This is a genomic window from Sulfurimonas sp., from assembly GCF_028713515.1.
GTDB lineage: Bacteria > Campylobacterota > Campylobacteria > Campylobacterales > Sulfurimonadaceae > Sulfurimonas.
Genome location: NZ_JAQTOD010000001.1, coordinates 749,731 through 836,137, shown reverse-complemented (window position 1 = coordinate 836,137; position 86,407 = coordinate 749,731). Strand labels below are relative to the sequence as shown.

The 86,407-nt window shown below is 36.2% G+C and carries 70 protein-coding genes, 7 tRNA genes and 1 pseudogene (1 of these 78 cut by a window edge); 39 read left to right on the top strand and 39 right to left on the bottom strand.

Annotated features, from left to right (window positions below; all coding sequences use genetic code 11):
* Positions 1-256 precede the first annotated feature (256 nt).
* From ftsZ to PHV22_RS04100, 3 genes are read right to left on the bottom strand one after another with little or no spacing between them, the layout of a single operon-like run.
* Positions 257-1,369 carry a cell division protein FtsZ gene (gene ftsZ / locus PHV22_RS04110; protein ID WP_295022960.1) on the bottom strand — a complete coding sequence of 371 codons (1,113 nt, stop codon included), beginning with the start codon at positions 1,367-1,369 and terminating at the stop codon, positions 257-259.
* A gap of 11 nt (positions 1,370-1,380) precedes the next feature.
* Entirely contained in the window at positions 1,381-2,763 is a 1,383-nt protein-coding gene (gene ftsA, locus PHV22_RS04105) for a cell division protein FtsA (RefSeq protein WP_295022961.1), read from the bottom strand.
* 1 nt (position 2,764) lies between these two features.
* On the bottom strand, positions 2,765-4,216 hold the full coding sequence (locus PHV22_RS04100; RefSeq protein WP_295022962.1) for a peptidylprolyl isomerase: 1,452 nt from the start codon (positions 4,214-4,216) through the stop codon (positions 2,765-2,767).
* Positions 4,217-4,394: 178 nt separating this feature from the next.
* Here PHV22_RS04100 and PHV22_RS04095 point away from each other — a divergent pair, with 178 nt between their 5' ends.
* A complete protein-coding gene (locus PHV22_RS04095) occupies positions 4,395-4,742 on the top strand; it encodes a hypothetical protein (protein ID WP_295022963.1) in 348 nt (115 codons plus the stop codon).
* Positions 4,742-6,040, top strand: coding sequence for an adenosylmethionine--8-amino-7-oxononanoate transaminase (locus tag PHV22_RS04090; protein WP_295022964.1), 1,299 nt, complete (start codon positions 4,742-4,744; stop codon positions 6,038-6,040). Before PHV22_RS04095 ends, PHV22_RS04090 begins: the two co-directional genes overlap by 1 nt.
* Before the next feature lie 18 nt (positions 6,041-6,058).
* On the opposite strand, the gene dnaJ is transcribed toward PHV22_RS04090, so the two are convergent.
* Positions 6,059-7,180 carry a molecular chaperone DnaJ gene (dnaJ, locus tag PHV22_RS04085; protein ID WP_295022965.1) on the bottom strand — a complete coding sequence of 374 codons (1,122 nt, stop codon included), beginning with the start codon at positions 7,178-7,180 and terminating at the stop codon, positions 6,059-6,061.
* Positions 7,181-7,254: 74 nt separating this feature from the next.
* On the opposite strand from dnaJ, the gene PHV22_RS04080 reads away from it, so the two are divergent.
* From PHV22_RS04080 to pyk, 4 genes are all read left to right on the top strand, one after another.
* A complete protein-coding gene (locus PHV22_RS04080; protein ID WP_295022966.1) occupies positions 7,255-8,379 on the top strand; it encodes an MltA domain-containing protein in 1,125 nt (374 codons plus the stop codon).
* Positions 8,376-8,945: a recombination mediator RecR gene (recR, locus tag PHV22_RS04075; protein WP_295022967.1), complete on the top strand. Its 570-nt coding sequence runs from the start codon at positions 8,376-8,378 to the stop codon at positions 8,943-8,945. Before PHV22_RS04080 ends, recR begins: the two co-directional genes overlap by 4 nt.
* Positions 8,946-8,947: 2 nt before the next feature.
* On the top strand, positions 8,948-9,826 hold the full coding sequence (locus tag PHV22_RS04070) for a phospholipase A (protein ID WP_295022968.1): 879 nt from the start codon (positions 8,948-8,950) through the stop codon (positions 9,824-9,826).
* Positions 9,827-9,902: 76 nt separating this feature from the next.
* A complete protein-coding gene (pyk, locus tag PHV22_RS04065) occupies positions 9,903-11,351 on the top strand; it encodes a pyruvate kinase (RefSeq protein WP_295022969.1) in 1,449 nt (482 codons plus the stop codon).
* A gap of 30 nt (positions 11,352-11,381) precedes the next feature.
* On the opposite strand, the gene PHV22_RS04060 is transcribed toward pyk, so the two are convergent.
* The 3 genes from PHV22_RS04060 to PHV22_RS04050 form a co-directional block, all read right to left on the bottom strand.
* On the bottom strand, positions 11,382-12,656 hold the full coding sequence (locus PHV22_RS04060; RefSeq protein ID WP_295022970.1) for an O-acetylhomoserine aminocarboxypropyltransferase/cysteine synthase family protein: 1,275 nt from the start codon (positions 12,654-12,656) through the stop codon (positions 11,382-11,384).
* A gap of 187 nt (positions 12,657-12,843) precedes the next feature.
* A complete protein-coding gene (gene guaB / locus PHV22_RS04055; protein ID WP_295022971.1) occupies positions 12,844-14,289 on the bottom strand; it encodes an IMP dehydrogenase in 1,446 nt (481 codons plus the stop codon).
* 103 nt (positions 14,290-14,392) lie between these two features.
* The gene (locus tag PHV22_RS04050; RefSeq protein ID WP_295022972.1) at positions 14,393-14,647 is read right to left on the bottom strand and encodes a hypothetical protein; all 255 of its coding nucleotides are present in this window, start codon (positions 14,645-14,647) and stop codon (positions 14,393-14,395) included.
* Positions 14,648-14,872: 225 nt separating this feature from the next.
* Between PHV22_RS04050 and PHV22_RS04045 the strand changes: the two genes are divergently transcribed.
* The 3 genes from PHV22_RS04045 to PHV22_RS04035 are packed head-to-tail and all read left to right on the top strand — an operon-like array spanning position 14,873 to position 20,855.
* A complete protein-coding gene (locus PHV22_RS04045; protein ID WP_295022973.1) occupies positions 14,873-18,580 on the top strand; it encodes an autotransporter domain-containing protein in 3,708 nt (1,235 codons plus the stop codon).
* A gap of 8 nt (positions 18,581-18,588) precedes the next feature.
* On the top strand, positions 18,589-19,410 hold the full coding sequence (locus PHV22_RS04040; RefSeq protein ID WP_295022974.1) for an alpha/beta hydrolase: 822 nt from the start codon (positions 18,589-18,591) through the stop codon (positions 19,408-19,410).
* Complete coding sequence (locus PHV22_RS04035) at positions 19,410-20,855, top strand: TIGR03032 family protein (RefSeq protein ID WP_295022975.1); 1,446 nt, start codon at positions 19,410-19,412, stop codon at positions 20,853-20,855. The genes PHV22_RS04040 and PHV22_RS04035 overlap by 1 nt, the downstream gene beginning before the upstream one ends.
* A 181-nt stretch (positions 20,856-21,036) precedes the next feature.
* Here PHV22_RS04035 and gatA read toward each other — a convergent pair whose 3' ends face one another.
* A complete protein-coding gene (gatA, locus tag PHV22_RS04030; protein WP_295022976.1) occupies positions 21,037-22,380 on the bottom strand; it encodes an Asp-tRNA(Asn)/Glu-tRNA(Gln) amidotransferase subunit GatA in 1,344 nt (447 codons plus the stop codon).
* Positions 22,381-22,654: 274 nt separating this feature from the next.
* Here gatA and PHV22_RS04025 point away from each other — a divergent pair.
* Positions 22,655-22,789, top strand: a pseudogene (locus PHV22_RS04025) (lmo0937 family membrane protein); the annotation flags it as partial.
* A gap of 246 nt (positions 22,790-23,035) precedes the next feature.
* On the opposite strand, the gene ileS reads toward PHV22_RS04025, so the two are convergent.
* Positions 23,036-25,795, bottom strand: a complete 2,760-nt coding sequence (gene ileS / locus PHV22_RS04020) for an isoleucine--tRNA ligase (protein ID WP_295023242.1) — start codon at positions 25,793-25,795, stop codon at positions 23,036-23,038.
* A 111-nt stretch (positions 25,796-25,906) separates the two neighbouring features.
* On the opposite strand from ileS, the gene PHV22_RS04015 reads away from it, so the two are divergent.
* The 7 genes from PHV22_RS04015 to PHV22_RS03985 all read left to right on the top strand — a co-directional run bounded on the left by PHV22_RS04015 (position 25,907) and on the right by PHV22_RS03985 (position 27,775).
* A complete protein-coding gene (locus PHV22_RS04015; protein WP_295022977.1) occupies positions 25,907-26,995 on the top strand; it encodes a CinA family protein in 1,089 nt (362 codons plus the stop codon).
* A gap of 74 nt (positions 26,996-27,069) precedes the next feature.
* Positions 27,070-27,145, top strand: a tRNA-Lys gene (locus PHV22_RS04010).
* A 20-nt stretch (positions 27,146-27,165) separates the two neighbouring features.
* Positions 27,166-27,242, top strand: a tRNA-Asp gene (locus PHV22_RS04005).
* A gap of 5 nt (positions 27,243-27,247) precedes the next feature.
* Positions 27,248-27,323 (top strand) — tRNA-Val (locus PHV22_RS04000).
* 117 nt (positions 27,324-27,440) lie between these two features.
* Positions 27,441-27,516 (top strand) — tRNA-Glu (locus PHV22_RS03995).
* 30 nt (positions 27,517-27,546) lie between these two features.
* A tRNA-Val gene (locus tag PHV22_RS03990) sits at positions 27,547-27,622 on the top strand.
* Positions 27,623-27,698: 76 nt separating this feature from the next.
* Positions 27,699-27,775 (top strand) — tRNA-Asp (locus tag PHV22_RS03985).
* A gap of 134 nt (positions 27,776-27,909) precedes the next feature.
* On the opposite strand, the gene PHV22_RS03980 is transcribed toward PHV22_RS03985, so the two are convergent.
* The 6 genes from PHV22_RS03980 to mqnE form a co-directional block, all read right to left on the bottom strand.
* Positions 27,910-29,022 (bottom strand): FtsW/RodA/SpoVE family cell cycle protein, encoded by a 1,113-nt coding sequence (locus PHV22_RS03980; RefSeq protein ID WP_295022978.1) that lies wholly within the window; start codon positions 29,020-29,022, stop codon positions 27,910-27,912.
* Between the two features lie 173 nt (positions 29,023-29,195).
* On the bottom strand, positions 29,196-30,947 hold the full coding sequence (locus PHV22_RS03975) for a nucleoside-diphosphate sugar epimerase/dehydratase (RefSeq protein WP_295022979.1): 1,752 nt from the start codon (positions 30,945-30,947) through the stop codon (positions 29,196-29,198).
* Positions 30,947-32,155 (bottom strand): glucose-6-phosphate isomerase, encoded by a 1,209-nt coding sequence (locus PHV22_RS03970; protein ID WP_295022980.1) that lies wholly within the window; start codon positions 32,153-32,155, stop codon positions 30,947-30,949. The genes PHV22_RS03975 and PHV22_RS03970 overlap by 1 nt, the downstream gene beginning before the upstream one ends.
* A 7-nt stretch (positions 32,156-32,162) precedes the next feature.
* Positions 32,163-32,996: a UTP--glucose-1-phosphate uridylyltransferase GalU gene (gene galU, locus PHV22_RS03965; protein WP_295022981.1), complete on the bottom strand. Its 834-nt coding sequence runs from the start codon at positions 32,994-32,996 to the stop codon at positions 32,163-32,165.
* Between the two features lie 49 nt (positions 32,997-33,045).
* Positions 33,046-35,154 carry an STT3 domain-containing protein gene (locus PHV22_RS03960; protein WP_295022982.1) on the bottom strand — a complete coding sequence of 703 codons (2,109 nt, stop codon included), beginning with the start codon at positions 35,152-35,154 and terminating at the stop codon, positions 33,046-33,048.
* Between the two features lie 15 nt (positions 35,155-35,169).
* Positions 35,170-36,231, bottom strand: a complete 1,062-nt coding sequence (gene mqnE, locus PHV22_RS03955) for an aminofutalosine synthase MqnE (RefSeq protein WP_295022983.1) — start codon at positions 36,229-36,231, stop codon at positions 35,170-35,172.
* A 326-nt stretch (positions 36,232-36,557) separates the two neighbouring features.
* Between mqnE and PHV22_RS03950 the strand changes: the two genes are divergently transcribed.
* Entirely contained in the window at positions 36,558-38,402 is a 1,845-nt protein-coding gene (locus PHV22_RS03950; protein ID WP_299945864.1) for a GGDEF domain-containing protein, read from the top strand.
* Positions 38,403-38,459: 57 nt separating this feature from the next.
* Here PHV22_RS03950 and PHV22_RS03945 read toward each other — a convergent pair whose 3' ends face one another.
* Positions 38,460-38,903 (bottom strand): GatB/YqeY domain-containing protein, encoded by a 444-nt coding sequence (locus tag PHV22_RS03945; protein WP_295023245.1) that lies wholly within the window; start codon positions 38,901-38,903, stop codon positions 38,460-38,462.
* Between the two features lie 62 nt (positions 38,904-38,965).
* Between PHV22_RS03945 and flgH the strand changes: the two genes are divergently transcribed.
* The 4 genes from flgH (at position 38,966) to PHV22_RS03925 (ending at position 44,546) form a co-directional block, all read left to right on the top strand.
* A complete protein-coding gene (gene flgH / locus PHV22_RS03940; protein ID WP_299945861.1) occupies positions 38,966-39,688 on the top strand; it encodes a flagellar basal body L-ring protein FlgH in 723 nt (240 codons plus the stop codon).
* Complete coding sequence (locus PHV22_RS03935) at positions 39,633-41,186, top strand: hypothetical protein (protein ID WP_299945858.1); 1,554 nt, start codon at positions 39,633-39,635, stop codon at positions 41,184-41,186. Before flgH ends, PHV22_RS03935 begins: the two co-directional genes overlap by 56 nt.
* A 7-nt stretch (positions 41,187-41,193) precedes the next feature.
* Positions 41,194-42,405, top strand: coding sequence for an EAL domain-containing protein (locus tag PHV22_RS03930; protein ID WP_299945855.1), 1,212 nt, complete (start codon positions 41,194-41,196; stop codon positions 42,403-42,405).
* A gap of 182 nt (positions 42,406-42,587) precedes the next feature.
* Positions 42,588-44,546, top strand: a complete 1,959-nt coding sequence (locus PHV22_RS03925) for a methyl-accepting chemotaxis protein (protein ID WP_299945852.1) — start codon at positions 42,588-42,590, stop codon at positions 44,544-44,546.
* A 34-nt stretch (positions 44,547-44,580) separates the two neighbouring features.
* Here the strand turns inward: PHV22_RS03925 and PHV22_RS03920 are convergent, their stop codons facing one another.
* Positions 44,581-47,208, bottom strand: a complete 2,628-nt coding sequence (locus tag PHV22_RS03920) for a valine--tRNA ligase (RefSeq protein ID WP_299945850.1) — start codon at positions 47,206-47,208, stop codon at positions 44,581-44,583.
* Positions 47,209-47,472: 264 nt separating this feature from the next.
* On the opposite strand from PHV22_RS03920, the gene PHV22_RS03915 reads away from it, so the two are divergent.
* From PHV22_RS03915 to PHV22_RS03905, 3 genes are all read left to right on the top strand, one after another.
* Entirely contained in the window at positions 47,473-49,080 is a 1,608-nt protein-coding gene (locus PHV22_RS03915; RefSeq protein ID WP_295022990.1) for a diguanylate cyclase, read from the top strand.
* An 81-nt stretch (positions 49,081-49,161) separates the two neighbouring features.
* Positions 49,162-49,659, top strand: a complete 498-nt coding sequence (locus PHV22_RS03910; RefSeq protein ID WP_295022991.1) for a ferritin family protein — start codon at positions 49,162-49,164, stop codon at positions 49,657-49,659.
* A 92-nt stretch (positions 49,660-49,751) separates the two neighbouring features.
* Positions 49,752-51,836: an ATP-dependent helicase gene (locus PHV22_RS03905; RefSeq protein ID WP_299945845.1), complete on the top strand. Its 2,085-nt coding sequence runs from the start codon at positions 49,752-49,754 to the stop codon at positions 51,834-51,836.
* Here the strand turns inward: PHV22_RS03905 and PHV22_RS03900 are convergent.
* From PHV22_RS03900 to PHV22_RS03890, 3 genes are read right to left on the bottom strand one after another with little or no spacing between them, the layout of a single operon-like run.
* Entirely contained in the window at positions 51,833-52,630 is a 798-nt protein-coding gene (locus tag PHV22_RS03900; RefSeq protein WP_295022993.1) for an EI24 domain-containing protein, read from the bottom strand. The two genes, PHV22_RS03905 and PHV22_RS03900, sit on opposite strands and share 4 nt — an antisense overlap.
* On the bottom strand, positions 52,627-53,568 hold the full coding sequence (locus PHV22_RS03895) for a DUF3137 domain-containing protein (protein WP_295022994.1): 942 nt from the start codon (positions 53,566-53,568) through the stop codon (positions 52,627-52,629). The genes PHV22_RS03900 and PHV22_RS03895 overlap by 4 nt, the downstream gene beginning before the upstream one ends.
* A 34-nt stretch (positions 53,569-53,602) precedes the next feature.
* Positions 53,603-54,157 carry a LemA family protein gene (locus PHV22_RS03890; RefSeq protein WP_295022995.1) on the bottom strand — a complete coding sequence of 185 codons (555 nt, stop codon included), beginning with the start codon at positions 54,155-54,157 and terminating at the stop codon, positions 53,603-53,605.
* Positions 54,158-54,275: 118 nt separating this feature from the next.
* Here PHV22_RS03890 and PHV22_RS03885 point away from each other — a divergent pair, with 118 nt between their 5' ends.
* Both PHV22_RS03885 and PHV22_RS03880 read left to right on the top strand, forming a co-directional pair.
* Positions 54,276-55,613: a deoxyguanosinetriphosphate triphosphohydrolase gene (locus tag PHV22_RS03885; protein WP_299945833.1), complete on the top strand. Its 1,338-nt coding sequence runs from the start codon at positions 54,276-54,278 to the stop codon at positions 55,611-55,613.
* Between the two features lie 14 nt (positions 55,614-55,627).
* A complete protein-coding gene (locus tag PHV22_RS03880) occupies positions 55,628-56,353 on the top strand; it encodes a penicillin-binding transpeptidase domain-containing protein (protein WP_295022997.1) in 726 nt (241 codons plus the stop codon).
* Here PHV22_RS03880 and PHV22_RS03875 read toward each other — a convergent pair whose 3' ends face one another.
* Positions 56,354-57,544, bottom strand: coding sequence for an NAD(P)/FAD-dependent oxidoreductase (locus PHV22_RS03875; RefSeq protein ID WP_299945830.1), 1,191 nt, complete (start codon positions 57,542-57,544; stop codon positions 56,354-56,356). It abuts the gene before it with no gap.
* Between the two features lie 207 nt (positions 57,545-57,751).
* Between PHV22_RS03875 and pgaB the strand changes: the two genes are divergently transcribed.
* The 3 genes from pgaB to pgaD are packed head-to-tail and all read left to right on the top strand — an operon-like array spanning position 57,752 to position 61,545.
* Positions 57,752-59,773, top strand: a complete 2,022-nt coding sequence (gene pgaB / locus PHV22_RS03870; RefSeq protein WP_299945827.1) for a poly-beta-1,6-N-acetyl-D-glucosamine N-deacetylase PgaB — start codon at positions 57,752-57,754, stop codon at positions 59,771-59,773.
* Positions 59,774-59,782: 9 nt separating this feature from the next.
* The gene (gene pgaC, locus PHV22_RS03865; RefSeq protein ID WP_295023000.1) at positions 59,783-61,105 is read left to right on the top strand and encodes a poly-beta-1,6-N-acetyl-D-glucosamine synthase; all 1,323 of its coding nucleotides are present in this window, start codon (positions 59,783-59,785) and stop codon (positions 61,103-61,105) included.
* Positions 61,102-61,545, top strand: a complete 444-nt coding sequence (pgaD, locus tag PHV22_RS03860) for a poly-beta-1,6-N-acetyl-D-glucosamine biosynthesis protein PgaD (RefSeq protein WP_299945822.1) — start codon at positions 61,102-61,104, stop codon at positions 61,543-61,545. Before pgaC ends, pgaD begins: the two co-directional genes overlap by 4 nt.
* 3 nt (positions 61,546-61,548) lie before the next feature.
* Here the strand turns inward: pgaD and PHV22_RS03855 are convergent, their stop codons facing one another.
* The 5 genes from PHV22_RS03855 to PHV22_RS03835 are packed head-to-tail and all read right to left on the bottom strand — an operon-like array spanning position 61,549 to position 68,092.
* On the bottom strand, positions 61,549-63,768 hold the full coding sequence (locus tag PHV22_RS03855) for an endonuclease MutS2 (RefSeq protein WP_295023002.1): 2,220 nt from the start codon (positions 63,766-63,768) through the stop codon (positions 61,549-61,551).
* A 35-nt stretch (positions 63,769-63,803) separates the two neighbouring features.
* Positions 63,804-64,511 (bottom strand): ABC transporter ATP-binding protein, encoded by a 708-nt coding sequence (locus PHV22_RS03850; RefSeq protein WP_295023003.1) that lies wholly within the window; start codon positions 64,509-64,511, stop codon positions 63,804-63,806.
* Between the two features lies 1 nt (position 64,512).
* The gene (locus PHV22_RS03845) at positions 64,513-65,649 is read right to left on the bottom strand and encodes an ABC transporter permease (RefSeq protein ID WP_299945817.1); all 1,137 of its coding nucleotides are present in this window, start codon (positions 65,647-65,649) and stop codon (positions 64,513-64,515) included.
* Positions 65,646-66,791, bottom strand: a complete 1,146-nt coding sequence (locus tag PHV22_RS03840; protein WP_299945814.1) for an efflux RND transporter periplasmic adaptor subunit — start codon at positions 66,789-66,791, stop codon at positions 65,646-65,648. Before PHV22_RS03840 ends, PHV22_RS03845 begins: the two co-directional genes overlap by 4 nt.
* A gap of 11 nt (positions 66,792-66,802) precedes the next feature.
* Positions 66,803-68,092: a TolC family protein gene (locus PHV22_RS03835; protein WP_299945811.1), complete on the bottom strand. Its 1,290-nt coding sequence runs from the start codon at positions 68,090-68,092 to the stop codon at positions 66,803-66,805.
* Positions 68,093-68,288: 196 nt separating this feature from the next.
* Here PHV22_RS03835 and PHV22_RS03830 point away from each other — a divergent pair.
* The 7 genes from PHV22_RS03830 to PHV22_RS03800 all read left to right on the top strand — a co-directional run bounded on the left by PHV22_RS03830 (position 68,289) and on the right by PHV22_RS03800 (position 73,279).
* Positions 68,289-68,364, top strand: a tRNA-Ala gene (locus PHV22_RS03830).
* Between the two features lie 116 nt (positions 68,365-68,480).
* Positions 68,481-69,467 carry an ABC transporter substrate-binding protein gene (locus PHV22_RS03825; RefSeq protein ID WP_299945809.1) on the top strand — a complete coding sequence of 329 codons (987 nt, stop codon included), beginning with the start codon at positions 68,481-68,483 and terminating at the stop codon, positions 69,465-69,467.
* Positions 69,468-69,469: 2 nt separating this feature from the next.
* On the top strand, positions 69,470-70,252 hold the full coding sequence (locus PHV22_RS03820; RefSeq protein WP_295023008.1) for an ABC transporter permease: 783 nt from the start codon (positions 69,470-69,472) through the stop codon (positions 70,250-70,252).
* Positions 70,240-70,977 carry an ABC transporter ATP-binding protein gene (locus PHV22_RS03815; protein WP_295023009.1) on the top strand — a complete coding sequence of 246 codons (738 nt, stop codon included), beginning with the start codon at positions 70,240-70,242 and terminating at the stop codon, positions 70,975-70,977. The genes PHV22_RS03820 and PHV22_RS03815 overlap by 13 nt, the downstream gene beginning before the upstream one ends.
* The gene (locus tag PHV22_RS03810) at positions 70,977-72,218 is read left to right on the top strand and encodes an NnrS family protein (RefSeq protein ID WP_299945804.1); all 1,242 of its coding nucleotides are present in this window, start codon (positions 70,977-70,979) and stop codon (positions 72,216-72,218) included. The genes PHV22_RS03815 and PHV22_RS03810 overlap by 1 nt, the downstream gene beginning before the upstream one ends.
* A 48-nt stretch (positions 72,219-72,266) precedes the next feature.
* Positions 72,267-72,662, top strand: coding sequence for a DUF6858 family protein (locus PHV22_RS03805; RefSeq protein ID WP_299945801.1), 396 nt, complete (start codon positions 72,267-72,269; stop codon positions 72,660-72,662).
* A 62-nt stretch (positions 72,663-72,724) separates the two neighbouring features.
* Positions 72,725-73,279: a DJ-1 family glyoxalase III gene (locus PHV22_RS03800; protein WP_295023012.1), complete on the top strand. Its 555-nt coding sequence runs from the start codon at positions 72,725-72,727 to the stop codon at positions 73,277-73,279.
* Between the two features lie 20 nt (positions 73,280-73,299).
* Here PHV22_RS03800 and PHV22_RS03795 read toward each other — a convergent pair whose 3' ends face one another.
* The 8 genes from PHV22_RS03795 to PHV22_RS03760 all read right to left on the bottom strand — a co-directional run bounded on the left by PHV22_RS03795 (position 73,300) and on the right by PHV22_RS03760 (position 79,765).
* A complete protein-coding gene (locus PHV22_RS03795) occupies positions 73,300-74,277 on the bottom strand; it encodes a cytochrome c3 family protein (RefSeq protein WP_295023013.1) in 978 nt (325 codons plus the stop codon).
* A complete protein-coding gene (locus PHV22_RS03790) occupies positions 74,277-75,257 on the bottom strand; it encodes a cytochrome c3 family protein (RefSeq protein ID WP_299945796.1) in 981 nt (326 codons plus the stop codon). Before PHV22_RS03790 ends, PHV22_RS03795 begins: the two co-directional genes overlap by 1 nt.
* Positions 75,257-76,780 carry a cytochrome c3 family protein gene (locus tag PHV22_RS03785; protein ID WP_295023015.1) on the bottom strand — a complete coding sequence of 508 codons (1,524 nt, stop codon included), beginning with the start codon at positions 76,778-76,780 and terminating at the stop codon, positions 75,257-75,259. The genes PHV22_RS03790 and PHV22_RS03785 overlap by 1 nt, the downstream gene beginning before the upstream one ends.
* Before the next feature lie 27 nt (positions 76,781-76,807).
* A complete protein-coding gene (locus tag PHV22_RS03780) occupies positions 76,808-77,362 on the bottom strand; it encodes a cytochrome c3 family protein (RefSeq protein WP_295023016.1) in 555 nt (184 codons plus the stop codon).
* A gap of 14 nt (positions 77,363-77,376) precedes the next feature.
* Positions 77,377-78,012, bottom strand: a complete 636-nt coding sequence (locus tag PHV22_RS03775; protein WP_295023017.1) for a NapC/NirT family cytochrome c — start codon at positions 78,010-78,012, stop codon at positions 77,377-77,379.
* A gap of 316 nt (positions 78,013-78,328) precedes the next feature.
* Positions 78,329-78,766, bottom strand: coding sequence for a hypothetical protein (locus PHV22_RS03770; RefSeq protein ID WP_299945791.1), 438 nt, complete (start codon positions 78,764-78,766; stop codon positions 78,329-78,331).
* A complete protein-coding gene (locus tag PHV22_RS03765; protein WP_295023019.1) occupies positions 78,767-79,246 on the bottom strand; it encodes a hypothetical protein in 480 nt (159 codons plus the stop codon).
* A 3-nt stretch (positions 79,247-79,249) separates the two neighbouring features.
* A complete protein-coding gene (locus PHV22_RS03760) occupies positions 79,250-79,765 on the bottom strand; it encodes an FMN-binding protein (RefSeq protein WP_299945788.1) in 516 nt (171 codons plus the stop codon).
* A 108-nt stretch (positions 79,766-79,873) separates the two neighbouring features.
* Here PHV22_RS03760 and PHV22_RS03755 point away from each other — a divergent pair, with 108 nt between their 5' ends.
* Positions 79,874-80,794: an FAD:protein FMN transferase gene (locus tag PHV22_RS03755; protein WP_295023021.1), complete on the top strand. Its 921-nt coding sequence runs from the start codon at positions 79,874-79,876 to the stop codon at positions 80,792-80,794.
* 30 nt (positions 80,795-80,824) lie between these two features.
* Here PHV22_RS03755 and PHV22_RS03750 read toward each other — a convergent pair whose 3' ends face one another.
* Genes PHV22_RS03750 through murJ form a run of 5 tightly spaced genes read right to left on the bottom strand, consistent with a single transcriptional unit; the run spans position 80,825 to position 86,099 of the window.
* A complete protein-coding gene (locus tag PHV22_RS03750) occupies positions 80,825-81,592 on the bottom strand; it encodes a polysaccharide deacetylase family protein (RefSeq protein WP_295023022.1) in 768 nt (255 codons plus the stop codon).
* Complete coding sequence (locus PHV22_RS03745; RefSeq protein ID WP_295023023.1) at positions 81,585-82,511, bottom strand: class I SAM-dependent methyltransferase; 927 nt, start codon at positions 82,509-82,511, stop codon at positions 81,585-81,587. The genes PHV22_RS03750 and PHV22_RS03745 overlap by 8 nt, the downstream gene beginning before the upstream one ends.
* A 6-nt stretch (positions 82,512-82,517) precedes the next feature.
* Positions 82,518-83,267, bottom strand: a complete 750-nt coding sequence (locus PHV22_RS03740; protein WP_295023024.1) for an energy transducer TonB — start codon at positions 83,265-83,267, stop codon at positions 82,518-82,520.
* Positions 83,268-83,305: 38 nt separating this feature from the next.
* Positions 83,306-84,706, bottom strand: coding sequence for a cysteine--tRNA ligase (gene cysS / locus PHV22_RS03735; protein WP_295023025.1), 1,401 nt, complete (start codon positions 84,704-84,706; stop codon positions 83,306-83,308).
* Positions 84,693-86,099, bottom strand: coding sequence for a murein biosynthesis integral membrane protein MurJ (gene murJ, locus PHV22_RS03730; protein ID WP_295023026.1), 1,407 nt, complete (start codon positions 86,097-86,099; stop codon positions 84,693-84,695). The genes cysS and murJ overlap by 14 nt, the downstream gene beginning before the upstream one ends.
* 90 nt (positions 86,100-86,189) lie before the next feature.
* On the opposite strand from murJ, the gene PHV22_RS03725 reads away from it, so the two are divergent.
* On the top strand, positions 86,190-86,407 hold the start of the coding sequence (locus PHV22_RS03725) for a flagellar assembly protein A (RefSeq protein WP_295023027.1). The gene runs 1,687 nt beyond the window's last position; 218 of the gene's 1,905 nt are visible here — the first part of the coding sequence; its start codon is at positions 86,190-86,192; its stop codon lies beyond the right edge, outside the window.

Below are 86,407 nucleotides of genomic sequence, written 5' to 3'. Positions count from 1 at the left end.
TTACTTAATACAATTTTTACCTATCTTACAAGAAATTTGGCTATATAAAAACCGCTACCTGCCATGAAAACAGAGCCAATTGCACTGAGAGTAATATTGGCTATAGCTAGGGCAAAGTTGCCACTGTGAATGCCGCCCGTTGATAATAGATAGAAAATAGAGTATTTACATATTTTTATAAATTTTAAATTAAATAGGATAATAAGTCACCTTCAAGAGAAGTATAGGTGACTTATTGGAGATTTTGTTGTAAGAATTAATCTAGTTGTTGTCTCATATAAGATGGTATATCAAGGTTATTGCTATCAAAAGTTCCATTCATAACAAGTCTTGGACGAAGAATTTTTGTTACTGGGGCTGGATTTTCGCTAACAAAACCTTCGTTGTTTGCAAAATTCTTCTCAAAGCCTGTCGCTACAATAGTTACTTTCATATAGTTTTCAGGAAGTGAATCATCAGTAGAAGTACCAAATATTACCTCCGCATCTTCATGAGCACTTTCTTGAACTACTATCATAGCTTCTGATGTCTCCATCATCGAGAAGTTTGGATGCATGTTAAAATGAACTAGCACACCCATTGCTCCATTGATTGACATATTATCGAGAAGAGGTGACTCAATAGCTGCTTTAATAGCCTCGTATGCAGCGTTTTCACCCTCAAATTCACCAACACCCATAAGTGCCATACCTCTGTGACTCATTACAGTCTTTAAGTCAGCAAAGTCAAGATTTATATCATTTTCACCATTAGATAAAATAACTCCAGATGTTCCGCTAACGGCCTGTGCTAAAACGCTATCAACAATTTTAAAGCTATCTTTGATTCCTAGTTTTTTATCTATAATTGAGAGAAGTTTATCATTTGGAATAACGACTATGGAGTCACTCTCTTTTTTAAGTTCTTCAAGTCCAGCCAATGCGAGTTTAGCTCTTTTTGGTCCCTCGAACATAAATGGTTTTGTAACGATAGAGATAGTTAGCGCACCAACTTCTTTAGCGATTTTTGCAACAACTGGAGCAGCACCAGTTCCAGTTCCGCCACCAAGACCAGCAGAGATAAAGACTATATCAGCACCTTCAAGTGCATTTCTTATTTCATCGTAACTTTCTATAGCAGACTCTTTGCCTATATCTGGCTTCATGCCAGCACCAAGCCCTTTTGTTAATTTGCTACCGATTTGGATTTTAGAAACTGCTCCGATATCTTTTAAGGCTTGTGCATCTGTATTTACCATTATAAGTTCAATACCAGCAATACCCTCTTTGACCATATGACTAATCATATTTCCACCACCGCCACCAACACCAACAGCTACTATTCTTGCTCCGCTAAGATTGCTTGCTTCTTCAACTAAAAATGGTTCCATAACTTCTCTCCTTAAAATAACTGGGTTGCCCAGTTCCAAAATTTACTAAAACTACCAGCCTCGTCACCTTTTTTCTCTCTTTTGAATGGGATGGTTGGCATTTTCTCTCTATTGTCTTCAGTGAAATTTGTATTATTTGTTGTGCTACTGTTTGAGGTCATATGAATATCAATGTGTTCGCTAAAGTCAATATTGCTTTCGCTTGAATTGATTTCATTAATATGTCTAACCCTTTTATTTGCATCTATCTCGTACTGAGTATAAGAAGATGCTGCATACATAATCAAACCTACTGCACTTGAGTATTCTGGTGAACGAAGATTATCAAAGAGACCATTCATCTCTTTTGGTTTTGCTAAACGAACAGGAATTGATCCGAAGGTGGCTATTGCTAAATCTCTCATCCCTTCCATTTGTGAAAATCCACCAGTTAAGACAATGCCAGCTCCAATTTTATCTTTTAACCCGCTGTTTTCAATAAATTGAGCAAGTATCATAAGAGTTTCTTCAACCCTTGCATAAACAACATTATGAACAACCTCTAGGGATACTTCATGTGTTGTGCTTTCATCACCAATTATTGGAAGTTCTATTAAATCACTACTTGGTGTAAGTAGTGAACCATAATTTATTTTTACGCTTTCCGCAATATTTAGTGGGGTGTGAAGTGCCATTGATAAATCACTTGTGACATGGTTTGAACCAACGCCTAAGAAGTCATTGTATCTTATTGAATTCCCAGAGTGAATTGTTATATTACTAGTGTTTCCACCCATATCAACAACAGCAACACCTAGCTCTTTCTCATCATCATTTAGCACCGCGATAGAGGAAGCATAACCCGTCAAAACTACATTTTCAACTTCTATGCCAGCAGCGCGAACAGCTTTTTTAAGGTTCCCAAGATTTGTTTTTTGAGTTGTTATAATGTGAGTATCAACCTCAAGCCTCGAAGCATTCATCCCAAGAGGGTCTTCTATAAAATCTTGATCATCAACTTTAAATTTATAAGGAAGAGCATGTAAAACATCATATTCATTTGATATATTTGCATTGTATAGAGCAGTTTGCATAACTCTCTCTATCTCTTTAAAACTAACTTCTTTGTTTTGAATATTTACTATGCCATTTGAATTTATACTTTTTGTGTATGCTCCAGATATAGATACAATAGCACTTTTTACATTGCTACCAGAGACTCTTTTTGCATCATCAACTGCCTTTTTGATTGATTTTGCAGCTAGCTCTATGTTGGTAATACTTCCTCTTTTTAAACCTTGTGATTTAGAGATTCCGGCACCAGTAATAGCAATAGAATCATCATTCGCTATCTCGGCAATAATCGCGCATATCTTAGTTGAACCAATGTCTATAGCTAAAACTGTTTTGCTCAACTTATAATCCTTGAATAAAAATCTCAGTTTTGTACTTGTTCTGGAGGTTCTTAATGATACCTTCATTAAATAAAGTACTCTTTAATCTAACAATCGGATTGTTTTGATTAGTGTTAGTTTTATTAAGCAGTTTTTGTTCCAAAATACTATAAATTACAATATTTCCATTGCTTAGAGGAGTATATCCTCTTTTTGTCTCTGAATTAAACACTGTTGCTAAAAATTCAGTTGATAATTTGTTAGTTAAATCTGTTAGCTTGTTTGTATCACTGCTAGTTATAAAATCAGTAGTAGTGCCTTTAAATGTATTGACAGATTTCTCTGCTGTTTCTTTAAGTAGTCTACTTTTTTGCTCATCTACAAAAAGAGGTATTACATCTTTTTTGGCTTCTTCAAAACTTTTTGTTTTGGCGCCGTTTATCTTTGTTAATTGGAATATAAGATACTCTCCATTAACAAGTGTTGGCTTCAAAAATGCAGATGCAGGTGTTAGTTTGGAGATGCTTTGTAACGCTTCAGTTCCAAACGGATTATTTGAAGATGAAATTGTAATGCTATTTATTTGCAAACCATCATTTTTGCCTTTTTTAAACTCTATATATGTTTTGAGTGCTTCGGTTTTTGTCTCTTTTTCTGCAAGTTCTTCTAAGACTTTTGCTTTAGACTCTTCATACGATAATATTTTTGCATCTTCACCTTTAAAATGAGTTTTGTTTTCGTTGTAATATTCAGTTAATTTAGCCTCATTAAACTCTTTTGTAGATTTTGGTTGTTTTATATATTTTAGTTCATAGCTAACTTCACTTTTGAAATTATTTTGTATTTTTTCCCAATACGCTTTTAAAAGGGTATCAGATGTATCGATGATAATTGAATTTTTATCTAAAATTTTGTACTCAATTTTATCAGCTATATTTGCTGTTGTGTCCAAAATGTTAAGTTCGCTCTCTTTTGCATTGACTGGAATCAGTTTGATTGTTTTCCTGATTAATAGGTCTTTTTTAACATCAGTTTCATACTCTTTTGTACTTAGATTATTTCTGAGTAAGGTTTGTCTGTATATCTCTTTGTTAAAAATCCCATCTTTAAAAAAATAATCTTGAGATTTTATTTCTTTTAAGAGCTCATCATCACTCACAGTTAAATCATATGATTTTGCTAAATTAAGTATGAGTGCTTGCTGTGTTAAGTTGTTTAGTGCTTGTGCTTGCAAACCAAGACTTTTTGCTTTTGCTTCATCAAAATTCCCTTGAAGTATTTGATTGTACTGATTGTATAGATTTGAGTAGCTTTTTTGAAGCTCTCCTTTTGTTATCTCTATGCTACCAACTTTTGCAACGGCCCCAGCTTTATCTCCATAATCATATCGTCCCCAACCGACAAAACCAGCTCCAACAAAAGCGATAGTAGAAATCCAAATAGTAATAATTAGATATTTTTTGTGTTTTTGCATCCAAGTGATCATAAATTTATAGCCTTGTGTACGATATTTTTGTAATTTTATGTAAATTCGCATTAAAACTTGATAAACTTTACCTTGTCATGCGTATAAATGAGGGTATTTAATATTAAGTGACCTCTAAAATTAAAGCTTGTAAAATATAAATATGTTGATTAAAAAAGGATTTGTAATGAGTGAAATAAAAAAATATGAAAATATAGAAGAAGAGCTACCAGAATTACCAGAAATTTTGTTAAATACTATTCAGTCGGATGTGTTGGAAATTAGGCGAATTGATAAAAAATGTGAAAAATATATAGCTTCTTGTGAGAAATTTCCTGAGCTTGTAGATGCATCTTTTGTGGTTTATTCAAAGTATATAGATAAAAATAATCATAAATATGAAAAATTTATATTTTTAAGTGAGAAAGGTGCTGAAATTTGTGATGTTAGTGGTTCAACAATCGAACTATATGGACTGCTTTTATGCAATAATCTCTCATTTACGCAAGAGTATGAAAATTTAAATAAAAAATAATGAACAACTTAGAGCTAAAAAAGAGGGATTTGGATGTTCTCTGGCATCCGTGTACCCAAATGAAGGATCATGAAGCACTGCCATTAATTCCAATAAAAAAGGCTCATGGAGTTTATCTGGAGGATTTTGAGGGAAATAGATATATCGATGCTATTGGTAGTTGGTGGGTAAATTTGTTTGGGCATACAAATGGTTATATAAACAAAAAGATAAAAGAGCAGTTAGATAGTTTGGAGCATGTAATACTTGCTGGTTTTACACACGAACAAGTTGTGCGATTGTCAGAGAGGTTAGTGAAGTTAGCACCTAATGGTCTCAAGAAGTGCTTTTATGCAGATAATGGCTCAAGTGCCGTAGAGGTAGCACTTAAGATGAGTTTCCATGCACATAAGAATGACGCTAAAAACAGAACTATTTTTGTTTCACTAACAAACTCATATCATGGTGAAACAATCGGTGCTCTTAGTGTTGGAGATGTTAAACTCTATAAAGAGACATATGAACCACTTCTCATTACAACTGTTCAAACTCATGTACCAAAAGATATGAGTATAGAATCCGCAAGAGAGGCAGCTATGGAGTTTGAGGAGTTGTGTAAAATACGCTCAGATGAAATTTGCGCGATTATTTTAGAGCCTCTTGTTCAGGGTGCTGGATCTATGCATATGTATCATTATGAATTTCTATCTCTTGTGCGTGATATTTGCAGCAGATATGATATTCACATGATTGCCGATGAAGTAATGGTTGGCTTTGGGAGAACAGGAGAGTTGTTTGCATGTAGCAGCGCTAACATAACACCAGACTTTCTTGTTTTGTCAAAAGGGCTTACCGGCGGTTATTTACCACTCTCTGTAGTACTAACAACAGATGAAATTTATGCAAAATTTTATTGTGATTATAATGAGCATAAAGCATTTTTGCACTCTCATAGTTATACCGGAAATGCCCTTGCTTGTGCAGCTGCAAACGCAACTCTCGATCTGTTTGAGATGGGTAATATAATAGAAAAAAACAGAGAAACAGCACTTTATATGGGAGAAAAACTAGAAAAATTTAAAATTTTGAAAAATGTTTTATCCATTAGACAAACTGGCATGATTTGCGCGGTTGAGCTTGATGGCTATAAACAAGAGGAGAGAGTAGGGCTAAAAATATATAATTATGCCCTTAAAAATGGAGTACTGCTTCGCCCACTTGGGAATGTGGTTTACTTTATGCCTCCGTACATTATAACCCACCAAGAGATTGATAAAATGATGGAGACTGCTTACGAAGCCATTGCAGTTTTATGTTAAATGAATGCAGGCGAAGAGTTACTTGAACCAGCTTTTCATCTTCTCGATTGCAGAATCTAAAACGCCCTCATGTGGTTTTGATTCTATTCCAAATGACTCTTGAAGTTTTTTGAGAAGCTCTTTTTGTTCATCACTTAATTTCTTAGGATAAGTGATATTTATTTGCGCTATTAAATCCCCTTTTCCGTGCCCATGAACATCTTCTATGCCTTCGCCTCTAAACTTAAACTGTTGTTTATCTTTTGTACCAACATCCAGTTTTAGTTCTAGTTCACCGTTAAGTGATGGAATAGTCAGGCTCTCTCCAGTAACTGCCTGAGTGAAAAATACTGGGATTGCAATATAAATATCATTTCCTTCTCTTTGAAAATGCTTATCTGGTTTTACGCTAAAAGTGACATAAAGATCGCCTCTTGAGCCTCGTTTACCAATGTTTCCTTTGCCGGAGACTCTTAGGCGGTTTCCGTTATCAATTCCTTTTGGAATTTTGATTGTAACATTTCCTTTTTCTTCCTCAAAACCTCTGCCAGAACAATCTTTACAAGATTCAGTTGCTGCACTGCCTGTTCCTTGGCATGCTGGACATGTTTGAGAGAAAGTCATAAAGCCTTGTTTCATAAAAACTTGGCCTTGACCTTTACAGTGTTTACATGTAGAGAGTTTGCCATCTTTGGCACCAGTTCCTTTACAGCCAGAACAAGAGTTTTTGTACTTAAATTCTATATCTTTTTCGCATCCAAAGACAGCCTCATTGAAGCTAAGATTCATATCTACATTCATATCAAGAGGGTATTTTTCCATGTCTGCCGGATTTTGACGGCTTCTGCTTCTGCCACCTCCAAAACCGCTAAACATATCTTCAAACATTGAGCCTAAATCATCAAATCCACCAGAAGAGCGACGACCGCCACCACCTTGAAGTCCCTCTTTGCCATATCTGTCATAAATAGCCCTTTGCTGATCATCACTTAGGCACTGATAGGCTTCATTGCATAATTTGAATTTATGTTCAGCGTCTTTGTCTCCTTGATTTTTATCTGGATGATATATTTTTGCCATTTTTCTGTAGCTATTTTTAATGGTTGTTTTGTCTGCATCTCTTGTTATTTCTAGTATTTCATAATAATCTAATTCTTGCATAATAAGTCATTGTCCCCATAAATAATATTTTTGCGATTATAGCTATTTTAGTTTAATATGAGTATAATCGCGGTATGAAATATGCCTATATATTACCATTTATTGCACTTTTTTTGTTTGTTGGGTGCTCTAGAAGCCCACAGATTTTACCACTAAGTGTTCCTGAACCAAATCTCATAAAAAGTAATTTCAGTGATTTGCCAAATTGGGAAAAAGAGGATTATTTTGCCGTTGTTTCTTTGTTTATAGAAAATTGTAAAAGCGGTAAAACGAAGAAAATCTATGGTGAATTGTGTACAAAAGCTCCACTGGCATCTGATGCAAAACTTTTTTTAATGGATGAGTTTACTCCATACAGAATCAGCACTCAAAGTAGTGAAAAAAATGGTTTACTAACTGGCTATTATGAACCACAATTAAGAGGTTCACTCACAAAAGAAGAGCCATATTTATATCCAATTTATGAAGCTCCAGCTGATATGTTGACAATAGATCTCGCAGAGCAATACCCAGAGCTAAAGGGATATAGACTCAGAGGAAGAGTTGTGGGAAGTAAAGTTGTTTCTTATTATCAAAGAGAAGATGTGCAAAAGGCAGATGCGCAAAATATACCACTGCTAGATTCAAAAATTATATGTTATGTTGACTCTAAGGTAGATCTTTTTTTTCTGGAAATTCAAGGTTCCGGTAGAGTTTTGCTTGATAGTGGTGAGACAATCTTTGTTGGATATTCTGATCAAAATGGATATAAATATAGTGCCATCGGAAAATATTTGGTAGATGCCGGTGAGATATCGTCAGAGAAGATTTCACTTCAGAGCATTAAAGAGTGGCTTAGACTGAATCCAAATAGAGTTGATGAGGTTTTAAATTTCAACAAATCAATGGTCTTTTTTAAACAGAAAAAAAATCCAGCAACTGGCGCTCTTGGGCTTATTTTAACTCCAAGTCGCTCGGTTGCGGTAGATCCAAAATATATCCCACTTGGTAGTATGCTCTATTTGCAAGCTAAGACAAATAAGACAATATTAAATAGAGTAGTTATGGCTCAAGATACAGGCGGTGCGATAAAAGGTCGTGCTAGAGCGGATCTGTTTTTGGGTTATGGAGCAGAGGCAGAGGCAGAAGCTGGAGATTTAAAAGCACCACTTGGGCTTTGGATATTTTTACCAAAAAGTAGTAAAGAAGAGAGTAAATGAGAGGCTCATTAGATAAGTTTAACAAGTTAGTAGATGCTCTTGGAGAACTTCCTACAATTGGGAAAAAGTCAGCAATTAGACTGGCTTATCACATGGTAATGAGAGATAGTTTTATTGGTATGAAAATCTCTCACGCTATTGAAGAAGCTCTAGGGACGATAAAGAGATGCAGTTCTTGTGGCGGAATGAGTGAAGATGATTTGTGTCATATTTGTTGTGATGAGAGCAGGGATGAGTATGCTTTGTGTATAGTTGAAAATGCAAAAGATATACTGCTTTTAGAAGAGAATGGACTTTTTGACGGTAAATACTTTGTTTTGGAGTCATTAGATGAACTTAGCATGTCGATGCTAGAGAGAATTGTGAAAAATGGCACGAGCGAGATAATCTTTGCGCTTACGCCGTCTGTGTCAAACGATGCCGTGATGCTTTACATTGAAGATAAATTGAGTGATTTTAGTTTGAATTATTCAAAAATAGCCCAAGGTGTTCCAACTGGAGTTAGTTTGGAAAATATTGATTTGCTCTCACTAACAAGAGCACTAAAAAACAGAGTAAAGGTTTAGGGATGAAAAAAATTGTATTTGTAGTATTAATTATGAGCTTTTCGCTCTTTGGTTTAGAAACGAACAGTAAATTTGATATAGGTCCTGTTGAGAACAACGAATCAAGAGAGTATATGATTAATTGGTCAGATGGAGCTTTTGAGCTAAAACCACATAAGGTAAATTATGTTATGCCTCTCTCTTATGTTGATGCTCGTTTTAAAAAAGAGGATCCAAATGCGTATCAATACAAAAGCATAGAGACTGAGATGCAGGTTAGTTTAAAACTAAATATTGGGAGTAATCTGTTGGGCTTAAACGAGAGATATTTTCTTGCATATACGCATAGATCTCTATTTCAGCTTTATGCCCACTCATCACCATTTAGAGAAACAAACTACAATCCAGAAGGGTTTGCTGTGTTTCCAGTAACTGGCAATAAAGAAAATTTAAAATCTATTACTTTGGCGCTTGCACATATGTCAAATGGAAGACCTGAAAATAGTAATTATAAATATATATCTGATGATCCAGATAATCTCTCTAGAAGTGTAAATTATACATACTTGAACTTTGCATTTCAGCATGATTCGCTCATAACAGACCTTAAGTTTTGGACAGCTTTGCCAGAGAATAAAAAGGAAAATAATAACCCAGATATAATGAGCTATTATGGAGATGCATCTTTGAAATTTACATATTTTTTAAACAAACATATGTTCACACTTATGGGTAGAACGAGCTTGACGCATGGTCATGGAGCAGTAGAATCAACATACTCTTACCCGCTGCGCAATGGTGTGTTTGCTTATGCCAAAATATTTAGTGGTTATGGTGATAGTATGATAGATTACAATAACTATGTAAATAGATTTTCGCTCGGATTTGCTTTTTCTAGATAGTTGTAAAGCTTATATATATATTTTGTTTTTATAATTAAATATGATAACATAATACAAATTAATATAAGAGATGCAGATGAAAAAACGCACTAAAATCTTAGCTACAATTGGTCCTGCTTCTGATTCATTGGAAAAGTTAGAGGCTCTTGTTAGGGCTGGTGTGAATGTTTTTAGGCTTAATTTTTCTCATGGTACTCATGAGCATCATTATGAAATTTTACAGAGAATTCGCGAAGTAGAAAAAAAAACAGGCTTGCTTGTTGGTGTTTTGCAGGATATTAGTGGTCCTAAGATTCGTGTAGGTATGCTTGAGTCACCTTTTAACCTTGTAAGTGGTGATATAGTTGAGTTTGTAAAAGATGAAATTATTGGCACACAAATCGCACCAAATAACTATATTTTATCAATAAATCAGGACTCAATTTTAAAACAACTCGGTTTTGGTGAGTACATTTATCTTTGTGATGGAATGATTCGAACAAGAGTAACAGAGATTTTGCAAGACGGCGTTAGAGTGGTAGTTGAAACAGATGGAATACTATCTTCGAAAAAAGGCGTTAACTTCCCAAACACTCGTCTTGGAATTGATGTGTTAACAAAAAAAGATCGCCAAGATATGCTTTGGGGAATAAGGAACAATGTAGATTTTATTGCAATCTCTTTTGTTCAAAATGCTGATGATATGATTAGAGCAAGAGAAATTATCACAGAAAATGGTGGTAATGTTGAGCTGTTTGCAAAAATTGAGAAATTTGATGCTGTTGAGAATATAGATGAAATTCTAAAAGTTAGTGATGGCATCATGGTTGCAAGAGGGGATCTGGGCATAGAGGTTCCTTTTTATGAGGTTCCAGCGATGCAAAAGATGCTGATAAGAAAAGCGAATGAGGCTTCAAAGCCAGTTATAACGGCTACTCAAATGCTTTTGTCAATGATACAAAATGACAGAGCGACCCGCGCTGAGATAAGTGATGTTGCAAACGCTGTTTTAGATGGAACAGATGCAGTTATGCTCTCAGAAGAGAGTGCAGTTGGGCATAACCCTGTTTTGGCTGTAGAGACTATGGTTCAAGCAATCCAAGGTGCCGAGAAAATATATCCATACAATAAATGTAGCACATTTAAAGTTTTGGATGTGACAGACAGCATAAATCAAGCTGCTGTAAAACTTTGTGAAGAGGTCGATGCGTGGGGTATCATCGGGCTAACTGCTTCAGGCTCGTCTGTTAGAAAAATTGCCAGATATAGACCTAGTCATGACATATATGCTGTTGTTCACAATATAAAAGTTGCAAGATTTTTAACAATTTGCTGGGGTGTTGTTCCGGCATTTTTTGTAAAAGAGGACTCTTTGGGACAGATGATGAGTGAAGTAATGAATAAAGGGTTTGACAGAAATATACTTAAGCTTGATAAGAGTTACATACTAACCGCAGGAGACCCAGTTGGGATAGAGGGAAGTACAAATATGATACGACTACTTCGCGCCCATGAGATGGAGTTTTTTAGAACACTGAAATATTAAATAGCTCAAAAAATGAGCTATAGTTAGTTTTTATGCTTCTAGTGCTTGTTTCATGTCGGCTATAAGGTCTGCTATGTTCTCTAGCCCACATGATATGCGGATAAGTCCTGCTGGAACACCGCAAGCTTCGAGTTCTTTTTCTTTCAACTGTTGGTGCGTTGTAGATGCAGGATGAGTTATGATTGATTTTGAGTCGCCGATATTTGCAACTATAGAAAAAATAGTAACTTTATCCAAAATATTTTTTGCAATTTCAAGGTTTTCTATCTCAAAACTAAGAAGCCCACTACAAGCACCATCTTGAAAATACTTTTGAGCATTTTTATAGTTTGCATTACTCTTTAATCCTGGGTAGTTTACTTTTTTGACTTTTGGATGAGACTCTAAAAACTCTGCAAATAATAGAGCGTTTTTAGAGTGTTCTCTCATGCGAAGAGAGAGCGTCTCTAAACCTTGTATCAGTAGCCAAGAGTTGAATGGACTGATTACGGCACCAGTATCTCTTAGGAGTATCATCCTTGCTCTGAAGGTAAAGAGCATTCCACTTACTACGGAATCCGCAAAGACTAAACCGTTATAGCTAAGTTCTGGCTCATTAAAATATGGATAACGACGGTTACCTTTTATTTTATGAGATAAATCTTTTCTCTCTACTATAAATCCACCAAGAGCAGTTCCTTGACCTGTAGTGTATTTGCTAGCACTATGAATAACAATATCTGCACCTAAAAGAAGTGGCTGAAACAGTATAGGCGTAGCAACCGTGTTGTCTACAACCGTTAGAATATTATATTTGTTAGATATTTTTATGATTTCATCAAAATCTGGCACATCGATGCTAGGATTTGATATTGCTTCAAAAAAGATACATCTTGTTTTATCATCAATCAAAGATTCTATTTTCTCAGGCGAGTGGATATCAAAAAATCTTGCTTCTATACCTAGTTTTTTAAGTGTTTGATTAAACAGAGTAATTGTTCCTCCATAGAGTTGGTTGGAAACAACTATATTGTCACCGGATTCTGCTACATTTAAAACAGAGTAAAATATTGCCGCCATTCCGCTAGCAACTGCGAGACATGCACTACCACCCTCAACTTCAGCAAATCTTCTCTCTAAAATAGCGTTAGTAGGGTTTCCAACTCTTGTATAAACATGATCTGTACCTTGCTCGAGGTTAAAACTACTCGCAGCAAATTCCGCCGTTCCAAAATCATATGCAGTTGTTTGATAAATAGGAACCGCCATGGTTCTACTAGAATCTTTTTCATAACCTGCATGAAGTGCTATAGTTTGTAAATCCATTTAATTATCTCGTGTTTAAATTTTTAAAAATATTGGTATCTGATGTTACTCACTTTTGTAAAAAAAGGTGTAAAAACAGTTTGTATTTCTCGAAAAACTTGTTTTTCGTAGCTTTAGGGGATTGGAAGGGACTTTAGTCCCTCCCACTAAAACGGACGCGTTCGTTTTAGTGCATAATACTTAATAGTTAGATATGGTAGTTTGGAGCCTCTTGAGTGATGATGACATCGTGAACATGAGACTCTTTTAATCCAGCACTTGTTATCTCTACGAACTCAGCCTTTTCCCAGAAAGTTGGTATATCTTTGCTTCCACAATATCCCATAGAAGAGCGAAGTCCGCCCATCATTTGGTGGATAATCCCTGCAATGCTACCACGAAAAGGAACGCGTCCCTCGATACCTTCTGGAACTAGCTTATCTGCCGCTGTTCCCTCTTGGAAATATCTATCGTTTGAGCCTTTTTGCATAGCACCAATGCTTCCCATGCCACGGTAAGATTTATATTGACGACCTTGAAACATGATAGTGTCACCTGGAGACTCTTCTGTTCCAGCTAAAAGTGATCCAGCCATAATACATGAAGCACCGACTGCAAGGGCTTTTGCAATGTCGCCCGAGTATTTGATACCACCATCAGCAATTACAGGCACACCATATTTTCTAGCAGTATTGGCACATTCTGAAATTGCCGAGATTTGAGGAACACCAACGCCAGCTACAATTCTAGTTGTACAGATTGACCCAGGTCCGATTCCAACTTTCACACCATCGGCACCAGCTTCTATTAGAGCAATGACAGCTTCTGCGGTTGCAATATTTCCAGCTATAACATCAACCGCTAGAGTTTTTTTAATCTCTCTTACTGTATCTAAGATTCCTTTTGAGTGACCATGTGCAGAGTCAAGAACTAAAACATCAGCACCGGCGTCAACAAGTGCTTTTGCCCTATCTATTTGACCAACGCCGATTGCCGCTCCAACTCTAAGTCGCCCAAAATCATCTTTGTTTGAGTTTGGATAGTCGATTCTTTTTTTAATATCTTTTATAGTTACAAGCCCTTTTAAAAATCCATCCTCATCAATTATAGGAAGTTTTTCTATCTTGTTTTTATTCATAACATCAGCAGCTTCGTAGAGTGAGATGCCCTTAATTGCAGTAATAAGTGGCATTTTGCTCATAACTGCATCGGCTGTTTTTGTCATATCTTTCTCAAATCTCATATCACGATTTGTAAGTATTCCTAGCAGTTTATTGTGTTTATCAACTACTGGCAAACCAGAGATTTTATACTCGCTCATAATCTCATCAGCTTCTGAAAGAGTACTATCAGGATATATAACGATTGGATCTATGATGATTCCGCTCTCGCTTTTTTTAACTTTTCTAACCTGCTTGCACTGAGTCTCAATATCCATATTTTTATGAATAATCCCAATTCCACCAAGTCTCGCCATAGCGATAGCGGCTTGATATTCAGTTACGGTATCCATGGCAGCAGAGACCATCGGTATGTTTAGTTTGATATTGCGAGTAAGTTTAGTCTCTAGGGATACATCTCTTGGCAGTACCTCGGAGTATTGTGGTACCAATAAAACATCTTCAAAGGTTAAGGCGCGTTTACGAATTTTCATGATAATCCTTGTGAGGGTAAAAGTTTATTTATGTTTCAATAAAATTCTTTGGATTATATCTTTGTTGTGATTAAAAATAGGTAAAGTAGTTTTTAAATTATTGTTAAATTTCTTCATTAATCCAAGCTTGTATTGCATCAGAGAGAGTCTCAAATCCACTGACTCGCCCAATAATAAAAACTTCATCAAAAACATAACAGCAGATATTGCTATTTAGCTCCAACATAAAGATAGCATACTCTTCCCCTCGCACATCTTTTGAGATTACTCGCATACCGTCAACTACATCATTTATCTCTATAATCGCGTCATACTCAACATTTAGAAGTTCTTTGCCATTGCTAATATATGTAGCCATGTTTGCCTCTTTGTAATAATGATTTTTTTTATATGCGTGAAGCAATATACATTCTCATTGGTAAATTATTCTACAAAAATCTTGCTTATGATCTGGTTATACTTATTCATACATAGAAATTTAAAAAAATTATGATTTGACTGCACATCAATTATAAAAGCAGTATAATAACACCAGATGTCAGATGTTTTTTTATTGCGTTTTTAAAATAAAGAGGGGTACAGAATGTTTCGCAGTGTCCATGAATATAAATCGAGATTTCGCATATTAAAAGGTGGGAAAATTTCTCTGGTCGTCTCTACATTGCTGGTAGGCTCATCGATGGTTGGAACGAGTCTTTATGCTGCTGAGGTAATTACTGCCACTCAGACAACGACCCAACAATATGATTATTCAGGAGGAGGAGATACCGATGTTGATCTTCTGGTGAGCACAGGAAGTATTGAGTTATCAAATACAGGGCTTCAAACGGCGGTAGATGTTATAAGACCGTCAGCTTCATCATACGCTACTACAATTACCAACAATGGTACAATCTCAGCTGATTCAACAGATAACAGCAATAGCACGGGAATTTCAATCAAGGGGGATTCATCAGCTCCTACAGTCGGTGATGTGACCATTACTAACGCTGGGGCAATAGCTGCTACTACCACAGGTGAGGGCAAAGGGATTTATATTGTATATCATGATTCGCTCATGCATATTCTCAACGATGCTACAGGCACCATAACCTCTTCTACTTTCGGTCTTAATTTTAAAGATATTAATTTTCAGTCTGGTTCAACTATAGCCAATAGCGGACTGATTCATACTGAGACAACAAACGGTAATTATGCTAGTGCAATCTATGTTTATAATGATTCCGCAACCACATTGAGTGGCATGATTACTAACCATGCTGGAGATGGTACTACAACCGGTGTAATTTCGGCACAGGCGGATAATGGTCAAGCTAAAGGCATTGATCTATACGCGTACAATGTTGATGGGCTGCACTTAACCAACAGCGGCACCATCAGTTCTACAGCAGGAAATGAGGCGTATGGAATTCAATTTCGTAGTAATGGTTATTTAAATATAAATAATACGACGATTTCCAATGAATTAGGTGCTGAAATTTCAGCAACATCTACAAGTTCAAGTGCGATTGGGATTGATTTTTATTCAGGTAATGATTATATTTATCTTAATAATACAAGCATCATAAATGCAGGATCTATCAGTGCGGAAGTAGCGGATGGCAGGGCTTATGGCATTAGAATGTATAGTAACAGCGGCACATATATATATAATTCATCAATTACGAACAGTGGAACGATTAGTGCATTGGCGGGTGATAATGGTACTGCGTATGGAATCTATGCCGGAAAAGTGGATGGATCATATATAAGCAATAGCGGAACAATAAGTGCAACGGTAGGTAGTTATGGTTCTTCGAGAGCTATTTATATAGTAGATATGATAACCTCATCATACATCAGTAACAGTGGAACAATAAGCGCAACAGCTGGTCATCATGGTTATGCCTACGGCTTAAATATCGGGAATATGGCTGATTTGTCTTATGTTAACAATATTGGAACAATCAGTGTGTTGGCAGATCATGACAGTTATGCGTATGGCTTAAACATCGGGAATATGTCTGATTCGTCTTATATCAGCAACAGCGGAACGATTAGCGCAACAGTAGGCTATGGTGGTGCAGCAAAAGGTATCAACATAGGAAGCCTATCATCATATATCAGCAATAGTGGAACAATTAGTGCATTGGCGGCAGATCATGACAGTAATGCATATGGCATCTATATTGGAAATATGAGCAGTGCATCACATATCATCAACAGCGGAACAATAAGTGCAATAGCTGGCTACAATGGTTCCGCGAAAGCTATTTATATCGGAAATATGAGTGACTCATCATATATCAGCAATATAAGTGGTAAAACAATCAGTGCTGAAGTAGGTAATAATGGTAGTGCAGTGGGAATTAATATGGGAAATTTATATAATACAGCACACATCACAAATGGCGGAACAATTAGTGTGACAGCGGGTTCTAATAGTACGGCAAGAGGTATAGATAGTGGATATTTGCGTGATAACTCATATATTAAAAACAGCACGAGCGGAACTTTTAGTATAAGCGGTACAGATGCTTATGGTATTATGGCTAGTATGGATACCTCTGCGACGATAAGCAATGAGGGAAGTATTAATATAGATGGTACAAACAGCGCCTATGGAATTATGATTAATAATAGCACTATGGGATCGGCAATAACCAATAGTGGTACGATTACGGCAACTATTAACAATCAAGCTGATGCGTCAGGGTACTCTCTCCAAACACAAGGTGATGTTAGCATACATAATACTTCGACGGGGAATCTCAATGGTAACTTAGCTGTATTTGGAACATTGACCAATGATGGAAATATTAGGCTTCCATACAACGCAAACAGTTCGACATCGCGTGCAACTGTTGGCGATTTCATTCAATCGTCTGCTGGTATTTTGGAAATAGGTCTAAATACAAGTGCGGACGGAGTTGTAACCAATAAGTATTCGCAACTATCTACTAACAATGCTACTTTTGCAAACGGTTCGACAATCAATGTTAATGTCCTAACGAGTGGGGCTAATCAAAATATTTTAGTCGGTAAAACACTAACTGATGTTGTCAGTGCCACTACAAATCTGACACTTGATGGAACATTGAATGTAACTGATAACTCGGCATTGCTGAATTTTGAGTATGTTTTGGACGGAGACACTATCGACTTAAATGTTGTTCAGGGAACTACGCTTCTTGATTCGGTAGTTGCTGGCGGGGGAAACACAAATACACAAGCGGCTGGGCATGCACTGCAGACTATTCAAGATAATGGAAGTTTTACGGCTATGAATAGCTATATCGCAGCATTGAATACTCTAGGAACCGATACGGAAGTTGCTCATGCAATCTTGTCCACGACTCCGATGGCTACTGCTGCAACTTCAACTGCGAGTACTCAGATCGCAAACAGTATTCAAGGTATGGTCGGAGTGCGTCAAAGTAGCACGATGGGTTCAGGTGGGATGAACTCAGGGGATATCGCACTACGCGATCAGAACCTCTGGATTAAACCATTCGGAAGTAAAGGCAAACAAGATAAAAAAGATGGTATTAACGGCTTCAATGTCAAATCATACGGATTTGGAATGGGTTACGACGCCGAAGTGGCACCGAAGCAGCGTTTTGGTGCGGCACTCTTCTATACTGCCGCAAGCGTTGATATCAACGGTATGCCTCAAACCAGCGACCTAAAAATTTACACGGCACTTATTTATGGAAACACCTCGCTTAATAGCAATACTGATTTCCTTTATCAGGCAGGATATTCATGGCAAAAAACCAATAGCGAACGCACGATTCTTCCAACTTATGATCATGCGAAAGCTGAGTACACTTCTAAAACTGCGTCGCTTGATTTGAAATTGATGCAAAACTATAAAATTGATAGCGCTCTTAGCATCCGTCCGCTTGTTGAGACAACCTACCGTCACAATACTAGTCCCTCATACAGTGAGAGCGGAGCAGGGGCCATGAACCTGAATGTTAATGCATTTACCTCTACTCAGTTGATCATAGGGGGCGGAGCGATTATCGACTATAAGTTGGATAAAAAGTCTGCATTAGTAAGTGAACTGGAGGTAGGATACGATCTTCGCCATAATGCCCAAACGGTCACTTCCTCGTACCAAGGTGCAACTGGAGTGGATTTTACAACAGCTGGTATCGATAATGGTGGCTGGCGGTACAATGTGGGTCTTGGGTACGATATGGCAAACATCCTTGGTGGTGAGCTGAACTTTATGTATAACTATCAAGCACAGGGTAGCAGTTTTGATAACCATATGCTCTCAGCCAAATACATATACAAATTTTAAGGAATGCTTTGAGCCATATCGCTTCATTCTCTTTTGCGATCATTCTCCTTCTATTATGGGGGTGTGGCACGGTTCCGACTCCGCAAGAGCGTCAGGAGACACTCAATACTCTGGCGGCAGATGAAAATCTTTCTGCTTCCATAATCCATACAACCCATTTTTCCCTCTCCTCCATTGTTTCAAGTCAGTGTGAGAATAAAGTAATGCGGGTTTATATCGAAGGAGACGGACTCTCATGGATTACCAGCTCCCGTCTCTCTGACAATCCGACACCTATCAACCCATTGGCGGCTAAACTAATGAAGATTGATCCTAGCGGATGCAAAGCCTACTTAGCCCGTCCGTGTCAATATACCAACGACACACAATGCAACCAAGAGTACTGGAGCAATAGACGCTTCAGTCCTGAAGTGATTGAAAGTTATACTCAGGCACTTGATACTTTGAAAAAACATTATGACATTAACACATTCACTTTGATTGGATATTCAGGTGGGGGAGCCGTTGCGGCACTCAGTACCGCAATGCGCAATGATGTAACACTACTTATTACCGTAGCTGGAAATCTGGATACAGATAAATGGGTGCAGATACACGATATTGCGACATTGAGTGGTTCTTTGAATCCAGCTGACTTTACATCTAGACTTGAACATATTTCACAAATACACCTGATTGGAAAACAGGATACTGTTATTCCTAAAGAAGTATTTATATCTTATAGAAACAGATTTAAAAATAAAGAATTGATTCAATATTATGAGGTCAATGCAACCCACCATGACAGGCTGGAAAAAGAATATCAGATATTTTTAACAAAGGTCAAATAATGAAACCATCTAAACTTGATAATCAGAAAATTGATTTTACTTACTCCGTAAATATCGTAGAATTCTTAAAACAGATGAGAAGCACTATTCTTATGAGTACCTACCAAGGTGGTAAAATTATGATAATGGGTCAGCATAATAATGCATTTGACATCCGTTATAAAGATTTTCCTCGCCCTATGGGAATGTTTACAAGTAGTGGGAAGCTTTGGGCGGGTTTGGGACATGGAATTTACCAGTTTGCAAACTACAGCAGTGTGACCAGTAAACTCGAAGATGGAAAGACCTATGATGCGTGCTATCTACCACAGAATATTCACTTCACGGCCGACATCGATATTCATGAGATGGAATATTGCAACAATGAACTGTACTTTATTAATACCAAATTTTCATGTCTATGTATTAAAGAATCCAACAGCAGTTTTAAACCAATCTGGAAACCTCCGTTTATAACACTCCTGCAGCCAATTGACAAATGTCATCTAAATGGTTTTTGTACTCGTGATGGCGAACCCAGATATGTGACAGCTCTTGGCGAGACAGATGAGCCGCTAGGATGGAGATCCAACAAAGCAAATGGCGGAATCTTAATGGATATAAAGACCAATGAGATTTTAGTCAAAGGGCTGAGTATGCCACATTCTCCACGATGGCACCAAGAGAAACTATGGGTTCTTGAGTCAGGAAAAGGAGCTTTATCCTATTATGATTTTAAAAAGAAAAAGCTGATAGAAGTGGTATCTCTTCCTGGATTTACGCGAGGACTTCAAATTGTTGGGGATTTTGCCTTTGTAGGGCTATCAAAAGTTAGAGAGAGCGCGACATTTAGTGGTCTTCCGATCACAAAACTATTAAAACGAGTAAGCGGCGTCTGGATAGTGAATATTAAAACAGGAAAAATTGTCTCTTTTGTAGAATTTACAAGCGGTGTGGATGAGGTATTTGCTATAAGTGTACTTCCATTTTCAAAGATAGAGATATTTGACTTTGATAGTGATTATTCAAAAGCAAATTATATTGTAGCGGCAGAAGATATTGATCAGGTTAAAATGCCCGAGACAGCAATAGAGCAGGCTGCACCGTTGTTTGAAAAGGGTGCAGATTTTTTTAACGAAAATAAAAAAGAAGAAGCGATTAAAGAGTATAAAAAAGCGTTGGCTATTCAGAGTGATTACCTTCCTGCGACTTTAAATATGGCGATTGCACTCGGTGATCTTGAGCGGTTTGATGAAGCTTTGGAAGTTTTAAAAGAAGTAATTGATAAAGATGCTTCCATGCTGGAAGCATATGACTCTTTAGGTTATGTTTATTATAAAAAAGGTGACTTCAAGTCCGCAAAAGAGAACTATATGAATATCCTTGAACTTGACCCTACTAATGCTAAAGCTAAAAATGCACTTTCTATATTAGCTAATGAAACTAAAGCAAAAAAGAAAAAATAAGCCCATTAGCTTATCTCAAATAGCTCGAAGTTGAATTAATTCATATTTTGTAAGAAGTGGTTATTAAGTTCAATAATCCGGTGATACTATACAGCTGTAGTATAATTTATACTGTAGCCATTTTTAGTAACTTATTTTACTGCTTTATATTAGATATCTTATGGATAAGAAGCTTATTTTTTTAAGCTTTATATCCTAGCTTTTTTTCTAAGCTAAGCGCACCATCAAAAAGTGTCTGCTCATCATAGGCTTTAGCAATTAGTTGAAGTCCAACAGGCATACCGTTTTGGGCATTACATATTGGAAGCGATAGAGCAGGGAGCCCTGCAAGGTTTACGCTGATGGAGTACAAATCACTCAAGTACATGTCCATTGGGTTTTTAAGCTCTCCAAATTTAGGTGCGGTACCAGGTGCAATCGGAGAGAGTATCAAATCAACATCCTCAAAGATTTTTACATACTCATCTTTGATGATGTGGCGTACTTTTTGCGCTTTTACATAGTATGCTTCATAATATCCGCTTGAGAGTACAAAGTTTCCTAATAGGATGCGGCGTTTTACTTCATCACCAAAGCCGTTGCTACGAGTTTGAATAAAAGTGTCTTCGAGATTTTTGCCATCAACGCGGTTTCCATAGCGGATACCGTCATATCTAGCCAAATTTGTCGTAGCTTCAGCGGTTGCTGTGATATAGTAAGCAGAGATGTCAAATTTAGCGTCCATTAACTCTTTTTCAACTATCTCATGTCCAGAGGCTTTTAGTGCTTCTATGGCTTGTGCATAAGCTTTTTTTACTTCGTCGCTTGCATTTTCAATATGTTTAGGAAGTACAGCAACGCGAAGTTTTCTAGAAGCGTCTAGTTTATCAGATACTTTGTCGTTCATGTTTGCTGAAGTTGAATCTTTTTCATCATGTCCGCTGATGATGTCATACAAAATTGCGGCATCTTCAACATTTTGAGTCATAGGACCAATTTGATCAAGAGAAGAAGCGTAAGCACCTAAGCCATAACGACTAACTCGTCCATAAGTCGGCTTCATCCCAACGATTCCACAAAACGCAGCAGGTTGGCGGATAGACCCACCAGTGTCACTTCCAAGAGCAGCAATAGCAAGACCAGCAGCAACAGCAGCCGCACTTCCTCCACTACTTCCACCTGGAACGCAGTCACGATTTCTAGGGTTTAGCGTTTTGCCATAAAAGCTTGATTCCGTAGTTGAACCCATAGCAAATTCGTCCATATTTGTTCTGCCAAACGCACTAAGTCCAGCACTTAACATCTTCTCGATAACAGTAGCGTTGTACGGCGAGATGTAGCCTTGAAGTATATTTGAGCCAGAAGTAACAGACCAATCTTTTACTTGAATATTGTCTTTGATGGCAATCGGAACACCATCGCCCACATTGTTGACATCAATGTAAGCATTAAGCTCAGAATCCGCTTCGATTTTTGCTTTTAAATCTTCTTTAAATTTATTTAAATCTTCTTTATTTAGTTTTAGAGCTTCTTTTAATGTAATCATTAAAATATCCTGTTTTTTAAATTATTGTTGGGATTATAGCTAAATGTGTATATGGTTTTAAAGAGCATGTTATATTGTTTGCTATGCTCTGTAGGATGAACAGCAAATAAAACACCAATAGTAGAGATAATCATGAAAGGTATTTTGTAAGTGTAAATTGCAAACTGTGCTTACAAAAGTGGAAAATGTCAGAATTCAGATGGTAGTAGTCTATTCACTTTATAAGAAGTAAATAAAATGGTTATCGTCTGGCTTTATATAGCTTGAAACGGTTGCAATTATCTTAGTTATGCTTTGGCTGCTTGGACTTGCCAGCTCATACACTATGGGTGGATTTATTCATATCCTTCTTGTTATTGCAATCGTGGTGATTTTAATTCGTGTTATCCAAGGTCGTAGTGTACTTTAAATAGAAAATTCTTCTTTTTATTATGATAACAAAAGCGACAGAACTATTTGCTTATAGATGGTGTAATATTTAATGTTGACTCTTTTTAACATATTTTTACAAAAGCGCATAACATCAAATACTAATATGAGTTTTTAGATGCGTGTTTACTTGAATTTTTTTACCAAAAATATTCCAATATTAATTAGAACAAATATCGCAACAATAGTAGTTACGATAAATGAGCTCTCAACAGGCTGTGAAAAATCAGGCATTTACTACCTTTGAGCATCTTTCACAAATACTCTCTTCGTCATGAGATTGATATTTCCAACATCTAGGGCATTTCGCTTTGGTTGCTTTTTGGATAACAAATATATCTCCATCAACCTCAAATTTCCCAAGTTCTTCTGTTGGTTCTTCATCTGAGATACCGGAGACAACAAACCAATCTTCTGCGGCAGTTTTATCCATTTTAGAGACTATTTTAGATTGAGTTATAATTACTAACTCTAAAGTATTTTTAATGATTTTCTCTTTTTTCAGAGTATCAACTATCTCATAAAAGCCTTCTCTTGCGCTGCTCATGTAGTCAATATTGAAATCATAATCTTCTATTTTTATATCTTCATAGACAAAATCAAATATATCTTTTGCATCGCCTTTTATGATTGAAGGAGCATGCTCTATAATCTCATCAGCCGTATAAGTTAAAATCGGAGCGATTAAAACCAAAAGAGATTTCGTCATAATTGCCATGGCACTTTGACTGGAGTTTCTTTTTGGATCACTAACGCCGTCGCAGTAGAGACTATCTTTTGTGATGTCGATGTAGATTCCACTTAACTCATTTACGATAAAGTTGTTTAACATGCTCATACCATGAACAAAGTTGTATTCGCTAAACGATTTATGAACTCTTCCAAATACACCTTTTGCTTCTGTAAGTATCCATTTATCCAGCTCTCCCATTTCACTGTGTGGAGTTATCGTCTTTAAGTCGCTGATATTTGCTAGCATAATTCTAAAAGTATTTCTAAGTTTACGATAGTTTTCGGCAGTTTGTTTGAGAATATTTTGAGAGATTTTCAGATCTCCTTGATAATCACTTGAGGCTACCCAAAGTCTAAGAATCTCACTTCCATACTCTTTTAAAACCTGTTCTGGTGCGACAACATTGCCTTTTGACTTAGACATCTTCTCGCCTTTTTCATCCACTGTAAAACCGTGAGTAAGAACTGCTTTATAGGGTGCTTTATGCTCAACTGCAGCACTTAAGAACATTGATGATTGGAACCATCCGCGATGCTGATCGCTTCCCTCAACATACAAGTCAGCTTGATACTCTCCGGCATCATAGTTGCGAGATTTTAGTACGGCGTTCCATGTTGAGCCACTATCAAACCAGACATCTAAAATATCTGTTACTTTTTCAAGTTCATCAGCTTTATAACCAGAACCTGGGTAAAGAAGCTCTTCTATTGGCATTGAGTACCAAACATCGCTTCCCTTCATTTCAAAAATCATAGCAATAAAATTTAAAATCTTCTCTTCAAATATAGCCTCACCAGTAGCTTTTACTCTGAAAAATGCTATCGGAACACCCCAATCTCTTTGACGAGAAATACACCAGTCTGGGCGATTTTCAACCATAGATCTTAGTCTATTTTTTCCACTCTCAGGAAAGAAAAGAGTCTTTTCAACCTCACTAAGAGCGATTTCTCTTAGTGTCTCATTTTGCTCGTTCGGCTTAGCATCTACACTTATAAACCACTGCTTTGTTGCTCTAAAGATTAGAGGAGTGTGACTTCTCCAGCAGTGCGGATATGAGTGGGTAAATTTACTTACTTTTAGAACACTCTCGCCCATTAGTGTGATTAAATCATCATTTGATTTGAAAATGTGACGACCAACAAAATCCTCGCCATTTGGAATCAGACCAAGAGTAACAACGCTCGTATCAAAACATCCAGTTTCATCAACTGGCATAACAACCTCTAAGTCATAAACAAGACCAACGCGGTAGTCATCTTCGCCATGTCCAGGAGCCGTATGAACACAACCGGTTCCGTTGTCTACTAAAACATGCTCTCCTAAAACGATGCGAGAAGTTCTGCCATTTAGTGGGTTGATTGCTAAAAGATTTTCAAACTCACTAGATTTGAAAGTTTTTGCAATATCACCATTTACAATATTTTGTTCTCTTAGAGACTCCAAAAGTGTTTTTGCAACTATATAGCCGTCCGTTGTAAGTGCATAATCTTCATTTGGATTTAGCGAGATACCTGTATTTGCTGGGATTGTCCAAGGAGTTGTTGTCCAAATTACTAAAGCAGCTTTAGTTGTAATACTAAGTTTAGTTTTTGCATCATTGCTTAATTCAAACGCAATAAAAATAGAGTGAGACTCTTTGTCTTCATACTCAACTTCAGCCTCAGCAAGTGCAGTTCTCTCGGCCCATGACCAAAAAACAGGTTTGCTTCTCTCGATTAAAAGACCTTTTTTTGCTACGCTACAAAGTGTTCTATATATATTTGCTTCAAATTTGTAATCCATCGTCACATAAGGATTTTCCCAATCAGCTAAAATACCCAATTGCTTAAATTCATCTCGCTGTATATTTACAAACTCTGACGCATGAGCACGGCAAAGCTCTCTGATTTTAGCAGTCTCTAGCAGCTCCTTTTTCTGTTTTCCGCCTAGCTTTTTTTCAACTTGTTGCTCAATTGGCAGTCCATGACAATCCCAACCAGGAGTAAAACGAACAGATTTTCCATTAAAATAGTTATGTTTAACAATGATGTCTTTTAAAATTTTATTTAGTGCATGTCCAATATGAGTATGCCCGTTTGCGTATGGGGGACCATCATGAAGAGTGAAACTTGTTGCACCCTTGCGGTTATTTTTCATTTTTTCATATATTTTATTGTTGTTCCAAGCGCTGTATCTTATAGGCTCATTCTTGATTAAATCGCCTCGCATGGCAAAAGTTGTAGTAGGTAAGAGTAGTGTATCTTTGTAATCCATAAGTGCCTCTGGGGGTTTGTAAAATTTCTGCATTGTATCTATAAAGTGTTTAAACGCCTATAAGAGTGATATAATAAGCCAAATAATTTGCTAAAAAAGGCTATAAAATATATGAAATTACATCTTTTATTTATTGGAAATAAGTTTATATATAACCATTCGCTCAGAGAGTATGTAATCAGACAAATAGAGAAAAAAACAGATTTTATTGACTCTGTTTCATACTTTAAAGAGAGTGATAACTCCCTATTCTTATATCTTGAACAGGAGCTAAATTCATCAAATAAACTAATAGTAGTTACAACAAAAAGACTCTTTTCAACCATAGGAAAACTTATATGTACAGCAACGAGTGATAATCAAATATTAAAAGATGGCATTTTGATTCCATCTAAATGTTTGGTCTTTGAGGGGGGGAGTTATGTTGTCAAGCATAATGGTTCTATTGCGAATATTTTACAAGTAGATGAGATGCAAAAATTTCCAGAGATTTTGCTTAGCTTTGAGGACTCTAGAGCAACTCTGCATCTTTTTGAAGAGGATAAAGAGAGTGCAATAGCACTTCTCTCTCCAATATCACAGACTTATGATGTAAAGCTAGATATGATTAAGTTGATAGATGGGTGGTTAAGGGTTGAGATAAGAAGCAAAAAGCATGGAAATATCTCTAAGTTTATTGCAGCGTCAAAGCAACTTTTACCAAAAAAGGTCATTGGTGCAACATCTATTGCTAGTTATATTATAGAAAAATTATTCCAAAAAGATAAAAAAATCACTTTTGCTGAGAGTTGTACCGGCGGACTTTTGAGTTATTATTTTACTAAAAATAATGGTTCTTCAAAAATATTTGACGGCTCTTTGATTACATACTCAAATGCACTAAAAGAGAATTGGCTAGGTGTTGATGGCACTACGCTAGAAGAGTATGGCGCGGTAAGCGATGAGGTTGTGTCTGAGATGAGCGCTGGGGCTCTCAATGTTAGTGCGGCGGATTACGCTATATCTATAAGCGGAATTGCTGGTGATGGCGGTGGAACTGAGTTCAAGCCAGTTGGTACTGTTCATATCGGAGTAAGAAGTAAAACTAAACATAGTGAAATAGAGATTAACCTAGATGGTGATAGAAATTATATTCAAGAACAGAGTGTTCTTTTTGCAATAAAGATGTTGATACTGCTAGATAAAGAGACTTTTTTTTAAATTTAGTCCTTTTTATCTTGACAATCAAAACCTATTTGCCTATAATTTCGTCCTCTAAAGAAAACAGAGAAATCGTCTTGTTAGCTCAGCTGGTAGAGCATCTCACTTTTAATGAGGATGCCGATGGTTCGAATCCATCACAGGACACCATTTAAAAAAAATATTTATGCGCGGTGGTAGATCAGTTGGTTAGATTACCTGCCTGTCACGCAGGGGGTCGCGGGTTCGAGCCCCGTCCACCGCGCCACTTTAGGGCGTTTAGCTCAGTTGGTAGAGCGCTACCCTTACAAGGTAGATGTCACAAGTTCGAGTCTTGTAATGCCCACCATTTTGTTTTATATGCACGAAGCTTTTGACTCATGTACTTTTGTACACTTCGCCAAAACCTTAGCACATCTAAAATCAAAAAACAAGTTTTATTTAAAGCCTTTTTGTTTATGAAAGTGACCCTTTCGTCTAGTGGCCAAGGACACTATCACTTCATGGTAGGGACAGAGGTTCAAATCCTTTAGGGGTCGCCACTCTTTTGGTGTTATGTATTAGTGAAAAATGGGCGTTTAGCTCAGTTGGTAGAGCGCTACCCTTACAAGGTAGATGTCACAAGTTCGAGTCTTGTAATGCCCACCATTTTTTAATTATACTTCGTTAAATTTTAACTCTCATATTTAAGTATGTTCCATTAAAATTTGCTTCTAATAAATGCGCGGTGGTAGATCAGTTGGTTAGATTACCTGCCTGTCACGCAGGGGGTCGCGGGTTCGAGCCCCGTCCACCGCGCCACACTTTTTAAATATTACAAATACTAAAAACTAATCCAGACTCAAGCAAATATTACTAATTCTATAAAAGCACATTTTTGTTTGAAATTGACAAACTTCATATGCCATCAAATCTATTTTTTCATCTATACTGCTTTAAACAAAACTCTTTTTTCCGCCTCTATCGTAGAGATCTTTGTATCTAAATGTTATAAAGTTCTGCATTATCGCAAAAAGAATCATAAAGTTCATAAAACTACTTCCACCATAGCTAAACATTGGTAGGGGGACACCTACTACGGGTGCAAACCCTATGGTCATGGCAATATTTACACCCATATATATAAATATCATAAAGGATATGGACGCAGTGATTACTTTAATATAGTAATCACTGCTAAATATGCTTAAGCTTATGAGATGCAGTATAAGTATGATATAGATAGATATTATCCCAAAAGCACCCAAAAAACCTGTTCTCTCGACAAGATAAGCAAATATAAAATCGCTTGTAGCAATTGGTAAAAACTTCATCTGTGTCTGCGTTGAGTCTTCTTTGCTTTTGCCAGTTAACCCACCTGAACCTATTGCGATTATTGATTGTTGCACATGATAAGATGGTTTTTTGCCTATAAAATCCGTAATCCTCTCTTTTTGATAATCGTGCAGTAAAAACTTATATGCAATTGGTGAAAATAGAAGCATTGCACTAAAGATAAAAGCCCATATCTTCCAGTAAACCCCTATAAAAAAAAGGACGCTATAACAAAGAAGAAAGATAACGACTGCTGTTCCTAGGTCTGGCTCTTTGGCAATTAAGATAAATGGAAGAATTATGTAAAAACTTATTTTTAAAAAATCTTTTATTCTGTATCCGTTGATTGGTGGTGGTTTTTTATTTATAAGGTAAGCCAACATCAAAATAAGGGCAGGTTTTACAAACTCAGAGGGTTGGATTGTTGCATTAATGAATGGTATATCTATCCATCTTTGAGCACCAAGTCTTGAGTGACCAAAAACCTCAACTCCCAAAAGGAGGGCGATTGCAGTCCAATATACAAGCGGAATTAACCAGTTCATTTTACGAATTGGTAGGAAAAAGATACCAATAAATGATAAAGTTGCAACACCAATATAGGCTAGTTGTTTTTGAGCAAGCATTTGAACTGCTTCGTTAATTAGCCAGTTTGAAGTAAGCACAAGAGGGATGATTAGGACAATAGAAAAAAAATCAAATTGTGCCAATATCCGCTTATCAATTCTCCACAAAATTACAACCCCATAAAATTTATAGAACTTCTGTGATAAATGTCAAGAAATCTAACACGAAAGAAGAAACTCTTTGTTTTTTTGAGATTTTATCTGATTTTTATATTTTTATCAACAAAAAGTATAAATAACATCGACAAACAAGCCATTTTGGTTTTTATAATTGAATAATTTTAATTTACAAAATGATTAAATTCAGGAACAATTTCTTTTAATTTTTTCAGCTTATTGTCAATACAAAGTAGCTCTTCTATATCTGCATTTAGCTTGCATATATTGTATTTTGTAGGCTTTGCAACTGTAATAGAGTTATACTCAGTTGTATAGTCAGCTTCATCTACAAGTAACTCTTCAAAGAGTTTTTCTCCTGAGCGCAAGCCGATAAACTCTATCTTTATGTTCTCTTTATTGCTAAGTTCAATCATTTTTTTAGCTAAATCTACAATTTTTACAGAGTCTCCCATATCAAGGATAAATATCTCTCCTCCCTTACCAATAGAAGCAGCTTGAAGTACAAGTTCACAGGCCTCTGAGATAAGCATGAAGAATCTTGTGACATCAGGATGGGTTACTGTTATATTGTTACCATTTTCTATTTGGGACTTGAACTTTGGAATCACACTGCCACTGCTTCCCAATACATTACCAAATCTAACTGACACAATCTCTGTCTTATTTTTTTCTTCGTAAACAGGAGAGTTTTCTGAAGAAACTGCGTTTTGGGCATAAAGCTCGCAGATTCGCTTAGTTGCCCCCATTATGCTTGTAGGTCTTACCGCTTTGTCTGTTGATATTAACACAAACTTCTCTGTGTTATATTTTATAGATAGATCAATAATATTTTTAGTGCCTATAACATTGTTTATAATACTCTCTTGTATATTATCTTCAACTAGTGATACATGTTTATACGCTGCTGCATGAATTACAATTTGAGGCCTATGTGTCTTAAAGCTATTCTCTAAAATATCTCTGTTTACTACATTTTGCATAATTCCAACGCACTCTACACCTTTTATCTCCTCAAGCAGGGCATAGAGGTTATACTCACTATTATCAATTGCAACTATTTTTCTTGCACCATATCTTTGGAGTTGTTTACATATTTCACGACCAATACTTCCGCCAGCACCTGTAACTAAAACAACTTTTTCTTTAATGAATAGAGCAATTTTTTCTTTATCTAAATCCTTTGGATAGCGAGCTAAAAGGTCTTCTATGGAGATATTTTTTAGCTCGGATTGTAGCCTGCCATCTTCTAGTATATTATCGGCAGATGATAGAATTTTAATTTCTAAAAATAGATTACGCAGATCATCATATATCTCTTTTGTTTTATCTTTATGTGTAGTCGCGATAGCAAGTAAATCAACTTTTTTATTAACAGTTTTTTCTTTAAACTTTTCTCTCGAAAGTATAGGAATAGAGTCTATTGAACGGTTTTGTAAAGCTTTGTCATCATCTATGAAAAATTTAATTTTGTATTCACTATTTGCAAGTTCATAACTCAGTTTGATTCCATCATTGCCAGCACCATAAATTACCACTGACTTTGTTTTTATGACATTACTTTTGTTTATTAGATAATGGTAAAAATACATAGCAAAGTTAATACTAAAAAGATATAAGAAGAGTTCAGAAGCCAAAAAAGCAATTGTAATCTTTGTATAAAAGAGTGGGACAGAGATCAAAAAGGCAACTATATAAACAAAGCTCTTTGTGAGAAATGTCTTTTGTGAGGCTTTGGACCAAGAGAGTGAGTAGTCATTAAAAATCAAAAATGAAGCCATAAGGCGAATAGATATGACACTAAAAATAACAATCAGATCAACTTGAATATGAAATATAAAAAATGTCCATAAAAATGTAATTGACGATAGTGCTATTATTGCTAAAATATTTAGTATTTTTTTATCTATGTTCATTAGTATTTGTGTTCTAGCTTCTCTTTTAGTATAATTTTTCCAGCTTCTACTCCTGGCTGATCATACGCGTCAATGTGCATAAATTTTGCACAAACTGATGTTAGAAGCTCATACTCATACATAAGCCCGGCGCAACTTCTCTCGCTTACCCCGCCTATGGTGATTACATCGCAGGGGATATCTTGCAGGTTATTTATGGACTCTATTGTAGCATCCGCTTGTTTGTTTATGAGGGATGAAAATTTTATGTTATCCAGATAATTAAGCTCAGAGAGTCCTTCTAGCTTTATTGGTGGAATTATCAAATCACTGTCAAAATCATCTATTTTTATAACCGTTACTGTTTTGTCTCTTTTGCCCTCAACTATTAGCTGTAAAAACGAGTGTTGGTCTATGGGTCCTATGATTCCTATTGGAGTTAAGCCTTGTCTTGAGTTGTTGATATCTATCTTGCCAAGACTCTCGCCCCAAAGTTGGATATACCATTTGTTGAAACCTTCAAGTCTTGATGAGTAAGAAAAAACTACATTTATATTGAAACTATTTTTATACTCTACAAAAAATCTAGCTTTTTTAAGTACTCTTTTATAGCTCTCCTCTTTCAAGAAAAACGAGTTGTAAACATCTTTAGCGCCATGAAGTAGCTCGTCAATATCTATGCCAACGATAGCAAGCGGGACTAAGCCAACCGCACTAAAAACAGAAAATCGCCCACCTACATTTTTTGGTATCTCAAAACATTTCATATTATTTGCTTTTGCATATTCGTTTAGCTTAGAGTCACTCTCTGTTATGATTAGTGTATTGTTTTTGTCGCATTTAATAAGAGAGTTTATATACTTTAAAATGGAAACTGTCTCAACTGTTGTTCCTGATTTTGATATAACAACAAAGAGCGTGTCGTGTAGGTCTATAGCTTCAACTTTTGATTTTATATCTATTGGATCAGTTGTTTCTAAAAAATATAGTTTTTTGTCGAGCTTTTTTGAGTGTTTTAAAAATTTATATATTGCATAAGTGCCAAGTGTACTCCCACCAATTCCTATGACAACTATATTGGACTGTTTGATGGTTTTTGCATACTTCTTAAAAAGAGTTGTGTCTTGAGTTGCAAGATTATAGTAGCCTATATGCTCTTTTTCTTTTACTATTTGATCAAATATGTTTTTATCTGATAGGGTTGGATTAAAGTTGCTAAAATATTTCATCTAGTTGTTACCATTTTTCATAAAAATAATTTGTAGCTTCCACAAAACCATCTATGCTTCCGCAATCAAATCTCTTGCCTTTAAATTTATAGGCGATTACTCCGCCTTTTTTCGCTTGGACAAGCAATGCATCGGTTATCTGAATCTCTCCACCTTTGCCAGGTTTTGTCTCTTGCAAGATGTCAAAAATATCTGGAGTCAAGATATATCTGCCGATAATAGCTAGATTTGATGGTGCATCTTTTGGGTCTGGCTTTTCAACCATATCTGTAATTCTAATAGCACCGTCTTCTTCTGTTTTTCCAGTTACAATGCCATACTTATTACTATCTTCTAGTGGAATTTCTTCGACTGCAACAATGGAGCATCTGTACTTATCGTATAGTTTTACCATTTGAGATAGTACTGAGTCTCCATCATTATCACACAAATCGTCGGCTAGGATTACAGCAAAAGGTTCATTGCCGATAAGAGTTTCACCACAAAGAATTGCATGACCCAAACCCTTCATTTCAATCTGCCTAGTATATGAAAATGTACATTTTTCTATAACATCTCTAATCTCTGTTAAATAGTGCTCTTTTGATGTCCCTTTTATCTGATGCTCTAGCTCATAAGATACATCGAAGTGATCCTCTATGGCTCTTTTTCCGCGACCAGTGACTATTGCCATTGTCTCTATTCCTGCACTTATTGCCTCTTCTACTCCATACTGCAAAAGTGGTTTTGTAAGTACTGGTAACATCTCTTTTGGGATTGCTTTTGTGGCAGGAAGAAATCTTGTTCCATATCCAGCGGCCGGAAAGAGACATTTTTTTATTTTTGTTTTATCTTTTGGCATATTTAGAACCTTTTGCTCGCTTTTGCTAAAAATTTTATCCAACGGGGGCTTAAATTTTTAGCTTATAAACTTTTGCATGTGGATTTTGTACAACTAGTTCAAATAGCGATTTATTATACTCTTCAAGCACCATCAACTGGATATATAGCGAGTTGTATGTCTTCTCATCAAGGACTAAAAAAGTATTATAGCTTGACATATATATTATGCTTAAGTTTGCGCTCTCATTAAAAACATCCACTCTTTTACTAAAGTTAAGTTCTTTGTCATATCCTGTTTGAACAAACCTCTTTAGTGGGATTTTCTCTTTTGAGACAGTTATCGTTTTTTCTTTTGTGTTAAATAAAAAGCCATTTCCTAGGTCAACAATATCACCTTTTTGTTCAAAATTGTTGCTGCTATAGAGATTTGGCTCTTTGCCCATCTCCCCATTCATAAGGTTTATATTTGAAAAAGAGGCAACAGTTGAGTAGATACTTAACATTCTAAATGGTAGATAAAAATAGATATCTCTTGTTTTTTGTGGAAGTTTTATATCTGTTTGGAGTGAGTATAGAAAATCATTAGTGTCGTCGTAACCATAATCCTTACTTATTTGTTCTATGTTTGAGGTAGCTGTTTCGTTTGTCTCTGCATTTTTTTTGAAACCTTTTTCGGTATATTCGACATCAAGTCTTGCTATTTTTGCTGATAATTCGGCAGGATTTGTCAGCATAAAACTAACTGGAAAATTTACACTTCCATCATGTTTTCCGCCATCAATCAGTGTTTTCATGTCAGCATAATAGCGGATAGGATAACCAAAATCCCACCATGCAACAACATAATCTTCTCTGGATGCTTTTGCTTTTAGCATCTCTAAAACCTTAACTTCATCAGAGTTAAATACGGTCGGAACTCTATACTCCACTATATGCTGGATATTTGGAGATAAAATCACAACCGTGAGTGTAAATATAGTCAAGATTTTTATTTTAATATTTGGTATAAATCTAGCAACTTCTGTTATCAAAAATGCAACACCAAAAGCCAAGATAGGTACGGCGTAGATAGTAAATCTAAGTCCACCAACGCTCGCCAAAAAACCAAGCCCAATAAGAGGAATAGCAATAAGCATCACTTTGTGCCTAAAAACAAGATAGATATAGCCAACAATAGAGAGAGCAAAAACGATAACGCTTCCACTTATCCTCTGCGCAAAAACTTCAAAAGGAATATGACCGGCTTCCCTGACTGTTTGCATAACCGAGAAGAAATGGAGCCTCATTCCATGCTCACCTACGATTAGAGCATCTTTGAAAACATATCCTTTTAATTGATCCCAAACAGGATTAAAACCGCCGGAAACAAAAAATAAAATGATTGAGACTCCCAATATATAATAAACAAATTTATCAAATTTATTCTGTTTATATACGAAATATATAGCAGTAATCAGCGGAAATCTTATATATATGTCAATGTTTAGCATAGCAATCATCATAATTGCTAAGAGTTTATAGTTAAATAAATTTTTTCTATCAAAAACTAGCACATAAAAGAGTATAAGAGTAAAAAATGATAATTCCAGTGAATAGCTCTGTGGATACCACAATCTATAGACTAAAATATCAAGTGCTGTTATGAGCAGATATTTCTCTTCGTCTGTTTTTATTGCCCAAATTATTGACCACAATAAAAACATAGGAAGAACTATATTTAGCATATCTGTGTCAAAGTAGCCTATCATTGTTCTATTATAATAGCTATTTGCAATGCTTGCCAGTAGTGCAGCAATAAAACCAAGCTCTAGATTTTTTAAACTTTTACCTATAAGAATTATTGGTATTACAACAAGAGAGCCGAGCACCATTGGCATAAAAAGGATAATGGTTTCAAATGAGAATGGCAATATATAAGCAAAAAATGCTGCAAATTTTGATACCACTTCGGTGACTGGGGATAGATCATTTAGCTCATGATGTCCAGCTAAGATGTCTCTTGCTCCCTCTGCCCAATAGTAGCCATCATTTGTGTTTATCATAAACTGACCATCATGTATAAATGGCTCATAGCCATAAAATTGGTAGTACCAAATCATTCTAGCCGCAATAGAGAAAAGAAGAGCTATAAATATATAAAGAAGTGTTAGTTTTGTCTCTCGTGTTAATGTACTCAATTTTGTATCCTCAAATTACCAGACTTTTATCTCATTGTATAGACTATCGCGCTCAACTGGCGTAAAACCACTATTTTTTATAACCCCGACAAGCTCATCCAGATCAACTCCATTTGCACTTTTTGCGCCAGCAGCAGAATTTATGGACTCTTTTTCTATAGTTCCATCAAGGTCATTTGCACCAAACTCCTGCGCCACTAAAGCTAGATTTATAGTTGAAGTAACCCAATACGCTTTTAGATTTGGTACATTATCTAAGACTATTCTAGAGATTGCCATGGTTCTTAAAATCTCATTTGCAGTCAGTGGTTCTTTTATGGTTAGGTAGTTGTTTTCAGTCTGATAAACAAGCGGGATGAAGCAGTTGAAACCGCCAGTGACATCTTGAAGCTCTCTGATTCTCATCATATGGTCTATGCGATTTGCTCTACTCTCTACATGTCCAAAAAGCATAGTAACATTACTTTTCTTGCCGCGTTCATGCCACTTTTGATGAATATCAAGCCACTGATCGGATGTAACTTTGCCTTTACAGATGAAGTCACGAACTTTCTCATCAAATATCTCCGCTCCGCCACCTGGCATAGAATCAACACCATTTTCAACCATCAAATCAAGAATCTCTTCATAGCTTTTGCCATATTCGCGAGACAAAAAATCAACTTCAGCTGCAGTGAGTGCTTTTATATGAAGATGCGGATAAGCAGTTTTAATTTTTTTAAATATTTCTAAGTACCACTCCAGCCCAGTATTTGGGTTATGTGCAGAGACAATATGCACCTCTTTTATCCCGCGAGAATCTATATCTTTTACAATATCCATAATCTGCTCATGAGTCATAGTGTATTGGTTTGGATTTTTTCTAGTGGCGCTGTATGCGCAAAATTTACACACATCTGCGCAAACATTGGTTGGATTTATATGACGATTTATGTTGAAATATGTTTTTTTACCGTGCATCTTTTTTCTGATGTTATCCGCCAAATCGCCCAAATCAAACAAATCTATATCATATAGGGTTAATGCCTCATCAAATGAGACTCTCTTGCCTGTTAAAATTTTATCTTTTAAATTCATGTTTGTTTTTTTACCTTAATTTTTCTTATATTTTTGGACTGCTCTAAACGCAAGCTTGTCGATGAGCCGAAATATTATCATCTACTTACTTTATTTGAACTATTAAATCTATTTTATAACTCTTATTTGGGTTGAAAAAATAATATTTTTAAGAGAGTTATATTTCTATCTCTCTCTTTATAAGAATTTATAATGTTGATAATAGAATTAAAATAAATAGCATTAAAAAGTAGTTTTATAATTAAAAACATGTCAATAGTGTTAAAGTCTTTTTTTATTTTTTTCAGATAATATAAGCAATAAATTTTTTAGTAAAGTGATTAAAAATGACCACAAAAGCAAGACTTTTACTCGTTGTAACTTTTATGCTGCTAGGCTTAACGGCGGCTACGATAATTAATATTTCTCTCAACTTTAGAGATTATAGTATAAATAGCGCTATTGAAAAATCACAGATGGCCGCCAATATTGTAAAAGACGGGCTAACGGCTCATATGGTTAATGGCATAATGGACAAACGAGAATACTTTTTAAATAAAATTGAAACAAGTAATAATGTAAAGTCATTATGGATAGCAAGAGGAGAAGGTGTTGTTAAGCAGTATGGAAAAGGTCTTTATACTGAAAATGTAAGAGATGCAATAGATAAAGAAGTTCTGCTAAGTGGTAATAGTATAAAGAAGATAACAGAAAACGCAGATAGTACGATACTCAGGGTAACAATTCCATACAAAGCAACAGCTCCAATTGGTGATACAAACTGCTTGACTTGTCATAATGTGCAAAAAGGTGACACGCTTGGAATTGTAAGCATGGAGTTTGATATAAGTGATATGAGAAATAGTGGCATGATGACTATTTTGAAAATTTTCGGTATCAATTTACTATTTATTGTCGTCGTTCTTTTCCTGATTAACCGATATGTTTCTCCATATATGAAACTCTTCTCAAATCTTCAAGATGGTATTAAAAAAGCATACAGTGGAGATTTTACTCATAATTTTGAGACAAAAGTCGGCGGAGATGCTAAAGATGTTGTTGAGCAGATGAACTCACTCTTTAGTAAAATGCAAGAGACTTTCGGTGATATTAAGTACAATCTTGCAACCTTTATCCCTCAAGGATGTGTCTCATCGGCAGACCCACTTCATGAGGCAAAAACAATCATCAACGAACTCTCTGATATATATAAGTTCAAAAAAACCATAGAGCTTGATGCCTCAAAAGATGAAGTTTATAGAAGAATTATAGATATTTTAAAACTAAAATATCATGTTGGTCATTTTGCTTTTTATGAGACAAACAATATTACTTCTGAGAGAAAGTTAATCTTTAGTACCGAAGATAAAAATATATGTTTTGAGAAAACAAATAAAGATGCAACAAATTGTAGAGCATACAGAACAAATAGTGTAACGATTTCAACAGAGTTTCCAAACTTGTGTCAAGCTTGCATTAATGAAAATATTAATTATGTTTGTATACCTTTTAACATAAATCATGATATTTCTCTAACTGTGTCAATGACATCTGAAAATATAGATGAAGTGCATATGATGAAAAAAAATATCGCAAGTATTAAACACTATTTAGAAGCAGCAAAACCTGTTATAGAGAGTCAGATTCTTATGGAGAAATTAAGAGATACTTCACTTAGAGATGGTATGACTGGATTATATAACAGAAGATTTTTAGAAGAGACTATTGACAAGATTATGAGTCAAGCAAACAGAAATAAAATAGGCTATACAATTATGATGATTGATGTTGACTTCTTTAAGATGGTCAATGATACATATGGACATGATGTCGGAGATAAAGTTATTGTGGCTCTCTCTAAAGTATTAAAAGAAAATATTCGTTCAGCTGATTTGGCAATCCGTTATGGTGGGGAAGAGTTTGTTGTCATACTCAACAATCCTACTGATGAGGGCGCTATGATGGTAGCTAAAAAGATTCATTCTGAGTTTGCGGCTCTCTCTTTTGATGTTGGACATAGTGAAAAACTCAAAAAAACAATGAGTATCGGAATGGCTAAATTCCCAACTGATGGCGATACTATTTGGAAATGTATCAAGTATGCTGACACTGCCCTTTATGTGGCAAAAAGTACAGGAAGAAATAAAATAGTTGAGTTCAAAGCAGAGATGTTCCAGGGAGAAGATTTTTAAAATACCGTTTTACTATAGGCTTAATGCTTATAGTAAAAGTAGTTTTGCAGATGGTGTTTAGCTCAAAAGAGTTTTTACACACTCACTTACTCTTTTTCCATCTGCTACTCCAGAGAGTTCTTTCGAGGCAGTACCCATAACTTTTCCCATATCTTTTGCGCTTGTTGCTCCAACTCTGCTTATTATCTTTTTTAGAGCACTGCTTAACTCATCGTCACTCAGTTGTTTTGGTAAGTATGGCATATAGATAGCTATTTCATCAAGTTCTATCTGTACTAAATCATTTCGTCCCGCACTTTTAAACTGAGAAGCTGCGTCGTCTCTTCTTTTAACTTGAGTTTGTATGATTTTGATAATATCTTCATCGTTTAACTCTTTTCTCTCATCAACTTCTATCTGCTTAAAAGCACTCATTAAAAGTCTTAACGCATCTCTTTTTTTTGTATCTTTGGCTTTCATTGCCTCTTTTACATCTTCACTAATTTTCTCTCTTAAGCTCATATTTATGCCTTTTTGTGGAACTGTTATTGCTATCATTATAACAAAAAACTAAAGCGATAACTATGAAAAAAACTTTTTTATTCTATACCATAACTTTTTGTGTTATACTTTTTACATCTGGATGCACTGCAAATTTGACAGACCCTGAGATGGATTTTAAACCGCCGGTTTATGTTGAGCAGATGCCTTCACTTGAAGACAAAAAAGATTTTGGTGCAGTTGGTAGTATCTTTGGGCAGGGCGATAATCCACTCTTTTCAGATCATAAAGCTATGCATGTCAACGATATAGTAACTGTTGTGATTTCAGAGAGTGCGAAAAGTTCAAACACTGGTTCAAAACAGCTAAGCGAGAGTGATACATCGGCTTTGGGTGGTGGCGCTTTTACTTCAACTGGCGCAAATGCGGCAGTTAGTTCTGCTGTTGGGAAGGTAAACGGATTAGCAAATATTGGGTTTAATAGTACTTCAAACAATGCTTATAAAGGGCAAGGAAGTGCCACAAAAGACGCAGCTTTTAACACAACTGTTTCGGCTAGAATAATAAAAGTTTTACAAAATGGGAATTATTTTATCTCTGGAAAGAGAGAAATTTTAGTTGATGATCAAAAGCAGATGATACAAATAGGTGGTGTTATCCGCCCATATGATATTGACCAATACAATAAGATTAGCTCTTCAAAGATTAGTGAAGCAAAAATTTTATATAAAACAGAGGGAGATGTAGAGCGTGCAACAAAACAGGGCTGGGGAACCAAGATTATTCAAGCTATTTGGCCATTTTAGTTTAATATTAATAGTATCGTTTAGTGCGCTTAGTGCAAAAGATAGTTTTGAGGATTTTAAAAAGTCACAAGCCGACTCTTTTAAGTCATATAAAGATGAGAGAGACAACGCCTTTAACAAGTATTTAGAAGAGCAATGGAAGGGTTATGAAGCTTATAAGGGAACACCCCTCTATAAAGAACCAAAACCAAAAGAGATACCGCCAGCCAAGCCAATGGAAGCAAAACCAGTTGGTCCAAAAATCACAATTCAAATTAAAAAAATCATAGAACCAGAAGCCGTAAAAGAACCAATAACTCAGCCAGTAAAAGAGGCTGTTAAAACGCCATCTAAAGAGATATCAAAAGTACTCCCAATAGTAATTGCAGAGCCAAAGATTGATAAAAAAATAGCTGAAGCTATAAAGCAAAAAGATATAACTATCGAATTTTATGGCTCCACTCTTGGCTTTAATGTTTCAAAAGAGCTTAAAAAAGCTTCATTTTATCCTCAAAATCAACAAGGAATATCAAACTTTTTTAGTGCGGCAGCATCTAGTGAACATCAAGATTTAGTCTCTGATGTCATTAGAACTTCAAAAGAGATGAATCTTAATGATTGGGGTATTTATCTGCTTGTTGTGAAGCTTTCAAATGCAATCCACAAAGATCAAGATGATGCAAAGCTTCTTAGTTGGTTTCTTTTTAATAAGCTCGGTTTCGCTGTAAAAGTAGGTTTTGCAGAGAAGCATGTTGTGGTTATGCACTACTCAAAAAAGATTATATACTCAACTCCAAGTTATAACTTTGGAGGTAAAAAGTACTATGTGGTTGATAATTATGCAAAAGGGAGTGTAGGAAAGCTTTACTCTTATGAGCAAGATTACCCAGGATCTACGAAACCTCTGAATTTATCTCTAGATTCACTTCCAAAATTTGAACAAAAATTAGAGAGTAAAACTTTGAGTTTTTCTCAAGCTGGGAAAGAGTATAAAGTTCCATATAACTACAATAAAAATTTAATTGATTTTATGGCAACTTATCCTCAAGCTGACTATGATACATTTTTTAATGCACCAGTTGATACTGCAACATATAAAGCTCTAGTTCCTGCACTTAAAAAATATATAGACGGTAAACAGGCGAGCGATGCTATGAATTTTGTTCTTAGTTTTGTTCAAAAATCTTTTGTGTATGAGCAAGATGATCAACAATTTGGTAGAGAAAAGGTTATGTTTGCGCAAGAGACACTCTTTTTTAGCAAATCAGATTGTGAAGACCGTGCTATTTTATACTCATACCTTATGAAGGAACTTTTTAATGTGTCGATTGTTGGTGTGAAATATGATGATCATATGGCAACAGCTATCTATGTGCCGTTAGACGGTGATAAAGTAAATGTTGAAGCTAAGCAATTTGTGGTAGCTGATCCAACATACATTAATGCAAATATTGGTATGAGTATGCCAAAGTACAAAGCAGTTAAACCGCAAAGCTTTATTTTTGTAAAAAAAGATTGAAGTAAAAATGAACTGTGGCAAAATTGTAGATATAGATGAGAGATCTGCTCTTATAAAATATCTGGATGAGATTCCGTACGCAAACCTGCTTCTAGTTGATGTAGATAATTTTAGTAATTTCAATAATATGTATGGTTTTGACTTTGGAGATAGGGTTTTGATAGAAATATCAAGACTTATAGATATCTCAAAACCAGCACTTTCAAGAGTATTTAGGATTAATTTTGATGAGTTCGCGATTGTTAATTTAGAGATGCTAGACACAAAGCAATTATCTAATATGGCAGAATCAATGATCTCTTTTTTCAATCAAATAGATATAGATGTTGATGATATTTCCGTTAAAGCTTCTATTAGTGTTGGTATCTCGATTGGCAAAGGAAATAATATCCTAAACCATGCAAGAACGGCTATAAAAGAACTTAGAGAACACAGCAGAGGATCATCTAAGATATATGATTCTAATTCTGAATTTATAAAAAAACAAAAAGAGAATGTTTATTGGATAAATAAATTAAGAGATGCTTTTGAAAATGAAAGCTTGCAGCCATTTTTTCAACCAATAATTAACAATAAAACAAAAAAAATAGAAAAATATGAGTGTTTGGTAAGAATTCGCGATGAGGAAACTATTATCTCTCCATATAGGTTTATGGAGGCTTCAAAGCTTACGGGCACATTGTCTCTTGTTACAAGGACGATGATTGAGCAGAGTTTTAAAATGTTTTCAAATAATGATTATGAGTTTTCTATTAATATCACGAATGCAGATTTATACTTAAATTATTTAGAGAATTTCTTATTGAAACAATCTAGAAAATATAATATAAATCCATCCAGAGTGGTGCTGGAGATACTTGAAGATATAGATTCGTTAGATTCACCAGAAATTTTATTACAACTAAATTCGCTTAGATATCATGGCTTTAAAATTGCAATTGATGATTTTGGAAGTAGAAGTTCAAATTTTTCTAGGCTTTTGGAATTTTCACCAGACTATCTAAAAATAGATGGCTCATTTATAAAAAATATTTTAGAAGATAAAAATAGTCTGATTATTGTTGAGTCAATAGTTTTTCTATGTAAAAAAAGTAATATAAAAATAATAGCCGAATTTGTCCACAGTGCAGAAGTCCAAGCAAAAATTGAAGAGCTTGAAATTGACTACTCACAAGGTTACTATTTTGGTGAGCCTAAAGCCGAGGTTAACTATACTTAGTATGTGGGCTAGAATAAGAAGTTATCTTTTGATATTACTATACATATGAATTAGATAACTACTTTTTCATAATAAAGCATAGGTGAAATTTCTATTGTAAAATGGATAAATCTTTGATTGGTGAATTGATTTATTGGTGTGTTTTAGATTATAAAAAATAAAATTCAAACAAACGAGGCATGATGAAGAGTATAAGTTTAAAAATTAGATTATTTGCATTGACAGTAGTTCCAATTTTGGTTGTTTTGGTGTTGTCTGCAGGTAAAATAGCTTACGATATTGGTGTAAAAGAGAATCTTGAGATAACAAAAAATCGTATTCTAGAAGCAGAGTCTTTGGCAAAAGCTATCCATTTTATGCAGATAGAAAGAGGTCTTAGTGTTGGATTTGTTGCTAGTGGCGGAGTAAAAAATGCAGATAAACTATCTGATATTAGAGGAAAAGTTGATAATGCAATTTCTGAAGTTAATAAGATATATGAAAAAACAAAAGGAGACACTTCTGTTTTAAGCAGTTTAAATGAATTTAGTAAAAAAAGAACTTCTATTGATTCACTTAATATAAGTGCTCCTGATACCGGAGCCTACTTTACAAAAATTATTGTTTCTATTGTAGATATCACAACGGTAATCCCATCAAATATGGAAGATAGACAAAGCAGAAACACGATTCAAGCATATACTCATTTAGCTTCAGCAAAAGAGAATTTAGGTCAAATAAGAGCAAATTTAAATGGTGCTTTCACTAAGAATGAGTTTACTGGAGATACATATTTTAAATTTTCTGGAAGTTTTGGTGCATATGGTGTAAACATAAGAAAGTTTATTGCTTTGGCGCCTGATGAAATTAAGAAGTTTTATGAAAATAGCTACAAAGGTGAGGCTGTAGATAAAACAGTTGCTATGATTGATATAGCAAAATCAAAAGGAGTGAGTGGTAATTTTGGAGTTGAACCATCTGTTTGGTTCTCATATGCTACAACTTCCATTGATATGCTTAGAGAAGTTGAAATTGAGTTATATAAAAATATTTATAATCAAATAGATAGAAAAATAGAAGAAGCCTCTTTAAACATAACAATGTTAGCGATTGGGCTTTTTGTGGGTATTTTTATCTTTGCATTCTTTATATTTTTTCTTGTGAAATATTCTATCTCAAAACCAATTGATGATTTTAAAAATACACTTCTTGTAATTGGTTCAAATCATGATTTAACTATAAAGGCTGACGAGAATGCGCCACTTGAGCTTTCTCAAATGGCGCAGAGTTTTAATAGTCTTATTTTAAAACTAAAAGATCTTATAGAAACCTCAAAAATAAGTTCAAGCGAAAATGCTTCTATTGCCCATGAGTTATCCACTACTGCAGTTGGAGTTGGAGAAAATGTTGGTAAGTCTGTAATCGTAATAGACAAGGCAACTAAAAAGGCAAATGATGTAAAAGATGAGATACAAAGAGCAATTTATGATGCGCAAGAGAGTAAAAAGGATATTATTAGAGCAAATGACAATCTAGATTCTGCAAGAAGTGAAATTGTATTGCTTACAATAAAAGTGCAACAGAGTGCAGAACTTGAGACGGAGTTGGCAGGAAAAATGCAAACTCTGTCTCATGAAGCAAATGAAGTAAAAAATATCTTAGGTATTATCTCTGATATTGCAGACCAAACAAATCTTCTTGCGCTTAATGCGGCAATAGAGGCAGCAAGGGCTGGCGAACATGGTAGAGGTTTTGCGGTTGTAGCTGATGAAGTTAGAAAACTAGCAGAAAGAACACAGCGTTCACTTACTGAGATAAATGCAACTATAAATATAATAGTGCAGTCCATCATGGATGTGAGTGGCCAAATGAGTGATAATTCGCAAGAGATTCAGGGATTAGTAGATAGTGCCTCAGATGTTGAGAGAAATATAAATATGAGCGTTTCGATTGTAAAAGAGGCAGTGATGGCAAGCGATAAAACCGTTATGGATTTTCAAAAGGCTGGACTAGATGTAGAGTCTATTGTTACACAAGTATCGGAGATAAATAAAATCTCTTCACAAAATGCTAGAAATGTTGAAGAGATTGCTGCTGCTGCCGAACATTTAAACTCTATGACAGGCGCTCTTCATGCTAAAATAGAGGTGTTTAGAACTTAATGAATACTCTGACCCATAAGGGGCAGAGCCAATATTATTTGATAAGAGAGTTTAACTGCTCTGCGACTTTTGCTTGCTTACTCTCTGCGTCAGCTAGAAGTTCTCTGTTTTTAGCCAGAACATCCTCTGGCGCGTTTGCTACAAATCGTTCATTGTTTAGCATGCCAACCAGCTTATCTATCTCTTTTTGAAGTTTCTCATTCTGCTTTGTTAGGCGGCTGATAATTGGTGCTAAATCTATACTTTTGGTTGGGATAAATGTCTCACAGCTATCCGCAATATCACTAACTGCATCTGCAATTTTTGCATCACAAAACTCAATAATTTCAACTTTCGCCAATTTTGCGATAAACGGAAGCATCATAGCTTTGTCATCTTCGCTGATGCTATCTATCTTAACAAAAGCCTTCTCAATCTTTTGGTTTGCCAAATCAACTAAAATCTTGGCTCTTCTTATGGAGATAATGGCGTCCATAATCAGTTCAAATCTAGCCTCATCTTTTTGACGTTTTTTTGTTTTGAAAGGATACTTTTTAATCATGATAGACTCAGAGCTTTCAAGTGTAGTACCACTTAGTTCATGGTAGAGATACTCTGTAATGAACGGCATAAACGGATGAAGAAGCTTCATTCCCTCTTTAAAAATCGCTCCAAGCTCAACAATAGCGCCTTTATCTGCCTTACTAAGCTCAATTCCCCAGTCACAAAATTCATTCCATAAGAAGCGATAAAGCACAGTTGCTGCATCGTTAAATCTGTACTCATCCATACATGAACGAACCTCTGCAGTTGCCATGTTCAGGCGAGATAACATGTAGCGACCAAGTGAACTCTCAACACAAAAACCTTTTAGATCTGGAAATATTTCAACATTCATTTGTAAGAATTTTGCCGCGTTGTAAAGTTTGTTTGTAAAGTTACGAGTAAGTTCAAGTTTTTCATTACTCATTCTGATATCGCGACCTTGTGCCGCCGAGATTGCTAGAGTGAAGCGAAGAATATCAGCGCTGTACTTCTCAACCATATCAAGTGGGTCGATAACATTACCCTTGGATTTACTCATTTTTTGACCATGTTCATCACGAACAAGCGCGTGAAGGTAGATATGGTTAAATGGTAACTCGCCTATAAAACTCTCACCCATCATCATCATTCTAGCAACCCAGAAAAAGAGGATATCAAAGCCAGTGATTAAGAGTGAGTTTGGATAGAACTCTTGCATATCTTTTGAACTAAAGAGTTTGTCCATGTCTGTATCGCCATTCCCCCATCCAAGAGTAGAAAAAGGCCAAAGAGCTGAGCTAAACCAAGTATCAAGTACATCTTGGTCTTGAGAGATATTTTTAGAGGCACATTTTGGACATGCTTCTTCACTATCTTTTAGACTTGCCCACTCATGCTCACAATCCCCGCAGTAAAATACAGGAATCTGATGTCCCCACCAAAGTTGACGAGAGATACACCAATCACGCAAATCTCCCATCCAAGAGTTATATGAGTTTATCCAGTGAGGAGGGAAAAACTTAGCTTCGCCGTTGTTTGTTTTCTTGATAGATTTTTTTGCTACTTCGCTTCTTACAAACCACTGTTTTGAGATATATGGCTCAACAATGTTTTTACATCTGTAACAGTGTCCTACTTGATGTTTATGGTCTTCTATTTTAACTATAAAGCCTTCTTCATCAAGTCTCTTTACTATGATGTCACGAGCCTCTAAACGCTCTAAACCTTCAAACTCTCCAGCGTACTCATTCAAGATACCTTTTTCATCAAAAACAGTGATAAACTCTAAGTCATGTCGTTTTCCAACTTCATAGTCGTTTTGGTCATGTGCGGGAGTAACTTTAACCACGCCAGTTCCAAAATCTATGGCTACATGAGTGTCTGCGATGATTGTCACTTCTCTATCTGTTAGTGGAAGTTTTACTTTTTTACCGATTAAGTGTTTATAACGCTCATCATCAGGATGAACCATAACTGCACTGTCTCCAAAGTAGGTCTCAGGTCTAGTAGTTGCAACCTCTACAAATCCGCTGTCGTCGGCAAATGGGTAGCGAATATGGTAAAACTTTCCATCATGATCTTCATGCTCAACTTCTATATCACTAAGTGCGCCATCATGTGTACACCAATTTACCATATAATTTCCACGAACGATTAGCCCTTGATTGTAAAGATGAACAAAAGCCTCTTTAACGGATTTTTGAAGCCCATCATCCATAGTAAATCGCTCTCTTTTCCACGCAGGACTTACACCCATTTTGCGGAGTTGGCTTGTCATGATGCCAGCAGATTCTGCTTTCCACTCCCATGCGCGTTTTAAAAATGCTTCTCTACCTATCTCTTCTTTTGTAGTGCCCTCGGCTAGGAGCTGTTTTTCAACCACATTTTGTGTTGCGATTCCCGCATGGTCTGTTCCTGGTTGCCAAAGAGTTTTATATCCATCCATTCTTTTATATCGAGTAATAATATCTTGAAGTGTAAATGTAAGTGCATGACCGATATGAAGACGACCAGTTACATTTGGAGGAGGCATCATGATAGAAAAAGTTTTCCCTTCTTCTACGACAGCGCTGTTTGCGTCTACTTCAAAGTAGCCTCTCTCTTCCCAAATTTTGTAAAATTTATCTTCAGTTTCTTGTGGTTCGTAGCTGTTCGACATATTAAATACCTTGATTTTTCTAATTTAAAAGTTCGCGATTGTAGCTAAAGTGTAGTGAGGCTTTGCTTAGACAAGAGTTTTATGAGCTTTATATGTTACTGATGGGAATGAAAATATATTTAATAATGCCTAAAGAATACAAGGAATACAATCTATTGATATAAAATTAAACTTATAAGAAGCTAGGTAGGTTGGTAGGTTGGTATGTGCTTTCGTTATTATTTTAATTGTCTAGTTTAGCAGTTCTTTTGAGGTTGTAAAAAGATGAAAAAAATTCTAGTTGTTGATAGTTCAAAAGTAACTTTAAACCTTATTAGAAAGATGTTGTCACCTATTGTTGGCTTGGGGATATATGAGGCAAGCTCTATGGCGGAAGCGCAAGTCTTTATGCAAGTACACAAAGTTTTCGTGGTCTTGACTAATTTAATTTTAACAGATGCTCCAGATATGGAGATGTTGAACTATTTGGCAAAAGAAAATATACCTACTATTGTTTTTAGTTCTAATGTTCAAAGTGCACTTTTACAAAGTAATCTTTACTCAAATATTATAGATTATGTTATCAAAGATACCAATGGTTTGTTTTATCTAAAAAGGCTCATAGATGGGCTGATGTATGCAAGAGATAAAGAGGTGCTTTTAGTAGAAGATTCTCAAAGTATGGCTTTGTATGTAAAGAAGATTTTAGAAAAACTTTTGCTTCGTGTAGTGGTGGCACAAAATGGAAAAGAAGCCCTTAAGATTTTAGACAAAAAAAGAAACATCTCTTTGGTTATTAGTGACTACAATATGCCTATAATGGGTGGCTTAGAGTTTACAAAAGTACTTAAAACTGATAGTAGATTTACTAAATTAGTACTCATTATTATAATAAGTGAGAGTGCAGATGAACTTAAAGTACAGCTATATAAACATGGAGCAGACGATCTTATTATAAAACCTATTTTACCTGAAGAACTTAGTATAAAAGTGCTCAATATTTTTTTAAACCTCAAACAAATTGAAGAAATTAGTGAATTTAATGCGATTGTAGATCAACATGTAATCTCTTCTGCAACTGATACGAAGGGAAATATCATTGCAGCTTCTCAAGCTTTTTGTGAGATATCTGGATATACAAAAGAGGAACTTTTAGGAAAAAACCATCGAATTTTAAGAGATCCTAGTATGCCTGATAGTTTGTATAAAGAGTTATGGGATACAGTTACCCATAAAAAAGTATGGAGAGGAGAGATTAAAAACCGCAAAAAAGATGGCGGATATTATTGGGTAGATGCCATTATAGAGCCAAGCCTCTCAAAAGATGGTGGAATCATAGGTTATAAAGGACTTCGTTATGATATCACCGATAAAAAGCGAATAGAAGAGATAAGCATCACTGACGGACTTACAAATATTTTTAATAGACGACACTTTAATAATACTTTTCCAAAGATATTAGAGGACGCAAAAAGAGATTACAAAATAGTTTGCTTTTTGTTGATGGATATAGACCACTTCAAGCAGTATAATGACAACTATGGACATCAAGCGGGGGATAATGTGCTTATAAAGTTTGCGGCTTGTTTGAAAAGATCTTTGCAAAGAGCAGGTGATATGGCATTTCGTTTGGGGGGTGAGGAGTTTGGGCTTGTCTATAAGGTAGATACAAAAGAGAAAGCTTTATTGTTTGCAAATAGGGTAAGAGACGATATTGAAAATCTTAAAATAACTCATGAATATAGCAGTGCGAGCAAGTATATAACAGCTTCTATGGGGCTAGTGTGTGGTTATGCTTCTGAGCTTGGAAACATGGACGCACTATTTAAAGAGGCAGATGAATTGCTTTATGAAGCAAAAGAGAGTGGAAGAAATCAAGTAAAAGGAAATTAGCTATCAATGCTAAATATTTAGAACTCTTTTTAATTAAGTTTAATAGAGATAGAATAATTAGCAAAACATTTAGGGGTAAATATGCCAAATACAAAAGAGAATTTAGAAGTAGCGTTTAGCGGAGAGAGCGGAGCATACCAAAAATATAGTGCATTTGCAAAACAGGCAGAAAAAGATGGATTTACAAATATTGCAAAACTTTTCCGTACAACGGCAGAAGCAGAGAAAATCCACGCAGAAGGACATTTAAAAGCGATGGACAAGATAGGCTCAACGCTAGAAAATCTAGAAGCAGCAATAGGTGGGGAGACTTATGAGTTTGAAAATATGTATCCACCAATGTATGAGCAAGCAGTAGCAGAAAATCATAAAGCAAAAAAAATGTTTGGTTATGCTCTTGAAGCCGAGAAAGTTCATGCTGAGCTTTATAAAAAAGCATTTGCGGCAGTTAAAGAGGGCAAAGATATTGAAGAGATAGGAATTTATCTTTGTCCTATATGTGGCTATATAGAGTTGGGAATGCCAACTGAAAACTGCCCAGTATGTGGCGTTAAACCATCTGCATTTGTTCAAATTTAACCAAGATGCTCCTTTTGGAGCATTTTTGCAATAAATCAAAATCAAGCTTATCTTAGTACAATCTCACTCTTAAAATCTTTGTAGGAGTTGATTTGCCACTTTCTCGTTTAAATGAAGAGCAGTATGCAGCAGCGACTTCCAAAGAGCCTCAAAACCTCATTATCGCCTCTGCCGGTACCGGTAAAACTTCTACTATAGTTGGTCGTATCGCCTATCTTTTAGGGCAAGGTGTAGAGCCTTCACAAATCCTGCTTCTTACTTTTACCAATAAAGCGGCAGCTGAGATGATTGATAGGGTTGCTAACTATTTTGGTAAAGATATTGCCTCAAAGATAGACGCCGGGACTTTTCATGCAGTTAGTTATAGATGGCTAAAAAAAGATAATAAAAAGATAGTTTTAAAACAACAGAGAGAGCTAAAAACTCTCTTTAGAAGTGTTTATGAAAAACGATCGTTTGGGCACATCGGTGCAGAGGTGGCACCTTATGGCGGAAATTATCTTTATGATGTTTACTCCTTTTACCAAAATACAGAACTGCAGAACCATTTTGAGGATTGGGTTAAAAATAGGTACCCGGAGCATGAATTTTTTGCGATGATTTATGCTGATATAGTTGATGAGTTTGAGAGTTTAAAGAAAGAGTATGGTTTTGTAAACTTTAATGATTTGCTTTTGCACTTTAGAGAGATGTGCAAGAACAGAGATTTAGGCTATAAAGAGGTGCTTGTTGATGAGTATCAAGATACAAATGCGCTTCAAGGAACTCTTATAGATGCGATGAATCTGCCTTCAATTTTTTGTGTCGGTGATTATGACCAGAGCATTTATGCTTTTAATGGTGCTGATATCTCAATTATCGGCTCGTTTACTACAAAATTTCCAAACGCAACAGTTCATACTCTTACAAAAAACTACCGCTCAACCGTTCCTATTCTCTCTCTTGCCACGAGAGTTATAGAACATAATGAGAGGATTTATCCAAAAAAATTAGAAGTTACAAGAGAACAGAACTCTCAGGCTCCAAAGCTTCTGGCGTATGATGAACTTTTTGACCAGTACCATGCCATGGCGGCGCAAATAAGGGACTCTCAGACCCCAAGAGAAGAGATAGCGGTAATTTTTAGAAACAACTCCTCTGCGGATGGCATAGAAGTTGGACTTCGTGAACTTGGAATCCCATGTAAAAGAAAGGGCGGAACTAGCTTTTTTGACTCTCGTGAGGTTAAGGCTATTTTGGATTTCTATACTCTGCTTGTAAATGAGGCGGACATGATGTCGTTTATACACCTTTTTGAGTTTGCAAAAGGGGTGGGGAGTGCCACGGCAAAAGAGCTTTATATCGGGCTAAAAACTCTTGGACATGGGAGCATGTTTTATGGACTTTATGCGCCTAATGAATCTATAAACAACCCTTTTGAAAAGAGAAAGTTAAACCAGCAGCTAGGACTGTTTGATGATTTTTTGGAGCTTGGAAGCGTTGGAAAATTTGCAAAACTTGGATTTGAAGATAAGTTCATGAAGAACCCGATTTTAAAACATCCAAAGCTCACGAAAGATAATGCTATGTTTTTATATGACTTTTATCTTCTTTTTCGTGATTTAAAAGGTGTAAAAGAGCCTCGTGTTATTGTAAAAAAGATCTCACATTCCGCCATATATAAAAATATTTCTGAAATTTTAGCAAACCAGAGATCAACACTAAAAGATGGCACGATAGATGAGAAACAAAAAGAGGAGTCACTCTCAAGAATAAGCAGAAAAATGGTTCTCTTGGAAGAACTCTCAAAGCCATACTCGCAACATGATAGGTTTTTAAATGCCATGATTTTAGGCTCGTCAGATTTAACGCAAGGCGAGGGAGTAAATCTGCTGAGTGTGCATGCCTCAAAAGGTTTGGAATTTAAAGAGGTTTTTGTGGTTGATTTGATGGATGGAAGATTCCCAAATAGAAAATTGATGCAACGAGGCGGCTCGCTCGAAGAGGAGAGAAGACTATTTTATGTGGCAGTGACAAGAGCAAAAGATATACTCTACCTAAGCTATGCAAAATATGACAAGATTAAAAAAACAAATTTCCTACCATCGCAGTTTTTATATGAGGCGGGTTTGGTTCCTAAAGATGAAGCATATAGGGCTATGGTTATGAAAGACACAGATAAGGAAGATAGAGATTAATCTTCAATACTCTTTGTGGCGCGAATCCCTCTGACTTCCAGAAAATAGCTATGTCCCAAGTATATGACAAAAAAAACCGCTCCAAAGAATATAGCAAAAGGGATTAGAGATATAAGGTAGAGCGTTAAGGTTTTTACTCTTAAACTTTTTGAATTAAAAAAGCTTATCTGTTTGAACTCTTTTTCTGTTGAGATGTTTGATGAGATGTCATAGAGCATCATTTTGTGAAAAAAATAGTAGAGTGGGAGGTTAAAAGCTATGATATTTATGATAGGGATGAAGTAAAACGGCGTTAAGGCTATGAAAAATAAAATCATAAAAAAGAGGTACTTGACAAGTAAAAACATCGCTTCAATGATGTTTGAGTAACCAATCATCTCTACATCATTGTAATGTTTTTGATGGATTTTTTTTAGAATTGTGGGAGTTAGAAATCCTATGGCTAGAATGGCTACAAAAACAGAGATGTAGAGCGTGAAAATCATACCAACAAAAAAAAGTAAAAACGATGCCATCCAAGATGCTAATATGTGGGTTGTTAGGAAGTTTAAAATAGTGCTTCCATCAAACTTTGCTGAGATATTTTCAGTGTGAGGGACGCCGTTTTGGATAGTTGTTTGAGTGCTTTGAAAGTCAAGAACGCCTATGTGCTGGATTAGAGTTCCATAAAAAGTAAAGAAAAGTACAAACATCAAAATAATCGTAAAAATAAAGGGCAGGGTGGCGAGTTTAAGCATATCTTTCGTTAAAAAATCTTTTATACTCTGTTTAAATATTCCAAGTTCACTGTTCATTTTTTACTCCAAATCTTCTCATTTAATTTTAACTCTTTTACTACGCCAATAGCTAAGTGAAGCGTTTTTACATACTCCATTGCCGTCTTGTGATCCAATAGCGAGCTAAAGACAACTGGCTCAAAGAGATCTTTGTCGTAAGAGATTGCTATGTAGATTTTACTACCAACAAAAGAGATGGATACTCTTCTTTGTGATCTGTTTTTGAGCTGCAAAAACTTCTCCATAAGTGAGTGTGAGAGGATATATCTTGCCTCTATCTGATCGGACGAGTAGACAACAAACTCTTTTTCAAACTCCACACTGTCCATCTTTACAAGCTCATCTCTTGAAGCATTTTTTGATTGTAACCAGTTACCGATGATGTTGCCAAATGTGCCTTGTGCGGAGTCTGGAAGCACAACTGTTTTGCCTATAAAGTTTTTATTAAACTCAGAGACAATAAAAAGCCCTTTGAAGATTGTTATAAGTTCTGAGCCGCCTTTAGAGTTTTTTCTCTTCTCTTGTGCGTGAATGTCTGAAAACTCAATATTTACGCCATCAACTTCGCCTCTAACTAAATCGTTTCCGCTAAATTTATCTGCTTTGTTGAAAAGAGTTGAGCGCTCAAATATAAGCTCAGATAGGTACCCATCTTGCGAGTAGATAAGCTTTTCTCCAATTTCGCCAATAAGTGGTTTGATGACGCCTTGTTTGAACTCCGCTGTGTAATCTTTGGTCATTGACTTGTATAAAATCGTCATAATTCCAATATATGCAAAAATAACAATCTCAAAATGACTCTTGAGTATAGAGGCTATAATAATTGCGATTGCACCTATGATTACCCCGACTACTATAACTCTATGTTTTAGATTTGTTCTGTCGGTTTCTAGTTTTTGAAGGAGTGGAAATAGCTCCTTATAGTAATAATCAGTTAGTTCGCTTATGTTTTTCATATGTTAAACAGATAATTTGTTTTAGTGCATAACATCAGTTAAAAAGCTCTTTAACTGACACATTTTCTCTTTGACTCTCGATTACAATAAAAACATCTTTTCTTTTGTAGTTTATGATAGATGCCATTATACTAGTTGGAATCATCTCAATAGCGTTGTTATAGTCTGTTACTGCCTGATTGTAAGCTCTTCTTGCCGCAGAAATCTGCTCTTCAACCTCATTTAAAGAGCGTTGCAGGTGCATCATAGTTTCATTTGCTTTTAGCTCAGGATAACTCTCAACTGCCACCATAATAGAGCCAAGAGCAGAGCTTACTTTTGCATCAAGTGCAATCTTTTGTGCTTCATTGATATTTGGTCTGGAAGCGTCAGCTCTAAGCTTTGTAACCTCAGCTAGAAGTGATTTTTCATGTTCCATATATTTGCCTACGGATGCAACAAGATTCGGGATGAGGTCGTAGCGTTTTTTAAGAACCGTATCGACACTTGCAAAGATATTTTCAACCTGATTCTTTTTTGCAACAAGAGAGTTGTAGATCAAAACTAAGATAAGAGCAATAACAATTAAAACAATAAGTGTTGTCGACATGTTTAAATCCTTTGTATGAGGTTAGTAGGGTAGTCTATCCAAAAAGGGTTGAAATTTCTATTTTTGAAGTTTTGTTTCTGTATGATAACATCATAAAACCACTATATACGGAGACAAAATGTGGCAGATGTTACTCTTGAAAAAAAGATACTACTCTCATAGCGAGATAAAAGAGGATGAAAATCAGGAGTACTACAGAAGCAGTTTTCATAAAGACTACGACAGAATAATTTTTTCAAACTCATTTAGAAGACTATCAAAAAAGACACAGGTTCATCCGCTCTCAAAAAACGACCATGTTCACAACAGATTAACACACAGCCTTGAAGTTGCAAGTGTCGGCAGAAGTTTAGGGCTTAGGGTCGGAGAATTTTTGAGTAAAAAGTATCCGCACATAGAGATAAACCCTTACGATGTCGCATACATCATCCAGACTGCTTGTTTGGCACACGACATCGGAAATCCGCCTTTTGGACATGCGGGAGAAGAGGTTATAAAAGAGTGGTTTGAGACAAATAGGAATGAGGATTTTTTAAAAGAACTCTCACAAAATGAGATAGAAGATTTTATCCATCTTGACGGAAATGCTCAAAGTTTCAGAGTTGTCACTCAAATAGAAAATAATCTTTTTGGCGGCGGAATGAATCTTACTTTTGCGACACTCGGAGCTTTGGTAAAGTATCCGCACTCTTCAAGCAACTGCAAAAATATCGGTAAATCAAAGTTTAACTATTTTCAAAGTGAATCTGCTTTTTTTAAACTCCTTTTTAGCGAACTCGGATTGATTAGAGCAGACGGAACTTTTAAAAGACATCCTCTCTCTTATCTTATGGAGGCCTCAGACGATATCTGCTATGGTTTGTTGGATTTGCAAGATGCACTAGAGCTGAAAATCATAACGCTTACGGATTTAAAAAATATCTTTACCCTTATCTGCGGTGAAGATGAGGTTGCGAAAATATACTCAGAGAGTAGCATTGAGGATACTAAAAAAGTCTCAAGACTTGTTGCTATATCCATACACCTTTTAGCCGTTCATACGATGGAAATTTTTGAAGAGAATTTTGATGCCGTAGTAAGCGATGAACAGCCGAAAGATTTGATTGAACTCTTTAAAAAACATGAGTTTAAAACCGCCATCAAAGAAGCAAAACGGCTTGGAAGCGCAAAAATATTTAACGAAAAAAGAAAGATAGAACTAGAACTCGGAGCTTACAATATTATAGAAACTCTGCTAGAAAACTTGATGCATGCCACATACGAATTTTATAAAAAAGGCGACGAGACAAAACTCTCTTTTGGAAACAAGAGAGCACTGGAACTTATGGGCGAAAACAGACCTCAAAAAACTCAGAGTCTCTACAATATGTACCAAAGGGTTATCGACTACATCGTCGGCATGACGGACAACCACGCGATGTATGTTGCAAATCAGCTCAATGGGATGGGGAGCTAAGCAAAGGAGTATTTATGCTAAAGTTTTTACTATTTTCTATCATCCAGATAGCTCTTTTTGCAGTCGAACCAAATTTTGGAAAGTATGACGGAAGTGCTGTTATACTAGATCTAAACAGCTCTAAAAGAGTTGTTTTCGGAGAGCGTGAAAATGAGAGATACTCGCCGTGTTCTACATTTAAAATCTTAAACAGCTTGATAGCTCTTGAAGTAAAAGCCGTAGAAGATGAGAATGAGAGTATAAAGTGGGATGGGGTTGTGCGTGAGTATGAGGCGTGGAATCGTGATCACTCTATGCGCTCGGCTATCGCGGAATCTACCGTTTGGTTCTATCAAGAGATGGCAAGACGCATAGGTTATAAGAGAATGGCAGAATATGTTAAGGGGACTAAATACGGTAATATGGATACATCACGCACTCTTAGCGACTTTTGGTTAGGAAGCGGAAGTCTTGCCATCTCACCGAATGAACAGATTGATTTTCTCTCGAGATTTGTTCGCAACGATCTTTTGTTTTTGCAACAGAACATAAATACGGTAAAAGATATTATGACCATAGAAAAAAAAGATGGATACACGATCGCCGCAAAAACGGGAAGCTGCGGCGGTATAGGATGGTTTGTCGGTTTTATAGAAAACGGGCAAAGCGGAAAAGTTTTTGTTTTTAATATAAAAGGCGAGGGAGCAAACGGAGCAGAGGCAAAGCGGATAGCTTTAGACTATTTTAGAGCTAAAGAGTAGTTATGATTTTGCTATATTCCTAGCCGCTAAGTACCCGCTTGCCCATGCAAAGGCGAAGTTGTAGCCGCCACGGCGACCTACTACATCTAAAACTTCTCCGCAGAAGTAGAGGTTTTTTTGTTTTAGCGATTCAAAAGTTTTTGGGTTTATTTCGCTTGTATCGATTCCACCGCCGCTTACTTCTGCGTGACGGAAACTGTGTGTATCTGTTACTTCAAAGCGCCAAGATAAAAGAGAATTTGCTATTTTTTTACTGAGTTTTATCCCGATTTCATCCCCGCTTATTAATGTTTGAATTTTTAAATCTTCCAATATTCCAACTGCGATTTTAATAGGAATAAGTCCGCTTAAAATATCAATAATGCTAAATTTTGGCTCCGATAAAGCCATTTTATTTATATGGTTTGACAGTTTTTGAGCATCAAATTTTGGAAGTAGATTTATGGCTATAGCAACGCTTGAAAACTCCATTAAAGCAATGCTTGCTCGTTGAGAGATATCTAAGATGGCAAAACCAGAGGCGCCATAATCTGTAAAAAGTATATCGCCACTGCATGAGAGCTCTTTTTTATTATTTATAAGCAGCGTTACTTCACCATCAATTTTGGCTCCGCTCATTTTTTTTGCTATTTGAGAGTTTAAATGTAGTTGAACTAGTGATGGATAAGTGGGAATGATGTTGTGTCCAAACTCCTGTGCAAAATTAACTCCATCTCTATTTCCGCCAAGATGAGAGGCTGCTTCAGAGCCAGTAGCGACGACTACCGCATCATAGTCATACAGAAGTTTTTTTATATCAGAGATTTTTGTGTCTGTGTGAAAATTTACACCGAGATTTTTAGCGTGGTTCACAAGAAGTGATGCGACACTTTTTGCCTCATTACTCAGCGGATAAGCTCGTCCATCATCTTTGATATCAAGTAAAAGACCTATGCTTTGGCAAAATTTTTCAAATCCTATAAATCCAAACTCTTTTATGGCAAACTCTACAAATAATGAATTTTCTGAAAAATAGTCGCTTGATGAGAGATTCTTATTTGTTATGTTACAACGCCCATTTCCAGAGACTAAAATCTTTTTGGCACATCTTGAGTTTTGCTCATAAACATCCACAATCAAAGATTCTTTGGCACAAAATATGGCGCAAATAAGTCCAGAAGCTCCACCGCCAACAATCGCTACTTTTTTCATATACTATATTCCTTGTGAGTACATTTTATCAGAACCATAAAAATTAATCAATTTATGCAAGCACTTTGCTGTAAAAACTATATATTAGCGATAATTTTACTAAAATATTGGAGATTTAAAAGAGGAGTTGAGATACAATATAAATATAAATTTTTATAAAAGTCCAATGAGTGTAGTTATATTAATAATAGTGAAGAGAGATACTGTATGTTAAAACCAATGTTAAAACTAATCTTTGCATTAATGGTTGTTGTGAGCGGTTCTGTGGTGGCAAACGAGTTGCCAAATATTTGCAGTAGAGATCAAAATGTCAATGAGTTTACAATACTAAGTTATCACGAAATAGCCGCTAAAGGCGAGACACTAGACTCAACATATACGGTTACTCCAGAACATTTTAATGAGCAGATACGCTGGTTTATAGATAATGGATACCACTTCGTTAGTGTGGATGATATTTTAAGATATCGAAAAAATTCAAAATTATTGCCAGATAAGGCAGTTTTGCTTACTTTTGATGATGGTTATCAGTCTGTTTATGCCAATGCTTATCCTGTTTTGAAAAAATATAAAATTCCAACAGTAATCGCGCTTGTTGGCGGTTGGTTAAAGTCAAAAGAGAAGGTGGATTTTGATGGGCATATGATTGACCGAAGTAAGTTTTTAAGTCAAAAAGAGATTAAAGAGATGGTTGCTAGCGGTTTAGTTGAGATTGCTAGTCATTCATATTTAGCACACAAAGGGATACTTGGAAATCCTCAAGGCAACAAACAGCCGGCAGTTAGAACTCGTCAATGGTTTCCAGATAAACAAGTTTGTGAGGATGAGACATGTTATGAACAACGAGTTCATGATGATTTACTGGAAAACAGTAATTTTTTAAAGCAATACACAGGACAAAAACCTCGCGTGATGGTTTGGCCATATGGATACTATAACACCAAAGTAACTAAAATCGCAAATAAGTTAGGGATGCCTATTGGACTAACGCTAGATGATGGAAGTAACACAAAGATTACGCCACTATCTAGACTTCGACGAATATTGGTTGAAGGGAAAATGACACTTCCTGATTTAAAACTAAATATGTTGGTGAGAAATGCTAATTTCACAGACGATGCTCGCACAACAAAGGCGGCGCATATTGACTTAGATTATATTTATGATCCAGATCCAAATCAACAAGAAAAAAATCTCGGTGGTTTGCTTGATAGAATAAAAAAGCTGGGAATAAATACAGTTTATCTTCAAGCCTTCGCCGACCCTGATGCCAATGGTGCGGCGGATTATGTCTATTTTCCAAATCGAAATATACCAATGCGCGCCAATCTGTTCAACAGAGTATCTTGGCAGATAGCAACTCGCACACAAGTGAAACGAATCTATGCTTGGATGCCTGTCATAGCTTGGGAGTTACCTAAAAATAGTCCTGCCGCAAAAGATTTGGTAGTAACACTGCAAGTTGATCCAACCCACCTAAACATGGGGTATCCACGACTCTCTCCATTTTCTCCAAAAGCACAAAAAGTGATTAAAGAGATTTATGAGGATTTGGCAAAATCAGTTTATATTGATGGAATAATATTTCATGATGATGTGACTCTGTCTGATTTTGAAGATGACAGCAAAGCAGCTAGATTGCAATACAAGAAGTGGGGATTATCACAAAGTGTTGCCAAAATAAGAGCAGATAAAAAGCAGTTTGCTAAGTGGACAAGACTCAAAACTGAGTATTTGGATGATTTTGCAATGGAATTGGCTCAGATTGTAAGAAATGAGCAACCAGGGCTCAAGACAGCTCGCAATCTATACGCACAAGTTGCACTAAGTGATAACGCAGAGGAGTGGTATGCTCAGTCATTAAAAGATTCAATAAAAAAATATGATTACACAGCGATTATGGCGATGCCATATATGGAACAAGCAAGCAATTCGACAGAGTTCTATGATAATATTGTAAAAAGAGTAAAAGAGGATAAGTGCGGTTTAGAGCGCACGGTTATGGAGCTGCAGAGTGTAGATTGGAGAAAAAATAGTGAGGCTATCTCATCTTCTGAGCTTAGTCAGACCATAAGACATCTTTATGACTTAGGTGTGCATCACATCGCGTATTATCCTGATAATCAGTATAAAAACATCCCCAATGCAGATGCAATAAGAGAAGATTTTACAAAAAAACCATTACGAATGCACACGATAGTGCCAAGCAATGTCACATCAAATAAGTAAGGATAGTTTTTGACAGATTTTTATGTATTGTGGCACTTTGTTTGGCATGCAGTTCTTGGTTATGTATTTTACTATCCGCTCTTCATGTCAACTCTATGGATGATTGGCGCTATATTTTTTTACTTTAAAAATGAGAGAAAGTATGTTAATCAGACGATTCCAGAACTCGAAGTTGGCGAGAGTTGGCCTGGCGTATCTATCCTAATTCCATGTTACAACGAAGGTCAAAATGCTATTGAGACAATCTCTTATGCTCTTAATGTTATATATCCTGATTTTGAGGTAATAGCTATCAATGATGGAAGCAAAGATAACACGCTAGAGATATTGGTGGGGCTTGCAAAAAATAATCCAAGACTGAAAGTTGTCAACTTAGCACAAAATCAAGGTAAAGCATTAGGGCTTCAAGCTGGAGCACTTTTAGCAAAATATGAGTATCTTGTTTGCATAGATGGAGATGCCCTGATTGATCCATATTGCCTCTACTGGATGGCTAAACATTTTGTGCATTATCCGCAAGTAGCAGCCGTAACTGGCAATCCAAGAATACGAAACCGTACAAGCCTGCTTGGCAAAATACAAGTTGGAGAGTTCTCTTCTATTGTTGGTATGATAAAGCGAGCACAAAGAAGCTTTGGGCGTCTATTTACGATTTCTGGTGTAATTGCTGGCTTTAGAAAATCTGCAGTTCATGAAGTTGGTTACTGGAGCCCTGATATGTTGACTGAAGATATTGATATAACATGGAAGCTACAGAGAAATGGTTGGGATGTTCGTTTTGAGCCTAAATCTTTAGTCTGGATTTTAATGCCAGAGACTATCAAAGGATTATGGAATCAACGCCTTCGTTGGGCAATGGGTGGTGCTCAGGTAATGTTTAAAAACTTTAGAGTTCTGTTTTTGCATAAACAGACACATCTTTGGGGGCTTATGATTGAGTTGATGTTGAGTATGATTTGGGCTTACAGTATGGTTTTGGTTATCTTGGTGTGGATTGTTGGTCTGTTTGTTCCAGTTAACTATCTGATGCCTAATGAATCACCAATTTTGCCTGATCAAGGTAGCGTAATTTTGATTGGCGCATGTCTAATACAGTTTGCAATTAGTAAATGGCTAGATGGTCATTATGATAAAGGCTTGGGAAAAAATTATTTTTGGATGATTTGGTATCCATTTGCTTTTTGGTTTTTAAATCTTTTTACGGCCGTTGTTGCGCTTCCAAAGGTTATATTTGGCAAAAAAACTCGTGCTAGATGGGTTAGTCCAGATAGGGGTGTTCATCAACAGCTAACAAACACCGAAGACAAATCCTCCATGAAGGTTGATATATGAATCATGAAACTTTGATTATCAATAAGCGCCATGAGTTGCCTCTTCGTAAGAAATTGGTTTGGGACGCGGTGACTGTTTTATTGTGGGCTGGTTGGATATATCTTTGGAAACCACTATTTCATGTTTTTTATAAAATGATTAACTTGGATGCACCTGCTGATGAGATATCATCAGTTATTTTTGATGAAGTTTCGGCAGTAACATTTGAACACGCAGTAGTGATGTTGGTCGCTACTCCGATCGTTTTATTTATTTTGTCATGGTTAAACCGACATGTTGCCCCAAGCGAACATCTGATTTATGAGTTTGATGAGTATGCAGATTATTTCAAAGTAGATAGTGAGAAACTAAAAGAGTCAATGGATACTCAACTAATAACTATACATCATGATAACCATGGACATATAGTAGATTTAGAGAATCAAATTTCAATAAAATAGTAACTAAAGCGATACTATTTTAGCCCCAAATCCACCCATACTTTGCGGTGCATCTTCAAACTTTTTAACACTAGGATGAACACTAAGGAAATTTTTAACTGCATAAGAGAGCTTTCCAGTACCGATGCCATGGTAAACTATAACTTCATCCCAGCCAGCAAGCAGCGCATCTGATAAAAATTTGTCAAGCACTTCTGTTGCTTCATCGGCTCTTAGACCATGCAAGTCGCATTTTAATCCAGCTCTTTTTTCTACACTTACTTTTATATCGGTATTTGGCTTGCAGCTTACTATTTTAGTATGTTTTAGTTGTGTTGTTTTGACTCTGACTCTCATTCCGTCAATCTCTATAATTGCATCTTTTTTATCGTTAATAGCAACTATTGTCCCTTTTTGGGCGTGATACTTTACAACATCTCCCATCTTAAACGCAACATCTACTTTTGGTTGCTCTTTTGGCGGAGGAGGCAGCTTTTTGTTTGCCTTATCCATAGCTCTATGAATAGCTTTGATATCGCCAGCTTTTGCGGCAGATTTTGCTTCATTTATGGCAATCTCATAACTGTGAATTAGGGAATCTTTCTGTTTTTGAAGCTCATCAAAATCTCTTTGTCTCTGCTCTTTTAGCTCTAGTTCTTGTATTTTTAACTTTTCTATTCTCTCGTCAACAACTTTATGTTTTTGTCTTAACTCTCTCTCTAGTTGTGAGCCTCGCTCTATAAGTATATTTAGTTTTTCGCTGTTGTCGCCGTAAACCTTCTTTGCTTCACTAACTATCTTGTTTGAGATTCCATAGCGACTCGCAGTTTCAAATGCGTAACTTTTACCAATAATCCCATGGATAAACTCATAAGTAGGGGTTCTGTTTGTTTCATCATAGATAGCCGCCATAAGCTCAACATCATCACGATCAGCCATTAGTGCGGCTAGGCGTTTGTGATGGGTTGTTACAACTATTTTGTGTCCTCTTTGTATCAGTTCGCTAAGCATAACCTTAAAAAGTGCCGCTGCTTCGTCGCTATCGGTTCCTAGTTCTATCTCATCAACTCCAACAAGAGAGTTGTTGTAATCAAAAATCTTAGAAAATTCCTGCATCCGTCCAGCAAATGTTGAGATGTCATTTTTTACATTTTGAGGGTCATCAATAATAGCTAGGATGTTTTTAAATGAGCCAATATGTGAGTTATTCTCGTTTAATTTCATAGGAATTATATATTTTGCCATAAACACAGATGATAGAATTGATTTCAAGAGCATAGTTTTTCCACCAGCATTTACACCTGTAATCATCAAAATATTTTTAGAAAAGTCCACAAATATGGGCTTTGCTTTATGCAGAGCAGGGTGGATAAAGCCATCTAAGACAATCTTTGAATCTTTTTTTGACTTAACAATCTGCAAATTTGAACTTCTTGCAAAAAGAACTCTTGCCTGATAGTTGTCAAACTTTGTAAACTCTTTGTCTATGAAAGATATGAATGGCTGAAGGTCAAAAAATTTGATAGAAAACTCTTTTGCATAACTGTAAAAGATGGCTTCTCGCTCTTGATTTATATAGCGAATCTGCTCTTTTGCTTTTAAGATAGTGTCAGGAGAGACATAAAAACCACCGCTGCTGCTTCGTCCAATAAGAGCACCTTTTAGAACATGGTTAAAACCGCCACGAACCAAAAGACACTCTTCATCATTTATGAGATGGACTTGCGTGTCAATGAGATAAGAGGAGAGTTTTGAGCTGGTTGTAAGTCTTCTTAGAGAGTCATTTATGTTATTTTTATGCTCTTTTATCTTCGCACTTAAACCAAAAAGATTTGTGTCCAGATTCTCTTCAAATTTTCCATCATGAGTAAAATACTTCTCGACCTCTGTGAACTTTACATCTATAACAAACTTACTCATCCATTCGCCGATGATTCCATCAACTTCCCTGCTTTTAAAATAGCGAAAGTATCTAACAACTTTTACTATCTCAAAAATCTGCTCAAAGTTTAAAATACCATGTTTTAGTAGATGAAGTTTTATGTTTGTAAAGTCAGCAACCTTTGGCGGTGCCTTAAACTCTATAGCATCAAGTGCCTTTATGTAGCGATAGTGAAGCTCTTGGTCGCCCTCGATATAAAGCTCGCTCTCTCTTGAGAAAAAACTTTTAAAAGAGTTTATATGTTCATTTAAATCCAGTTGGTTTATAATAATTTCTGTTTTTGATAATTTATCTGTTTTCATAACTGCCTATAAAAATTTTATATTTATTTGCAATTTTAGCTAAATTCTTTAATCTCTTTATCTTCTTTAACAAATCCATCCTCAACTCTTAAAATTCTGTCAAAAAGTGGCAACATTCGCTCATCATGCGTTACAACTACAATTGCAACTCCTTGCTCAGCTGAGAGTTTTTTAAGCAGTTGCATAACCGAGAGTGCTCGTTGTCCATCAAGTGCTGCTGTTGGCTCGTCGGCTAGGATAATTTTTGGATTGTTAGATAGCGACCTTGCGATGGCTACTCTTTGACTTTGTCCGCCTGAGAGCTGAGAGGGCATATTTTCTAATTTTTCTCCAACTCCGAGATAATCCAGAAGCTCTTTTGCTTTTTTGTTTGCATCTTTAATGGCAACACCATTCATTTGCGGTACAATAGTTACATTTTCTCTTACATTTAAAAAAGGGATGAGATTGTGCGATTGAAAAATAAAACCGATATTTTCACGGCGTAGGCGACGAGTGTCTTTGATCTGCCACTTTGTGTCATAGATTAGTTTTTCATTTAAGTGTAGTTTGCCACCACTAGGTTCCGTAATGCACCCAATCATCGTGATGAGTGTTGTCTTTCCTGAACCACTAGGTCCCAAAAGAGCTACCGTTTCACCTGCGTATATCTCAAATGAAGCCTCTTTGATTGCAGTTACTGCACTATCACCGCTTCCATAAGTTTTACTGATATTCTGCATTTTTATAACACTCTGTCTCAATTTACCCTCCTATCGCGCTGGCAGGATCTATGCGAAGCGCAGTTCTTATGCCTGAGAGCGATGATAAAATACTGACAATAATAACAACAACCATGAGTTTCAAAGCATCATCTGTGAGCAAAATGATTGTTTTTGGAAATTTATCCGCGGTTAGTTGAGCAAAAATATTCCCACCAATAAAAGCAATAGCACCAAGAAGAAGTGATTGTTGAGCAATCATTTTTGTGATTGTAAAGTTTGAAGCGCCGATGAGTTTAAGAATGGCTATCTCTTTTATCTTTCCAATTGTCATAGTGTAGATGATTAGTGAAATGATAACAGAGGCGACTATAAGTAAAATAACCGTAAACATTCCAATCTGTTTAGCAGAGCGCTCTATAACATTTTTGGTTAAGATGTCTTCTTGTTCTTTGGCATTAAAGCACTCAAGATGCTTCCATCGCTTTATCTCTTTTGCGACTTCTGCTGGATTTATGCCAGGATATAGTTTTAAAGTAAAACTGTTTACCATAGCTGTTGCACTGGAAGCACTTTGTCTTTCGCGGTCATTACGAATCTGCGCATTACTAAAGAGAAATTGCAACTCTTGCGCCTCTTTTAAATCCAGATAAATCATAGGATCGCCACCAAATGAAACCGCTTTATGTGTTAGTCCAACTACTCTGTAGATATTACGCCCAAGGCTAATAGAGTCATCAAGTTTAAAATTTGTTTTAGAATCTACAATAATCTCATTGAACGGCGTAGCAATAGGACGCCCTTTTATGAGGTGATATGGTTGAAATGAAGTACGCGTGTCATAGCCAAGCGCAAAAACACGAACAGGCTTTACACCTTGAGGAATCTGAATACTCTGAAAAGTTAGCGGGTTAACCTCTTTTACTCCAGAGAATCCCTTTAGTGAATATTTAAAATCCTCGTGCATTCTTGAGTTTTCAGCAAATGGTCCGAGCGTATCTTTTTGGACAACCCACAGATTAGGCGCTATGTCATTTGGCACAATCATCGCATCATGAACTAGTCCACGATAAACGCCAAGCATAATCAAAACTACTCCGATTAGCATCCCAACACCAAGTGCGGTTGTTATAAATTTACCTAAAGAGTGGGCAATATCTCTTTGAGCGAGATTAATCATAAACGAACCTTGTCTCCGGTTTTAACTTCCCTCTCATCCATAATAATTACTTTTTGTGATTTGTTTATTCCGGAGACAGCAACTTCTCCCTCGCTATTTCGCTCTATCACTTTTAGCGGATAAAAAACAGCTTTTGAATCCTTCTCAATCCAAACCCCACTACCATCTTTTGTTGAAATGACCGTATTGGCTGGCATAGTCAATATTTTTGGGTAGTAAGAGATAATTATTTTACCCTCAGCCTGTTCGCCGAGATGAATAGTGTCTGGGTTTTTATCTAGAGTAAGATAGACAACTCTCTCTTCTGTTATGCGGTCGCTTGTAACGCTAATTCTGCTTATGGTAGCTCCAAACTCTTGGTTTTTTATAGATCTAAGGGTTACGATTGCTTTTTGTCCTACTTTTAACGCTCCAGCCTGATGCTCATCAATATATACTTTTACCCATACTTTTTTAGGATCAGCAATCTTAAAAACACTCATCCCAGTATTTACGGTGCTTCCTTTTTCGGCGTCGCGTGAGATTACTATCCCATCAATGCTAGAACGAAGAGACAAATCATCAACTTTTGCGTTAAGTGCACCGCGAGATGCGATAGAGCGCTCTATCTCATGTTGGGATTGGTTAAGAGTCTCTTTGGCATTTAAGAGTTGCGCGTTTGCGCTTCTTGCTGAGGCTTCCACGCTATCTAGCTCTGCTTGAGTGACATATCCACCTTTTATCAAAGTTTTATAACGAGCAAGCGTTGCATCGGCTAAATCTTTTTTTGCTTGATAATCTGCTATTTGTGCTCTTTGAGAAGCCATTTGAGCACGATTTTTCTCAATTGTTGCCGAACTCTCTTTTAGATTTGCATCAAGTTCTGAGAGCTCCATTTTTGCAAGTATGGAGCCTTTTGTTACTATGTCGCCCTCATCTGCAAAAAGTGTTTCTATCTTGGAAGTTGTTTTAGGGGCAAGAGTGATAACTTCTTTTGCTTCAAGTGTTCCGACACCACTGATACTCTGCATAAATGCCTTCTCTGTTGGCATTGCAAATTCGTGTGTTATTTTAGGCAGATATACTTTGTTGTAGCCAATTGTTGCAATCAAAGCTACGGTTGCTCCGCCAACAATAAATGGTTTAATTTTTTTAAATGTCATTTTTAAATCCTTTATGGTACTAAAACAATAGAGTTTTGAGGTTGATTTAATAGTCGTTGCATATGTGCCCACGCAGCTACTTTTTGAAGTTTTGCTGCTGAGAGTTCTGATTGTGCATTATCTAAAACACTACGAGACTCAAGCACATCCACAAATGTTGCTAGTCCTTGTGTGTATCGTCCAGTGATTAGATCAAGAGCTTTTTGTGTTGAGTTGATTACGCTCATTTTAGCGACAATAGTCTCATCAAAACGAGAAAAATCACTATAAGCACCAAAGAGTTCCTGCCATAAAATTTTCTCTCTGCTCTCATACTCTTTTTGTGCGCTAGAGATGCCAATACGGCTTTTTTGTGCCTGAGAGGAGAGTTTTCCGCCATCATAGATTGGAATTACACCAACAACGCCAACTTGTGAGCTATCATAAGATGAGATAGAGTCGTCATAGCCATAAGATGCCATAAGAGAGATAGTTCCATAGCCCTCTTTATCACTTGCGTTTGAGTTTAGTTTTGTTTGCTCAATAACGGCTTTTAGTGATTTTAATCTTGGGTTATTTTCAGATAGTTGTCCCCTGAGGGTATCTGCATTTTTAACTACTTTTATAGTGCTTAAAAATTTTTCTAACTCCTCTTTTTCAACATCCAATGCCTCATCGTTTCCAACTAAAAGTTCAAGAGAGAGTTTGGCTTTTTGTGTCTCTGTGCGAACTGACTCAAGTCTATCTTTTGCCTCACTTAAAGAGGCAAAAAAACGCGACTCATCCGCTTCTGTTCTTAACCCGCTTTTTCGCATATTAACTGAGCGAGAGTATTGAGCTTCGTAAAACTCAACGGACTGCTCAGCACTGATAATCTGGTATTTTAGATATGCCAAAGTGTAATAACGAGCGATTACCTGCTCAACGAGAGTGTTTTTAGCCTCATCAAGATTTGAATCTGCTTCTCTATTTTTAAGAAGTGCTGCATTGTAACGGTTGCATGAGCGTCCAGCATCCCAAAGTGTATAGCTCGCAGTAATATCAGCGTGAAGTGCATCACTTTGACGAGTTGCAAAAGTGCCAGCGGATGGCATTACTAGTGTTTTGGTTGGATAGTAATTTGCGTTAAAATCTATCTTTGGGCGCAAAGCGGAGAGTGTACTCTTTGAATCAAGTATTGTGCTTTGTTGATTAAGATTTGCAATCTGCATGTCAGGGTGAGATTTGAGCGTTTTGCTTATTGCTTCTTCTAGACTAAGCGAAGCGCAGTCTCCATTTAAAGCTAGTAAAATCGTTAAAATAATGGATTTTTTGTATTTCATTTCTGCTCAATTTTTGTAATTTCTCCTCAATTGTACATAAAAAAATTAAATATTAATTATAAGTATAAAATTTAATAGTAGTAAATTATCTATTTATCTTTTATTATTGAAAATTTAGTTAATCCGTATTCATATCTGTTTAAAATAGTTGATTTTTTTACAACTATGTCATATAATAGTGGCTCCAAAATAATTTGGGCCCTTAGCTCAGCTGGGAGAGCGCTTCGCTGGCAGTGAAGAGGTCAGCGGTTCGATCCCGCTAGGGTCCACCATCTCTATAAGCAAATTTAACATCATCCAAAAAATAAAATGGCTATATTGATTGAAGTCAATGATAACAGTTATCAAAGAATGCTATTATGTTAAACTTTAAAAATCAGGAATAAAAATGAAAAAAATTATCTATATATATTTTATGGTAGTTACACTTTTGCTTGACACAGCTGGAGCTAGTGAAAAGCTTGATAAAATCGTTATCGCAGGGCCTTTTGCATCTGTTTCTCATCCGATTTTGCATATGATTGAGACAGGAGCACTTAAAGATGTTGCCAACAAGGTTGAGTTTAGATTGTGGAAAAATCCAGATGAACTTCGTGCCATGACCATCAAAAATGAAGTTGATTTTGTGGCACTTCCCACAAACACAGCGGCAACTTTAAACAACAAGGGCGTAGATATAAAGTTGCTAAATGTCTCTGTATGGGGTATTTTAGGCATGATTAGCCGTGATAGTACGATGAAAACACTAAAAGATTTCAGAGGCAAAAAGATAGCGGTTCCGTTTCGCGCTGACATGCCAGATCTTGTTTTTATGCAACTGCTTAAAAAAGAGGGCTTAGACCCTAAAAAAGATTTTGAGCTGGTTTATGTAAGTAGCCCGATAGATGCTATGCAGATGTTGATTATGCGCAGAATTGACCACTCGCTATTGGCTGAACCTGCTATCTCTATGGCTCTTCGTAAGACAAAATCTTTCCCAATCAGTATGGTTGCACCTGATTTATACAGAAGTGTGGACCTGCAAAATGAGTGGGGCAGGGTGTTTAATACAAATGGCGATATTCCTGAAGCTGGTGTAGCGGTAACTGGTAAGATGAAAGATAAAAATGTTATCAAGAGATTTCAAGAGGAGTATGACAAATCGCTCACTTGGTACAAATCTCATCCGAAAGAGGCTGGAGCGCTTGTTGCAAAGTCGATTTCTATGTTAAACGCAGATGGCGTAGCTGACTCGATTTCTCATGTAAGACTCAAAAATGTTAGTGCGGTGGATTCCAAAAAAGAGTTGGAGTTTTTCTTTAATGTGCTAAAAAGTGAAGATCCAAAAAGTATAGGTGGCAAACTACCGCAAAATAGCTTCTACTACGGACTGTAAGAGTGAAATTTGCGCTAAAAATCCTTAAAGATTTTCCTGCCTATCTTTGGAGTGGCTGGGGAGCGGTTGCTTCCATACTTCTTTTCATTGCGTTTTGGGACGCAGGAAATCAGGTTTATGGCGATTTAGTTTTGCCATCACCGCTTGAGACATTTAAAACTCTTTCTGTGATGCTTAGTGATGAGAGTGTTATCACAGAGATAAAAACTACGCTTTACCGTGCATCAATAGGCTTCGGTCTTTCGCTTGTTTTGGGCACTTCTCTTGGACTTTTGGCTGGTTTTTTTGCAACGGCGTCGATGATGAGCCGCCCAATTGTTACTATTTTAGTTGGTATGCCACCGATTGCTTGGATAGTATTGGCGATGATATGGTTTGGCATGGGCGATGAGACGGTAATTTTTACGGTAATTGTAGCCTCGTTTCCTATCGTTTTTGTTGGAGCACTTCAGGGAACTCGTACTCTTGATGGAGAGTTAAAAGAGATGGCAAAGAGTTTTAAGTTTCCATGGCACATGAAATTCTTTGATGTCTATTTTCCGCATATATTTTCTTATGTTTTTCCTGCTTGGGTGAGTGGACTTGGCATGGCTTGGAAGATAGTTATCATGGCGGAACTACTCGCTACAAGCAACGGCATAGGGGCTTCTCTGGCGGTTGCAAGAAGTCAGCTTGATACGCCGACTGCGCTAGCAATCGTTGTGATAATGATAGGCTCGCTTATGTTTATTGAGTACATTATTCTAGAGCCTATCAAGAGAGAAGTTGAATTATGGAGAGATTAGAGGTTAAAAACTTAAACCACAGTTTTGGGTTTACAAAAATTTTACAAAATATAAATTTTACTCTGCAAAAAGGTGAAGTTCTCTCCATCGTTGGTCCTAGTGGCGGCGGTAAAACAACACTTCTTCATCTTTGTGCAGACCTCATGGATGTGCAGGAGGGAAGTGTTACAAACTCATTTGTAAGTAGCTCTTTTGCTTTTCAAGAGGCGCGACTTCTTCCATGGAAAAATGTAATTGACAATATCTCTATGGGGCTTTTGGCGGCTGGATACAGACGAAGAGATGCTATAGAGGAATCAAAAAAGATAGCGCTTAGATTTGGGCTAGAGGAACGAGATTTTGAGAAGTTTCCAAAAGATCTGAGTGGTGGAATGAAGCAGAGAGTCAGTTTTGCCAGAGCTTTAGTTCTGAAACCGTCACTTTTGTTTCTTGATGAGCCGTTCTCTGCTCTTGATATAGGGCTTAAAAAAGAGTTGCAAACGATTCTTATAGATATGATAAGCAAAAAAGAGATTAGTATACTTTTTATCACTCATGATTTGATGGAAGCAATAAGATTAAGTGATGAGATACTGCTTTTAAAAGCAGATCCGGGGCATATAGTAAAAAAATTCTCTTATACTCTGCCTCAACATGAGAGGGATGATGCGTTTGTTTATGAGCAGAGTGCAAAGATACTTCAAGATGAAGAGATAATAGATACATTTGAGTTGAGGATGAAATAGTGAGCCAAGAACAAGAGAAACTCCATGCTACAAGTCACTATCTCTACTATCCCGATGAGAAGGATATTCCGCCATATTTAGCTTATGGATTTAGACCCATCTTTCTACTGCTCGCTCCATATATGATAATCTCAATGACTCTTTGGGGAGCTCTTTGGAGTGGTGTGATTTATATCCCTTTTATCGGCAATATCTTAACTTGGCATATTTATGAGATGCTTTTTGGGATTTTAACTGCCGGAACTTTGGCATTTCTCTCAACAGGTTTGCCTGAGCTTTTTCCAGGAATGGTGCCATTTGTCGGTAAGAGACTAAAATATATTATGATTTTATGGCTCGCTGGACGCTTAAGCTTTTGGATGATTGATGTAACGGGTATATATCTGGCGGCTTTTTTAAATCTTTCAATGCTTGGCTGGATTATCTGGTTTGCAAAAGATGCGGTTTTAGACAAGCTCCAAAGACACGCTTCTATTGGTTACACACTTGTGGCTATTTTTGCTATTGAAGTATGGTTCTTTGCATCTGAGCTTGGTTTTGCAAAGAGTTCTAGTTTAGATATACTAAAAGTTGCCGCTGGAGCAATCGTTGTTTTGGTTCTTTTGGCCATGAGAAGAGTAAACATGGAGGCAGTGAACGAGTTGATGGAGGACAAAGGGATAGATGACACTTTTATCTCACGACCGCCAAAAACAAATCTTGCCATTTTCGCTATCTCACTTTTTACTATTGTTGAGTTTTTATATCCAAATAACTCTGCACTAGGTTGGCTGGGACTCGCAACTGGTGCCGCGATTCTCGCTATTACAGCGGATTATAAACTAAAAGATGAGTTCATTTTAAACCAACCGTTTGTTATATATCTTGCTCTGATTTATCTGATGCTTTCTGTTGGTTACGCTCTTATGGGGTGGGATATTTTAAATGTTAATATAAATGGAATAAATCATTTTAGACATTTTATAACAAGTGGTGGAATAGGTTTGGCGTATCTTGTGGTTATGATAATTATAGGCTGGATTCATACCGGACGACACCTGACATCAAATATTTACACACATCTCATGATAGGTTTGATAGTAGCAGCAACTTTCCTGCGAGGTTTGATTCCATTTTTTCCAGAGTACACAAGTGAGTTTTACGCTTATTCAGCAGTTCTCTTTGTGATACCTTTTGTGCTTTATATGAAAGTTTTCTTTGGGTTTTTAATGGCGCCAAGAGCGGATGGGATAAAAGGCTAACTTAGTTTTTTTGTGATAATAAAATAAAATAAAATAAAAGAGAGAAAAATGAAACAGATGCAATTTAAAGATAAATATCCAATTTTTACAATGGAGATTTTAAAAACTGAGACAAGTTTTAAAAATATTGATGAGATTTTTCTGTTTTTAAAACAAAAGATCGAGTCTCATCCAATTGCTACTTTTATAGCAATTTTTGACCACTTCTCACACACAAAATCCTTTAGTGATGGAACTGTGGCTGATGGGATAATTGATGCTAAAAATCTAATTTTTTGTTTTGGAAAAGAGATTCCAACAAGTAAAATTTTAGCTGTTCGTCCCAGAAGTATTGGTGTTTGTGAGTTTGATGATCATTTTGATATCTCTATTTTGGAAGTTCCAAATGAGACTCTTCACAAAGTACTTGAGGGATGGATAAAAGATATATCAAGTAAAAACTAACTATAAAATTTTATAATTTGAGAGTACAATGATAAAATCAAATTATCAAAATGGAGTTTAACATGTCACAAGTTCTTGTTCCTATTGCTACTGGTTTTGAAGAGATTGAGGCTATTACTATCATAGATGTACTGCGTCGAGGTGGAATAAATGTAATTATGGGGTCACTCACTGAAAATCTTTTAGTGCGTGGTGCGCATGGAATTGTAATTCAGACTGATCGATCTATTGCTGGTTTGAGTGCAGATAAGCTTGATATGATAGTCCTTCCAGGTGGATGGGATGCAACTAAAACACTTGCATCCGATAAGGCTGTTAATCATATTCTTAGGGAGATGAATATCCAAGGCAAGGAGATTGGGGCAATATGTGCCGCTCCATATGCCCTTAGCGTCGCAGGAGTGCTCAAAGATGGGTATACTTGCTATCCAGGAATTGAAGATGAGATCTCAGCAGAAGGGTATGACTCAAAACAGATGGTCGTAGAGAGTGCAAACATCATAACCTCTCGTGGCCCAGCTACTTCTATCTACTTTGCCCTTGCTATTGTTAAAAAATTAGCAGGTTATGATACTTATGCAAAGGTGCAATCTGATTTATTGTCTAATGAATGCTAATCTACAATCTCTGAATTTTGCTATTTTTTATGGCATTTTATGCAGATACTCATTGGGCTTTTTGCATCTATAAGTGACGCAGAGTCGGAGGCATGTGGATTGTGACAGCTGATACATTCAATCTCTTTTCCTGGACGAGAAGGGTCTGGTTTATCGCGAGTTGGATGATTTTTGTTGCCAAAAGTGTTGATAACATGCTTTCCTTCTCGTTTGTCTATATGACATGAAGTGCAGATGTCCCACGGTTTAGCCTTTAGATAAAATTTATTCTCAGATGAGTGAGGATTGTGACATCGTGTACACTTTTCTGAGTCCACTGGCATATGATGAAATCGTTTTGTTTCCCACTTTTGGCTCTCTTTATCATGACACTTTAGGCATGTTTTGCCAATCATGGAGGGGAGAGTAAACTTTGAATCGCCTAGCTCTTTTTTTATTTCATGGCAAGATGTGCAGAGCCAGTTTATTGCCGGTGCATGACCATATTTACGCGTTGTGAGTTTTTGGTGGCACTGAAAACAGTTAGAGTCTGCTGGATTTTCAAAGGCAATCTTTGGAATCTCATTGACCTCCATTTTATGACATGAAGAGCAGAACCGTTCATTTGTTGGAGTATGAAAACTCTCTTCCATATACTTTTCTGGAGGATATTTGTATATCTTTTCCGACACAATATCATGAAAAATAAGCACTGAAATATTTTCTATTGTCCCATCTTTTCCAAATCCACTTACAGTTATTTTGTTTTCTCCGGGAGCTAGTTGTACCGTTTTACAGTAACTATTCCTCTCTTTTTGACGAATAATTTTGCTGCTTTGGTTTGATTCAGCAGAGATAATAACGCCATCGATGAGTGGTGAGACAAAAGTAACAACAACAGATGCTGTCTCTTCGTGATATATAGTCGATGGTATTGGAGTAATGAGTTTTATGGCACCAACTTCACCCCATAAAGTGGAAAATGAAAAAATAAATGAAAGCATAAGAGTAAAACGCATTATTTTCCTTTGATGTTATTATCTATTTTTTTATCTACATGTGGAGACTTTAATAAAAAGCGATAATCTGACGCATGAGGATTGTGACACTCCGTGCAGCCATCTTTTTGTTCTCCTGGACATTTTGAGTTTCCTCGTATTTGTTGGGATAATTTTTTATCGGCATGACACTCTAGACATAAGAAGCTAGAATTTACTCGCAAAAACATCTTGTTGTCAGAAGAGTGAGGGTTGTGGCATCTTGTACACATTCCAGCTTCAACTGGAAAATGTTTGTGTTTTTTTGTGTCCCAACTCTGCTTGTTTTTGTCATGGCAAGAAAAACAAGCAGATGCAATCTGTTTGGGAGCGATAAATTTAGATTTCTCAATTATGTTTTTACTCTTATTTTCTATCTCTCCGGTATGACAACTTGTACATAGCCAGTTTGCTGATGGAGCATGGGCATATCTATCTAATGTAATTGCTTTATGGCAAACAAAACAGTTGGAGTCTTTGACATCAACAAAAGCAACTTTTTTTTGTTCATTATTGCTCATATCGTGACATTCTGCACATAGTTTTTCATTTTTATCGGTGTGAAAAAAGCGCTCTTTATATTTAATCGGAGCTTCTTTGTACTCTCTGAAAGCTTGTGAGGCGCAGTAGAGCTCATTTTTTACTTCATAAGCCAGCTCCTCGCCAATATATCCCTCAACGCGAATAGAGTTCTCTCCAAGACGAAGTTTTATTATTTTGGAGCATACATTGTCACATTGGGTGGTTAATTCTATGGGGTAATGTTCATTTTTGTCAGTAACTATTAGTACTTTTGAGATGTTTTTGTTGTTTAGTTTAACAGTAACTGACACATACTGCTCATGAAAGATTTTTTTATCAATTGAAGGAGAGATTTCTATGCTCTCTGCACCCATCAGCAGAGAGAATGTTGTGCTTACCATTATAGTTGATATAAATATCTTTTTAATTATTTTGCTCATTATTTGCTATCTTTTTGACCAATGCCTTTGGGCGTGCTTCGGTCATATTCAAATTTCTTGTGACAAGCTGGGGCACAAGAGCCACCATTTGGCCCATCTATAAATCGAAGCGGAAACTTTATACTATTAAAATCAGTATAGTCACGAATTAAATGTTTATTTTTCGACGCATGCTCATCATGGCAGGCGCGGCAAGAGCGACCTTTTTTATCATTGACATGCAGGTAATGAAGATTTATATCTCCATCACGAAATTTTGTAACATCACTATTTGTTGTGAATCGTTCCGTTATCTTAGTCTCTTTGTGGCATTTAAAACAGAAAAAATCTTTATTTTCAAGATCAGCATAGAAATTTTTGGTAAATGATTTTTTAAGAATACTGAAATTATCTGATCCATGTGCATCATGACAAGCATTACATCCCCCATCTTTGGAGTCTGCTTCTTTAATTGGCTTGTGCCAGTTTGGATTTTCTTTTAGATGTTGAGCTATATTCATCATTGTTCCACCATCTTCTTTAGATTTAAGTGATTTGTTGTGACACTCTAGACAAACCTGTACTGAATCTTTTTTGAGAATATTTGGATGATTTGATGAGTGTGGGTCATGACACTCAAGACATTTTCCTTTGCTATCATCAACTGCGCCATGTTTATATTTCGCACTATTTATCCATTTACGCATATCTTTATGATCTTTTATGGAGCTATGACAATCAAGGCAAAACTCAAGACCAACCTCTTTTTTCATTAGTGTTTTATAGTTTGAAGTATGTGGATCATGACACTCTAAACAGCTTTTTTCGGCCGGCTTGTGCTTGTATTTGCCATTCATGGTGATAAATTTTGTTACACCTTTTGCTCCATTTACTTTATCGTGACATTTAAGACATGTGTCGTTTACTGAAATACCTTTGAGTAATTTTGGTGTGTCTGATTGATGAGGGTCATGACATTTTGTGCATTGTCCATCTTTTACTGGTTTATGGTCAAACTCTTTTGTGTATTTTGTTTTATGACACTCATAACATATCTCATGAATGTTATTTTTAACTAGAGCCGCAGGATTATCTCCCTTTGGGATATGACATATCTGACATGCACCCATTTTAAATGGTTCATGCATATATTTTTTAAGTGGTTTTAGTTTGGCTGGAATATCTTTTAAATCAATGAGTTTTGCTTCTTTAATCATTGTTTTAGTGTGAGTAGGTCGCTCTTCGGCACGAATTTCGTCTCTTGGTATTTTAGTGGGAGCTGCTGGTGTATGTTCTGCTTCAGATTCTCCTCGCTTTTTACCCTCAAGATCGCTGGCAATCTGTCTTACATTAACTTCAGCTAGTTCATCATCACTAATTTCTACTATCTGCTCCGGCTCGCCATTGAGTACTTTAATACTAATATCTTTCATTACAGTGATGAAACGACCAAATTTTTTTCCAGCATCCACTTGGTAAAGCGCAACTGTTCCAATTAGTAGTAGTAAGAAAATAATCGTTTTTGTGCCATGTTTTTTTATCATTATTGACTCTTCTTTTTTGTTTTTGCTTTAGTGACTACTATGCTTTATCTCAGGCAGTGTTGTCTCGGCATCAAACTTCCCTGCTGGACATGTAATTTCAGTAACTGTATTTCGAATTAACTTCTCTTTATCTGCATGATGCGGACTATGACACTTATTGCAGTCAAGTTCTTTTCCATTAGGCTTAATGCCATCAACTGGAGTATGACACTTGTAGCAGAGCTCACTAACGGTGTGAGTTACAATTGCTGCCGGCTTAGAGCGATTTGGTGCATGACAGACAGCACAAGCTCCCATTCTAAAAGGGGAGTGAACATGCTCTTTGAATGGCTTAAGTGCTTCAGGGAGATATTTATAATCTATATCTTTTGTTGTGCCTGTATTGGCTTTGATATAAGCAGTTGTCATCTCTTCAAGTGGACGAGGATCACCATGAGTAGCGTTTATCATGTTTGTTGCTATATCTTTAGTTATAACCGCAAGACGACCTAGTTTTTCAGGCACTCCCATAAGCACAAACGCTACAATAAATATCACTGCCATAATAGTAGCAATTATCTGTTTTTTACTAAATTTTTTCATAACCATCCTCCAAACTACTCTGACTTAACTGTGTCAGCAAGAGTTTCAGGGGCCTCAGGAAGATGTTTTTCAAGTTGATAATGTCCTACATGTTTATGACAATCAACACATCTTGCCAACTCTTTTCCCTCATTTCCCATAACGACTAGTTTTTTAGCAAAGTATGCCTTATGCGCAGTAAATGCTTTTTTATTAGGGCGAGTTCCTCGAAGAAGATTTTCGTGACAATGAAGACATCCAGAATCATATACCCAGTTGCGTCGTTCATCTCGTTTTTCATGCCAATCAATCTTAGAGGTGTCATGCGTTGTCTCTACCCAAACATCCCAACACCCAGTTCTGATTTTTTGAACCAAATAACCCATCGTAGATTCATGAGGTAGATGGCAATCTGTACATTTTGCCATAACACCAACATGCCCATATCCGCCATGGACATCGTTTCTATACGCATCTGCCATAGGCTTCATTGAGTGACATGCAGAGCAGAAATTTACCCCTGATGTTTCTTGAACTGCTACAACTGTAATAAATGAAATAACTAGCCCAGCTATCACTCCGCCACTAAGTAATATACCTACTCCTTTCCATCCAAACCAAAATTTTCTTTTTGGTTTTTCGAATTTGTTTGTGTGATCTTCATATTCCATGAAAGCCCCTTTTTTTACATTTTTTTAATTTATTTATTAATTGTATCAAAAAATACCTGATTAAATAAATTTTTTTATAATAATTAAATGTAATATGTAAAATTTCTATAAAATCCTGAAAAAGCCCTACAATAGGCTCTATTTTGTGATAATATAATTAAATTTTTTTATTGAAATTGAAGAAAAAAATATTTTTTAAATCTATACTTTAAATAATTTTATGTTTTTTGAGAAGTAAAAAATAGAAGCAGCAGAAGAGCAAAAAAATATTTTTTATAGACGAGCTTTAAAGATTTTACATTATATGTATGAGCTGTTAATTTTTCTCTACTGCTTTTAAAGTATGCTTAAACATAACTATCCAAACTAAAGAGAGCGAGATTTGAAACATGGTAGAGGCAAAAAGTTTTACGATGGCAAATATCTCAAAGCCTGAAGCTATTAGGAGCACTGAGCTTTGATCTAAAACAAAAAGAAGAAACAGTGTGTGAGTTGCTATGCGTTTTGTGTTTTCGCTAATAGTTTGGATAAAGCTTAAAAAATGTGTGATTGCCATTAGTGCGATTGAGATAAAAAGAGTGTGCGGAAGTAGAACTTCTAGCAAGCCATGCAAGGATTTTGGGGCGTAGTAGTTGTTGATTGCATCTAGTGAGAAGCCGATAGTGTGGTAAAACAGTAGTGTTCCAAGGAGTGCTTGGAGGATTGTAAGTGCACTAAAACCAAGAGCTAAAAAAGAGAGTAGGCGAGTATTCATTTAGTATCTTTTTCTCATTATTGCTATTATCAAATCTAGTGAAGCGATTATGGCTAGTAGATGGAAGATAGTAAAAGCACCTAGTGATAGGACAACTCCTGTGCCCCCAAGCATTCCAGAAAGAAGTAGCCCAATCGGATAAATAAGTAGTGTGGCGATAGATAAAATCATATAGCCAATTTTTACTACTTCGCTGTGTGCGGTTCGAGTATAGAGTGATGCAATCATAATAAAAGTGATAATTAGTCCAAAAAGATCAGTATGAACACCAAGTAGCAGATCTTTAAATCCAAGTGGTTCGATAAACTCCGCCTCATTCCCAATAACTCTTTTTATCCACTCATCTGGAGCAAATCCAAACTCTATGCCTTTTGTGACAATACTTAACGACATAGCAACGATTAACGCAAAAAGCATCCAAAGTATAGTTGCTCGAAGAGTTTTGTTGTCAGAGAGTTTTTTACCGGCGATAAATTTCATGTTTTACAGCTTTGTAATTTTTAGTAGTGCTAATGCTACTCTTGCGCCATCAGTAATTGCTCTAGCTGAGAGTGTAGCACCCGTTTTAGCTGGAATGTCTTGATTTAACATAAGAGGATTACTTTCGCTTTTGTTATCAAACAGCTCTAGCCAAGTTTTACTCGGAAGATACTCTGCTGGCTCATTGAATGCCACTATCTCAATAGATTTGATTTTTTTATCAGTTGTAATAAGATAAAGAGTAACTGCATTTTTTGTTCGTATTTTTTTGTTAACAAGTACGCCATATCCTGCAACTTTAGAGCCATTTTTTGCGATGAAAACACGATAAAGTTTTGTATCGATTTTCTGTTTTGATGCAGTTGATAACTGTCCTATTTGAGCATCGTTCAAGTTTATATTTTTTGTCTCAATAGATTTCATGCCAAATGTACGCCCAGTTATAGCCACTGGATCGCCTAGATTTTGTGCAGTACCCAATGAGAAAGAGAGAAGTAAAAGTAGTGTTATTTTATTCAAGAGATAACTCCTATATTTTGATGTAAGAGTATAATTATACTTAAAGAGGATAGAAAAACTCTTTTATTAAACAAGCGAAAAAAGTAATAAATATGATAAGATGCAATTATGAGACTAATTTTAATTCTATTTTTTATGGCTTTAACTCTTTTTTCTAGTGAGCGAATGCAAGTTCATATGGGAACCATGATAAGTGTTAAGATAGATGATGAAAATGCTACTGATGCAGTGTTTAGTCTATTTAAAGAGCTGGATGAGAGCCTATCAACATATAAAAGCAACTCCGAAATCTCAAGATTAAACAGATATGGCAAGTTGCAGTTAACTTCGCAAACAAAAACTCTACTTGAGAGATCTTTGGAGATTTCAAAATTAACAAACGGTGTTTTTGATGTGACAATCGGAGCACTTAGCCATGGAGCATATCGCTTTGGTGGAAACGAGAGAGTTCCAAATAAAACCGAGCTCAAAAGAGCGCTCGTAAATGTTGGAGCGGACAAACTGACTATCAAAGAGGATTACGCATTTTTATCTCATGGAGCGATTGTGGATTTGGGCGGAATTGCAAAAGGTTACGCGGTTGACTTGTCTATTGAACTTCTAAAAAAAAGAGGAGTTGATAGAGCAGTAGTGGCAGCAAGTGGTGACATTGGCTGTATTGGAGTATGTGAAATTGCTATAACTGACCCATTTTCACCAAATAAAACATTCGCAACCATCCACTCAGTGCTTCCTATTTTTGCAGTTAGCACGAGCGGAAATTATGAGAGGTTTATAAAAAACAAAACACACAATCATCTACTTAATCCAAAAACAGGCAAATCCGAACAACTCTTCGCATCAGTTACTTTAATGGATAATGGTGACAACACACGACTTGATGCAATGGCTACAGCAGTTTCTATTATGAGTCTAAAAGATGCCATTGCTCTGCTTCGGCGTGAAAAGATCAGCTTTGTTTTGGTTTTAAACAGTAGGGAGATAATTAAGAGCGAATTGCCTGATGGTGTAGTTGTAGATTTTTTTTAAAAACTAAAATCTTTTTCTGTATTGATAAATCTAGGGAAGTCGCACTAGAGAATCTTTTATATCACTAAGACGCACAAAAATAAACCCCTCTTTGCGTAAGGCATTTATAGCCTCAATAAACCCCTCTCTTGTTCCTGATTCTGGATGGTTCATGTGGGCAATAGTAATATCACCAGCATGTGCACTTTTGATTTGTTGTGCAACTTTTAAAGCGTCATATGAAGCACCAGCATCTCCCAGTACAGAAAAGCCGATAACTTTAACTCCACTTGAGAGAGCAATTTCAACTGCCTGCTCATCATAGTGAGCGGTTCCTGCTCTGAAGAAAGTTGGTTTTTTACCTGTTAGTGCAAATATTTTTCTACTGTTTTCATCTATCTCTTCGATTATTTCGGCTTTTGAAGAGGTTCCAATAATACCATAAGCGGCTTTTGCGTTCATAGAGAGAGGTTTATGTCTGGATCCATGATTGGCAATTTCAAAATTTGGACTTGAGGCAAGTTCTAGGAATATTTTAGGATTTGAGTCAATCCATCGTAGGTTAATAAAAAGTGTGGCAGGAATATGGTTGTCGCTTAAAAATTTGATTAGTTGTGCGTCATATTGAGAACTCTGCACACTTCCACCACATGCATCAAAAGTAAGAGCTATCTCTTTTTTTGTTGTGTTAAAAGATTTGATTACTCCTGTAACACTCTCCCCCCACTGTTTGGGTGCAGAATCAGCTAGAAGAGCAGAAGCCATAAAAAATAGATATATAAATTTAAGAGTAGAACTCTGTTTTTTGATTTTATACATAAGAGGCAGTTTTCTCAAAAACTAAATTTTTTAAGCCTCTCTCTTCATTTATGTTTGCAAATTCTTCTAGATTTTGAACTCTTTTTACAAAACTAAACTCTGGCGCGACCTCTTTAAATAGCTCTATTAGATAAGATGAATCTAAATCTGGTGAGTTTAGGCATGCCAAAACAGTGCAATTGTCACTCGCCAATTGCGAGAGTTTCGCGATGATTTTTATATAATCTTTTGAAGCCTCAAAACTCCCTTTTTGCAGTGTTGGCGGGTCAATTATGATAAGCTCATATAGCCCTTTTCTTCTTATGCCAGAGAATGATTTAAGTATGTTGTACGGTAAAAACGAAACATTTTTAGTCTCTAGGTTATTTAGATGATGATTTGCTCTTCCAGTTGTGAGCGCACTTTTGCTCATGTCAACATTTACAACACTTTTTGCCCCGCCAAGCATAGCAGCAATGCTAAAAGCGCAAGTATAGGAGAATAGATTTAGTACATTTTTGTCTTTAGAATTTTCTCTTACAAACTCCCTGCCATTTTTCATGTCGGCAAAATAACCACTATTTTGGTTTGAGCGTAGGTTCAGTTTTATCTTCATACCATTTTCAACTACAAAAATATCCTCTTTTAACTCACCAACTATAACTTCAGTTGGAGAGCCACTTTTATAGCGTCTTTGGAGGATTATGATTGTGTGGGATGTGCTTTGAATATACTCTTTTAACATGCCGATAAGCTCTGTCTCAAGCCCGCTTTGTATCTCAAAATATAGTGCCACGCTAAGTATTTTATCAATAGAGTCAATAGTTAAAAAACTCCACTCATCATAGACTCCACCGCGTCCATGAAAAAGGCGTTTGAACTCGTTTGATAAATTTTTTGAGTTATTTTGTAGATGATTTTTTAGTTCTTCTATTTTCATTTTATGCTACTTTTTAATCGAGAAAGATATTGGCAGTATTAGGGTTGTGACTTTTTTTGGCTTCGGCAAAATTTCATCTTTAAGCGAGAGTACAGACTCTAGTGCTGAGTTGTCTAAAAGCTCTCTTCCTGAGGATTTGTTGATGGTAGCATCTAGGAGCTTTCCGTTTGTGTCTATGATCATTTTTATCTCTGTTGTTCCTCCCCAGCCCATTTTTTGGGCTCTATTTGGATAGTATAGATTTTTGGTTGCCATATCTCTGATTGATGAGAAATTTGTTGTCATAAACTCGTCGTCTTGCTCTTTTTGTATCTGTTTTGGCGTAATTGGTTCACTTTTTTTTGTTATCTCGTGAGTATATTGTTCTATAGATGGTGCTTTTGTTGGTTGCAGATGCAAAAGCTTTGTCTCTGCTGGCTGTATTTGGATAATCTTCTCTTGAATAAACTCTTTTTTTACTAAAGAAGTCTCGCTTACTGCCTCTTGAATAGCTTGTTTTTTAACAACTATTTTTTGGGTTATTACGCTCTCCTTAACAATACTCTTTTTTGGTTCTTGCAGTTTCTTGTTTTTGTTCATTGGACACTTCGGCATATCGCAGTTGCAAATACACTTCATTGGTATAGCTATCTTCCCTTGCTCTTTTTTCTGGAAACTATAAAAGTAAAAAAAATAGAGAGCTATAAGTATTATGTGAAAAATAAGCGATGCGATAAGAGCCTTTTTGTTGTTGCTTATAAGTGTTTTTATATTCATAAACTATCAATATAGCAGAACAAAACCAGTTGGTTTTGTTAAGTTCTCTCCCAAAAAGTACCGTTTGGAGTATCCATCAAGCTAACTCCAAAAGATAAAATTTCATCACGAATAGTGTCAGATAAGGCGAAATCTTTTGCTTTTTTTGCCTCATCTCTCTTTATGATAAGTTCGGCAATTTTTGCTTTTGCATCTTCATTCAAACCAAATTGAAAATATTCAAACGGATTTTTAGCCCCAAAGCCAAGAATTTTTTCTATGTATGTTAGATTTGAGAGCGTCTCTTTTTTTAACTCTTTATGTTTCCCTGCTGTATCTAGCGTCTCATTTGCAGAGCTTATCATCTCATCTATCAGGGCTAGTGCGCTTGAGATGTTCAGATCATCGCTTAAAGTATCTAACAGTTTCTCACAAAAAGCTGTTCTCTCATACGCGTTAGCTAAACCAAAAAGGCGTTTTTTGAGTCTATAAATCCTATCTAGGCGTTTTTTTGAAGACAATAGATCATCTTCGTTGAAATTAAAGTTGCTTCTGTAGTGTGTGCTAAGAAGATAAAATCTTAAAACCTCGCCATCATATGCTTTTAGAGCATCTTTGAGAAAAAAACTATTTCCCAAGCTTTTGCTCATCTTCTCGCCATCAATATTTACAAAACCGTTATGCATCCAGTAGTTTGCCAGAGGATGAGAGGTTGCACATCTAGTTTGAGCAGCTTCGTTTTCGTGATGTGGAAAGAGCAGGTCAGCTCCGCCACCGTGAATGTCGATGGCATAAGGACTACTTACAGTTACAAAATGTTTTTCTATCATGGCAGAACACTCTATGTGCCACCCTGGACGACCAGAGCCAAATGGTGAGTTAAATGAAACACCACCATCATTGACGCTCTTCCATAGAGCAAAATCAGCACTATTTTTCTTCATGGACGAACTCTCAACCCTTTGGAATTTATCGCCCTCATCTTGAACTCTATTTGAAAGAGTGAGGTACTTGCTATCAGATGCTGTGTCAAAATAGACATCGCCATCTTCGGTTTTATAAGCGTGTTTGTTATCTATGAGTTTTTGAATAAGTTCAAACATGGCATTAAGTGATTCTGTTGCTTTTGGCTCAATATCAGGTTTTTTTATACCAAGAAACGCCATTTCTCTATGATAAGCAGTTGTGTAAAAATCCGTAATCTCTTTTATGGTTCTGTTTTGTTCTTGTGCTTTTTTGATTATTTTGTCATCAATATCGGTTATATTTCTTGCATAGATTACACTGTATCCATTTGCTTCTAAAACACGCACTAAAAGGTCAAAAACCAAGGCACTTTTTGCATGTCCTAGATGAGCATCATCATAAACAGTCGGACCACATACATAGAGCGAAACTTTGCCTTCAACCATTGGAGTGAATTTTCGTTTTGTTTTCTGTACAGAATCAAATATATGCATGAAGAAACCTTTTGATTATTAGAAATATTATAGATAAAATAGGTATAGATACAAGTAAATATAGCGAGTATTTTGAGTGAAACATACTAAAAAAATCTTTTGTTCCAAAGGCTTTTATGGTCAGTATAAAACCAACAATTCCGCTTGCAGTTGTTGCAAATGCTAAGCCTTCGACGCCCATCGGTTTAATTAACGCTAAGCTAAGAGCTACATAAAAAACCAGTGAGATTGTAGCTATTTTAGCGGCTCTTAGTTGCATCTGTTTTGCATATATCCAGAGTAAAAATAGTTTTTGTAGTCCAAATGGAAGCAGTCCAATCATATACATCTGCAAAACAGTCGTTGTTGTTTGCGTATTTTCAGCCGTAAAAGCACCTCGCTCAAAGAAAAAATGAACCATTTCGTAGGCTAGGATATATCCACCTAATGTGCTCATCGTCAGCAGGAATGCTAAAAACCAGAACGCTTTTGTTAAAAAGGCTAAAGCTTTTTTCTCATCCGAGTTTTTAAGATATTTTGAGATTTGCGGAAACAGAGCTATAGAGGTGGCGATGGCAAAAAGAGCGAGTGGGAGTTGAAAAATACGGTTAGCATAGTAGAGATAAGAGATAGATCCAGCCGTTAAAACAGAAGCTAAGAAAGTATCTAAAAATCCACTAATTTGAGCAGTTGAGTTCCCCCACATGGCTGGAAAAAATTCTCTACGGAACTTTCTTGTATCTTTTTTTATAATCTTTGATTTTACTCTTAGGTACTTAAATCCACCAAGTAAAATACCCATAAGTCCTAGTTTTTTCACAGCAATGATGTGGACAGCTAGTTGAGCAATCCCGCCGATAACAACGCCAAAACTTAGATAGTAAACTATTTCACTTTGAGATTTATCTTTTGAGAGAATTAGAGCCAAAATTAGTGATATATTTAAGAGCGCAGTTGAAAATGCTGAAGTTGCGAAGTGGTGTTTATATTGCAGCATTGTGCTCAAAAAAGTAACCATAAAGATTAGTGGCAGATACCAGAAGTTTATGGCCACAAACGGTGCCGCTAGCTCTATTGTTGCATCGTTAAATCCAACTGCGATTAACTTTGTTGCAAGTGCAGGAAGTAAATTTACTAGAAGAGTTATTATGAGTATGATGGAAGAAAAAAGTAAAAATATATTTGCCGAAAATACGCTTTTATGGATAGAGCGAGCAAACGCTGGGATAAAAACCTGTGTAAAAGCACCTTCAGCAAAGATACGACGAAAAAGATTTGGGAGCTTAAATGCTATGAAAAATATGTCACTGTATATATTTGCACCAAGAGCTGCTGCTGTCATCAAATCTCGTATGAAACCCAAAATTCTTGATACTAAAATTCCAAAACTATTTGTAAATATTGCTCTAATCATGGGCTTCTTTGTGATTTTTACGAAAGTTTAACAAATATTTGATTAAAATGAACGGTTTAATTTTATAAATTTATTTTTAGGATGGGTGCAGTGGGACTATTTGAAAAAAATGATAATGTCATTCAAAAACCAATAACCGTACATCCAACAATTATTAAAACACAATTTGTTGCAAAAGAGATTGCTGAGCTTGCAAAAAGACATAATATATCACCAAATACATTGGATTTTAAAATACTTGAAGTTGAAACATATACCAGAACCAACAAAGAAAAGAGTGAAGCAGATTGGGAATTAATTGATGATGA

Excerpts from the sequence above, each read along its gene's own strand:
- ftsZ (WP_295022960.1), bottom strand. The coding sequence starts at position 1,369 with ATGGAACCATTTTTAGTTGAAGAAGCAAGCAATCTTAGCGGAGCAAGA.
- PHV22_RS04100 (WP_295022962.1), bottom strand. The coding sequence starts at position 4,216 with ATGCAAAAACACAAAAAATATCTAATTATTACTATTTGGATTTCTACT.
- PHV22_RS04095 (WP_295022963.1), top strand. The coding sequence starts at position 4,395 with ATGAGTGAAATAAAAAAATATGAAAATATAGAAGAAGAGCTACCAGAA.
- PHV22_RS04090 (WP_295022964.1), top strand. The coding sequence starts at position 4,742 with ATGAACAACTTAGAGCTAAAAAAGAGGGATTTGGATGTTCTCTGGCAT.
- dnaJ (WP_295022965.1), bottom strand. The coding sequence starts at position 7,180 with ATGCAAGAATTAGATTATTATGAAATACTAGAAATAACAAGAGATGCA.
- PHV22_RS04080 (WP_295022966.1), top strand. The coding sequence starts at position 7,255 with ATGAAATATGCCTATATATTACCATTTATTGCACTTTTTTTGTTTGTT.
- recR (WP_295022967.1), top strand. The coding sequence starts at position 8,376 with ATGAGAGGCTCATTAGATAAGTTTAACAAGTTAGTAGATGCTCTTGGA.
- PHV22_RS04070 (WP_295022968.1), top strand. The coding sequence starts at position 8,948 with ATGAAAAAAATTGTATTTGTAGTATTAATTATGAGCTTTTCGCTCTTT.
- pyk (WP_295022969.1), top strand. The coding sequence starts at position 9,903 with ATGAAAAAACGCACTAAAATCTTAGCTACAATTGGTCCTGCTTCTGAT.
- PHV22_RS04060 (WP_295022970.1), bottom strand. The coding sequence starts at position 12,656 with ATGGATTTACAAACTATAGCACTTCATGCAGGTTATGAAAAAGATTCT.
- guaB (WP_295022971.1), bottom strand. The coding sequence starts at position 14,289 with ATGAAAATTCGTAAACGCGCCTTAACCTTTGAAGATGTTTTATTGGTA.
- PHV22_RS04050 (WP_295022972.1), bottom strand. The coding sequence starts at position 14,647 with ATGGCTACATATATTAGCAATGGCAAAGAACTTCTAAATGTTGAGTAT.
- PHV22_RS04045 (WP_295022973.1), top strand. The coding sequence starts at position 14,873 with ATGTTTCGCAGTGTCCATGAATATAAATCGAGATTTCGCATATTAAAA.
- PHV22_RS04035 (WP_295022975.1), top strand. The coding sequence starts at position 19,410 with ATGAAACCATCTAAACTTGATAATCAGAAAATTGATTTTACTTACTCC.
- gatA (WP_295022976.1), bottom strand. The coding sequence starts at position 22,380 with ATGATTACATTAAAAGAAGCTCTAAAACTAAATAAAGAAGATTTAAAT.
- ileS (WP_295023242.1), bottom strand. The coding sequence starts at position 25,795 with ATGGATTACAAAGATACACTACTCTTACCTACTACAACTTTTGCCATG.
- PHV22_RS04015 (WP_295022977.1), top strand. The coding sequence starts at position 25,907 with ATGAAATTACATCTTTTATTTATTGGAAATAAGTTTATATATAACCAT.
- PHV22_RS03975 (WP_295022979.1), bottom strand. The coding sequence starts at position 30,947 with ATGAACATAGATAAAAAAATACTAAATATTTTAGCAATAATAGCACTA.
- PHV22_RS03970 (WP_295022980.1), bottom strand. The coding sequence starts at position 32,155 with ATGAAATATTTTAGCAACTTTAATCCAACCCTATCAGATAAAAACATA.
- galU (WP_295022981.1), bottom strand. The coding sequence starts at position 32,996 with ATGCCAAAAGATAAAACAAAAATAAAAAAATGTCTCTTTCCGGCCGCT.
- mqnE (WP_295022983.1), bottom strand. The coding sequence starts at position 36,231 with ATGAATTTAAAAGATAAAATTTTAACAGGCAAGAGAGTCTCATTTGAT.
- PHV22_RS03950 (WP_299945864.1), top strand. The coding sequence starts at position 36,558 with ATGACCACAAAAGCAAGACTTTTACTCGTTGTAACTTTTATGCTGCTA.
- PHV22_RS03945 (WP_295023245.1), bottom strand. The coding sequence starts at position 38,903 with ATGAGCTTAAGAGAGAAAATTAGTGAAGATGTAAAAGAGGCAATGAAA.
- flgH (WP_299945861.1), top strand. The coding sequence starts at position 38,966 with ATGAAAAAAACTTTTTTATTCTATACCATAACTTTTTGTGTTATACTT.
- PHV22_RS03930 (WP_299945855.1), top strand. The coding sequence starts at position 41,194 with ATGAACTGTGGCAAAATTGTAGATATAGATGAGAGATCTGCTCTTATA.
- PHV22_RS03925 (WP_299945852.1), top strand. The coding sequence starts at position 42,588 with ATGAAGAGTATAAGTTTAAAAATTAGATTATTTGCATTGACAGTAGTT.
- PHV22_RS03920 (WP_299945850.1), bottom strand. The coding sequence starts at position 47,208 with ATGTCGAACAGCTACGAACCACAAGAAACTGAAGATAAATTTTACAAA.
- PHV22_RS03915 (WP_295022990.1), top strand. The coding sequence starts at position 47,473 with ATGAAAAAAATTCTAGTTGTTGATAGTTCAAAAGTAACTTTAAACCTT.
- PHV22_RS03910 (WP_295022991.1), top strand. The coding sequence starts at position 49,162 with ATGCCAAATACAAAAGAGAATTTAGAAGTAGCGTTTAGCGGAGAGAGC.
- PHV22_RS03900 (WP_295022993.1), bottom strand. The coding sequence starts at position 52,630 with ATGAACAGTGAACTTGGAATATTTAAACAGAGTATAAAAGATTTTTTA.
- PHV22_RS03895 (WP_295022994.1), bottom strand. The coding sequence starts at position 53,568 with ATGAAAAACATAAGCGAACTAACTGATTATTACTATAAGGAGCTATTT.
- PHV22_RS03890 (WP_295022995.1), bottom strand. The coding sequence starts at position 54,157 with ATGTCGACAACACTTATTGTTTTAATTGTTATTGCTCTTATCTTAGTT.
- PHV22_RS03885 (WP_299945833.1), top strand. The coding sequence starts at position 54,276 with ATGTGGCAGATGTTACTCTTGAAAAAAAGATACTACTCTCATAGCGAG.
- PHV22_RS03880 (WP_295022997.1), top strand. The coding sequence starts at position 55,628 with ATGCTAAAGTTTTTACTATTTTCTATCATCCAGATAGCTCTTTTTGCA.
- PHV22_RS03875 (WP_299945830.1), bottom strand. The coding sequence starts at position 57,544 with ATGAAAAAAGTAGCGATTGTTGGCGGTGGAGCTTCTGGACTTATTTGC.
- pgaB (WP_299945827.1), top strand. The coding sequence starts at position 57,752 with ATGTTAAAACCAATGTTAAAACTAATCTTTGCATTAATGGTTGTTGTG.
- pgaD (WP_299945822.1), top strand. The coding sequence starts at position 61,102 with ATGAATCATGAAACTTTGATTATCAATAAGCGCCATGAGTTGCCTCTT.
- PHV22_RS03855 (WP_295023002.1), bottom strand. The coding sequence starts at position 63,768 with ATGAAAACAGATAAATTATCAAAAACAGAAATTATTATAAACCAACTG.
- PHV22_RS03845 (WP_299945817.1), bottom strand. The coding sequence starts at position 65,649 with ATGATTAATCTCGCTCAAAGAGATATTGCCCACTCTTTAGGTAAATTT.
- PHV22_RS03840 (WP_299945814.1), bottom strand. The coding sequence starts at position 66,791 with ATGACATTTAAAAAAATTAAACCATTTATTGTTGGCGGAGCAACCGTA.
- PHV22_RS03835 (WP_299945811.1), bottom strand. The coding sequence starts at position 68,092 with ATGAAATACAAAAAATCCATTATTTTAACGATTTTACTAGCTTTAAAT.
- PHV22_RS03825 (WP_299945809.1), top strand. The coding sequence starts at position 68,481 with ATGAAAAAAATTATCTATATATATTTTATGGTAGTTACACTTTTGCTT.
- PHV22_RS03815 (WP_295023009.1), top strand. The coding sequence starts at position 70,240 with ATGGAGAGATTAGAGGTTAAAAACTTAAACCACAGTTTTGGGTTTACA.
- PHV22_RS03805 (WP_299945801.1), top strand. The coding sequence starts at position 72,267 with ATGAAACAGATGCAATTTAAAGATAAATATCCAATTTTTACAATGGAG.
- PHV22_RS03800 (WP_295023012.1), top strand. The coding sequence starts at position 72,725 with ATGTCACAAGTTCTTGTTCCTATTGCTACTGGTTTTGAAGAGATTGAG.
- PHV22_RS03795 (WP_295023013.1), bottom strand. The coding sequence starts at position 74,277 with ATGCGTTTTACTCTTATGCTTTCATTTATTTTTTCATTTTCCACTTTA.
- PHV22_RS03790 (WP_299945796.1), bottom strand. The coding sequence starts at position 75,257 with ATGAGCAAAATAATTAAAAAGATATTTATATCAACTATAATGGTAAGC.
- PHV22_RS03785 (WP_295023015.1), bottom strand. The coding sequence starts at position 76,780 with ATGATAAAAAAACATGGCACAAAAACGATTATTTTCTTACTACTACTA.
- PHV22_RS03780 (WP_295023016.1), bottom strand. The coding sequence starts at position 77,362 with ATGAAAAAATTTAGTAAAAAACAGATAATTGCTACTATTATGGCAGTG.
- PHV22_RS03775 (WP_295023017.1), bottom strand. The coding sequence starts at position 78,012 with ATGGAATATGAAGATCACACAAACAAATTCGAAAAACCAAAAAGAAAA.
- PHV22_RS03770 (WP_299945791.1), bottom strand. The coding sequence starts at position 78,766 with ATGAATACTCGCCTACTCTCTTTTTTAGCTCTTGGTTTTAGTGCACTT.
- PHV22_RS03765 (WP_295023019.1), bottom strand. The coding sequence starts at position 79,246 with ATGAAATTTATCGCCGGTAAAAAACTCTCTGACAACAAAACTCTTCGA.
- PHV22_RS03755 (WP_295023021.1), top strand. The coding sequence starts at position 79,874 with ATGAGACTAATTTTAATTCTATTTTTTATGGCTTTAACTCTTTTTTCT.
- PHV22_RS03750 (WP_295023022.1), bottom strand. The coding sequence starts at position 81,592 with ATGTATAAAATCAAAAAACAGAGTTCTACTCTTAAATTTATATATCTA.
- PHV22_RS03745 (WP_295023023.1), bottom strand. The coding sequence starts at position 82,511 with ATGAAAATAGAAGAACTAAAAAATCATCTACAAAATAACTCAAAAAAT.
- PHV22_RS03740 (WP_295023024.1), bottom strand. The coding sequence starts at position 83,267 with ATGAATATAAAAACACTTATAAGCAACAACAAAAAGGCTCTTATCGCA.
- cysS (WP_295023025.1), bottom strand. The coding sequence starts at position 84,706 with ATGCATATATTTGATTCTGTACAGAAAACAAAACGAAAATTCACTCCA.
- murJ (WP_295023026.1), bottom strand. The coding sequence starts at position 86,099 with ATGATTAGAGCAATATTTACAAATAGTTTTGGAATTTTAGTATCAAGA.